We start from the raw sequence: 94,448 nt of genomic DNA on the forward strand, positions 1-94,448 counted from the left end.
CCAGTTCGCACGACCACCGGAAGGAACCCCGTGACCATCCCGTACCGCCCCTTCGGCCGCACCGGCGTGCAGGTCAGCGCGCTCGCCCTCGGCACGATGAACTTCGGCGCCCGGGGCAACCCGAGCCACGAGGACAGTGTGCGCATCATCCATCGCGCCCTCGACGCCGGGATCAACCTCGTGGACACGGCGGACGTGTACTCGCAGGGCGAGTCCGAGGTGATCGTCGGCAGGGCGCTCGAAGGCCGCCGCGACGACGTCTTCCTGGCCACCAAGTTCCACGGCCGGATGGGGGAGGACGTCAACCGGTTCGGCAACTCGCGGCGCTGGATCTTCCGCGCCGTCGAGGACAGCCTGCGCAGACTCCGGACCGACCACATCGACCTCTACCAGGTGCACCGCCCCGAGGAGGACACCGACTTCGACGAGACCCTGGGTGCGCTCACCGACCTCGTCCGCCAGGGCAAGGTCCGCTACCTCGGTACGTCCACCTTCCCGCCGTCCCGGATCGTGGAGGGCCAGTGGACGGCCGAGGCACGGGGACGCGAGCGGGTGGTGTCCGAACAGCCGCCGTACTCCATCCTGGCCCGCGGTGTCGAGGCCGAAGTCCTCCCGGTGGCGCAGCGGTACGGCCTCGCGGTGATCCCGTGGAGCCCCCTCGCCGGGGGCTGGCTCACCGGCCGCTACCGCTCGGGCGGCTCCCAGCCGGAGTCGAGCCGGGCGGCCCGCCAGCCGGGCCGGTTCGACATCGACAGCGCCGAGAACACGGCCAAGCTGGAGGCCGTGGAAGCCCTGGCCGTCCTCGCCGAACAGGCCGGACTGACCTTGATCGAGCTCGCCCTCGGCTTCGTCCTCGCTCACCCGGCGGTCACCGCGCCCATCATCGGCCCGCGCACGCTGTCCCAGCTGGAGGACCAACTCGGCGCGGCCGAAGCCCCGTTGCCGCCGGACGTGCTGGACGAGATCGACAAGATCGTGCCGCCGGGGACGACCCTGTCCGCGCGGGACGCCGGGTATGTGCCGCCCGCGCTGCGGGACGCTGCGGCACGGCGCCGGACGGGAGGCTGACCGGCACTCAGGAGGACTGAGCGCGGGCCACGCGGTCAGTGATGGTCGTCGTCATCCAGGTCGTCGTCGTCATCGTCGTCATCGTCGTCATCCAGGTCGTCGTCATCATCGTCGTCGTCGTGGCTCGCGCCGCCCTGTGGGAGACCGGGGGCCGTCTCCACCGCCGTGGCAGAGGCAGAGGCAGAGGGGGAGGCCGACGGGACGGCGGTGTCGGTGTCCGGGGGAGTCTCGGGGGCCGTCGGACTCGCGGGCTGCGCGGGACGGTCCGGCGGGGTCGCCGGCGTGACCTCCCCGGCCGTCTGCCCGGCCCCGGCCGGGGTGACGGTGATGCCGTCGGTGAGCAGTGCCATGCCCACCAGCACGCCGAGAAGCACCAGGCCCGCGGCGGCGGCCGTGGCGGCGGTGGCCCAGCGGTCGCCCAGCCGGTCCCACAGTCCGGCGCGCGCTTCGTCGGGGTCGTCGTCGGGGTCGCCCGGCAGCCGAGTCGACTGGGGGTAACTCGCGGGCGGCTGCGGGAGATCGGTGATGACAAAGGTCCGGTCGCGGGCGGCGGAGCCGTTGTCCGGGGTGTTCGGGTCGGAATCGGGTGTCACAGCGTCCTTCCTCACGGGGGGCCTCACGGGGGAAAGAGGGGTCGCTTACGCGTCAACACCCTAGGAGGGACGTCGCCTGCGCGGGGGCAGCGTTGGGCCAGCACTCGGTTAAGGGACGGCCAACATTCGTGGTGGATGAACGCAAACATCCGGCCGGACGTATGTGACGGCGGGCTGTCCGCGCGGACGTCCCGTGCTGCCTGCTGCACACAACCGGAGACTGGTGGGTCTGCTGCTATGCGTGTCTTGCTGATCGAGGACGACGACCGGGTGTCGGGGCCGCTGGTCGAGGGGCTGAGCAGGTTCGGTTTCACCGTCGACCTGGCCCGTACCGGCGCTGAGGGGCTGGCCGCCGGGGAGTGCGACATGGTCCTGCTGGACCTGGGACTGCCCGACATGGACGGCCTTGAGGTGTGCCGGGCGCTGCGGACGCGCTCCCAGGTGCCCATCATCATGATCACCGCGCGCAGCGACGAGGTCGACCGCGTCCTGGGCCTGGAGATCGGCGCCGACGACTACGTCTCCAAGCCGTTCGGCGTCCGCGAGCTGATCGCCCGCATCCGCGCCGTCACCCGCCGCGCCCAGGCCCCGCTGGTGGCGGCCGGCCCGGCACCGTCCCCGCAGCCCGGTGCCGCCGGCGGCGCCCCCGGCGTCCAGCGGATCGGCCCGCTCACCATCGACCGCCGCACCCGCCAGGTGTGCCTGGACGGCAACCCGGTCGCCCTCGCCCCGAAGGAGTACGACCTGCTGGTCTGCCTCGCCGACGACCCCGGCGCCGTCTGCACCCGCCAGCACATCCTGGACACCGTGTGGCAGCCGAACTACTTCGGCCCCACCAAGACCCTGGACGTGCACATCGCCGCGCTGCGGCGCAAACTCGGCGACTCCTCCTGGATCGACACCCTGCGCGGTGTCGGCTTCCGGCTCCAGGCGCCCGCCGCCCGGGACGCCGAGCCCGCCTGGCAGGGGCCTGCGCGGGACGTCCGGTGACCCGGCGCCTGCTGCTCAGCTACCTCAGCCTCACGCTGCTCGTCCTGCTCGCGCTGGAAGTCCCCCTCGGCTACTTCTACGCCCGGGGCGAGCTGTCCCGCTTTGAGGGCGACAACCGGCACGTCGCCGAGATGCTGGCGGGCTCGCTGGAGGACCGCATCGAACGGAGGCAGACGAAGGAACTCAAGGACCAGGTGGCCGCGTTCGCGCGGGAGACCGGGAGCCATGTCGTCGTCGTGGGCGGCGACGGACGCGTACTCGCCGACTCGCACGGCACCGTGGAGGCCGGTACGGACCTGTCGGCCGAGCCCGACATCGCCGCGGCGTTCGGGCAGCGCCACACCTCCGCCGCCGGGAGCAGTTCCGTCGTCGGCGGTGAGACCCTCGACGTCACCGTGCCCAACTCCTACGGCGCCAACGTCCGTTGCGTGGTCCGCGTCGCCTACCCCATGTCCCCGCTGGCATCGCGGATCCACGGCACCTGGACCACTCTCGGCCTCATCGGATTCGGTGTGCTGGTGGCCGTGGCGCTCATCGCGCTGGCGCTGGCCCGCTGGGTCACCCGCCCCGTGCGCGCCCTGGAGTGCGCCACCGCCGAACTCGCCGACGGCAGCGTCAAGGACCTGCCCGCCATCACCCAGGGCCCGCCCGAACTGCGACGCCTCGCCACCACGTTCGCCCGGACGGCGACCCGGCTCCAGCACCTGCTGCACGCCCAGCGGGCCTTCGCCTCCGAGGCCTCTCACCAGCTCAAGACACCCCTGACCGCGCTGCGCCTGCGCCTGGAGAACTTCGAGCCCTACCTCGACCCGCGTGCCCACGACAGCCTCGACGAGGCGATGCAGGAAGTGGAGCGCCTGGGCCGTATGGTGCAGGGGCTGCTGGCCCTGGCCCGGCTGGAGAACTCCGCCAGTACCCCCGAGGCCACCGCCCTCGGCGCCGTCGTCGCCGACCGGGCCGCCATCTGGTCCGCGTTCGCCGCCGAGCACCAGGTGCACATCGCCGTGACCGGGCAGGACGCCGGCGAGGTGTGGGCGCTGCCCGGCGCCCTGGAACAGGTCGTGGACAACCTCCTGTCCAACGCGCTCCGGGTCTCACCGCCGGGCGGCACGATCACCCTGGCCACGATGATCAACGGCGGCACCCGCGGGAGCTGGGCCGAACTGCACGTGATCGACGAGGGCCCCGGCATGACCCCGGAGGAACGGCAGCGCGCCTTCGACCGGTTCTGGCGGGCGTCCAGCACCTATCACGACGGCACGGGCCTGGGTCTGCCCATCGTGCAGCAACTCGTCCGGGCGGGTGGCGGTGACGTGGTGCTCGACGCCGCGCCCGGCGGCGGCCTCGACGCGGTCGTACGGCTGCGGGTCGTGGCCCCGCAGCGCCCGGCACCGAGCCGCGGCCCGCGCGCCACCGCGCGCAGGGCGGGGGCGAACGCCTTCTGACGGGGCGCCCGTTGCCGGGCCAGGAGAATTCAAGCGGAAGGTTAAGAACGGCAAGCTTTCGAGAGCGCACCGCCAACCCTTGGCTTTCCGCCTGGAATTCACCCGGCGCCGCCTCAAAACTCTGAAACGTCAGATCCATTCGACGTGAAGGAGTCGGCCATGCGGAAGAAGAACGCGATCGCCGCGATTGTCGTCAGCGGAATCATGCTGGGCGGTGCCGGCGTCGCCATGGGCGGCGAACCGTCCGGCACGACCCCCAACGGCAGCACGTCCGCGCAGGTCCGCTCGGACAGCTCCTCCGGTGTCAACCGGCAGTCCGATTCCGGCCTCGCGGTCGGGACCGTGGCCGCGGCCACCGACGCCGCCCTGCGGAGCGCGGGCGACGGCCGCGTCACCGAGGTCGCGATGGTGCAGAAGAACGGCACCACCGTCTGGAAGGTCACCGTCGAACAGAGCAGGCGAACAGTCCTGGTCACCCTGGACGCCACCACCGGTGCCGTCCTGTCCACCACCGACGCCGCCACCCTCGACAGCAACTGCGCCACCTCGCCCGGCACCGGCTCGGGCAGCAGCGCCGACGACGACGATGACGACTTCGACGACGACGATGACGATGACAACGACGGCGATGACGACGACGGCGATGACGACGGTCCGGACCGTGAGGGCGCCAACCCGAGCAAGTAGCCGAGCAGTTCCGTAAAAGGACCCATCGGAGAAAGAACGGGAAAGAACATCGTGACCCCCACGGACCGTTTCGTCAGAATTCTCGCCCTGGACGGTGATGGCCTGCTCGCCTCGGACGCCTACGGCCGAATTCACCGACTCGACCGGGAACTGCGCCCGGTGGCCTCCTCGCCCTTCGTCCGGCAGGGCCGCCCGCTCTACGGACTGGCCGTCGCGGAGGGCTGGGTGATCGGCAAGGACCGGATGGGCGCGGTGTTCCGCTGGTCCCTGGACACCCTGGACCTGGTCGACCGGCTGGACCCGGCGGCGATGGGCGACCGGTCCGGGCTGCGGCCCCGCGAGGAACCCTCCCCGTGCAGTTCCCGGGGCATCGGCAGCTGGCAGGACCGCGTATACGTCACCAGCGGCTACCACCGCCAGATGCTGGTGCTGGACCTGCACACCTTCGAGGTCCTGGAGATCCGGCCGAACATCTGCGGGGACAGCCCCATGGAATGGGCCTGCACCGAACACCCCACCCGGCACGCCGTGTCGGACAAGCGCGGGCACCTCAGGTTCGGCTCCTTCACCGACGGGGCCTTCCCCGACCTGGTCAAGCTGGACGACGGCAACATCCACCGGGTGCGCTACGACGCCCTGCACGACCGGTTCTGGGCCACCCAGGACTTCGGTGAGGGGGAGAACGCCGACATCGCCAACGGGGTCGTGGTGGTGAGCCCGACGGGGGAGAAGGAGGACGAGCTGCTGTTCGCCCGCGACGACGTGGAGTTCGTCGCCTTCTCGCCGGACTTCACCCGGGCCTACTCCGGCGGCTTCGACGGCGAACTGCACATCTTCGACAACTCCCGCCGGGAGCTGCGCATCTCACGCACCGTCACCGGCTTTCCCCATCAGCTCAGCGACCTGACGGTGGGCAACGCCGGCCAGGTGTACGTGCTGTGCCAGGACGGCACGGTCGTCGAACTCGACGCGGAGGGAGGGTTCGTACGCGACTCCGCGCACCGGCGCCAGGCGGTGTGGGACATCCAGCCGTCCCGGGAGGATCCGCGCACCCTGTACTGCGCCACCGACTCCGGCGTCGCCGTCGCCCGCGTGACGGACTCCGCCGCCGGACCGATGCTGCGCGTGGAGGCGGAGCACCGCACCGGAGGGGGCTTCACCCGGCGGGTGGCGCCGGTCGCCTCGGGCTGCGTCGGCATCACCCGCGACCGGGACGTCTTCCGCACCGACCGGGACGGCACACTGCGGTGGCAGGTCCGCCTGCCCGACCTGCCGCACACCGTCGCGGTCTCCCCGGACGGCGGCCGGGCGTTGGTCGCGACGAACGGCGGTGCCGTCGAACTCGACACCGCCGACGGCTCCCGCCTCGCCCGCTTCGACGTGGACGGCCTGCCCGTGTGGGCCACCGCCTACCTCCCGGACGGCGACCGGGTCCTGGTGACCAGGAACGGCGTCATCACCGTGCTCGACGCCACCGACGCGAGCCCGCGCTGGCGCTTCGACCAGGGCGAGTACCCCAAACGGGCCTGGGCGCAGGACAACCGGCTGTACGTCGTCGGCGACGGCGGCCTGAAGGAGATCGAGGTCGGGGTGGGCGTCGCCGCCCGCTGGTCCCGGCTGCTGTCGAACACGGTGGAGAACGCCGTCGTCTGCGACGGCCTGGTCCTCGCCTCCTCGTACGGCATGCAACTGGCCGCGTACGAGCACGCCGGGGTGAAGTTCGCCGGGCTGCTGGAGGACCTGCCGGACTATCCCAAGGCGCTCACCGTGATCCGGGACGCCGACGGCGCCCCCTACCTGCTGGTGGGCTGCCGCACCGGCCTGCTGTCCCTGTACCGCATGGACACCGGTGGCGGGCGCCCCGTCCTCACCAAGCTCCGCGACCACTGGCTGCCGCGCGGGCCGGTCCGGTACCGGCTGCGCCACCACGACCGCACTCCGGTACCGGCCGCTGCCGTCGGCTGAGCCCCGCGCCCGCATCACGAACCGAACCGAGGAGAGGAACCCTTGCGCGCCATCGATCTGAGGCCCGGACCGGAGGGGCATGCCGCACCCGTCACCGACGTCGCCTTCCGCCCCGACGGGAAGCGCCTGGCGACCTGCAGCTACGACGGGACCGTGCTGCTGTGGGACGTCGGCGACCCCGCCCGCCCGCGACCGCTGACCCGGCTGCACCACCGCCGCCTGGTCAACTCCGCCCGCTGGAACCCCGTACGCCCCGACATCCTGGCCACCGCCTCCGCGGACAAGACAGTGGCCGTCTGGCGGATCCCCGAACACCCCGGCACCCGGCGGCCCGAGCCGCTCACCGTCCTGGCCCGGCACACCGACGACGTCAACGCGGTCGCCTGGATGCCCGACGGCCACCGGCTGATCTGCGTCTCCGAGGACGGCCGGGCGACCCTGTGGGACACCCGCACCGGCACCTTCGAGGGCGAGGTGGGCTCCCACACCGCCCACTGCATGATGGTCTCGGTCAGCAGGGACGGCCTGGTCGCCACGGTCGGGGAGGACGGCCTGATCGCCGTACGCGACCCCGACAGCCCGGGCCGTGCGGCCGAGTACCACTGCACCGCCTCCGTCGAGGGCTGCGCCTGGTCGCACGACGGACGCACCCTGGCCATCACCCGTGACGACGGGATCGCCGAACTGCTCACCCCGCGCCTCGCGGTGCGCCGCAGCGTCACCGTCGCCGGGACCGCGGCACGGGCCGTGGCCTGGACCCGGGACGACAGCTCCTTCGTGGTCGGCGCCTACGACGGCTCCCTGCACGTGTTCGCCGCCGACGGCACCCGGCGGCACCGGTTCGGCGACCCCCGCATGTGGCCCCGTTCGGTGAGCGTGGCCCCGGGCGGTGTGGCCGCGGTGGGCAGCTTCTGGAACGGCCCTCACCTGGTGGACCTCACCACGGCCACCTCCCTGGCCGAGCCGACGGCACCCAACCACGGGCCGAACGCCATGGCGATGCTCGGCGGTGAACTGCTCGTCGGCTGCGACTCGGGCACGGTCATCGCCTTCGACCCCGACAAGGACGGCCCCGAGCGGCCACGCCTGCTGCCGGTCTCCGACAGCCCCGTCCTGTCGCTCACCACACGCGGACCGGACTTCTACGCGGGCACCTACGCGGGCTACGTGCACCGCTGCAACAACGAGGGTGAACTCCTCGCCGTCAGCGACCGGTTGGGCGCGCCCGTGCCCTCCCTGTGCCGCGTCGACGACCGGCGACTGGTGGCGGGCACCTACAACGGCGCCCTGATCGGCCTGGACGCCACCTCGCTGGCGGAGGTGGGCCGGGGCACCCCGCACGAGGGGTCGGTGAAGTCGCTCGTGCCGTTCGCGGGCGGTTTCGCCTCCGCCGCGACCGACCGTACCGTCGCCGTCGGCTCGTTGCGGGACCGGAGCGTGCTGTGGGAGCACGGCAACCTGGTCAACGCGGTCGCCACCCTCGGCGACCGGGTCGTCGCGACCGTCTCCCGCGACCACACCGTCAAGGTCGGGCTGCTGGAACGCGAGGCCGAAGGCGAGGGCTGGGAGGTGGTGCACCGGCAGACGCTCCTCGGCCCCGACGAGTCCGTCAAGTGCGTCTCCCTGCTGGGCGACCCGGACTCCCCGGTGGTGCTCGCCGGCTCCTACGACTTCGGCCTCTACCGCTGGCGCACCGACTGGGCGCACGGCACCGACCTCGCCTCGGGACGCCTGGTCGACGAGTTCCGGCAGGGCGTGTCCTGCATGCACCGCATCGACGAACGCCGGGTGGCGGTCGCGGGCTGGGACGGGCAGATCCTGGTCGTCGGCCTCGACGTGTCCGGTGAGGTCCGGGTGCTGCGCCGCTTCGACGTCGACACGCTGGTCCGGCGGGCCCGGCAGGCCGTCTGGGCGGTGGCCGGTTGAGCGCCGAACGTGGCTGCGCGCGGCACGCCGTCCGCAGCCTCGCCACCGCCCACCAGGAAGCCGCCGTACCGGCCGCGACGGTACGGACCCGGGTCCCCGTCACCCTGCGCCGCGCCCTGGGCCAGAGCACCGAACTGGTCACCTTCCACGGACTGCCCGACGACGGCGAGCACCTGGCCTGCCTCTTCGCCCCCTGGGACGACGCCGAGGCACCCTTGGTGCGGCTGCACAGCGAATGCCTCACGGGCGACGTGCTCGGCTCCACGCGCTGCGACTGCGGCCCCCAACTCGACGAAGCCCTGCGCATGCTGGCCGTCCACGGCGGCGCCCTGCTGTATCTGCGCCAGGAGGGACGCGGCATCGGCCTCTACAACAAGCTGGACACCTACCTGCTGCAGAACGAGGGCACCGACACCTTCGAGGCGAACCGGCTCATCGGCCGCGGCGCGGACGAGCGCGGCTACCTGACGGCCGCGGTCATCCTCCGCACCCTGGGCCTGGAACGGGTCCGCCTGCTCACCAACAACCCCGACAAGGTACGGCAGTTGCGCGCCCACGGCATCGAGGTCACCGAGACGCTGCCCACCGGCGTCCACCTGACCGCCGACAACGCCCGCTACCTGGCGGCGAAGGCCCGCAGCGGCCACCACCTCTCCCTGCCTACCCTCGACACGGAGGCCCCCGCATGAGACTGGAGGACGTAGCGGCCTCCCCCCACTTCAAGGAGCACGCCGCGCTCGCCGACCCCGGCCGCTTCGAGCTCCCCGTGGACGCGGCGGTGCGAACAGCCGCGCCGGATCCCGGGCAACTGGCGGCTCTCGTCGAGGACATCGCCGCCCCGCTCCCCGAACGCCTGGCCGCCGGCGGCATCCTCGCCCTGACCGGCGACCCCCGCATCACCGACATCCCGGCGGTGTGCGAAGTCCCGGGCGGCACCGTGGAGATCGGACTGCCCGAGACGGAGATCGACGCGGTCGTCGGCCGATGGGCCCACGTGGGCGTGGAACGCGAGTGGATCCAGAAGGAAGTCCCCGCCCACCACGTACGCCTGGACCCCTACCGGATCGCGACCTACCCGGTCACCAACCGCGAGTACTGCGCCTTCCTCCGCGACACCGGCCATCCCTCCCGCCCCACCACCTGGTACCTGGGCGCCTACCCCTACGCCCGCGCCAACCACCCCGTCGCCGGGATCCAGCCCGCCGACGCCGACGCCTACGCGGCCTGGCTGGCCCGGCGCACCGGCCTGCCCTGGCGGCTGCCCACGGAGGCCGAGTGGGAGTACGCGGCGGCGGGCCCGGACCGGCTCGCCCACCCCTGGGGCGACACCTTCGACCCGGCGGCCGCCAACACCCGGGAAACCGGCGTGCACACCACCACCCCGGTCGGTGCCTTCCCCGCGGGCCGCTCCCCGTTCGGCGCCCTCGACATGGGCGGCAACGTGGAGGAGTACGTGTCCGACACCTACCGCCCCTACCCCGGCGGCCCGTTCGTGCCCGACCACCTCGTCCAGACCATGGGTACCTACCGCGTCGCCCGTGGCGGAAGCTTCGCGCGCTTCGGCGACCTCACCCGCACCCGACGCCGCCACGGGCCCTTCCCCGGCCCGCTGTACCCGGCCGGATTCCGCCTCGCCCTGAGCGGAGTCGGTGACCCGAGGAAGGCAGCCGTATGACCGGCGACCTGTGGAAGAAGCTGACCAGCACCGTCGGCCTGGTCTGCACACGGCACGACGGTGTCACCAACGTCATGTCGGCGGAGTGGGCGTTCTTCGTCAACAAGCAGCCGCTGTACGCGGCGGTGGTCCTCGGCCCCCGCTCCGCCACCCGCCGGCTCATCGAGCGCAGCGGCGAGTTCTCGGTCACCCTGTGCGCCGAGGACCAGGCCGAGATCGCCGACTTCGCGGGCAGCCACTCGCTCACCGACATCGACAAGACCGCCGGCGAACCGATCCGCCTCGGCGAGCCCTCGGCAACCGCCACGCCCTGGGTGACGGGCGGCGTCGCGGCGGTGGAGTGCCGGCTGCGCCGCACCGTCGACCTCCCCGTCCACACCATGTACGTCGGTGAAGTCGTCGCCGAGCACGTGCCGGACCGTCCGCGCCGCCCCCTGGTCAAGCACGGAGCGATGTACGGACTGGGCGACCCTCTCGTACGCACCGCCGTGGTCGCCTCCGCCGAACTGCGCCCCGGGGGCGTCCTCCGGGTGGCGGCCACCGCCCCGGCCCACCACGGCACACGCACCTGGCGAGTCACCCTCCTCGACGCCGACGGCGCCCCGACCCCGCTGGGCTCCCACCCGTCGTCCGCACACGGCGACCTGCTGGTGGACGTTCATCCCCCGTGCGCGGTGGAGCCGGGGTGCCGGGTGAGGGTGGAGACACAGGACGCGAAACCAGGGTTCTCGGCCATCTCCGGAGCGGCCCGGTGAACGAGCTGCGCATCGCGGTGGCACAGACCCCGGCCCGCTCCCTCGACCTCACCGGCAACGCCCGTACGGCAGCGGCGAAGGCGGCACAGGCGGCACGCGCCGGGGCCGGGCTGGTCGTGCTGCCCGAACTGCACCTGTGCGCCTACGACTTGCCGGGGCTCGCGCGGCACACGTACGCCGCGACGGTGCACGCGGACGAGGACCGGACCGTCACGGACGTCCGGCTGTCCCCGCTCGCCCGCGCCGCGACCGAGCACGCCGTCACCGTCCTCGTGGGCGCGGCGGTCCGCCACCCCGACGGCAGCCTCACCAACTCCCTCCTGGCCGTCGACCCCGGCGGCGGCATCACGGTCCCCTACGACAAACAGCACCTGTGGCACGACGAGGAAGCGGCCCTGTTCACCGCCGGTACCCGGCCGGGCGTCCTCACGGTCGGCGGCCGACGGCTGGGCCTCGGCATCTGCTACGACATGTCCTTCCCCGAACACGCCCGCGCCGCGGCCGTATCGGGCGCCGAGGCCCTGGTGTACCCGGCCGCCTTCGCCACCGGAACCGAACACCGCGCCGCGATCTACCTGAGGGCCCGCGCCCTGGAGAACACGGTCTACACGGTCTTCGCCAACGCCATCGACGGCCCCGCGCAGCGCCCCTGCGAGGGCGCCGGAGCGGTGTACGCGCCCGACGGGTCGACGGTGGCGGAGGCGGAACCCGGCGCGGACACGATCCTCTACGCCGACCTGACCGCCAAGGCCCTCTCCGACACCCGCCGCCACCTGCGCATGCTGGCCGAGTACCGGGCGTCGCTGTCGGCGGGACCACCCTAGAAGCTCCGAAAGTTTCGGAGAAGATTCGGAAACTTCTTGCGCCCGAAGGGTTGACGGTCCATCGTCAAAGACCCAATCCTCCTGTCTGGGAAACCGCAAGCGAGTCGAAATTTCGGACGTCCGCCGTGCGGGTGCGGACGGCGCTTTCCCCGTGCTCAGGTCATTCCGTGATTTCCGCACTGGAACCTTGGAGGCACCTACATGGGCCGCTACGCCCTCCCCGGACCCGAAGTCCGCCGAAAAGCCCGCGGACTGCTGCTGGCGCTGGTCGCCGGCATCCTCGGTGTGGTCACCGCACTGGTCGCCCCGCCGTCCGCGCACGCCGCCGAGAGCACCCTGGGCGCCGCGGCGGCGCAGAGCGGCCGCTACTTCGGCGTCGCCATCGCCTCGGGCAAGCTCGGCGACTCGGCGTACACCTCGATCGCGAACCGTGAGTTCAACTCGGTCACGGCCGAGAACGAGATGAAGATCGACGCCACCGAGCCGCAGCGCGGCCAGTTCAACTTCACCGCCGCCGACCGCGTCTACAACTGGGCCGTGCAGAACGGCAAGCAGGTGCGCGGCCACACCCTGGCCTGGCACTCCCAGCAGCCCGGCTGGATGCAGTCCCTCAGCGGCAGCACGCTGCGCCAGGCGATGATCGACCACATCAACGGGGTGATGGCCCACTACAAGGGCAAGATCGCCCAGTGGGACGTGGTGAACGAGGCGTTCGCCGACGGCAGTTCGGGCGCCCGCCGCGACTCCAACCTGCAGCGCACCGGCAACGACTGGATCGAGGTCGCCTTCCGCACCGCGCGCGCCGCCGACCCGTCCGCCAAGCTCTGCTACAACGACTACAACGTGGAGAACTGGACCTGGGCCAAGACCCAGGCCATGTACAACATGGTGCGCGACTTCAAGCAGCGCGGCGTACCGATCGACTGCGTCGGCTTCCAGGCGCACTTCAACAGCGGCAGCCCTTATGACAGCAACTTCCGCACCACGCTGCAGAACTTCGCCGCCCTCGGCGTCGACGTGGCGGTCACCGAACTCGACATCCAGGGCGCCCCGGCCTCGACCTACGCCAACGTGGTCAACGACTGCCTGGCCGTGTCGCGTTGCCTCGGCGTCACGGTCTGGGGTGTGCGCGACAGCGACTCCTGGCGCTCGGAGCAGACGCCGCTGCTGTTCAACAACGACGGCAGCAAGAAGTCCGCCTACACCGCCGTCCTCAACGCTCTCAACGGCGGCACCACCACGCCCCCGCCGACCGAGGACGGCGGCCAGATCAAGGGTGTCGGCTCGGGCCGCTGCCTGGACGTCCCCAACGCCAGTACCAGCGACGGCACCCAGGTCCAGCTCTGGGACTGCCACAGCAACAGCAACCAGCAGTGGACGTACACCGACGCCGGTGAACTGAGGGTCTACGGCAACAAGTGCCTCGACGCCGGCGGCACCGGCAACGGCACCAGGGTCCAGATCTACAGCTGCTGGGGCGGCGACAACCAGAAGTGGCGCCTCAACTCCGACGGCACGATCGTCGGCGTGCAGTCGGGCCTGTGCCTCGACGCGGTGGGCGCGGGTACCGCGAACGGGACGCTGATCCAGCTGTACTCCTGCTCCGGCGGGAGCAACCAGCGCTGGACCCGTACCTGATCCGTCCTCGGACCCTGACGAGGGGCCCGCGTCCGTGCGCTGCGGCGTCGGACGCGGGCCGCCTTCGTTCTTCGCCGAGTGCGCCGCGGGCGGTTCCGAGTTTTGCCGGGAATAAATTCTTGCGGTGTCCCGGCGTTTCTCCGGTAAGTTTCCTCGGTGTTTCCGGGCGGGGCCGAAGTGGGTACGGGACGGGGCGGGGATTCCGGTAGCAAATCCTGCGGAGGCGCCTCAGGGAGGGGGCTCCGGGTCCGGGGGTCTGATCGCAGGGCGGTTCGGAGTACCCCGGATCCGAATCTTCAAACCGCACGCTTCTCATTGTTATCTTTCCGTGATGAAGGGCGGGCGCGGACTGCATGACCGTTCGGTCGTCCCGAGGGGATGTTTCGGCTCCGGTTGGGGACGTCTTGTCTTAGTCGCAGGTCGTAGGCGCGTTGAAGGCTCTACGCCTGCCCGTGATACAGGGTTGTCATGACCGTGCTGTGTGGTTGTCACGTGGGGGTGCGGTACCCGCCGGTGCGGGCGTGACCGTACCGAACCCCGGCACCGAACCCCCGCTACGCGCGATGACCGAACCCGCCCGCCCCAGACACCGCAGTGTTTCCCCGTCGGTCCGGACCTTCGTTGACTCCCCGGACGCGGCCCACCTAATGTCGCCGCCATCGACGCAGATAAACGAATGGAACGAACGTGCCGTGGCGGCCGCTTCCATTTCTTCGCTGCATCGCATTCCGAGCACGTGTGACGTCCAGGAGGGGATATTTCCATGCTCCCGCACGCCGACAGGTCGACAAAGGTCAGTGGTCATCCGGAATTCCCGCGCAGCGCCCGTCGAGGGGACCGGCGCCCGACCGCTTCGCAGAATGTCACCTGCATGGCGAGCCTCAACCCCGGGCTCAAGATAGAGGCGGCCAACGCCGACTTCTTCCGGCACGTCGCACTGCCCTCCACGGAGGTCTGCGGCCGCAGCATCTACGACGTTCTGCACCCCAGCGCCCGCAACGTGCTGTCCAAGCACTTCTCCCACCTGTCGAACGGCCACGGCAGCCGCTTCGTCGAGCGGGTGGTCGCGATGCGCGGTCACGACCGGGTCTTCTCCGCGGAGTTCACCGGCATCGCCGTCAAGGGCGAGGGCGACGACCTGTCCGGCGTCGTCGTCCTGATGAGCCCCGACGACGAGCCCGCCGAGGCCGCCGAGCGGCCCGCCAAACCCACGCCCCTGCTCACCGCCCTCGACGCCCGCATCCTTGAGGGCGTCGCCACCGGCGCCTCGACCGTGCAGCTCGCCTCACGGCTCTACCTCAGCCGACAGGGCGTCGAGTACCACGTCGGCCTGATGCTCCGCCGGTTCAAGGCCCCCAACCGCGCCGCGCTCGTCTCCCGCGCCTACTCCATGGGCGTGCTCACCGTCGGTAGCTGGCCGCCCCGTGCCGTACCCGACTTCGTGAAGTGAACCCCGTACCCCTCATCAACGAGTGAGACCCCTCATCAACGAGTGAGGCAGCAGCCGCCGCCACGGCTCTGCGACGCCGGCTTCCCCGTCCCCACGGGGAGGCCGGCGTTCGTCGTCGTACCGGTCAGCGGCGGTGCCCACCGATGCCCTCGTCGTCGGCGTCCGGCCACGGGGTGTGCTCCAGCGGCGAGTCGGGCACCGGGATCGGGACCAGCTCCCGTGCCTCCCCACGCGCCTTGCGGGCGGCCGTCACCGGCAGGTCCTCCATGTCCACCCGGAAGCGGTCCAGGTCGTTCATCAGCCTCCGGATGTAAGGGGAATCGCCGTCGGCCGACCGCAGCGACTCGACGCTGCCGTGCAACCTCGCCAGTGCGGAGCGCACCTCCGCCAGCTTCGCGCTCATCTGCATCCCTCCGTCTTCGGGGCCGGACAGGTGTCGGCACGCCCGCCGCACGCACGCCGGGCCGGCACCACCCGGCCGGGCGGCACCGCCTCATTGAGAAGGACCGGCCCCGTCGAGCGCAACACCCGCCCCCGCCCGGACGCCGATGTCTGGGCGTTTCCCGAAACCCCCGGTCACAGCGCCGAGTTCGGCCCCGTCCGACGCCCACGGAATCTAGGGGGCGCCCTAGTGGGTGCGCACCTAGCGTGAGGAGCCCGACGGCCCGGGAACCCCCCAGCCCTGCCCGACCGGCCGGAACGCGCCGCCGACCACGCAGTGCACCGGACACCCGCCGTCAGCACGCGCTGCCCGACGTCCGCGGGCCCACAGGGCTGGGCCGACAAGCTGGTGGAGTGGAATGAGCGAGTCAGAACGCACCCGGTACGGGCTCAACGCCGCGCCCCAGCGCGCCATCGCCGTCATCGGCCTGGCCTGCCGGCTGCCCGGCGCCCCGGACGCCGACGCCCTGTGGCGGCTGCTGCGCTCCGGCGAGAGCGCCGTACGCCCCACGCCCGCCGACCGGCTGGAACTCGCCGGAGCCCCCGCCGAGGCAGACCCCGGCGACGACACCCCCCGCTGGGGCGGCTACCTCGACGACGTCACCGGCTTCGACGCCGCCTTCTTCGGCATCTCGCCCCGCGAGGCCGACGCCATGGACCCCCAGCAGCGTCTGGTGCTCGAACTCGCCTGGGAGGCCCTGGAGGACGCCCGCGTCCTCCCCGCCCGCCTCGGTGCCACCAGCACCGGCGTCTTCATCGGCGCGGCCCACGACGACTACGCCACCCTCGCCCACGGACTCGACCCCGCCGGCGTCACCCACCGGTCCTTCACCGGAACCCACCGCGCCCTCATCGCCAACCGGATCTCCTACCTGCTCGGCCTGCGCGGCCCCAGCCTCACCCTCGACTCCGCCCAGTCGTCCTCCCTCGTCGCCCTCCACCTCGCCTGCGAGAGCCTGCGCGGCGGCGACAGCGACCTCGCCCTCGTGGGCGGCGTCAACCTCCAACTCGCCCCGCAGAGCAGCCTCTTCCCCCACCGCTTCGGCGCCCTCTCGCCCGACGGCCACTGCTACACCTTCGACGCCCGCGCCAACGGCTACGTCCGCGGCGAGGGCGGCGGCCTCCTCGTCCTCAAGCCCCTCGACCGCGCCCTCGCCGACGGCGACCCCGTCCGCGCCGTCATCCGCGGCAGCGCCCTCAACAACGACGGCGGCGGCACCACCCTCACCGCCCCCGACGCCGCCGCCCAGGAAGACGTCCTGCGCCGCGCACTGCGCAACGCCAAAGCCGCCCCCGACGACATCCAGTACGTCGAACTCCACGGCACCGGAACCCCCGTCGGCGACCCCGTGGAGGCGGGCGCCCTCGGCGCCGTCCTCGGCACGGCGCGAGCCGAGGACGCGCCGCCACTGCACGTCGGCTCCGTGAAGACCAACATCGGCCACCTGGAAGGCGCCGCCGGCCTCGCCGGTCTCATCAAGACCGTCCTCGCGCTCCAGCACCGCGAGCTCCCGCCCACCCTCAACCACGAGACCCCCAACCCCGACATCCCCCTCGACGCCCTCCGCCTGCACGTCCCGACCCGCCTCGGCCCCTGGCCCCGCCCGGACGCCCCCCTCGTCGCCGGCGTCTCCGCCTTCGGCATGGGCGGGACCAACGCGCATGTCGTGCTGGAAGAAGCGCCGAGCACGGCTGAGCCGGAAGACCGGTCGGAGCCGGTGTTCGCGGCCGGTGGTGTGGTGCCGTGGGTGGTGTCCGGGCGTGGCCGGGAGGGGCTTGCCGGGCAGGCGGGGCGGCTGGCCGCGTTCGCGTCGGAGGCCGAGGGCGGTATGCGGCCCGGGGACGTGGCCTGGTCGCTGGCCGCCACCCGTACCGCGTTCGAGCACCGTGCGGTCGCCTTCGGGAATGACCTGGCCGAAGTCACCGACCGAGTAACCGAATTGGCGTCGGGTGCGGTGTCGGCGTCCGGTGTGGTGCGGGGTTCGGTCGCCCCGGGTGCGGATCGTGTGGTGTTCGTGTTCCCGGGTCAGGGGGCTCAGTGGGCCGGTATGGGGCGGGAGTTGTGGGATGCCTCGCCGGTGTTCGCGGAAGCCATGGAGGCGTGCGAGCGGGCACTGGCCCCGTTCGTCGACTGGTCGCTGAGCGAAGTCGTACGCGGTGGGCGTGAGCTGGCTGACGTCGATGTCGTGCAGCCCGTGTCCTGGGCTGTGATGGTGTCGCTGGCCGCGGTGTGGCGGGCGTGCGGTGTCGAGCCTTCCGTTGTCGTGGGGCATTCGCAGGGTGAGATCGCCGCTGCTGTGGTCGCGGGCGGCCTGTCGCTGGAGGACGGTGCGCGGGTTGTCGCGCTGCGGTCCAAGGCGATCCGGGCCATCGCGGGCCGGGGCGGCATGGTCTCCCTCGCGCTGTCCTCGGGGCAGGCCGAGAGCCTTGTCGCGCAGTGGGGCGGGCGTATCGACATCGCGGCCGTCAACGGGCCGTCGTCGGTGGTCGTCGCGGGTGACGCGGACGCACTGGACGAACTGATGGCCCACTGCGAGGGCGGTGACGCCCGGGCACGGCGCGTTCCGGTGGACTACGCCTCGCACACCTGGCATGTGGAGGCCATTGAGGGCGAGCTGGCGCGGGCTCTCGGTCCGGTCGTGCCGCGCACCGGTGAGGTGCCGTTCTTCTCGACCACCGAGGCCGAGCTGATCGACACCGCCCGGCTGGACGGCGGGTACTGGTACCGCAACCTGCGCCGGCGCGTCCGCTTCGCCGACGTCGTCCACAGGCTCACCGAGCAGGGCTACTCGGCGTTCGTCGAGGTCAGCTCACACCCGGTACTCGGGATGCCGGTGCAGGACGCGGCCCCGGACGCGGTGGTCGTGGGCACCCTCCGCCGCAACGAGGGCGCCCGCTTCCTGACCTCCCTCGCCGAGGCCTGGGTACGCGGCATCCCCGTCGACTGGACGCGTGTTCTGGCCGGACAGGGCGGTCGTACGGTCCCGCTGCCGACGTACGCCTTCCAGCGCCGCCGGTACTGGCTGGACGGTGAGGCGTCGCGCCGCACGGTGTCGTTCGCACCGCCTTCCGACGCGGCGGGGCAGGCGCCCGTACCGGGGCACGGAGACCTGCTCCAACTGATCCGGGCGCACGCCGCGGCCGTGCTCGGGCATGCCGGGCCCGGCGACGTGGACGCCACCCTGACCTTCAAGGCACTGGGCTTCGACTCGGCGACCTCGGTCGAACTGCGGAACCGGATCGTCGCCGACACCGGCGCCTCCCTCCCCGCATCGGTGCTCTTCGACCACCCGACCCCGCGAGCCCTCGCCCGGCACCTGCGCCAACTGCTCGACGGAGGCGCCGAGGCGGAGACGGAGATGGAGCGCAGGACGAGAGCCGACGAGGATCCCGTCGCCGTCGTGGCCATGGGCTGCCGGCTGCCCGGTGGCATCCGCACGCCCGAGGAACTGTGGGACCTGCTGGCGACCGGCGGAGAGACCGTGTCCGCGTTCCCCGCGGACCGGGGCTGGGACCTGGAGAACCTGTACCACCCCGACCCCGGGCACCACGGGACGACGTACGCCCGCGCCGGTTCGTTCCTGTACGACGCCGCCGAGTTCGACCCGTTCTTCTTCGGCATCTCGCCCCGCGAGGCCGAGGCCATGGACCCGCAGCAGCGGCTGCTGCTCGAAGCGTCCTGGGAGGCACTGGAGCGCGCCGGGATCGACCCCACCACGCTGCGCGAGAGCGACGGCGGTGTGTTCCTCGGGCTGATGCAGCAGGAGTACGGCCCCGGGCTCCGGAACGCCCCGGAGTCGGTCGACGGATACCTGCTGACCGGAACCTCGTGCAGTGTCGCCAGCGGCCGGATCGCCTACGTGCTCGGCCTGCGCGGACAGGCCGTGACCGTCGACACCGCCTGCTCGTCGTCCCTGGTCGCCCTGCACATGGCGGTGCAGGCGCTGCGGTCCGGTGAGTGCGCCTTCGCGCTCGCCGGCGGCGCCACGATCATGGCGGAGCCCGGGATCTTCGTGGAGTTCAGCCGGCAGCGCGGGCTGGCGCCGGACGGGCGGTGCAAGCCGTTCGCGGCGGGCGCGGACGGCACCGGCTGGGGCGAGGGCGTCGGCGTGCTCCTGCTGGAGCGTCTGTCCGACGCCCGCCGCAACGGGCACCCGGTCCTGGCGGTGATCCGCGGCTCCGCCGTCAACCAGGACGGTGCCAGCAACGGCCTCACCGCCCCCAACGGCCCTTCCCAGGAGCGGGTGATCCGCGCCGCGCTCGCCAACGCCGGGCTCACTCCCGACCTGGTGGACGCCGTCGAGGCCCACGGTACGGGTACCACGCTGGGTGACCCGATCGAGGCACAAGCGCTGCTGGACACCTACGGCCGGGGACGCGACCCCGAACGGCCTTTGTGGCTCGGCTCGTTCAAGTCCAACATCGGGCACACGCAGGCCGCCGCGGGTGTCGCCGGGGTGATGAAGATGGTGCTCGCCCTGCGGCACGGGGTGCTGCCGCGGACCCTCAACGTGGACGAGCCCACCCCCCACGTCGACTGGTCCGCAGGCGCGGTGTCGCTGCTCACCGAGCCGGTGGAGTGGCCGCGCGTGGAGGGGCGTCCGCGCCGGGCCGGGGTCTCGTCGTTCGGCATCAGCGGCACCAACGCGCACGTCGTGCTGGAGGAGGCGCCGGACGCCCCGGTGCGAGAGGAACCGTCCGGTGCGCCGGTTTTCGCCGCCGGCGGTGTCCACCCCTGGGTGGTGTCCGGGCGTGGTGGCGAAGGGCTTGCCGGGCAGGCGGGACAGTTGGCCGCCTTCGCCGCGGCGGGGGAGTCGGTGCGACCGGTGGACGTGGCCTGGTCGCTGGCGGCCACGCGTACCGCCTTCGAGAACCGGGCCGTGATCCTGGGCCAGGACGCGGACGAACTGCTTCCCGCTCTACGGGAGGTGGCCGCCGGAGCCGAGGGGCTGCCGTCTTCCGTCGTACGGGGACGGGCGGCCCAGGTCGTCGACGACGTGGTGTTCGTGTTCCCGGGTCAGGGGGCTCAGTGGGCCGGTATGGGGCGGGAGTTGTGGGATGCCTCGCCGGTGTTCGCGGAGTCGATGGAGGCGTGTGCGCGGGCACTGGCTCCGCATGTCGGCTGGTCGCTCAGTGAAGTCGTCCGTGATGGGCGTGAGCTGAGTGACGTCGATGTGGTGCAGCCTGTGTCGTGGGCTGTGATGGTGTCCCTGGCTGCGGTGTGGCGGGCGTGTGGGGTGCGGCCGTCGGTGGTGGTCGGGCATTCGCAGGGTGAGATTGCTGCTGCTGTGGTGGCGGGTGGTCTGTCGTTGGAGGACGGTGCGCGGGTTGTCGCGTTGCGGTCGAAGGCGATTCGGGCCATCGCGGGGCGTGGGGGCATGGTGTCCGTGCCGCTGCCCTTGGAGCGGGTGCGGGAGCTTCTGGGTGATCGTGTCGACGTCGCTGCCGTCAACGGCCCGTCGTCCGTGGTCGTGGCTGGTGATGCGGATGCCCTCGACGAGTTGATGGCGCATTGTGAGGGCGCCGATATCCGGGCGCGTCGTATCCCGGTGGATTACGCCTCGCACACCTGGCACGTGGAGGCCATTCAGGACGAGTTGGCGCGGGCTCTCGGTCCGGTCGTGCCGCGTACTGGTGAGGTGCCGTTCTTCTCCACCACGGAGGCCGAGCTGATCGACGCCGCCCGGCTGGACGGCGGTTACTGGTACCGCAACCTGCGGCAGCGTGTGCGCTTCGCCGATGCTGTCCAGGGGATGGTGGAGCAGGGCTACTCGGCCTTCGTCGAGGTCAGCTCGCACCCGGTGCTGGGAATGGCGGTTCAGGAGTCCGCTCCGGAGGCCACGGTCGTAGGCACCCTGCGCCGCAACAAGGGAGGCGCCGACCGGTTCCTGACCTCCCTGGCCGAGGCATGGGTGCGCGGCATCCCCGTCGACTGGACCAAGGTGTTGGCCGGACAGGGCGGCCGTACCGTCGAACTGCCCACGTACGCCTTCCAGCACCGCCGCTACTGGCTGGAGAAGGCCACCCCTGCCCCAGCCTCGGACACCGTCGACGCCCGTTTCTGGGAGGCCGTCGAGCGCGAGGATCTCGAATCGCTCGCCACAGCACTGGAGTTGACGGACCGGGCGCCGCTGGCCGAGCTGATGCCTGCCCTCTCGCGGTGGCGCAAGGACGCCGCCGCGCGTTCGGCGGTGGACGACTGGCGGTACAAGGTCGTCTGGAAGCCCCTCGGCGGCGAGTCGCGGTCCGTCACGCTCGACGGTGACTGGCTGCTCGTCGTCCCCGAGGACGAGGCCGTCGCCGGGGCCGACTTCGTCGCCGCCGTCGCGGACGCCCTGACCCGGCACGGCGCCCGCCCGCACACCCTCGCCCTCGGCGCACGCCACGCCGAGACCGCCGTACTGGAGGCCACGCTCCAGCAGGCGCTGTCCGAGTCGGACGCACCCCTCACCGGTGTGCTCGCCCTCACCGGGCTGGACGACAGCCCGCTGCCCGAGCACCCCGTGCTGACCACCGGCTCCGCGCTCACCGTGTCGCTGCTCCAGGCGCTGGGCCGGGCTGGGGTGGCCGCGCCGCTGTGGTGCGCCACGCGGGGTGCCGTGGCCGTCGGGGAGCAGGAGAGCGCCGCCCGGCCGGAACAGGCGGCCGTGTGGGGGCTGGGCCGGGTCGCCGCGCTGGAGTTCCCCGAGCGCTGGGGCGGCCTGGTGGATCTGCCCGAGCGACTGGACGGCCGTACCGGCGCCGCCCTCTGCGCCGTACTGTCGGCGCGCGGCGACGATGTGGAGGACCAGGTCGCCCTGCGCGCCGGGTCCACGTTCGTGCGGCGGCTCATGCCGGCGCCCGTCTCCGGGCCCGCCGCACGCCGCTGGGCGCCCACCGGTACCGCCCTGGTCACCGGCGGTACCGGGGCGCTCGGCGCGCACGTGGCGCGCTGGCTGGCACGCGGCGGTGCCGAGGACGTGGTGCTGGTCGGGCGTCGCGGTGCCACCGATGCGGGGGCGCTGGCGGAGCTGGAGGCCGAAGTCGCCTCGCACGGAACGCGGTTGAGTGTCGTCGCCGGTGACGTCGCCGACCGTGCGGCGCTGGAGGAACTGCTGAACTCCCTGCGCACCGAGGGCCGTACCGTCCGCACCGTCGTGCACGCGGCCGGTGTCGGTGTGCTCGGCGCGCTCGACGGCCTCGGGCTCGCGGAGTTCGCCGAGGTCACGGAGGGCAAGGTGGCTGGGGTGCGGAACCTCACCGAGATCCTGGATCCCGCCGAGACCGACGCGCTGATCTGCTTCTCCTCCATCTCCGGCATCTGGGGTGTCGCGGAGCACGCGGCGTACGCCGCCGCCAACGCCACCCTGGACGCCCTCGTCGAGCACGCGCGCCGAACCCGCGGGCTGCCCGCCCTCTCCGTGGCGTGGGGGCCCTGGGACGGCGGCGGCATGATCAGCGAGGAGATGCGTGATCCACTGCGCCGCCGCGGTATCCCGGTCATCGCTCCCGAACCCGCGATGACGGCCCTCCAGCAGGCACTTGACCACGACGACACGCTCGTGGCCGTCGCGGACGTCGACTGGAACCGGTTCGTCTCCGTGTTCACCGTCGCACGCTCCGCCCCGCTCATCGCGCACCTCAAGCCCAAGCCCGCCCAGGTGGACCCCGTCCGCGCCGGGCGCGAGGAGGCAGACGGCACCGCCCCGTTCGCCGAGCGGCTGCGCGCCCTGCCGGACGCCGACCGGGACCGCCATGTGCAGGAACTGGTGCGCGCCGAGGCCGCCGCCGTGCTCGGCCACCCCTCGGCCGACGCCGTCGACGCGGCGTACGCGTTCAAGGAGTTGGGCTTCGACTCGGTGAGCGCCGTGGAACTGCGCAACCGGCTCGCCGCCCGCACCGGCCTGAAGATCGCCACGACAGTCGTCTTCGACCACCCGACACCGCTGGCGCTCGCCGAACACCTGAGGCGGCTGGCCCTGGGCGACAAGGCCCCCGAACCGGTGAGCACGGCGTCGGCCGACCGGCCGCTCGACGACGACCCGATCGCGATCGTCGCCATGGCCTGCCGCTACCCCGGCGGCGCCAACAGCCCCGAGGAACTGTGGCGGATCGTCACCGCGGGCGAGGACGTCATCACCGGCCTCCCCGCCGACCGCGGCTGGGACACGGCCCGGCTGTACGACCCCGACCCCGCCCGGCCCGGCACCAGCTACGTCCGGCACGGCGGATTCCTGCACGACGCCGGGGACTTCGACGCGGCCTTCTTCGGTATCTCGCCGCGCGAGGCCAAGGCGATGGACCCGCAGCAGCGGCTGCTGCTGGAGACCTCCTGGGAGGCCTTCGAGCGCGCCGGCATCGACCCGCGCGGCCTGCGGGGCACCCGTACCGGCGTCTTCACCGGACTCACCGACCAGAACTACGGCACGCTGCTGACCCGCAGCAACGAGGGCACCGAGGGCTACCTCGTCACCGGCGCCTCCACCGCCGTCGCCTCCGGCCGCGTCTCCTACGTCCTCGGCCTGGAGGGCCCGGCGGTCACCGTCGACACCGCCTGCTCCTCCTCGCTGGTCGCCCTGCACCTGGCGGTGGGATCCCTGCGGTCCGGCGAGTGCGAGATGGCACTCGCGGGGGCCGCGATGGTGATGGCCGACCCGGCGCCGTTCGTCGCGTTCAGCCAGCAGCGGGGCCTCGCGCCCGACGGGCGCTGCAAGCCCTTCGCCGAGGCCGCCGACGGCTTCGCCCTCGCCGAGGGCGTCGGCGTCGTCCTGCTGGAGCGCCTGTCCGACGCCCGCCGCAACAACCACCCGGTCCTCGCCGTGATCCGCGGCTCCGCCATCAACCAGGACGGCGCCAGCAACGGCCTCACCGCCCCCAACGGGCCCTCCCAGCAGCGCGTCATCCGCGCCGCCCTCGCCGACGCCCGGGTCACCCCGGCGGACGTCGACGTCGTCGAGGCCCATGGCACCGGCACCCGGCTCGGCGACCCCATCGAGGCCCAGGCCCTGCTCGCCACGTACGGGCAGGACCGGCCCGAGCCCCTGCTGATCGGCTCCCTGAAGTCCAACATCGGGCACACACAGACCGCTTCCGGCATGGCGGGCGTGATGAAGATGGTGCTCGCCATGCGGCACGGGCTCGTCCCCGGCACCCTGCACGTCGACGCGCCGTCCTCCCACGTCGACTGGACGTCGGGCGCCGTGTCCGTGGTGACCGACACCGTCAACTGGCCGGACACGGACGGTCGTCCGCGCCGGGCCGGGGTCTCGGCCTTCGGGATCAGCGGGACGAACGCGCATGTGGTGCTGGAGGAGGCGCCCAGCGACTCGCCGGCGGCGGAGGAGCGGTCGGAGCCGGTGTTCGTGGCCGGTGGTGTGGTGCCGTGGGTGGTGTCCGGGCGCGGCGAGGAAGGGCTTGTCGGGCAGGCGGGGCGGCTGGCTGCCTTCGCCGCGGCGGGGGAGTCGGTGCGACCGGTGGACGTGGCCTGGTCGCTGGCCGCCACCCGTACCGCCTTCGAGAACCGGGCGGTTGCTCTTGGCGCCGACCTGGGTGAACTCGCCTTGCGGTTCGGTGAACTGGAGTCGGACGCGGGTGTGGTGCGGGGTTCGGTTGCCGCGGGTGCGGACCGTGTGGTGTTCGTGTTCCCGGGGCAGGGGGCTCAGTGGGCCGGTATGGGGCGGGAGTTGTGGGATGCCTCGCCGGTGTTCGCGGAGGCCATGGAGGCGTGCGAGCGGGCGCTCGCGCCGCATGTCGACTGGTCGCTGAGTGAAGTCGTCCGTGATGGGCGTGAGCTGGCTGACGTCGATGTCGTGCAGCCCGTGTCCTGGGCTGTGATGGTGTCGCTGGCCGCGGTGTGGCGGGCGTGTGGGGTGCGGCCGTCGGTGGTGGTCGGGCATTCGCAGGGTGAGATTGCTGCTGCTGTGGTGGCGGGTGGTCTGTCGTTGGAGGACGGTGCGCGGGTTGTCGCGTTGCGGTCGAAGGCGATTCGTGCCATCGCGGGGCGTGGGGGCATGGTGTCCGTGCCGCTGCCCTTGGAGCGGGTGCAGGAGCTTCTGGGTGACCGTGTCGACATAGCCGCCGTCAACGGCCCGTCCTCCGTGGTCGTGGCTGGTGACGCGGATGTGCTGGACGAGCTGATGGCGCACTGTGTGGGCACTGACATCCGGGCGCGTCGTATCCCGGTGGACTACGCCTCGCACACCTGCCACGTGGAAGCGATCGAGGACGAACTCGCCCAGGTTCTGGGCCCGGTTCAGCCGCGCACCGGTGAGGTTCCGTTCTTCTCCACCACCGAGGCCGAGCTGATCGACACCGCCCGCCTGGACGGCGGGTACTGGTACCGCAACCTGCGCCAGCGAGTCCGCTTCGCCGACGCCATCCAAGGGCTCACCGAGCAGGGCTACTCGGCCTTCGTCGAGATCAGCTCCCATCCAGTCCTCGGCATGGCGGTTCAGGAGTCCGCTCCGGACGCCACGGTCGTAGGCACCCTGCGCCGCAACAAGGGAGGCGCCGACCGGTTCCTGACCTCCCTCGCCGAGGCCTGGGTGCGAGGCATCGCCGTCGACTGGACGAAGGTGCTCGCGGGACAGGGCGGTCGTACGGTCGAACTTCCCACTTACGCCTTCCAGCACCGCCGCTACTGGCTCGACGTACCTGAGTCCGCACCGGCCGGCACCCCCGGGGACGACGTGGACGCCCGTTTCTGGGAGGCCGTCGAGCGGGAGGATCTGGAGGCGTTGGCCGACACGCTCGACCTCGCTCCCGAGCGGCGCGGGACGCTGGGGGCCGCTGAACCGGTGCTGCCCGTGCTGGCCGAGTGGCGGCGGCGCCGGCGGGAGAGCACCACGCTGGACTCCTGGCGCTACACGGTGACTTGGCAGCCCGCCGACGGACGACCGGGTGCCCTGCCCCCGCACTGGCTGGTCGTTCTGCCGAGCGACGACTCCGACACGGACGAGTTGATCGAGCGGTTGCGTGGACGCGCGGACGTAGAGAGTGTCACCACCGTCCCCTTCGACCTGGACCGCGACGACCGCTCCGCCCTGGCCGAGCGGTTGCGGGAGGCGCTGGAGCGTGCTCCGGGCGTCGGCGCCGTACTCAACCTCCTGCCGTTCCGCCCGGAGGACGCACCGTCGGACGGCGAGGTCCTGCCTCGTCCCGTCACCGCGACCGTGCTGCTCATGCAGGCCCTGACGGACACCGGGGCGCGACTGCCGCTGTGGACCGTCACCCGGGGCGCGGTACGGGTGACCGGGACCTCCGACGGCGGACCCGCGCCGGAGCAGGCGGCCGTCTGGGGCCTGGGCCGGGTCTTCGGGCTGGAGCACCCCCAGTGCTGGGGAGGACTCGTCGACCTCCCGCCGTCCCCGTACGGCGAAGACGACACGAAGCTGTGGGACCGGCTCTTCGCCGCCCTGACCGGAGCCGACGACGAGGACCAGTTCGCCGTCCGCGCCGAAGGCCTGTACGTACGCCGTATGATCCGCAAGCCCGCCGCCGTCCCGGACTCCGGGAACGGCGAGGGCCGTACGGTCCGGTTCTCCGGTACGACACTCGTCACCGGCGGCACCGGTGCCCTCGGCGCGCATCTCGCGCGACGGCTCGCCGCGACCGGCGCCGAACACCTGCTGCTGGTCAGCCGACGGGGACCCGACGCGCCCGGTGCGCTCGAACTGGAGGCGGAACTCACCGCGCTGGGCGCCCAGGTCACCATCACGGCCTGTGACATCACCGACCGGGACGCGCTGGCGAAACTGCTCGCCGACGTGCCGGGCAACGCGCCTGTCAACGCCGTCGTGCACGCGGCCGGTCTGGAACCCCCGGCCGTGGGCGTGGAGGACACCGGTCTCGACGCGCTGCGCGCCGTGGCGGAGGCGAAGATCGCCGGCGCCGTTCATCTGGACGCGCTGCTGGCGGACCGGCCGCTGGAGGCGTTCGTGCTGTTCTCCTCCGGCGCGGGCGTGTGGGGCGACGGCGGGCACGCCGGGTACGCGGCGGCCAACGCCTACCTGGACGCGTTCGCCGAGTGGCGCCGGGCCCTGGGCCGGGTCGCCACGTCCATCGCCTGGGGTGCCTGGGCGGGCGGCGGCATGGTCGACGACGCCGAGAGCGACCGGCTGCGCGGCTACGGCGTGCCCACCATGGACCCGGAGGTGGCCGTCGGCGCCGTACAGCAGGCCGTCGATCGTGACGAGACGTTCCTCGTCGTCGCCGACGTGGTGTGGGACCGGTTCGCGGCGACCTACTCGGCCGCCCGGCGCCGCCGCTTGTTCGACGAGATCCCCGAAGTGCGCCGCGCCGCCGCCGACGCGGAGAACGAGGACACGATGGCGGACGGCGGTTCGACGGGGGCCTTCGCCCAGCGGCTGGCCGGAGTGGGGCGCGTCGAACAGGAGCGCATCGTGCTCCAGTTGGTCCGCACCCAGGTCGCCGCGGTCCTCGGCCACGACGGCACCGCCGCGATCAGCCCCTCGCACGCCTTCCGCGACCTCGGGTTCGACTCGCTGACCGCCGTCGAACTGCGCAACCGGCTCAAGGACGCGACCGGACTCGCCCTGCCCGCCACGCTGGTCTTCGACCACCCGACCCCGGCCGCCCTCGCCGGACGTCTGCTCTCCGAACTGGTCCCGGACGCCGGGCAGTCGAGCGGCGGGGAGCCGTCGGCGCTGGACGACCTGGAGGCCCAGGTGGCCGCACTCGACCCCGCCGACGCGGCGGCCCGCGACCGTATCGCCTCCCGGCTCCAGGCGCTGCTGTGGCGGCTGTCCGACAGCCCGGCGGACGCCGCCGCCGCGGCGGGCGACGGAAGTGACGACGACGCACTGCTCCAAGCCGTGTCCGACGACGAGATGTTCGACCTGATCGACCGGGAACTCGGCCTCAACTAGACCGGCCGCCGCCCACCACCCGCACCCCACCTGCCCGTTGCCGACGCCGTACGGGTGACTCCAAGCCTTCGGGCCTGCTCTAGGGACTGATGACGCCAATGGCTAACGAGGACAAACTCCGCGACTACCTCAAGAGGGTCACGACCGACCTGCGGCAGGCCCGCCGGCGCCTCCAGGAAGTGGAATCCCGCCAGCAGGAGCCCATCGCCATCGTCTCGATGAGCTGCCGCTTCCCCGGGAGCGCCCACACCCCCGAGGACTTCTGGGAGTTGCTCGTCGAGGGCGTCGACACGGTCTCGGAGCTGCCCGCAGGCCGCGGTTGGGACCTGGAGAACCTGTACCACCCCGACCCCGAGCACCAGGGCACCACCTACACCCGCTTCGGGGCCTTCCTCTACGACGCCGCCGACTTCGACCCCGCGTTCTTCGGCATCTCACCGCGCGAGGCCACCACGATGGACCCCCAGCAGCGGCTGCTGCTGGAGACATCGTGGGAGGCGCTGGAGCGGGCCGGTATCGACCCGGGCACGCTGCGCGGCGAGAAGGCCGGAGTCTTCGTCGGCAGCAGCGACCAGGGCTACGGCGCCGCCGCCGCGCAGGCCCGCGACCGGGTCGAGGGCCACATGCTGACCGGCGGCGCCGGTGCCGTGCTCTCCGGGCGCATCGCCTACACCCTCGGCCTTGAGGGGCCCGCCGTCACCGTCGACACCATGTGCTCCTCGTCGCTGGTGGCCCTGCACCTCGCCGTGCAGGCCCTGCGCCAGGACGAGTGCCGGCTCGCCCTCGCCGCGGGCGCCACCGTCATGGCCACCCCGCGCAACTTCGTGGAGTTCAGCCGACAGCGCGGGCTGGCACCGGACGGGCGGTGCAAGCCGTTCGCGGCGGGTGCGGACGGCACCGGCTGGGGCGAGGGCGTCGGCGTGCTCCTGCTGGAGCGTCTGTCCGACGCCCGCCGCAACAACCACCCGGTCCTGGCGGTGATCCGTGGCTCCGCCATCAACCAGGACGGCGCCAGCAACGGCCTCACCGCCCCCAACGGCCCTTCCCAGGAACGCGTCATCCGCGCCGCGCTCGCCAACGCCCGGCTCACCCCCGACCTGGTGGACGCCCTGGAGGCCCACGGCACCGGCACCACCCTCGGCGACCCCATCGAGGCCCAGGCCGTACTCGCCACCTACGGCCAGGACCGACCCGCGGACCACCCCCTGTGGATGGGCTCCCTGAAGGCCAACATCGGGCACCTCCAGGCGAGTTCCGGAGTCGCGGGCGTCATCAAGATGGTCATGGCCATGCGCCACGGAGTCCTGCCCAGACTGCTCCACCTGGACGAACCGACCCCGCACGTCGACTGGTCCTCCGGAGCCGTCGCGCTCCCCTCCGACAACCAGCCCTGGCCCGAGACCGGCCGCCCGCGCCGCGCCGGCGTCTCCTCCTTCGGCGGCAGCGGGACGAACGCCCACGTGGTGCTGGAGGAGGCGCCGGAGCCTCCGGAGCCGGAGGCCGCACCCGAGCCGGAGCCGGTGTTCGCGGCCGGTGGTGTGGTGCCGTGGGTGGTGTCGGGGCGTGGCCAGGAAGGACTCGCCGGACAGGCGGGACGACTGGCCGCCTTCGCCGAGACCGCTGAGACCGCCGACGGCACCGTTCGGCCCGTGAACGTGGCCTGGTCCCTGGCTGCCTCCCGCGCTGCCTTGGAACACCGGGCCGTCGCTCTCGGCACCTCGCACGCCGAACTCGGCGGCACCCTGCACACCTTGGCCGCCCAGGGCGGTACGGCACCCGGCGTTGTCACCGGCTCCTTCGACGCTGAACCCGACGGCGTCGCCTTCGTGTTCCCGGGTCAGGGGGCTCAGTGGGCCGGTATGGGGCGGGAGTTGTGGGATGCCTCGCCGGTGTTCGCGGCGTCGATGGAGGCGTGCGAGCGGGCGCTCGCGCCGCATGTCGACTGGTCGCTCAGTGACGTCGTGCGCGACGGGCGTGAGCTGACCGATGTCGATGTGGTGCAGCCTGTGTCGTGGGCTGTGATGGTGTCGCTGGCTGCGGTGTGGCGGGCGTGCGGTGTGCGGCCGTCGGTGGTGGTCGGGCATTCGCAGGGTGAGATCGCTGCTGCTGTGGTGGCGGGTGGTCTGTCGTTGGAGGACGGTGCGCGGGTTGTCGCGTTGCGGTCGAAGGCGATTCGGGCCATCGCGGGGCGTGGGGGCATGGTGTCCGTGCCGCTGCCCTTGGAGCAGGTGCAGGAACTCCTGGGTGACCGTGTCGACATAGCCGCCGTCAACGGCCCGTCCTCCGTGGTCGTGGCTGGTGACGCGGATGCCCTCGACGAGTTGATGGCGCACTGTGAGGGCGCCGATATCCGGGCGCGTCGTATCCCGGTGGATTACGCCTCGCACACCTGGCACGTGGAAGCGATCGAGGACGAGCTCGCCCAGGTTCTGGCCCCGGTTCAGCCGCGCACCGGTGAGGTCCCGTTCTTCTCCACCACCGAGGCCGAGCTGATCGACACCGCCCGCCTGGACGGTGGCTACTGGTACCGCAACCTGCGCCAGCGAGTCCGCTTCGCCGACGCCATCCAGGGACTGGTCGACGAGGGCTACTCGGCGTTCGTCGAGGTCAGCTCGCACCCGGTGCTGGGAATGCCGGTCCAGGAGACCGCCCCGGACGCGGTGGTCGTCGGTTCGTTGCGCCGCGACGACGGCGGCACCGCCCGCTTCCTGACCTCCCTCGCCGAGGCCTGGGTACGCGGCATCCCCGTCGACTGGACCAAGGTGTTGGCCGGACAGGGCGGCCGTACCATCGAACTCCCCACCTACGCCTTCCAACACCGCCCCTACTGGTTCGACACCAGCGCACCCCAGGCCCTCACCACGGGCGCCGCGGGCGAGGACCCGGTGGACGCCGAGTTCTGGGCGGCCGTGGAGGAGCAGGACCTTGACGCGCTGACCGGGACGCTCGACGTCGCCGGGGAGGACGGACAGGAGGCGCTGGAGCGGGCGCTGCCCGTGCTGTCCGCCTGGCGTCGTGGGCGCCGGGCCACCGCGACCATCGACTCCTGGCGCTACCGCATCGCCTGGCGCCCGGCCGCCGACCGCCCCGCCGGGACGCTCACCGGCACCTGGCTGGTCGTCGTGCCCGCCCTCCACGCCGACTCCGACCTCGTGCGCGTCTGCCTGGACGGGCTGGCGGAGCAGGGCGCCCGGACCGCACCGCTCTTCGTCGACGCGTCCGACACGGACCGCGACCGGCTGGCCGCCCTGATGACCGAGACGGCCCTGCACAGCGGCACCGACACGTTCTCGGGCGTCCTGTCCTTCCTCGCCCTCGACGAGCATCCGCACCCCGAGCAGCCGGGCCTGGCCGCAGGCCTGGTCGCCGGGCTGGCGCTGATCCAGGCGTGCGCCGACACCGGGCTGCGCGCCCCGCTGTGGCTCGCCACCAGCGGTGCCGTCACCACCGGCACGACCGACCCGCTGCGCAACCCAGTGCAGAACGGCACCTGGGGCATGGGCCGGGTCGCCGCGCTGGAGCACCCCGAGTTCTGGGGCGGCCTCGTCGACCTGCCCGAGATCCCCGACGACCGTACGGCTGCCCGGCTCTGCTCGATCCTGGCCGCCTCCGCGTCGCAGACCGACGCCGATGCTGATACCGACGCCGAGGACCAGCTCGCCGTCCGCCGTACCGGTGTCCTCAGCCGCCGCCTGGTCCGTACGCCCGCCGGCTCCGCGCCCGCCGAGCGCACCTGGACCTCCCGCGGCACCGCCCTGATCACCGGCGGCACCGGCGGCCTCGGCGGGCACACCGCCCGCTGGCTCGCCCGCAACGGCACCGAGCACCTGGTGCTGCTCAGCCGCCGCGGACCGGATGCCCCCGGAGCGGCCGAACTCGAAGCCGAACTGCGCGAGTTGGGTGCTCGCGTCACCGTCGCCGCCTGCGACATCGCCGACCGGGACGCCCTGGCCGCGCTCGTCGCGCGCGTCGAGGCCGACGGCCCGCCCATCCGTACCGTCGTCCACACCGCGGGCGTCGGCATCCTCATCCCGCTCGCCACCACCACCCTCCAGGAGTTCGCCGACGGCGCCGAGGCCAAGTACTCGGGCGTCGCCAACCTCGACGCGGTCTTCGACGACGACCGGCTCGACGCGTTCGTCGTGTTCTCCTCCGTCGCCGGTGTCTGGGGCAGCGGCGACCACGGCGCCTACGCCGCCGCCAACGCCTACGCCGACGCGGTGGCCGAGCACCGCCGCGCCCGTGGCCTGGCCGGCACCTCCATCGCCTGGGGCATCTGGAGCGACGAGGGCGGCGGCATGGGCCTGGAGGTCGTCCAGGAGCAACTGCGCTGGCGCGGCATCCCGTTCATGGACCCCAAGCTCGCCGTCGCCGCCATGCAGCAGGTCCTCGACCGTGACGAGTGCTTCATCGCCGTCGCCGACATCGACTGGGAACGCTTCGTCCCCGTCTTCACCGCCGCCCGCCACCGCCCCCTGCTCACCGAGGTGCCCGAGGTCGCCGAACTGCTGCGGGCCGAGGAGGAGCGGCTGCGCGACGACGTCCCGGACACCCAGAGCGCCGGACTGCTCGCCCGGCTGCGCGGACTGTCCGCCGAGGACCAGGAACAGGCCGTACTGGACCTGGTGCGCGGCCAGGTCGCGGGCGTCCTCGGGCACAGCAGTCCGAACGACGTCGAGACCGGCCGCGCCTTCCGCGAACTGGGCTTCGACTCCCTCACCTCCGTCGAACTGCGCAACCGGCTCAACGCGGCCACCGGACTGCGGCTGCCCGTCACCGTCATCTTCGACCGGCCCACCGTCACCGCCCTCGCCCGGCACATCCGCGAGGAACTCGTCGGCACCACCGACACCCTGCCCGTCCCGGCGCCCGTACCCGTGGCCGCCGCGGACGACGACGATCCCATCGCCGTCGTCTCGATGAGCTGCCGCTACCCCGGCGGCGCCAACAGCCCCGAGGAACTGTGGCGGATCCTCGCCGAGGGCCGCGACGTCATCGACGTCTTCCCCGACGACCGCGCCTGGGACCTGGACGCCCTCTACGACCCCGACCCCGACCGCGAGGGCACCTGCTACGCCCGCGAAGGCGGCTTCGTCTACGACGCCGGCGACTTCGACCCCGCCTTCTTCGGGATCTCCCCGCGCGAGGCCGTCGCCATGGACCCGCAGCAGCGGCTGCTGCTGGAGACCGCGTGGGAGGCCGTCGAACGCGCCGGACTGCTCCCCGAGCAGCTGCACGGCGCCCCCGTCGGCGTGTACGTCGGCGCGGGCAACCAGGGCTTCGGCGGCCTGGACAACCTGCCCGAGGGAGTCGAGGGCCACATCGTCACCGGCAGCGCCACCAGCGTGCTGTCCGGCCGTATCTCCTACACCCTCGGCCTCGCGGGCAGCGCCGTCACCATCGACACCGCCTGCTCCTCCTCCCTGGTCGCCCTGCACATGGCCGTGGAGTCGCTGCGCTCCGGCGAGTGCTCCATGGCCCTCGCCGGCGGCGTCGCCGTGATGGTCGAGCCCATCGGGCTGATCGGCTTCGCCCGCACCCGAGGGATCGCCCGCGACGGCCGCTCCAAGGCCTTCGCCAAGGCCGCCGACGGCATGGGCCTCGCCGAGGGCGCGGGCATGGTCCTCCTGGAGCGCCTGTCCGACGCCCGCCGCAACGGCCACCCCGTCCTCGCCGTCATCCGCGCCACAGCACTGAACCAGGACGGCGCCAGCAACGGCCTGAGCGCCCCCAGCGGTCCCGCCCAGCAGCAGGTCATCCGCGCAGCCCTCACCAAGGCCGGGCTCACCACGGCCGACGTGGACGCGGTCGAGGCGCACGGCACCGGCACCACCCTGGGCGACCCGATCGAGGCCCAGGCGCTCCTCGCCACCTACGGCCAGGGCCGGGACCCCGAGCACCCGCTCTGGCTCGGCTCGGTGAAGTCCAACATCGGCCACGCCCAGGCCGCCTCCGGTGTCGCGGGCGTGATCAAGATGGTCCTCGCCCTGCAACACGGGCTGCTGCCGCAGACCCTCCACGTCGACGAGCCCACCCCGCACGTCGACTGGTCCACGGGTGCGGTCTCCCTGCTCACCGAGCCGGTGGAGTGGCCGCGCGTCGAGGGGCGTCCACGCCGCGCCGGTGTGTCCTCGTTCGGCGTGAGCGGGACGAACGCGCATGTGGTGCTGGAGGAGGCGCCGGAGCCTCCGGAGCCGGAGGCCGCGCCCGAGCCGGAGCCGGTGTTCGCGGCTGGTGGTGTGGTGCCGTGGGTGGTGTCCGGGCGTGGCCGGGAGGGGCTGGCCGGGCAGGCGGGGCGGCTGGCCGCCTTCGCGTCGGAGGCCGAGGGCAGGATGCGGCCCCTGGACGTGGCCTGGTCGCTGGCCGCCACCCGCACCGCCTTTGAGAACCGCGCGGTCGCACTCGGTGCCGAGGTGGATGAACTCGCCTCCTGGTTGAATGAGTTGGTGTCGGGTGCGGTGTCGGGGTCCGGTGTGGTGCGGGGTTCGGTTGCCGCGGGTGCGGATCGTGTGGTGTTCGTGTTCCCGGGGCAGGGGGCTCAGTGGGCCGGTATGGGGCGGGAGTTGTGGGATGCCTCGCCGGTGTTCGCGGAGTCGATGGAGGCCTGTGAGCGGGCGCTGGAGCCCTTTGTCGGCTGGTCGCTCAGTGAAGTCGTCCGTGATGGGCGTGAGCTGGCTGACGTCGATGTGGTGCAGCCCGTGTCCTGGGCTGTGATGGTGTCCCTGGCGGCTGTCTGGCGGGCGTGTGGGGTGCGGCCGTCGGTGGTGGTCGGGCATTCGCAGGGTGAGATCGCTGCTGCTGTGGTGGCGGGTGGTCTGTCGTTGGAGGACGGTGCGCGGGTTGTCGCGTTGCGGTCGAAGGCGATTCGGGCCATCGCGGGGCGTGGGGGCATGGTGTCCGTGCCGCTGCCCTTGGAGCGGGTGCAGGAGCTTCTGGGTGACCGTGTCGACATAGCCGCCGTCAACGGCCCGTCCTCCGTGGTTGTCGCCGGCGACGCGGATGCCCTCGACGAGTTGATGGCGCACTGTGAGGGCGCCGATATCCGGGCGCGTCGTATCCCGGTGGATTACGCCTCGCACACCTGGCACGTGGAAGCGATCGAGGACGAGCTCGCCCAGGTTCTGGGCCCGGTTCAGCCGCGCACCGGTGAGGTTCCGTTCTTCTCCACCACCGAGGCCGAGCTGATCGACGCCGCCCGCCTGGACGGCGGGTACTGGTACCGCAACCTGCGCCAGCGAGTCCGCTTCGCCGACGCGATCCAAGGGCTCACCGAGCAGGGCTACTCGGCGTTCGTCGAGATCAGCTCGCACCCGGTACTCGGCATGCCGGTCCAGGAGACCGCCCCGGACGCGGTGGTCGTCGGTTCGTTGCGCCGCGACGACGGCGGCACCGCCCGCTTCCTGACCTCCCTCGCCGAGGCCTGGGTACGCGGCATCCCCGTCGACTGGACCAAGGTGTTGGCCGGACAGGGCGGCCGTACCGTCGAACTCCCCACCTACGCCTTCCAGCACCGCCGCTACTGGCTGGAGAAGACCACCCCCGCCACCGCGGCAACCACCACCTCCGACACCGTCGACGCCCGCTTCTGGGACGCGGTCGAGCGGGAGGACCTCGAATCCCTCGCTGACGCTCTCCGTCTGGAACACCGGGAGCCGCTGGCCGAGTTGATGCCCGCCCTCTCGCGGTGGCGCAAGGACGCCGCCGCCCGTACCGCGGTGGACAACTGGCGGTACAAGGTCGTCTGGAAGCCCCTCGGCGGTGAGTCACGGTCCGTCGCCCTGGACGGTGACTGGCTGCTCGTCGTGCCCGAAGGGGAGTCCATCCCCGCGGAGTTCGAAGTCGGCGTCGCCGACGCCCTCACCCGGCACGGCGCCCGCGTCACCACCCTCAGCGTCGCCGCCGACGCCGACCGGGCTGGACTCGCCACCCTGCTCACGGACGCGCTGAACGACGGCCTCCCCTCGCCCTCCGGGGTGCTGTCGCTGCTGGCCCTGGACGAGACGCCGTACGCCCACGGCAGCGCGCTGTCCGGCGGGCTCGCGCTGACCACGGCGCTGCTGCAGGCGCTCGGGGACGCCGGGATCGCGGCGCCGCTGTGGATCGGCACCCGGGGTGCCGTGTCCACGGGCCGCGCCGACCGGCTCACCGCGCCCGTGCAGGCACAGGTCTGGGGCCTGGGCCGGATCGCGGCGCTGGAGTACCCGCAGCGCTTCGGCGGGCTCGTCGATCTGCCGCAGGAGCTGGACGAGCGTGCCGGGACCCGGCTCGCCGCCGCGCTCACGGCCACGCCCGACGAGGACCAGCTGGCCGTACGCGGCACCGGTCTCTTCGTACGGCGGCTGGTGCGGGCCGAGCAGCCCGACGCCGCGTCCGCCACGTGGGCGCCCGAGGGAACGGTGCTCATCACCGGCGGCACCGGCGGCGTCGGCGCCCAGGTCGCGCGGAGGCTGGCGGGCAACGGTGCCGGGCATCTGCTGCTCGTCTCCCGCAGGGGAGCGGAGGCTCCTGGTGCCGCCGAGCTGGAGGCGGAGCTGACCGGACTCGGGGCCCGGGTCACCGTCGCGGCCTGCGACGTGGCCGACCGGGACCAACTGGCCGCGCTGCTGGCGGCCGTACCCGAGGACCGGCCGCTCACGGCGGTCGTGCACGCGGCCGGGGTCCTCGACGACGGCGTGCTGGACGGGCTGACGCCCGAGCGGGCCGAGACCGTGCTGCGGCCCAAGACCGCCGCCGCCCTGAACCTGCACGAGCTGACCCGTGACCTCGGCCTGTCCTCGTTCGTACTGTTCTCGTCGCTCGCCGGCACCCTCGGCGGGCCCGGCCAGGGCAGTTACGCCGCCGCAAACGCCTTCCTCGACGCGCTCGCCCGTGTCCGGCACGCCGAGGGGCTGCCCGCGACGTCCGTCGCCTGGGGCGCGTGGGGCGGCGGCGGTCTGGCCGCCGGGGAGACGGGGGAGCGGCTGGCCCGTTCCGGTATGCCCGCCATGGACCCCGAGTCGGCGCTGACCGCCCTCGAACAGGCCGTCCTCGGCTCCGAACCCGTGCTCACGGTGGCCGACGTCCGCTGGGAGACGTACGCCTACGCGCATGCCGACCGGCCCGCCCGGGTGCTCGCCGAGCTGCCGGAGGTGCGCGAGGCCGAGGCCGCCCGGCACACCACCGGCACCCAGGACGACGGCAACGCGGTCGTCGCCCGCCTCGCAGCCCTGCCGTACGACGAACAGCGGCGTGAACTGCTCACCCTCGTAAGGACTTTGGCTGCCGGGGCGCTCGGCTACTCCGGGCCCGAGGAGATCGACGAGGAGCGGGCCTTCCGCGACCTCGGTTTCGACTCGCTCACCGCGGTCGCCCTGCGCAACACCATCGCCGAGACCACCGGTCTGCGGCTGCCGGTGACCCTCGTCTTCGACCACCCCACCGCGACCGCGCTCGCCGACCGGCTCCACCAGGATCTGTTCGGCGCCGCGCCCGCGGTGCGGGAAGCTGCGCCGGTCGCCCCGGCACCTGTCGACGACAACCCCGTGGTCATCGTCTCGATGAGCTGCCGCTACCCCGGCGGCGCCAACAGTCCCGAGGACCTGTGGCGGCTGCTGGTGCGGGGTGGTGACGCCGTGTCCGCCTTCCCCGACGACCGGGGCTGGGACCTGGCGGGCGCCTTCGACTCCGACCCGGACCGGCCCGGCACCTTCTACGCCCGCGGCGGTGGATTCCTCTACGACGCACACCATTTCGACCCCGAGTTCTTCGGGATGAGCCCGCGCGAGGCGCTGGCCGTCGACCCGCAGCAGCGGCTGCTGCTGGAGGCGTCCTGGGAGGCGTTCGAGCGGGGCGGGATCGATCCGGGCGCGGTGCGCGGCAGCCGTACCGGGGTGTTCGTCGGCTCGAACTACCACGACTACGGGTCGCGGGTGCAGCACGCTCCCAAGGACTTCGAGGGGTATCTCGCCACCGGCAGCGCGGGCAGTGTGGCCTCCGGGCGGATCTCCTACACCTTCGGTCTGGAGGGGCCGGCCGTCACCGTCGACACGGCGTGCTCGTCGTCGCTGGTGGCGCTGCACATGGCCGCGCAGGCGCTGCGCTCCGGTGAGTGCTCCATGGCGCTGGCGGGCGGGGTCACCGTGATCTCCTCGCTGGACACGTTCATCGAGTTCAGCAGGCAGCGGGCGCTGTCCGAGGACGGGCGCTGCAAGGCGTTCTCCGAGGACGCCGACGGCGCGGGCTGGGCCGAGGGCGTCGGCATGGTGCTGCTGGAGCGGCTGTCCGACGCCCGCCGCAACGGGCACCCCGTGCTGGCCGTCCTCGCCGGTTCCGCCGTCAACCAGGACGGCGCCAGCAACGGCCTGACCGCGCCGAGCGGGCCCGCCCAGCAGCGGGTCATCCGGCAGGCGCTGGCGTCGGCGGGGCTCGGCCCGGCCGATGTGGACGCCGTCGAGACGCACGGCACCGGTACCCGGCTCGGCGACCCCATCGAGGCGCAGGCCCTGATCGCGACGTACGGCCAGGACCGGCCCGCGGACCGGCCGCTGCGCATCGGCGCGCTGAAGTCCAACATCGGCCACACGCAGGCCGCCGCCGGTGTCGGCGGGGTCATCAAGATGGTCCTCGCCCTGCGGCACGGGCTGCTGCCGCGCACCCTGCACGCGGAGCGGCCGTCCACCGGCATCGACTGGGACGCGGGTGCCGTGACGCTGCTGACCGAGCCGGTGGAGTGGCCCGGCGGCGGTGAACGGCCGCGCCGGGCGGGCGTGTCCGCGTTCGGCATCAGCGGCACCAACGCCCACGTGATCCTCCAGGAACCGCCCGCCGAGGCCGAGGACTCCATCTCGCCGGAGGGGACGCCCGTCCCTGCCCCCTCCGGCGAGGTGGTCCCCTGGGTGCTCTCCGGGCGCACCACCGACGCCCTGCGCGCCCAGGCGGCCCGGCTCCTCGCCCATCTGGAGGACCCCGAGCGGCAGGACGACGCGAGCGACCTCGACATCGCCCACACGCTGGCCGTCGGGCGCGCCGCGTTCGACCGGCGGGCGGCTCTCGTCGGCCGTGGCCGGGACGAACTCCTCGACGCGCTCAGGGCACTCGCCGAGGGCCGTGAGGCGCCCGGTGTGGTGCGCGGGGTGCGGCGGCGCGACGGTCGTACCGCGTTCCTCTTCAGTGGGCAGGGCAGCCAGCGCCCCGGCATGGGACGCGAACTGTACGACGCCCAGCCGCTGTTCGCCGACACCCTCGACGCCGTCTGCGCCGAGCTCGACCGGGAGCTGCACCACCCGCTGAAGGAGGTGCTGTTCGCCCCGGCGGGCAGCGACGCGGCGGCTCTGCTGGACCGTACCGACTACACCCAGGCGGGTCTCTTCGCCCTGGAAGTGGCCCAGTTCAGGCTGCTGGAGCACTGGGGTCTGCGGCCGGACGTGGTCGTCGGGCACTCCATCGGCGAGATCGCCGCTGCCCATGTCGCCGGGGTGCTCGGCCTCGCCGACGCCTGCCGGCTGGTCGCCGCGCGTGGGCGCCTCATGGAGCAACTGCCGGACGGCGGCGCCATGCTGGCCGTCCAGGCGAGCGAGGCCGAGGTCGTCGAGGTGCTGCGGACATTTGAGGAGCGGGTCGCAGTCGCCGCCGTCAACGGGCCCACGTCCGTGGTGGTCTCGGGCGACGAGGAGGCCGTGGCGGAACTCGCCGAGGGCTGGCGGGAGGCCGGGGTGCGTACCAAGCGGCTCACCGTCTCCCACGCCTTCCACTCGCCGCGCATGGAGCCCATGCAGGCACCCTTCGCCGCCGAGATCCGCGACCTCGACTACAGCGCCCCCGCCGTGCAGATCGTCTGCGACCTCACCGGTGAGGTCGCCGCGCCCGGGGAGCTGGAGGGCGCCGACTACTGGGTGCGGCACGTGCGCGAAGCCGTCCGCTTCGCCGACGTCCTCGCCACGCTGGAACGCCAAGGGGTGTCCACGTACGTCGAGTTGGGCCCCGACGGTGTGCTCAGCGCCATGACCCGCGACTGCCTCGCCGACCCGGACGCGGCCGTCGTCACCCCGCTGCTGCGCCGCGACCGGCCCGAGGACATCGCGCTCGCCACCGCGCTGGCCACCCTGCACGTCCACGGCGCCGGGCCCGACTGGGCCGCCTACTTCGCCGGCCGCCCGGTCCGCCGGGCCGAGCTGCCGACGTACGCCTTCCAGCGGTCCCGCTACTGGCTCGACGCCGAGCCGGTGACCGCCGACCTCGCCGCCGCCGGACTCGCCGCGGGCGACCACCCGCTGCTCGCGGCCGGTACCGCGCTCGCGGGCGGCGACGGCTACCTCCTCACCGGGCGCCTGTCGCTGAGCACGCACCCCTGGCTCGCCGACCACGCCGTGTCCGGCACGGCCGTACTGCCCGGCACCGCGTTCCTGGAGCTGGCGCTGCTCGCCGCCGAACGGGTCGGCTGCCCGGCCGTCGACGAACTCACCCTGGAGGCACCGCTCGCCCTGCCCGAACAGGGCGCCGTGCACGTCCAGGTCACCGTCGGCGCGCCCGGCGAGGACGGCGGCCGGGAGGTCAGCGTGCACACCCGGCCCGACGACGCCACCGACGACGAACCGTGGACCCGGCACGCCGTCGGCCGCCTCACCCCCGAGCCCACCGCGGAGGAGCAGGCGCCGCTCACGGTCTGGCCGCCGCAGGGCGCCGAACCCGTCGCCGTGGACGGCCTGTACGACCGCTTCGCCGAGGGCGGCTTCGCCTACGGCCCCGCCTTCCAGGGCCTGACCGCAGCCTGGAAGCACGGCGACACCGTCTACGCCGAGATCGCGCCGCCCGCCGAGGTCGCCGCCGACGCGGCCCGCTACGGGCTGCACCCGGCACTCCTCGACGCCGCCGTGCAGACCGTCGGCCTCACCCCGGCCGCCGACAGTGCCGTGATGCCGTTCAGCTGGACCGGCGTACGGCTGCACACGCACGGCGCCGACGCGCTGCGGGTCAAGCTCACCCGGACCGGACCCGACACGGTGACCCTGCACGCCACCACGCCCGACGGCCGGGCCGTCGCCACCGTCGGCGCGCTGACGCTGCGCCCGCTGCCGGACGCGAGCCGGCTCGGGGACCGGCGCGCCGCCCGCCACCTGCACGAGGTGGACTGGGTGACCCCGGCCGCCGCCCCGGCCCGTATCACCGGCGCCTGGGCGGTGCTCGGCGACGACGAGGCCGTGGACGCCGCGCTGACGGCCACCGGAATCACCGCCGCCCGCCACACCGACCCGGCCTCCCTGGCCGCTGCCGTGGCCGCCGGGGACACCCCCGCGCCCGCGACCGTGCTGGCGGCCCTCGGCGAGGACACCGACTGGACAGACCCGGCGGCGCTCTCCCGCACCACCGGGCACGCGCTGCGGCTGCTCCAGGACTGGCTCGCCGACGACACCTTCCAGGCGGCCCGGCTGGTGCTCGTCACCCGGCGCGCCATGACCGTGCACGACGGCGACCACGCACCCGACCCCGTCGCCGCCGCCGTCTGGGGCCTGGTGCGCACCGCCCAGTCCGAGAACCCGGGCCGGTTCGTACTCGTCGACTGGGACGGCGCCCAGGAGTCCCACGCCGCCCTCACCGCCGCGCTGGGCTTCGACGAACCCCAGCTCGCGGTGCGCAAGGGCGAGGTGCGGGTGCCCCGGCTGGTCCGCACGACGGCCCTGACCGGCGGCGCCGACGACGGTACGGGCCTGCTGCTCGACGCCGACGGCACCGTCCTGGTCACCGGGGCCACCGGCGCGCTCGGCGGCCTGCTCGCCCGGCACCTGGTCACCCGGCACGGCGCCCGCAACCTGCTGCTCGTCGGCCGCCGCGGGCCCGACGCGCCCGGCGCCCGGGAACTCGTCGACGAACTGTCCGCGCTCGGCGCCCGCGCCGACCTCGTCGCCTGCGACACCGCCGACCGGGACGCCCTGGCCGCGCTGCTCGCCACCGTCCCGGCCGAGCGTCCGCTGACCGCGGTCGTCCACACCGCCGGAGTCCTCGCCGACGGCGTGATCGGCTCCCTCACCCAGGAGCACCTGGACACGGTGCTCGCCGCGAAGGTCAACAGCGCCCTGCACCTGCACGACCTCACCCGGGGCAGCGAGCTGCGGGCCTTCGTGCTGTACTCCTCGCTCGCCGGGATCTTCGGCGGCGCCGGACAGGGCAACTACGCGGCGGCCAACGCCTTCCTGGACGCCCTCGCCCGGCAGCGCCGCGCCCAGGGCCTGCCCGCCCAGTCCCTGGCGTGGGGCCTGTGGGAGGAGCGTTCGGCGATGACCGGCAAGCTCGACGGGGCGGACCTGCGGCGCATGGCGCGCGGCGGGGTCGTACCGATGCCGTCCGAGCAGGCGCTGGAACTGTTCGACGCGGCTGTCGCCACGGACCGGGCCGTGCTGGTCCCGGCCCGCTTCGACACGGCCGGGCTGCGCACGCCCGACGGCGAGGTCCCGGCGCTGCTGAGGTCCCTCGTCCGGCCCGTGCCCGGCCGCCGCACCGGCACCGCGCCCGCCGCCGAGGGCGCCGGGACGGCGGAGCGGCTGCGGGAGCGGCTGGCCGGACTCGACGCCGAGGCCCGGTTCGGTCTCCTCGTCGACCTCGTCCGCGACCACGCGGCGGCGGTGCTCGGCTACGCCGACTCCGACGCGGTGGACGCCGAACGGGGCTTCCTGGAGATGGGCTTCGACTCGCTGACCGCCGTCGAACTGCGCAACCGGCTCACCGCCGCCACCGGGCTGCGGCTGCCGGCCACCCTGCTGTTCGACTACCCGACACCGGTCGGACTCGCCCGGCACCTGCGCGAGCAGACCGCGCCCGGTGCCGCCGCCTCCGTCCAGCCGGTCCTCGCCCAACTCGACCTCCTGGAGGGCGTGCTGGAGGAGATCGCCGGCGACGAGTCGGTCCGCTCCACGCTCGCCGGGCGGCTGCGCGGCCTCCTGACCCGCCTGGACGGACCCACCGGCACGGCGGTCGGCGACCCGGCGGCGGAACCGGCCCTGGCGGTCGAGGAGCGACTGGAGTCCGCCAGCGACGACGACCTGTTCGACTTCATCGACAGGCAGTTCGGAACGGAGTGACGCACAGCGCCGGATGACCATGGCCCCCGGTCGGCCCGACACACGTCGGCCGACGGCGGGGGCCGTGGTTCCTCGGACCGCCACCCCGGCCATGCGACTCCGTTACCGGCACACTGGGCGCCGCCCGACAGACCCGATGCCCGCACCCATCACCAACCCCACCCGGAAGAGAGCGAACCGTGTCGGAACACGTGCTGAACGTGGGCGTGGTCGGCTGTGCCGCCATCGCCCGGCGGACCACGCTGTCCGCGCTGGCGGCCGAGCCGTCGGTGCGGCTGGTGGCCGTCGCCAGCCGCAGCCGCGAGAAGGCGGAGGCCGTCGCGCGGACGTTCGGCTGCGAGGCGGTCACCGGCTATGCCGCCCTGCTGGCGCGCGACGACATCGACGCCGTGTACGTGCCGCTGCCGCCCGCGCTGCACGCCGAGTGGGTGGCACGGGCCCTGGCGGCGGGCAAGCACGTCCTGTCCGAGAAGCCCTGCGTCACCGGCCGCGCCGAGGCGGCCGAACTGGTCGGCGCCGCGCGGGACGCCGGGCTGCTGCTGATGGAGAACTTCGCCTTCCTCCACCACGGCCAGCACGACGCCGTACGGGCCCTCGTCGACGCCGGTGCGATCGGCGAACCCCGCCACCTCGACACGGAGTTCGCCTTCCCGCCGCTGCCCGACGGGGACATCCGCTACGACCCGTCCCTCGGCGGCGGCGCGCTGCTCGACGCCGGCGTCTACACCCTGCGCGCGGCGAGCCTCTACCTCGGACCGGAGGTCGCCGTGCACGGCGCGGTGCTGCGGGACGATCCCGCGACCGGTGTCGACGTGGCCGGGGCGGCGCTGGTCGCCGACCCGGCCGGGCGCACAGGGCAGTTGACCTTCGGCTTCGACCGCTCCTACCGGTGCGCCTGCACCCTGTGGGGCAGCGAGGGCCGCATCACCCTGGACCGCGCGTTCACCGCGCCGCCCACCCTGCGGCCGGTGCTGAGACTGGTCCGACAGGACCACGTGGAGGAGCGCACCCTGCCCGCGGGCCACCAGTTCGCCTCCCTGGTCGCCCATTTCGCCCGCACGGTGTTGGACGGCGGGGATTTCAAGGGGCCCGGTGAGGACATCCTGCGGCAGGCCGAACTGGTCGACGCGGTGCGCGCGGCGGCGGGACGGGAAGCGGTGCGCTGAACCGTCAGGCCCGGCTGCCGTCGATGACATCCCGGAGTTGGGACCGGGCCGTCACGCCCAGCTTGGGAAAGCAGCGGTACAGGTGGGAGCCGACCGTGCGCGGCGAGAGCTGGAGCCGCTCGCCGATCTGCCGGTTGGTCAGCCCGCGCGCCGCGAGGCGCACGATCTGCCTCTGCTGCGGGGTGAGCTCCGGGAGGCGGTCCCCTTCGCCGGGGTTCAGACGTACCCCGGCGGCCCGCAGCTCCGCCCGGGTGCGGGCCGCCCAGGGCCCGGCGCCCAGCCGTACGAATGTCTCCAGCGCGGCGGTCAGCAGGGGCCGGGCCCGGCCCGTACGCAGTCGACGGCGCAGCCATTCGGCGTACTCCAGTTGGATCTGCGCGTGACTGAACGGCCGTTCCCGCGCGCCGGGTTCGTCCAGCGCCGACCGGAAGTGGAGTTCTGCCTCCTCGCCGTCCGCCAGCAGGGCCCTGGCGCGGGCGAGTTGGGCCCGGAGCCGGGGCGAGGAGCCCTGCACGCTCTGCACTCTCTGCACGATGGCGCGGGCGCTCTCCCGCCGCCCGATCCGCACGGCCGCCGCCGCGAGGTCGCCCACGCCGTACCCGGAGACGTGGTAGTGGAGTGCGCCGCCGTCCGCGGTGAACATCGAGCGCAACTCGTCGTAGGCGCCCAAGGGGTCGCCGTCCGCCCAGGCCGCCATGCCCAGCGCCCAGCGGGCACGCACCGTCACGAAGCGGTTCTCAGCGCAGGCGACCTGGTTGAGCGCCTGGCGGGCGGCGGCGCGCGCCGGGCCGGTCTCGCCGCGCAGCGCGAGCACCGCCGCGTCCAGGGCGGGCGGCGCCGACGCCGTGTAGGGCGGGTCGCTGTGCGCCGCCGCGCGTGCCGAGGCCGCCGCGACGGTCCGGGCCCGGTTCCAGTGGCCGTGCTCCAGACACACCCAGCCCTCCACGCAGCGCAGCCCGTCGGGCAGCGGCGAGGGCCCCGCCGACGACCCGCCGAGGGCGTCGAACAGGCCGAGCGCGAGGGCGTTGTCGTCGAGCAGCCACGCCAAGGTCGCGAGGGCGGCGGTCAGTTCGGGTCCCGGGGTGTCCGGCGCGGCCGGGCGGTGGGTGTCGGCGAGGAGTGTGTGGCGGTGGGCGGATGGGTCGGTGCTGGTCGGTTCGGGGTGTGGGGTGTCCGGGGCGGTCGGGTGGTGGGTGTCGGCGAGGAGTGTGTGGCGGGGGGTGGATGGGTCGGTGCCGGTCGGTTCGGGGTGTGGGGTGTCCGGGGCGGTCGGGTGGTGGGTGTCGGTGAGCAAGGTGTGGGGGTCGGTGGCGGTCGGTTCGGATCCCGGCGGGTCCAGGGCCGCCAGGCGGCGGACCCCGGCGAGGAGCGTGTCGCGGTCGGCGGCCGGATCGGTGGCGGTGCTGATCCACAGCGACGCCAGGTCCGGCTCGGGGCGCGGGCCGATCGCGGCGGTGAGCCGGGAGAAGTCGCGGCGCAGTGCGTCGCGCTGCTCGCTGTCGCCGCCGTAGTAGCAGATCAGGGCGGCTGTCGCGAGGGCTTGGAGGGCGTCGTCGGGGTCGTGCGGGGCCAGGTCGCCGGCTGTGCGGACCAGTAGCGGGTACGCAGAGGCGCGGCGCGGGGTGAGCGCGAGGGCCTGGCCCCGGTGGAGGGCGGCGCGGGCAAGCAGCGCGGGGTCGTCGCAGAGGGTGCGTACGCGGTCGGTCAGTTCCTCCACCCAGGCCGTCTGCCCGGTCGGCGCGGCCAGCCGGGCGGCCAGGGTGAGCCGTCGGGCGCGCTCGTGCGGGTCGGGGGTGAGGTCGGCGGCCCGTTGGAGTGCCAGTGCCGCCGAGACGAGACCGCCGCGCCGGCCCGTCCGCCGTGCCGTGCGCTCCAGTTCCCGCGCCACCGACTCGTCCGGCCCGGTGCCCGCGGCCGCCAGATGCCAGGCCCGCCGGTCCGGCTCCGCGCGCAGCGCCGCCGCGCACCGCCGGTGCGCCGCCCGGCGCTGCGTGGGCGGCGCCGCGTGATACACGGCGGACCGGATCAGCGGATGGCGAAACCGTACGATCCCGTCGCGGACCTCGGTCAGGCCCGCCTCCTCGGCGGCCCGCCACACCTGGCGCGCCACACCGGAGACGGCTCCCGGGTCCGTCGCCGCCAGCAGCAGCGCCTGCCGTGTGGGGCCGGGCAGTTCGGCCAGCCGGGCGGCGAACCGCTGCTCCAGCCGGTCGGAGAGCGGCAGCGGCTCCACCGGCCACGGCGCCGGGCCCAGCTCCGAGCGGGCGAACTCGATCAGCGCCAGCGGATTGCCCTGCGCCTCCTGAAGGATCCGCGCCCGCAACGGGCCCGAGGGGCAGTGCGGTTGGGCGTCCAGGAGGCGGGTCGCGGCGTCCGCGTCCAGCGGCGCGAGGTCCAGCACCGGGGCGCCGCGCGCGAACGCGGGCAGGGGGCCGTCGGCGCGGACCAGCCCCAGCAGCGCGATCCGCTCGCCGTGCAACCGCCGCGCGACGAACGCCAGTACGTCCAGGGAGTCCCGGTCCGCCCACTGGGCGTCGTCCACCACGATCAGCAGCGGCCGCGCACGGGCGAGGTGGGTGAGGAGGTCCAGTACGGCGATCCGCAGGAGCAGTTGGTCGGGCTCGGCCGGTGCGTCCGCCATGCCGAAGGCACCGAGCAGGGCCTCGCGCTGCCGCCGTGGAAGGACCGACGCCCGCGCCAGCACCGGCCGCAGCACCTGGTGCAGCCCCGCGAACGCCAACTCGCGCTCCGTCTCGCTGCCTTCGGCCCGCAGCACCCGCACCCCGGCCCCGCCCAGCCCGCCGACCTCACTGTCGACGAGGGCACTCTTGCCGATGCCGGGACTGCCGGTGACGACCAGGACGTGGCCGTCCTCACCAGGGGCGGTGACGAAGTGCCGTATCCGGGCCGCCTCGTCGGCGCGGCCCACGAGGGTGCCGTCCGTCAGCGTCGCAGTGGTCACGAGCGCCTCCCTGGTCCCGCCGTACGGCGTCCGACACCGAAGGACGCTAAGCCCGCACCCCTGTCGCCCATGCGCCCGGCGCCCGGGCTCTAAGGAATCCCCTCGAAGGTTGGCGGGTCCGAGACGGCTGACCTGGCCGAAGGCCGCCGGAGCAGTCGGCTGACTGATGCGTCCGGCGGGCCGCGCGGTCCACACTGCCCCAGCCGACCACCCCAGGAGGACCCGTGGACGCGCAGTCCCTCGTGTTCCAGTTACTCACGCCCGAAGGACGGGCCGACCCCTACCCGCTGTACGCGCTCGCCCACGAACTGGGCCCCGTCGCACCGGCCGGCGACGGCATGGTGCTGGTGTGCGGGTACGAGGCCTGCCGGCAGGCGCTGCGCGAACCCGGACTCGGCGCCGACGTCAACCTCGTGACCTGGGGCGCCGATCCGGCCCGGCACCCCTCGCTGGCGATGCTCAGCCGGTCCCTGCTGGTCGCCAACGCGCCCGACCACGGCAGACTGCGGGCGTCCATGGCCCAGAAGTTCACCGCGCGCGGCGTGGCCGCCCTGGAGGACGGCGTCGTACGGATCACCGACGCCCTCCTCGACGAACTGCGGCGGGCCGAGGGCCCCGTGGACTTCATGGACGCGTTCGCCTTCCGGCTGCCCGCCCATGTGATCTGCGAGCTCATGGGCATCCCGGAGGCCGACCGCGCCCGCTTCCGCCGCTACGCCGCCGACCTCATGGCCACCCTGGAACCGGCGTCCGACCCGGCCGCCCACGAGGCCCAACTGGCCGCCGCCGACCGGGCCGCCGCCGAGGTGGACGCGTACTTCACCGACCTGATCCGGGCCCGCCGCGCCGACCCCCGCGACGACCTGGTGACCGGGATGCTCGCCGCCCGCGACGAAGGGCTGCTGCGGGACGACGCCGAACTCGTCGCCAACCTCGCCAGTCTCCTGCTCGCCGGGTTCGAGACCACCACCCACCTCCTCGGCAACGGCCTGCGCCTGCTGTTCGAACACCCCGAGGTGGCGGCCGGCCTGCGCGACGGCACCGTCCCCGTCGAGGGCTTCGTCGAAGAGGTGCTGCGCTACGACTCCCCGGTGCAGCTCAGCAATCGCGTCGCCCTCGCCGACGGCGTCACGCTCGGCGGGGTGCCCGCACCGGCCGGGACCCATGTGGTGCTGCTGCTCGGCGCCGCCAACCGTGACCCGGCCCGCTACGCCGACCCCGACCGGTTCGACCCCACACGTGCCGACATCCGGCCGCTGAGCTTCGGCGGGGGAGCCCACTACTGCCTCGGCGCGCTGCTGGCGCGGCTGGAGGCAACCGTTGCTTTCGGTCGGTTACCGACGAGTATCCCGGGCCTGGCGCCCGCTCCGGGCACCGCCCCGACCCGCCGCGACCGGATCGTCCTGCGTGGCCACGCGGCTTTTCCCGTCGTCCTCGACGGCCGCCGTACCGCCGGAATGTGAAATCGCTAACAGGCCGAAATTCCACCTCCCGGAGCCCGTGCGCTTTTTCGGCCGGGCCCGCCGTGAAACGCTCGGGCCGGATGAGTAACACCTTGGAAGGGAAAGCGAGTTGTCACTCTCCACGGGATCCGCTGAGCGGTCCCCGAACGTCCTGACACCCTCCAGTGACACCACCCTGGTCGCCCGGCAGGCGGGGGGAAAGGGAAGAAACCTCCACGCGCTCACCGCGGCCGGATTTCCGGTGCCGCGGTGGTCGGTCCTCGGCCTGGACGTATTCGAGGAATTCCGCCGGGACGCCGGACTGGAGGAGCAACTGGCCGGGCTGCTCGCCGACGGCTGGGAGACCCGGGCCGAGGAGGCCGCGAAGGAGATCGCCCGCCTGATCGAGACCGCCCCGCTCGGCGCACGCGTCGCCGACGCCATCGCCCGCGCCCACCGCGAGGCCGGCGGCGGCACCGTCGCCGTACGCTCCTCCGGAGCCGAGGAGGACGGTGAACGGCACTCCTTCGCCGGGCAGTTCGACAGCTTTCTCGGCGTGCGCTCGCTCGCCGACGTCACCGACCGGGTGCGCCGCTGCTGGGCCTCCGCGTTCTCCGCGCGCTCCCTGCGCTACCGCGCCGAGCGCGGACTGCCCCCCGGCACCGGCGGGGTCGCCGTCGTCGTACAGCAGATGGTCGACGCCGAGCGCAGCGGGGTGCTGTTCACCGCCGACCCGACCACCGGCCGCACCGACCGGCACGTCGTCAGCGCCGTGTGGGGGCTGGGGGAGGGGCTGGTGTCCGGCGCCGTCGACGCGGACACCGTCGTCCTCGACGCCGGGACCGGGCAGGTACTGAGCACGGTCGTCGGGGACAAGCAGGAACGATACGACGCAGGGCCCGACTCCGGCTGCGAGGTCACCCCCGTCGCCGACGAGCAGCGCGCCGCCCTCGCCCTGAGCGACGACGACCTGGCCCGCCTGCACGAGGCGGGTGTACGTATCACCGAGCACTACGGCAGCCCGCAGGACATCGAGTGGGCCATCGCCGACGGCACCCTGTGGATCCTGCAGAGCCGCCCCGTCACCACCCTCGGCGCGGAGCCGGTGGGGGAGCTGCGGATCTGGGACAACTCCAACATCATCGAGAGCTTCAGCGGCGTCGTCTCCCCGCTCACCTACACCTTCGCCGCCGACACCTACGCCAAGGTCTACGAGAGCTACGCCCGCGCCCTCGGCGTGCGCGGCGAGCAACTGCGCGAGGTGCGCGAGTGGACCCCGCACCTGCTCGGCCACATCCACGGACGGGTCTACTACAACCTGTTCCACTGGTACCGCATGGTGCGCCTGGCCCCGCTCTACCCGCTCAACCGGCGGGTGCTGGAGAAATCCCTCGGCGTCGCCGAGAGCATCTCCGACGAACTCGCCGACACACTGCACCCGTTCACGCCCCGGCCCGGACTGCGCGGCCGTCTCTCCCGCATTCGGCGCACGGTCGTCTTCACCCGGCGATTCCTCACCATCAAGAAATCCGTGGAGACCTTCCACCGCGATTTCTACCGGGCTTATGCGGTATTCAACAATGTCGACTACGACGCCCTGCCCGGCGACGAGACCTATCGCCGATTCCGCCGCCTCCAACGCGAACTCATCGAGAAATGGGGGCCGATGCAGGCCCTCGACGCGACGATTCTGCTCTCCGTCGGCCTGCTCGCCCTGCTGACCCGCCGCTGGCTGCCCGACGCCCCCGAATGGTTCACCTGGGCCGCCGCCGCCCCCGGCGGCGCCGTCGAGTCCGCCGAACCCGCCTGGAAACTCCGCGAACTGGCCGCCCGTGCCCGCACCGACGCCGACCTCCTGGAGCTGCTGGAACGCACCCCGGACGACGAGGCGCACCAGGCGCTGCGCGCCGCGGGCCACACCGAGTTCCTGGCCGCAGTCGACGCCTACATCGCCGACTACGGCTACCGCAGCCCCGACGAACTCAAGCTCGAAGTACCGGATCTGTACGAGAACCCGGGCGGGTTGTTCACCCTGCTGCGCGACGCCCTGCGGGAGACCGGCGCGGCCGACGCGGCCGACGCCGAGGACCGCGGCGGCCAGGCCGACGCCTACCTCGACCAACACCTGCGCGGGCCGCGCCGGTTCGTGTACGAGCGGGTGCGCGCCAAGGCCCGCGCCGCGCTCACCGACCGGGAACGGCTGCGGTTCTGCCGCACCCGCGCCTTCGGCGCCGCCAAGCGCATGCTGCGCGCCCTCGGCCGCGACCTCGCCCGCGCGGGCGCCATCGACCGCTGGGACGACGTGTTCCTGCTGCGCCTGGACGAGATCACCGGCGCCTACGAGGGCATGATCGTCCACACCGGGCTGCGCGACCTCGTCGCCGTGCGGCGCAGGCAGCAGGACGCCGACCGCGACCTGCACGCCCCGTCCCGCTTCACCACCCACGGGGCGCCCTACTGGTCCGGCAACCTGGAACGGGCCGGCTGGACGCACGGCCCGGCCGCCCGCAGCGGCGCCCGCGAACTGCACGGCACCCCGTGCTGCCCCGGCGTCGCCGAAGGCCCCGCCGTCGTCACCGACACCCCGCGCGACATCGGCGGCGGCATCCTCGTCACCTACCGCACCGACCCCGGCTGGGTCGCCGCGCTCACCTCGGCCGCCGCCCTCGTCATCGAACGCGGCAGCCCCCTCACCCATGTCGCCGTCGTCGCCCGCGAACTGGGCATCCCCACCGTCGTCCAGGTCAAGGACGCGACCACCGAGCTGCGCCCCGGCAGCCGACTGCGCGTGGACGGCGCCGCGGGAACGGTCACCGTACTGACCGACCCACCGGACGCCACCCCCGGGACCGCCGATAACGCCGGTTCCGCCGCTGCCGGTACGGCCACTGACGCCCGTACCGCCGGGACCGTCCCGCCTACCGGCGACGCCGGGACTGTCCCGGCCCCGGGCGAGGGCGAGTCCGCCCCGTCCGCGGGGGACTCCGGGGCCGCCCTGTTCACCGGCGACGCCGGGACCGCCGCCCCCGCCGAGGGCGCCCGGTCCTCCTCCGATGTCACCCCCGACGCTCCGGCCGCCGCTGCCGCCGCCGACGTCACCCCCTGAACGGAGACAGACCCGTGATCCTCACCGAGGACCAGTTGCAGGACCTGCTGGACAAGTCCCTCGCCGAACTTCCCCGTGGCACCGAGTGGGCCGTCACCCTGGAGGGCTCCATCGCGGAAGGGTTCGGCAACCCCTCCTCCGACATCGACTTCCTGCTCGTCGCCCGCTCCGAGGACGACCTGCCGACCATGCCGTCGCTGCTGTTCGTGGACGGGCGGCGGGTGGAGATCCGCACCCGGTCGGTGCGTCAGCTCGCCGACCAGTTCCGGGCCGTGGAGGACGGCGCCAAGCGGCCCGGCCGGCTCTCCGAGGACCTCCTCAACCGCTGCCAGCGCTTCCTGCACAGCCACCCGCTGCGCGGGCACGCCCTGGTCGAGGAGGTCAAGGCGCTGCTGCCCGTGGAGCGGTTCCGCGAGATCACCGCCGACTGGTGGGCCCACCGCGCCCGCCAGTCCCTGCGCCACGCGCTGGCGCTGCTCTGCCTCGGCGAGACGGACGAGGCCGTCGACTGGACCCGCTCCGGCCTGGTGCAGACGGTGAAGTCCTGGGCGGCCCGCGTCGGCGAGACCTACCTCGAACCCAAGTGGCTCTCCCTCCAGCTCGACCGCGCCGGCCGTACCGACGTCCGCGACCGCTACTGGCTGCTGGAGGCCACCGCACCGGCACCCGGCGACACCGACGCCGCCCACGAGTACCTGACCGAGGCCCTCGCCTTCGCCGCCAAACTCGGCCTGACCGGTGTGCCCCGGCAGCCCGAGCGGATCACCGTCGAACGCGTCAACGGCGTCACCACCTGGCAGACCGGCGACCGCGTCCACGTCGTCCGCGCACGGCGCGACGTGTTCGCCCTCGGCGACGACGCCGGCACCGTCTGGCGCTCCCTCGTCCTCGGCCGGCCCCTGCCCCAGGCCCTCGCCGCGAGCGCGGGCACCGGCGTCACCGACCCGGGCGCGCTGCTCGCCACGTTCCTGCGCTACGGGCTCATCCGCGTCGCCTGGAAGGGCGGCGGCACCATCACCCCGTCGCTGCCGCTCGCCGCGCCGCCCGGACCGGTCACCCCGCCGCCCAGCACCGCCCGCCCGCTGCTCTCCGTGCGCGGCGCGGCCGTCGGCGGGCCCCGCGCGGTGGACCTGATGCCGCTGCCCGCCGACCGGTTCGCCGCCGCCGCGATGGGCCTCGTCTGGGCCAACGTGGTCGTCGAGAACGCCGTCGAGGACCTGACCGGCGCCCTCCAGCGCGGCCAGTGGCGGGTCGCCGAACTCACCACCCGCCGCGCCGTGCACGCCGCGCTGCGCGGACTGTTCAGCGCGTACGGCGTCAACCCGCTGCCCGCCGACTCCGACCTCGTACGCCGCCTCGACCTCCTCCCCGCCGCCACCGGGGGGCCCATCGGCGAAGGCGCCGGAACGCTCCTGCGGCGCACGGTCGACGCCCCCGAGCGGGGCGACGCGCTCCTCACCGACCTCAGGTCCTTCATCGGCCTGGTGCGCGGCGCCGTCGGCGCGGACGCCTTCCCGCTGTCCTTCGAGTCCGCGGACACCTGGCGGGCCACCCTCGAACTCGGCTACGACTGGCTGCGCATCGGCGCCCACCTGGACGCGGAACTCCCCATCGAGGAAGCCCGCGACCTGCTGTCGAGCAACGGAGCCCAGCCGCACCGGACTCCGGCGCCGTGAACCGCGGGTGACAACCGACCCGAGCCTCGGGTGACGGCCAGCCCGAACCCCGGGTGACAGCCGACCCGACCGACCGCCCACCCCGTCCTCGCGGAGGAACCCCCAGATGTCCGACTCCCTGACCGTGCTGGTGACCGGTGCCAGCGGTTTCGTCGGCACGGAGGTGATCGCGCGGCTCACCGCCGCCGGCCACACCGTGCTGCCGCTGACCCACCGCACCACCGACCTCGTCCGCAACAACGGCCGCAAGGTCACCTCCGGCCGCGGCACCATCACCCCCGTCGCCGGGGACATCACCCGCCCCGGCCTGGCACTGGACGACGAAGCCCTGCGCCTCGTCGCCCGCGCCGACCGCATCGTGCACTGCGCCGCCGTCACCGACTTCGGACTGCCCGACGAGCGCTACGAGACCATCAACGTCGCCGGCACCCGCCACGTCCTCGACATCGCCCTCGCCCACCGCACCCCGCTGGTGCACGTCAGCACCGCCTACGTGTGCGGGGAGCGCGACGGAGTCGCCCGCGAGGACGAACTCGACGTCGGCCAGCACCCCGGCAACGGCTACGAGAAGAGCAAGCTGACCGCCGAGACCATGGTCCGCAAGGCCGCCGCCGACGGCCTGCCCGTGGCCGTCGTACGGCCCAGCATCGTCACCGGCGCCTCCCGCACCGGCCACGCCCGCGACCGCAAGACCGTCTACCCGGTGCTGCGCGTCCTCACCCGGGGCCTGGTGCGCACCGTGCCCGGCCACTACGACGCCCTCCTCGACCTCGTCCCCGTCGACCGCGTCGCCGACCTCGTCACCGCGGCCGCCACCCGCTTCGAGGAGGCCGAGGGACACACCCTGCACGCTGTCGGCCACGTCCTGACCCTCCGGGACTTCTCCGACGTCCTCGCCGAGTACCCGTCCTTCCACGTACCCCGGTTCGTCCCGCCGTCCGCGTTCTCCGCCGACGCCCTCACCGACCGCGAACGCCCCTACTACCGGCGCGTGATCGCCCTGTACGAGACCTACTTCCGGCGCCGCGTCCACTTCGACGACACGCAGGCCGCCGCCTTCGTACGCAGGCCCCCGGCCACCGGAGCGCGGCCCTACCTGCGCCGCCTCCTCGACGACTGCCTCGCGACCGGCTACCTCGGCCCCGCCCCGACCACCGACCGACCCGACGGGAGCACCCAGCGATGACCTTGGAGCACGGCATACCGGTCTCACCGCGGCTCACCTGCCACGCCGACAAGCAGCGGCTGTACGGCGCCGACACCTATTACCAGGAGAGCTACGAACAACTCGCCGCCCTCACCGACGACGTCACCGGCTTCGCCCACCGGCACGCCGCCCTCCTGCTCAAGCCCGACGCCGTCGTCGCCCGCAGGCTGGAGGCGGCCGTCGACTGGCTCACCGAGCAGCGCTACCGCATCGTCGGCGCCGGAGTGACCCGGCTGACCCGCACCATGATCCGCTCCCTGTGGTACTTCCAGTGGAACCTCGCCACGCCCCAGCGCAGGCGGCTCGCCGCACTGTTCCTGGAGGACGCCGACGCCCTCGTCCTGCTCGTACGCCCCGAACGGGAGCCGTACGTGCCCGCCTCCGTCGAACTGACCCGGCTCAAGGGCCCCACCGACCCCGACGCCCGCCGCCCCGGCCAGCTGCGCCACCTCCTCGGCCGCTACAGCTACCTCCTCAACCTCGTGCACACCCCCGACGAACCCGCGGACGTACTACGGGAGTTGGCCGTCCACTTCGACGACGCCACCCGCGAGGAGCTGTTCCGCTCCGCGCTCGCCGGCGAGGACCGCACCGCGCACGCCCTGGAACTGGCCGGCCGCCTGTACGCCGACACCAAGCCCCGCGACCTCCACTTCGACCCCGCCGCGGAACGCCTGCGCGACACCATGACCCGGCACCTCGGCGCACAGCCCGACGCCAGCGAGCGCACCCTGCTGGAGACCGCCTGGGAGCAAGGCGTCGAACTCGACCCGTGGGACGCCGTCATCGTCGGCTCCTCCGTGCTCCCGATGCGCGTCCCCGGCCGCGCCCCCGTCCTCGACGGGGCCGACACCGACACCTGGCGCCGACATCTGGACGCCCTGCGCGCCCGGCCCAACTGAGGAGCGTGACCGTGCAGTTCACCCGGACCCTGCCCAGGGAACTCGTGCACCGCGCCGCGCTCGCCGAGGTCTTCCTCACCGACGCAGAACGCCATGGCGAGGACGACTTCCTGCTCGCCGCGCAACTGCCGCGCCGCCACGCCTTCTACCACGACACCCTCGGCGACCGCGCCCGCCACGACCCGATGCTCCTGCTGGAGGCCTGCCGCCAAGGCATCTACGTCGTCGCCCACCGCTACCTCGACGTGCCCCTGGGCCACAAATTCCTGCTGCGCTCCGTAGAGTTCGAGGTCCCCGACCCCGAGGCCCTCGCCTGCGGCGACCACCCCACCCAGGCGGTCGTCGCCACCCGCATCGAGCACCGGTTCCGCAACCGCACCGGACCGACCGGCCTGCGGCTGCGGTACACGATGACCATCGGAGCCCGCGAGGCCCTGCACGCCCGCATCGACTACTCCTGGATGTCGCCCGGCGCCTGGACCCGTATGCGCGCCGGGCAGCGCGACGCGCTCGGCCTGCCCGAGACACCTGTCGCCCTGGCCGGCCGCCGCGTACAGGCGGCTCGCGTCGGCCGCCGCGACCCCGACAACGCGGTCATCACCGCGCCGCGCACGGACCCCGACGGCACCCGCACCGCCCGCCTGATCCCCGACACCGGCCACCCCACCCTCTACGACCACTGGGTCGACCACGTGCCCGGCATGCTGGAACTGGAAGGCTTGCGCCAACTCGCCCTGACCGCCGCCGTCGACGCGGGCACCCTGCCCGCGCCCACCGCGCTTCCGGTCGGACTGACGGCCAGGTTCCGCTGCTTCGCCGAGACCGACCTGCCGCTGGAGTGCCGTACCGGACCGGTCCTGCCCGGCGCCGACATCGCGTGCACGCTGCACCAGTCCGGCGCCCTCGCCGCCGAGGTCCGGCTGCGGCTCGCCGACCCCGCCACGACCGGCGCCCTGGCCGCGCCGGCCGCCCACAGCGCCGTATGAGACGTCCCGAACGGAGAGACCTCCCGCAGTGACCACCGTCGCCGTCCCTCAAGTCCCCGCACGGCTCGGCCGGTTCGTGCTGCGCATGTTCCGGCCGCACGTCTACGGCACCTACGGTCTGCTGTGGGTGCTCGCCCTGGAAGGTTCGGCGGTGGCCGCCACCGGCACGGCCTGGCGGCCCTCCGACGCCACCTGGCTGCGGGTCGTCAGCGTCGTCCTGGCGCTGCTGTTCCTGCGCATGCTCGACGAGCAGAAGGACCTCGACTACGACAGGGTCCACCACCCCGACCGGCCGCTGGTCACCGGTGCCATCACCACGGCGGAACTGCGCGGCGCCATGGCCGCGATCACCGCACTGCTCGTCGGCCTCAACGCCGCCCTCTCCGCCACGGCCGCCCTGCTGATCCTCGCCGCCCTCGGCTACGGCGTCCTCCTCGCCGTACTGGAACGGATCTCGCCCGCCGTCCGCGACCGGCACCTGCTCAACCTGGCCGTCACCTACCCGGTGCAGGTCATCCTGGGCTGCTATGTGTACGGCTCGCTGGTCGCGGACGGGACCGTCGGCGCCGACTGGCGCGGGCCGGTGCTGCTGGCCCTGTGCGCCGGGGTGTTCCTGCACTTCGAGTTCGCCCGCAAGACGGCCTGGGAAGCCGCTGACGGCGAGCGGCTGTACTCCACGGACCTCGGCCCCCGCCGCAGTGCCGCCGTCACCGCGGGCTGCGCGGCCGTGGCCGTCGCCTGCGAGCTGGCGCTCCTCGCCCCCAGCGGCCCCCTCGTGCTGCTGCCCTGCGCCGCCGTCCTGCTGCCCGTGTGGGGCACCCGGCGCTTCCTGACCGCCGGACGCGGCACCTGGCCGGTGCTGTTCGCGATGCTCTTCATCGTCGCCACGTATCTCGGCCTCGTCGTACGGGCGGTGCTCCTGTGACCCCCGACGAACTGCTCACCACCACCCGCAGCGTCCGGCGCGGGCTGGACCTTGACCGGCCCGTGGACCTGGAGGTCGTACGGGACTGCCTGCGGATCGCCCTGCAGGCACCCAACGGCAACAACCGGCAGTCCTGGCGCTGGATCGTCCTCACCGACCCGGAACTCCGCGCCGAGGTCGCCGCCGTGTACCGGGCCGCCTTCCACGATCGCAACGCCGAGCGGCTGCGGCGCCTGGCCGAGTTGCCCTCGGAGACCCGGTCGGTGATGTCCGGCGCCCGGCTGCTGGCCGAGCGGCTGCACCGGGTGCCCGTCCTGGTCATCCCGTGCATCGAAGTTCCCGGCGGCCGGCTGCCGGAGGGCAACCAGGCCGGCCTGTGGGCCTCGCTGCTGCCCGCCGCGTGGAGCTACGCGCTGGCCGCCCGCAGCCGCGGCCTGGTCACCGCCTGGACGGCGGTCCACCTGGACCGCGAGCACGAGGTCGCCGACCTCCTGGGCCTGCCGCCGGGGGTCCGCCAAGGCGCGCTGCTGCCGACCGCGCACCCCCTGCGCAGCACCTTCCGCCCCGGCCCGCGCCGCCCGCTGGAGGAGGTCCTGCACCTCAACGGCTGGCACGGCCAGGGAAGTTAGAAGGGGCCCTTCGCCGCTTCCCGGCGCAGGGCCCCTCGTCCGTGCTCCTCAGCGGATCACGTCTCGTTCCAGCGGAAGAACTTCAGCGTCAGCAGCGTCACCACCGCCGTGAAGGCGAGCATGCCGCCCATCGTCGGCAGCGCGTCGGCCAGCCCGCCGCCCCGGCTCAGCACCGCCTCGCTGCCCTTGACGAGATAGCGCAACGGCATCATGTACGACACGGCCTGCACCCAGCCCGGGGCGCTGTCCAGCGAGAAGAACGAGCCGGACATGAACGACATCGGCAGCACCAGCAGTTGCGCCAGTCCGCCCGCGGACTCCTCGGTGCGGGTGAGCGAGCCGATCAGCAGGCCCAGCGACATCAGCGCCAGCGTCCCGCACATCACCAGCGGGATCACCAGCCACCAACTCCCGGTCAGCTGGAGCCCGAAGTACGGCAGGGTCGCCACCGCCAGGAACAGCGCGGTCTGTGCCAGCGCCATCAGCAGCGTCATGGAGATGCGGGCGGCCACGACCTCCCACGCGCGGATCGGGGACAGCCGCATCCGCTGGAGGATCTTCTTGCGGCGCAGCGTCACCAGGGTGAGCGCCGTGCTGAACACTGCGCTGGAGGCGATGGCCCAGCCCATCAGACCCGGCGTCAGGTACTGGATCGGCTCGACCGACTCGTCCTCGACCTGGCCGGCCTGAAGCGTGTACGTGGGCGGCTCGTCCGCCGCGGCCAGGTTCGCCTGCTCCAGTACCGCGTTGAGGGTGGCCCGGGCGGAGGCTCCCTTGACCTGGTCGGCGGCGCTGTAGCGCAGGACGACCGTGCCGCCCTGCTGCATGACCAGGGCGTCGTAGTCGCCCTCGCGGACCTTCTCCAGCGCCGACTTCTCGTCGCTCACCTTGGTGATGGTGGCGGCCTCCGACAGCTGCTCGCGCTGATCGGCGGTGAGCGAGTCCAGCACCTCCACCGGGCCGACCTGGGCGACCTTGATGTGCGCGGTGCCGTCGCTCTTGAACAGCGTGCCGAACAACAGCAGGAACAGGATCGGGAAGATCAGCAGGAAGAAGATCGTGCCCTTGTCGCGCAGCACGCTCATGATCATGGTCCGGGACAGTTCCCGTACCGGGTTGAGCCGGTCCTTGCGGTCGGGCGTGCTGCCTGCGGTGCCCTTGCCCGCCGGGCCGCCGCTCTCGCGGGGCGCCGTCGTCACGGGCCGTGGGGTGGTCTCCTCGATGCTCACGAGCGGTACTCCCGTCCGGTCAGCTGGAGGAACACGTCCTCCAAAGTGGCGCCGCGCACCTCCAGGCCGCGCAGGGCGCCCCGGTCGGCCAGCACGGACAGCACCGGCCCCGGCGCGCCAGTCGTCACCGTCAGCAGCACCCCGTCGTCCTCCACCGTGGCGTCGACGACCCCGGCGTCCTTCAGCGAGTCCCGCATCGCGTCCGGCGCGACGAGCCCGGACTCCACGCTCACCCGCACCATGTTGTCCAGTTCACGCACGAGCGCGGCCGGGGCGCCGGTGCGCAGCACCTTGCCGCGCTCCATCACGGACACCCGGTCGCACAGCACCTCCGCCTCGTCGAGGTAGTGCGTGGTCAGGACGACCGTGCGGCCCTCCTCGTTGACGTCCCGCAGCAGGTCCCACAGATTGCGGCGCGCCTGCGGGTCGAGACCGGCGGTCGGCTCGTCCAGGAACACGATCTCCGGGTCGTGCACCAGACCGCAGGCGATGGACAGCCGCTGCGCCTGCCCGCCGGACAGCTTGTCCGCGGGCACCTGGGCGAACTCGGTCAGCCCGACCCGCTCCAGCATCGCGTCGGCCTGCCGCGCGCCGACCCGGTAGAACGAGGCGAACAGCCGGATCGTCTCCCGCGTCGTCATCTTGTCCAGGAACGACGACGCCTGGAACTGCACGCCGATCCGGGTCAGCAGGTCCAGGTTGCGCGGCCAGGGGGACTGCCCGAACAGCTCGATCCGGCCCTCGTCGGGCTCGCGGACGCCCTCCATGATCTCCAGGGTGGTCGTCTTGCCCGCCCCGTTGGGGCCGAGGATGCCGTAGAACTCGCCCGCCTCGATGCGCAGGGAGACCCCGTCGACGGCCTGGATGTCCCCGTACCGCTTGCGCACACCGTCCGCGACGATCGCCGGCGCCGTCATGACACGTCCTGCCTGGTCCGGCCGAGCCGCCTGCCGGCTCCGCCGCACATGAACTGATGGTCCATCACTCGACTGTCGTCTCTCCGTGATCGGGTTGGGGGATCGTTGGGGCACTGCCACCCGGACCGCCAGCCCAGCACAGGCCCCGCGCGGGGGCCATCGATGCCGCCGAAGACTAGGGAATCGCCGGTGGCCGGGGCCGGGTCCGGGGCCGGGGGCGGAACGGGGTCGGGGCCGGAACGGGGGGCGGGAACGGGGGGCCGGGGACGGCCCCCCGGTGGGAACCGTCCCCGTGGACGCCGGTCAGCCCCAGGTCACCGGGAGCGCGTACACGCCGTAGTGCATGGCCTTGTCGCGCAGCGGGATCTCGTGGGGCTCCACCGCCAGGCGCAGGTCGGGGAAGCGGTCGAAGAGCTTCTGGTAGCCCAGGCGCAGGGTGGCGCGCGCCAGGTGCTGGCCCAGGCACTGGTGGATGCCGAAGCCGAACGCCAGGTGCCGGCGCGAGGGCCGGGTGACGTCGAAGACCTCCGGGTCCTCGAACTGCTCCGGGTCCCGGTTCGCGGCCGGCAGCGACAGCACCACCGTCTGCCCGGCCTCGATCTTCGTACCACCGATCTCCACGTCCTCCAACGCGACGCGGCTGGCGCCCATGTGAGAGATCGTCAGGTAACGCAGCAGCTCTTCCACCGCCCGTTCCATCAGCTCGGGCCGCTCGCGGATCTTCCGCAGCTGCTCGGGGTGCTCCAGCAGGGCGAACGTGCCGAGGCCCAGCATGTTCGGGGTGGTGTCCAGGGCGCCGCCGATGGTGATCCAGGAGATGTTCGCCAGCTCCTCCTCGGTCAGCTCCCCGGACTTCACCAGCTTGCCCAGCAGCCCGTCGTTGGGCTCGGCGAACAGCTCCTTCACGACCCGGGCCAGCGTCTGGTCCAGCGCCGTGTTGTGCTCGATGAACTCCTCAAGCGTGTAGTCGATCCGCATGATCGCCGAGAAGTGCCGGTCCAACTCGGCGATGTCCTCCTCCGGCACACCCATCACGGAGTGCACCGAGCGGTACACGACCTTCTGCACGAACGTCGGCAGCAGGTCCACGGGCGGCTCAAGACCCGCCATCTCCTCTAGGACGCCGTCGATGATCCCGGCGAGCGTCGGCTCGTACTCCTGGATCTTGCGGACCGTGAAGAAGCCGGTCAGCAGCCGCCGGTAGTGGGTGTGGTCGGGCGCGTCCATACGGACGAACGAACCCGGCGGCGACGGCTTCGGGTCGTAGTTCTCCACCTCGAACGGCGGCGACGCGACCAGCGCCAGCAGATCCGCCCGATGGCTGAACCGCGGATCGGTCATGATGGCCCGCACATCCTCGTGCCGGGTCACCAGCCAGCCGTCCTTGCGGCCCGGCGCGATGTCGAACGTCAGCGGGCTGATCGGCTCCTCCGCCCGCAGCCGCCGGTACTCCGGGTCCGGGTCGAAGGGGCAGGTGCGGTCGGTCGGGATCACAGGGGGTTTCGGCTCGAAGGCCATGGGGCTCCTCCGTCAGGTGGGGGTTGCGTCCGCCCGGGTGCGCCGCTCAGGCCCGCCGGACCGTCAGCGGCAGCCGCCGAAGACCGAAGACGTTGACCCGGTTGGCGAAATAGGACAGCGGGCTGTCGCGGTCCACACGGATGTCGGCGTACCGGTCGAGCATCAGATCGAGCGCGATCCGCCCCTCCATACGGGCCAGCGGGGCGCCCAGGCAGTAATGGATGCCGTGCCCGAAGGCCAGCTGCTTGGCATGGGGCCGGTCCCGCACAAAACGGTCCGGCTCGGGGAAGACCCGCTCGTCGCGGTTGGCGGACAGCAGCCAGAGGTACACCATCGTGTTCTCCGGCACCTTCTCCCCGGCGATCGCCACGGGCGCCGTCGGCACCCGCTCGATCTTCAGGAACGGCGGCCGCAGCCGCAGCACCTCCTCGGTGAAGGGGGCGATCAGCGCGCGGTCCTCACGCAACCGGCCCAGCTCACCCTCCTCCTGGTCCAGCGTGAGCAGCATGTTGCCCAGCAGCACCGACGTGGTGACATGACCGGCGAGCAGCAGCAGCGCCGCGAAGCTCACCACGTCCTCGTCGTTCAGCCGCTCCCCGTCGACCTCCGCCCGCACCAGCAGGCTCATCAGGTCGTCGTGCTCGCGCGCCCGCCGCTCCGTGACATGCCGGCCCAGATAGTCGCCCAGCTCCTGCACCGTGCGTCCCAGGACCTCCGCGCCCTCCGGCGTCTCCCAGTTCGCCGTCAGCAGGTTGTCGGCCCACCCCTGGAACAGCGGACGGTCCGAGGGCGGCACGCCCAGCATCGACGAGATCACGATCACCGGCAGCGGATTCGCGAACGCCTCCACCAGGTCGAAGCCGTCCGCGTCGGCCAGGCCGTCCAGCAGTTCGGTGGCGACCTCGGTGATGCGCGGCTCCAGCTCGCTGATCATCTTCGCGGTGAACACCTTGCTCACCAGCCGGCGCAGCTTGCCGTGGCGCGGCGGGTCCAGCAACAGCAGGGTCCCGCCCGGCGGTTGACGCTCACCGCCCGACAGCCGGGTCACCGTGTCCGAGGAGAACAACGCCGGGTCCGCGGTGATCCGCTGCACGTCCTCGTGCCGGAACACGTGGTAGCGGCCCTCCGGATCGCGCCACACCGGCTGCTCGTCACGCATCCGCCGCAGCCAGGCCAGCAGGGTCGCCCCGCCGTCCAGGTCGACCTCGGGCGGCGCGAGAACCTCTGGTCTGTCGGGATCGGGCACGGCTGTCATCGGAAGAACCCCTCTCGTCAGGGCAGTCCGCACGGGCGGCACGGCGGGAGCGGACCCCAGGGCAGCACGAGCCCCGAAGCCGGGGCCACAAACGCCGCCGAACTCTAGGGAATTGCCGGTCCCACAGCCCTGCCGGGCCCGTCCGGGGCAACTAGGGGATTTTTCAGAGTCGGAGGTCGGGCGGCCGTCGACGCCGTGCGCGCCCCCAGACTTGACCGGGTTCGACGAGCTCGACGAGGTCGATCTGTTCGACGAGCTCGATGTGCTCGACGTTTTCGAAAAGCCATGCGGACCGCGTGGGTGTCCGAGCCTGAGGAGATCCGGTGTTGTCTACCGTCCCGAGTGCAGCGGGCCTGCCGTCGGCCGGGTCCGCCGTGGTGCGCGACCCCGACCCGAACCTGGGGGCCGAGCTGTGAGCGAAGACCGCCTGCGTGAGGACCGCGTGCGTGAGGACCGCCTGCGCGAGTACCTGAAGCGCGTCACCGCCGACCTGCACCGCACCACCACCCGGGTGCGCGAGCTGGAGGCCAAGGACCACGAGCCCATCGCCATCGTGTCCATGGCCTGCCGCTACCCCGGCGGCGTACACACCCCCGAGGACCTGTGGCGCCTCGTCGCCGACGGCCGCGACGCCATCACCCCCTTCCCCGAGGACCGTGGCTGGGACGTCGACTCGCTCTACCACCCGGACCCCGAGCACCCCAACACCTGCTACACCCGGGAGGGCGGCTTCCTGCACGACGCCGCCGACTTCGACCCGGACTTCTTCGGCATGTCCCCGCGCGAGGCCCTGGGCACCGACCCCCAGCAGCGGCTGCTGCTGGAGATCTCCTGGGAGGCCCTGGAGCGCGCCGGCCTCGCCCCCGCCGCCCTGCGCGGCACCAGCACCGGCGTGTTCGTCGGCGTCATGTACAACGACTACGGCTCCCGTTTCGACGTCCCCCCGCCCGGCCTCGAAGGCTTCATCGGCAACGGAAGCGCCGGCAGCATCGCCTCCGGCCGCGTCTCCTACACCCTCGGCCTGGAAGGCCCCGCCGTCACTGTCGACACCGCCTGCTCGTCGTCGCTGGTCGCCCTGCACCTGGCCTGCCGGGCGCTGCGGGCGGGGGAGTGCTCCCTCGCTCTCGCGGGCGGCGTCGCCGTCATGTCCACCCCGGTCACCTTCACCGAGTTCAGCCGTCAGCGCGGCCTGTCTCCCGACGGCCGCTGCAAGTCCTTCGCCGAGGGTGCGGACGGTACGGGCTGGGGTGAGGGCGCGGGCCTGATCCTCCTGGAGCGGCTGTCCGACGCCCGCCGCAACGGGCATCCGGTACTGGCCGTGATCCGGGGGAGTGCGGTCAACCAGGACGGCGCGAGCAGCGGTCTGACGGCGCCGAACGGGCCTTCGCAGCAGCGCGTGATCCGGGCGGCTCTGGCGTCGGCGGGGCTGAGCCCGGCCGACGTGGACGCGGTGGAGGCGCACGGCACGGGTACCACGCTGGGCGACCCGATCGAGGCGCAGGCCCTGCTCGCCACGTACGGCCAGGACCGCGAACAGCCGCTGTATCTCGGCTCGTTGAAGTCCAACATCGGGCATACGCAGGCCGCGGCCGGGGTCGGCGGCGTGATCAAGATGGTCATGGCCATGCGGCACGGGGTGCTGCCCCGGACCCTGCACGTGGACGCGCCGTCCTCGCATGTCGACTGGTCGGCGGGGGCCGTGGAACTCCTCACCGAGGCCCGGGAATGGCCTGTGGGCGAGGACCGTCCGCGCCGCGCCGCCGTTTCCGCGTTCGGTGTCTCCGGGACGAATGCGCATGTGGTGTTGGAGGGGGTGGCGGCGGAGCCGGGTGCCGTGGCCGAGGCTGTGGATGGTTTCGGTGGTGTGGTGGTGTGGCCGTTGTCGGCGCGGGGTGAGGGGGCGTTGAGGGCGCAGGCGGGGCGGTTGCTGGGGTCGGTGGCTTCTGGGGTGCCGGGTTCGGTGGCTGATGTGGGGTGGTCGCTGGCGTCGACGCGGTCGGTGTTCGAGGACCGTGCGGTGGTGGTGGGTGCGGACTGGGACGAGTTGCGGTCGGGGCTGGGGGCGCTTGCTGCGGGGGAGTCCCATGCGCGGGTGGTGCGTGGTGGGGTGGTGCGGGGGCGTACGGCGTTCCTGTTCGCGGGGCAGGGCTCGCAGCGGGTTGGGATGGGGCGGGAGTTGTATGAGGCGTATCCCGTCTTCGCGGCCGCGTTTGATGCGGTGGATGCTGAACTGCCTGTTGATTTGAAGGCAATTGCCTTCGGTGAGGACGGGGACAGGCTTCAGCGCACCGAGTACGCGCAGCCCGCTCTGTTCGCGCTGGAAGTGGCGCTGTTCCGGCTGCTGGAGTCGTGGGGTGTGCGCCCGGATGTGCTGGCGGGTCATTCGATCGGTGAGATCGCGGCGGCGCATGTGGCCGGGGTGTGGTCGCTGGCGGATGCGTGCCGCCTGGTTGCTGCGCGCGGTCGGTTGATGCAGGAGCTCCCCGGGGGCGGGGCGATGGTGGCGGTGCAGGCCTCGGAGGGCGAGGTGTTGCCGCTGCTCACGGACGAGGTGGGTATCGCCGCCGTCAACGGCCCGCAGTCCGTGGTGATTTCGGGTGCCGCCGACAAGGTCGAGGAGATCGCTGACCGCTTCCGCGCCGAGGGCCGTAAGGTCACCCCCCTCCGCGTCAGCCACGCCTTCCACTCACCGCTCATGGACCCGATGCTCGCGGAGTTCCGCGAGGTCGCCGCGAGCCTGTCCTACGACCGCCCGAAGCTCCCCCTCGTCTCCACAGTCACCGGACTCCCGGCCACCGACGAGGAGTTGACCTCCCCCGAGTACTGGGTCGACCACGTCCGTCGCACCGTCCGCTACGCCGACGCCCTCCGGACCCTGGCCGAGCACAAGGCGAGCCGGTTCCTGGAGCTGGGCCCCGACGGTACGCTCACCGCGCTCGCCCGGTCGGTGTTCGACGGCGATACGAAGGTCGTCGTGCCCGCGCTGCGCAAGGAGGGCCCGGAACCCGTCGCCCTGCTCAGCGCCGTCGGCACCCTGCACGTGCACGGGCTCACCCCCGACTGGTCCGCGCTGTTCCCGGGCGCCAGGACCGTCGCCCTGCCCACGTACGCCTTCCAGCGGCGCCGGTACTGGCTGGACCCGGTGCCCGGCGGGCGCGGCACCGGTGGGCACCCGCTGCTGGGGTCCGTCGTGACCCTCGCCGACTCGTCCGCGCTCGTGTCCACCGGCGTGCTGTCGACCCGCAGTCACCCCTGGCTGGCCGACCACACCGTCGCCGGCCGGGCCGTGCTGCCGACGGCTGCCCTCCTCGACATCGCCCTGCACCTCGGCGCCCGCGTCGGCTGCGACCACGTCGCCTCGCTCGACCAGGACCAGGCACTCGTCCTCGACGGCGACGCGGCCGTCGAGCTGCAGGTCGTTGTGGACGCACCGAGTGACGACGGCACCCGGGCGTTCACCTGTCACTCCCGTCCGGCCGGCTCCGAGGGCGACGACTGGACCCGCCACGCGCAGGGCCTGCTCGCACCCGCTTCCCCCGTGCCGGTGGACGACTTCGCGGGACGGCCCCCCGCCGACGCCGAGGAACTGGACCCCGCCGAGATCGACGCCCTGTACGAGACGGCGCGGGACGCCGGACTCGGTCACGGCGCCGCCTTCCGCGCGCTCACCGCCGTATGGCGTACCGGGGACGAGGTGTACGCCGAGGCCGTCGTACCGGAGGAACTGCGGGCCGACGCGCTGCGGGTCGCCCTGCACCCGGTGCTGCTGGATGCCGCCCTGCACGCGGCACCAGCGCTCGGCCGGGCCGGGTCGGTGGCCGTGGCGTGGCGGGACGTCACCCTGCACGCCACCTCCGCTGAGGCGCTGCGCATCCGGGTGCGCCCGCTCGCCGATGGCGGACTGCGTCTGGACCTGGCCGACGACTCGGGCGCACCGGTCGTCACGGTCGCCGAAGTCACGCTGTCCCCTGCCGCCGAGCTGCCGCTCCCGGCCGCCGAAACCACGGTCTCCGACGACCTGTTCGCCGTCGAGTGGGCCGAACTCCCGGCGGCCGGGACCGCGAACGCCCTCCACTGCCCGGACCCCGACGCCCTGTTCGCCGCCCTCGATGACACCGTGCCCGATCTGGTGCTCCTGCCCGTACGAGGCGAGAACGCCGAACTCCCTGGCGTCGTGCACGAGTTGACCGGCCGCACCCTGGACCTGCTCCGGCGCTGGACCGCTGACGAGCGGACGGCGGGAGCCCGGCTGGTTCTGGTCACCCGGAACGCCGCCTGTGTCCGGGACGGTGATCCGGTCGCCGACCTCGCTGCCGCCGCCGTGCGCGGTCTGGTGCGTTCCGCCCAGTCGGAGAACCCGGGGCGCCTGCTTCTCGTCGACACCGACGGTACGGCGGCGGACGACGTTGTCGCGGGCGCCGCCGTGGCCGCCCTCGACGACGGCGAGACCGAGATCGCCCTGCGCGCCGGACGCGTGTACGGCGCCCGGATCACCCGCCACCGCGCCGGTGCGGAGACCTCCGCGCCCGTCCTCGACCCCGAGCGGACCGTGCTCGTCACCGGCGCGGGCGGTCCCGTCGCCGCCGCCGTCGCCCGGCACCTGGTGGCCGTCCACGGTGTACGGCACCTGCTGCTCGCCGGCCGCCGTGGCCCCGCCGCTCCCGGCGCCGACGCGCTGCGGGCCTCCCTCGAAGCGGCCGGTGCCGATGTGACGATCGCGGCCTGCGATGTCGCGGACCCGGACGCGCTGGCCGAGTTGCTGGCTGCAGTACCTCAGGCGCACCCGCTCGGGGCCGTCTTCCACGCCGCCGGTGTCATCGACGACGGCGTGATCGGCACGCTCACCCCCGAGCGGCTGTCGGCCGTACTGCGCCCCAAGGTCGACGCGGCCGTTCACCTGGACCGCCTCACGCGCGACCTGGACCTGTCGGCCTTCGTGCTGTTCTCCTCCGCGGCCGCCACCTTCGGCGGGCCCGGTCAGGGCAACTACGCCGCCGCCAACGCCTTCCTGGAGGCGCTGGCCACCACCCTGCGCGCCCAGGGCCGCCCCGCGTGGGCGCTCGGCTGGGGGCTGTGGGCCGAGGACAGCGGGATGACCTCCGGGCTCGGCGCCGCCGACCGGGATCGTATGGCCCGCGCGGGTGTCGCCGCCCTGCCCACCGAGGACGCCGTCGCCCTCCTCGACCGTGCCCTCGCCCAGGAGCGCGCCGTGCTCCTGCCGGTCCGGCTCGACCTCGCCGCCGCACGGGCCGCCACCACGCCCGTGCCCGCGCTGCTGCGCGACCCCGCCGCACCGGTCCGCCGCGCGGCCGCCGCGCGAGCGGGCGGACGGTTCGCCCGGACGCTCGCGGCGCTGCCCGAAGCCGAACGGCCCGCCGCCGTCCTGCGGTTGCTCCAGACGGAGATCGCCGCCGTCCTCGGCCGCAGCGGCGACACCCCGGCCGCCGACCCCGAACGCGCCTTCCGGGACCTCGGGTTCGACTCGCTCATGGCGGTCGACCTGCGCAACGTCCTGGAGCGGCGCACCGGTCTCAAGCTCGCCCCCACCGTCGCCTTCGACCACCCCACCCCGGCCGCGCTCGCCACCCACCTGCTGCGCTGCCTGCCCACCGACGACGACCGGCGCGGCACCCGGGCCGACGGTGCCCGCCCGCGCGGTGGGCGCGCCGCCGACGAGCCCATCGCGATCGTCGGCATGGCCTGCCGCCTCCCCGGCGGCGCCGACACGCCCGAGGCGCTGTGGGACCTGCTCGCCTCCGGGGCCGACGGTCTGACCGACTTCCCCGCCGACCGCGGCTGGGACGTCGGCTCCCTCTACCACCCCGACCCCGGTCACGAGGGCACCAGTTACACCCGCACCGGCGGCTTCCTCGACGGCGTCGACCGGTTCGACGCCGCGTTCTTCGGGATCTCGCCCCGTGAGGCGCTGGCCATGGACCCGCAGCAGCGGCTGCTGCTGGAGGTCTGCTGGGAGGCCGTGGAGCGCGCCGGAGTCGACCCGCGCACCCTGCGGGGCTCCCGGACCGGCGTCTTCGCCGGTACCAACGGCCAGGACTACACGACCCTGTTGCGTGCCTCGGCGGCGGACGTGGACGGCTATCTCGGCACCGGCAACGCCGCCAGTGTCGTTTCCGGTCGTATCGCCTACACCCTCGGACTGGAGGGCCCGGCCGTCACCGTCGACACCGCCTGCTCCTCGTCACTGGTCGCTCTGCACTGGGCGGTTCGGGCGCTGCGCGCGGGGGAGTGCGACCTCGCGCTCGCCGGCGGTGTGTCCGTGATGTCGACCCCGGCCGCGTTCCTGGAGTTCTCGCGTCAGCGGGGGCTCGCGCCCGACGGGCGCTGCAAGGCGTACGCGGACGACGCCGACGGCACCGGCTGGGGCGAGGGCGCGGGCGTGCTGCTGGTCGAGCGGCTGTCCGACGCCCGCCGCAACGGTCACCGCGTCCTGGCCGTCGTCCGGGGCAGCGCCGTCAACTCCGACGGCGCCTCCAACGGGCTCACCGCGCCCAACGGCCCCTCGCAGGAACGCGTCATCCGCGCCGCCCTCGCCGACGCCGGGCTGCGGCCCGCCGACGTGGACGCCGTCGAAGGCCACGGCACCGGCACCGTCCTCGGCGACCCCATTGAGGCGCAGGCTCTCCTCGCGACCTACGGCCAGGACCGCGAACAGCCCCTGTGGCTGGGGTCGGTGAAGTCCAACATCGGGCACACCCAGGCCGCCGCCGGAGTCGCCGGCGTCATCAAGGCCGTCCTCGCGCTGCGGCACGGCACGCTCCCGCGCACCCTGCACGCCGACCGGCCCTCCAGCCACGTCGACTGGGACTCCGGAGCGGTACGGCTGCTGACCGAGCCCGTCGAGTGGCCGCACACGGAGGGCCGTACGCGCCGGGCCGGTGTCTCGTCCTTCGGGTTCAGCGGCACCAACGCCCACGTCATCCTCGAAGAGGCACCACCGGGACGTACCGGCACGGACGGCGACGCCGCCCCCGCCGCCGTGCACGGGCTGCTCGCCTGGCCGCTCGCCGCGCGCACTCCCGAGGCGCTGCGGGCCCAGGCCGCGCGGCTCACCGAGCACGTACGGCGGCACCCGGAGCTGTCCGCCGCCGACATCGGCCACTCGCTGGCCGCCACGCGCACCCCGTTCGAGCACCGGGCGGTGCTGCTCGGCCGGGACCGCGACGACCTGCTCGCCGACCTCACCCGGCTCGCCTCCGCCGTCGAACCCGCCGCCGCGCCGCGCTCCGCCCGCACCGCGTTCCTGTTCACCGGGCAGGGCTCCCAGCGCCCCGGCATGGGCGCCGAACTGCACGCCGCGTTCCCGGTGTTCGCCGAGACCTTCGACGAGGTGTGCGACCGGTTCGGCGCCGACGTCCTCGGCACATCCCTGCGCGAGGCCGTTCTCGGCGACGCCGGGCACCTGCTGGACCGCACCGGCCACGCGCAGCCCGCCCTGTTCGCCTTCGAGGTCGCCCTGTACCGCCTCGTGCGCTCCTTCGGCGTGACCCCCGACTACCTGTTCGGCCACTCCATCGGCTCGCTGGCCGCCGCACACGCCGCCGGAGTCCTGTCCCTGGCCGACGCCTGCGCGCTCGTCGCTGCCCGCGCCCGGCTGATGGACGCCCTGCCCGACGGCGGCGCCATGGTCGCCCTCCAGGCCACCGAGGAGGAGGTCCTGCCGCTCCTCACGGACGGCGTCGGCATCGCCGCCGTCAACGGCCCCCGCTCGGTCGTGGTCTCCGGCGAGGAGACCGCCGCGCTCGGCCTGGCCGGGCGGTTCGCGGCCCAGGGCAGGCGCACCCGACGACTGCGCGTCAGCCACGCCTTCCACTCACCGCTCATGGAACCCATGCTGGACGAGTTCCGCGAGGTCGCCGCCGGTCTCACCTACCACGATCCGGTCCTGCCCGTCGTCTCCGACGTCACCGGCCGCCCCGCCACCGCCGCCGAACTCGCCGACCCCGACCACTGGGTGCGCCACGTCCGGCAGACCGTCCGCTTCCACGACGGCGTCCGCGCCCTGGAGGACGCCGGCGTCGGCCGCTACCTGGAGATCGGCCCCGACGGCACGCTCACCGCGCTCACCGCCGACGCCGTCACCGCCCCCGACCGCTGCGCCGCCGTCGCCCTGCAGCGCACCGGCCGCTCCGAGACCGACAGCCTGCTGTCCGGGCTCGCGCACGCCCACGTCCACGGCGTCGACGTCGACTGGACCGCCGCCGCGCCCGGCTCCGGACGGGTCGTCGACCTGCCCACCTACCCCTTCCAGCGGCAGCGCTACTGGCCCGGCGCCCGCGACCGCGCCGGTGACCTCGCCGCCGCCGGACTCGCCGACGCCGGGCACCCGCTGCTCGGCGCGCGCGTCGACCTCGCCGACGCCGACGAGTACGTCTTCACCAGCCGCCTCTCCCTCACCGACCAGCCCTGGCTCGCCGACCACGCCGTCGGCGGCACCGCGATCCTGCCCGGCACCGCCCACCTCGACCTCGCCCTCCTCGCCGGGGCCCGCGCGGGCTGCGACCGCGTCACCGAACTGACCCTGCTGGAACCCCTCACCCTCGCCCCCGGCCAGGCCCTCGCCCTCCAGGTGCGGCTCGGCGCGCCCGACGCCGACGGCAACCGCCGTATCGGCGTCCACTCCCGCCCCGTCGACGCCGCCCAGGACCGACCCTGGACCCTGCACGCCGACGGGCTCCTCGGCACCGACGCCCGCCCCGAACCCGACGCGCCGCACACCGACTGGCCGCCCGCGGACGCCGAGGAACTCGCCGTCGAGGACCTCTACGACCGGCTCGCCGGCGCCGGCTTCGGCTACGGCCCCGTCTTCCAGGGCCTGCGCCGCGCCTGGCGGTCCGGCACCGAGGTGTACGCCGAGATCGCCCTGCCCGAACAGGCGCACACCGACGCCCCCCGCTACGGCGTCCACCCCGCCCTCCTCGACGCGGCCCTGCACGCCACCGCGCTGCTGCCGCTGGACGACTCCGCGCCGGGCAGGCTGCCGTTCTCCTGGCGCGACGTCACCCTGCACGCCACCGGCGCCACCGCCCTGCGCGTCCGGCTCACCCTGCGCGAACAGGACGCGGTGACCCTGGAACTCGCCGATCCCGACGGCCGGGCCGTCGCCTCCGTCGGCGCCCTCACCCTGCGCGCCGTCGACCCCGACGCCCTGCGCGCCCGCCCCGACCGCGGCGCGGGCGACCTGTACCGGCTCGACTGGCAGCCGCAGCGGACGGACCATTCCGCCGTCGCGCCTCTCACCGTGCTCGGCGACGACGCGGGGCGCGCGCTCGCCGCCGACCTCGCCGCGGCCGGGGTCACCGTCCATGTCACCGGCAACCTCGACGCCACCCACGGCACCCTGATCGCCGCCCTTCCCACCGAGGCCGCGGGCCTGGACCGCGCCGGGCACATCGCCGCCCAGCGCGCCCTGACCCTCGTACAACGACTCCTGTCGGAGCCCGAACTCGCCTCGACGCGGCTGGTGTTCGTCACGCGCGACGCCGTCCCGGTCGATGGCGGTTCGGTACGCCCCGCCGCCGCGGCGGCCTGGGGACTGGTGCGCTCCGCCCAGTCCGAACACCCCGGACGGTTCGTCCTCCTCGACACCGACACCGCGTCCCTCACCGCACTGCCCGCCGCGCTCGCCCGCACCGACGCAGCCCAACTCGCCCTGCGCGACGGCACGGTGCACACCCCGCGCCTCGCCCGCGCCGACGAGACGGCCGCCCTGCGCCCGCCGCACGGCACCGGCACCCGCCCCTGGCGGCTCGACACGGTCCGCAAGGGCACCCTCGACGGACTGGAACTCGTCCCGGCCCCCGATGCCGAACGCCCGCTGGAGCAAGGCGAGATACGCATCGCCGTGCGCGCCGCCGGCGTGAACTTCCGTGACGTCCTCAACGCCCTCGGCATGTACCCCGGCCCGGCGCGTGACTTCGGCCTGGAAGGCGCGGGTGTCGTCACCGAGACCGGTCCCGGAGTCACCGGGTTCGAGGTCGGCGACCGCGTGCTCGGCATGTTCCCCTCCGCCTACGGGCCCGTCGCCGTCGCCGACGCCCGCACCGTGGCCCGCATCCCCGACGGCTGGACGTACGCCCAGGCCGCGACCGTCCCGATCGTCTTCCTCACCGCCTACTACGCCCTCGTTGACCTCGGCCGCGTAGAGCCGGGACAGCGGGTCCTCGTGCACGCGGCGGCGGGCGGCGTCGGCATGGCCGCCACCCAACTCGCCCGCCACCTCGGCGCCGAGGTGTACGCCACCGCGAGCCCCGCCAAGTGGGACACCCTGCGCGCCGCCGGACTCGACGACACCCACATCGCCTCCTCCCGCGACCTCGCCTTCGAGGACGCCTTCCGCGAGGCCACCGCAGGCCGTGGCGTCGACCTCGTACTCGACTCCCTCGCCGGGGAGTTCGTGGACGCCTCACTGCGACTGCTGCCGCACGGCGGACACTTCCTGGAGATGGGCAAGACCGACATCCGCGACGCCGACGAGGTCGCCACCGACCACCCCGGCGTCCGCTACCGCGCCTTCGACCTCGCCGAGGCCGGACCCGACCGCATCGGGGAGATGCTCACCGCCCTCGTCGACCTGTTCGAGGCCGGGATCCTCACCCCGCTGCCCGTCACCCCCTGGGACGTCCGCCACGCCCCCGCCGCGTTCCGCCACATGTCGCAGGCCCGCCACATCGGCAAGGTCGTCCTCACCCTGCCCACGCCGCTCGACCCGGACGGCACCGTCCTCATCACCGGCGGCACCGGCGGCCTCGGCGCGCTCCTCGCCCGCCACCTCGTCACCGAACACGGCGTACGGCACCTGCTGCTCGCCTCCCGCCGCGGCCCCGACGCCGACGGCGCCGCACAGCTCGCCGACGAACTGCGCGCCCTCGGCGCCGAGGTGGGCATCGAGGCCGCCGACCTCGCCGACCGCGAGCAGGCCGCCGCGCTCCTGTCCCGGGTGCCCGACACCCACCCGCTGACCGGCGTCGTGCACGCCGCCGGAGTCCTCGACGACACCGTGGTCGAACAACTCACCCCCGAGCGGCTGGACGCCGTACTGCGGCCCAAGCTCGACGCCGCGGTCCACCTGCACGAGCTGACCCGCGACCTGGACCTGTCGGCGTTCGTCCTGTTCTCCTCCGTCGCCGGCACCCTCGGCGCACCCGGCCAGGCCAACTACGCCGCCGCCAACGCCTTCCTCGACGCGCTTGCCGCACACCGCCGCGCCCTCGGCCTGCCCGCCCTGTCCCTGCCGTGGGGCCCCTGGTCCCAGGTCACCGGCATGACCGGCACCCTCACCGACGCCGACATCCGGCGCATGGAACGCGCCGGACTGCCCCCGCTCAGCCCCAAGGAGGGCCTGGCGCTGTTCACCGAGGCACTGGACCGGCCGGACGCCGTCCTGGCCCCGCTCGCCGTGGACCCCGCCCGCCTCGGCGCCGACGGCCCGGCGCACCCCCTGCTGACCGGCCTGGCCCGCGTCCGGCGCACGGTCCGCGACCTCAGTACCGACAGCGCCGTTTCCGGCGGCCCGGGGCTCGCGGAGCAACTCGGACGCCTGAACGCCACCGAACGGCACCGCAGGCTGACCGAGGAGGTCTGCCGCCAGGTCGCCGCCGTCCTCGGCCACGCCTCCGCGGCCCGCATCGACCCCGACCAGTCGTTCAAGGAGCTCGGCTTCGACTCGCTCACCGCCGTCGAACTGCGCAACCGGATGAACTCCGCCACCGGCGTGCTGCTGCCCGCCACGCTCGTCTTCGACTACCCGACACCCGCCGTCCTCGCCGACCACCTCTGCCGCGAGCACTTCGGGGGCGGCGACGAGTCCGAGGCGGAGGCCGTCCCGGTGGCGGGCGAGCCCGACGAGGCGACCATCCGGAAGCTGCTCACGACCATCCCGATCACCACCTTCCGCGAGTCGGGACTGCTGGACACCCTGCTGGCCCTCGCCTCCGCGGGCGTTCCCGTCCAGCGCGACGGGAACCGGGCCGAGGCGCCGGACGAGTCCGGCCCGCACGACCCCGAAGGAGTCGATGTCGACGACCTCGATGTCGACGACCTCGTCCGGATGGCCCTGGGCACCGACGACTGACGGAGCCCCGCCCCTTTCTTGAGTCCCTGCCCGGAGTCCGGCCCCCGTCGGCCCGTGACCGCATCGAAGTGCGAAGTGTGGAGCTGCGCATGTCCTCCGAAAAAGTCGTCGAAGCCCTCCGTGCCTCGCTGCGGGAGAACGAACGGCTGCGCAAGGCCAACCAGCAGCTGGAGCAGGCGAGGACCGAGCCCGTCGCCATCGTCGCCATGGCCTGCCGCTGGCCCGGCGGGGCGGACACCCCGGAGGACTTCTGGCGGCTCCTCGCCGACGGCACCGACGCCATGACCGGCTTCCCCGCCGACCGCGGCTGGGACCTCGACGCACTGCTCCAGCACGACGACGGCCGAGGCAGCGCCGCCGCCCAGGGCGGCTTCGTCCACGACGCCGACCGCTTCGACGCCGCGTTCTTCGGCATCTCCCCGCGCGAAGCCCTCGCCATGGACCCCCAGCAGCGGCTCCTGCTGGAGGTCGCCTGGGAGACCGTGGAGCGCGCCGGCCTCGCCCCCGCCGCCCTGCGCGGCACCAGCACCGGCGTGTTCGTCGGCGCCAGCAACCAGGAGTACGGCTCCGGGCTGCGCGCCATACCCGAAGAGGTCGAGGGCCACATCCTCACCGGCAACACCGGAAGCGTCGTCTCCGGCCGCGTCGCCTACACCATGGGCCTGGAAGGCCCCGCGGTCACCGTGGACACGGCCTGCTCCTCGTCCCTGGTCGCCCTGCACCTGGCGGTACACGCCCTGCGCGCGGGGGAGTGCTCCCTCGCCCTCGCGGGCGGCGTCGCCGTCATGTCCACCCCCGGCGCGTTCGTCGAGTTCAGCCGCCAGGGCGGCATGGCCACCGACGGCCGCTGCAAGCCCTTCGCCGAGGCCGCCGACGGCACGGGGTGGGGCGAGGGCGCGGGGCTGCTGCTCCTGGAGCGGCTCTCCGATGCCCGCCGCAACGGACATCCGGTACTGGCCGTGATCCGGGGCTCGGCGGTGAACCAGGACGGGGCGTCGAACGGCCTCACGGCGCCGAACGGGCCTTCGCAGCGGCGGGTGATCCGGGCGGCTCTGGCCTCGGCGGGGCTGAGCCCGGCCGACGTGGACGCGGTGGAGGCGCACGGTACGGGGACGACGCTGGGTGACCCGATCGAGGCGCAGGCGCTGCTGGCGACGTACGGGCAGGATCGTGAACGGCCGCTGTGGCTGGGGTCGGTGAAGTCCAACATCGGGCACACGCAGGCCGCCGCCGGTGTCGCGGGCGTGATGAAGATGGTCCTCGCGATGCGGCACGGGGTGCTGCCGCGCACCCTGCACGTGGACGAGCCGTCGTCCCACGTCGACTGGTCGGCCGGGGCCGTCGAACTCCTCACGGAGAACCGTGAGTGGGACACGCCTGAGGGCAGGCCGCGCCGGGCGGGTGTGTCGTCGTTCGGAATCTCCGGGACGAATGCGCATGTGGTGTTGGAGGGGGTGGCGGCGGAGCCGGTTGCCGAGGCCGAGGCTGTGGATGGTTTCGGTGGTGTGGTGGTGTGGCCGTTGTCGGCGCGGGGTGAGGGGGCGTTGAGGGCGCAGGCGGGGCGGTTGCTGGGGTCGGTGGCTTCTGGGGTGCCGGGTTCGGTGGCTGATGTGGGGTGGTCGTTGGCGTCGACGCGGTCGGTGTTCGAGGACCGTGCGGTGGTGGTGGGTGCGGACTGGGACGAGTTGCGGTCGGGGCTGGGGGCGCTTGCTGCGGGGGAGTCCCATGCGCGGGTGGTGCGTGGTGGGGTGGTGCGGGGGCGTACGGCGTTCCTGTTCGCGGGGCAGGGCTCGCAGCGGGTTGGGATGGGGCGGGAGTTGTATGAGGCGTATCCCGTCTTCGCGGCCGCGTTTGATGCGGTGGATGCTGAACTGCCCTTCGATTTGAAGGCGGTTGTTTTCGGCGGGGACGCGGAGGTCCTGGATCGTACGGAGTTCGCCCAGCCTGCGCTGTTCGCCCTTGAAGTGGCTCTGTTCCGGTTGCTGGAGTCGTGGGGTGTGCGGCCGGACGTGCTGGCGGGTCATTCGATCGGTGAGATCGCGGCGGTGCATGTGGCCGGGGTGTGGTCGCTGGCGGATGCGTGCAAGCTGGTGGCCGCGCGGGGCCGACTGATGCAGGCGCTCCCCGAGGGGGGCGCGATGGTGGCGGTGCAGGCCTCGGAGGACGAGGTGTTGCCACTGCTCACAGGCGAGGTGGGCATCGCCGCTGTCAACGGCCCGCAGTCCGTGGTGATTTCGGGTGCCGCCGACAAGGTCGAGGAGATCGCGGGACGCTTCCGCGCCGAGGGCCGTAAGGTCACCCCCCTCCGCGTCAGCCACGCCTTCCACTCACCGCTGATGGACCCGATGCTCGCGGAGTTCCGCGAGGTCGCTGAAAGCCTGTCCTACGACCGCCCGAAGCTCCCTCTCGTCTCCACGGCCACCGGACTCCCGGCCACCGACGAGGAGCTGACGTCCCCGGAGTACTGGGTCGACCACGTCCGCCGCACCGTCCGCTACGCCGACGCCGTACGCACCCTGGCCGGCGAACACGCCACCGCCCGCTTCCTCGAACTCGGCCCCGACGGCACCCTGTCCGCGCTCGCGCGGGCCGTGCCGCCCTCGGCGGCGCCGGACGTCGAGCAGCAGCAGGTCGTCGTGCCCGCGCTGCGGAAGGAGGGCCCGGAACCGGTCGCCCTGCTGAGCGCCGTCGGCGCGCTGTACGCCCACGGGCTCACCCCCGACTGGTCCGCGCTGTTCCCCGGCTCCAGGACCGTCGCCCTGCCCACGTACGCCTTCCAGCGGCAGCGGTACTGGCTCGCCGACGTCGCCGCCACCGTCGACGACGAGGGCGGCCGGGGCGAGGCGGTCGACTCGGCGTTCTGGGCGGCCGTACGCAAGGGTGATGTGCGGGAGTTGGCGGGACGGCTGGCGCTGGACCCCGATGTCCTGGCGCCCGTGCTGCCCGCGCTGACGGCCTGGCACCACAGCAGTGTCCGGCGTTCCACCGCCGCGTCCTGGCAGTACCGCGAGACGTGGACTCCCCTGGATGTGCGGGAGGGCGCGCCGACCGGGGAGTGGCTGCTGCCCTACTGCGCCGACGACGAGGAGGCCGCCGGGACCGCGGCCGCTGTCGTCTCCGCGTTCGTCGCGGCCGGTGCCGAGGCGCGCACCCTGCCCGTCACCGCCGACGCCGACCGGGCCCACATCGTCACCGCCCTGGAGGAGACGGGCTCCACGACGGTCCTGTCCCTGCTCGCCCTGACCGAGACCCCGCACCCCGCCCACGAGGAGGTCCCGCTCGGCCTGCACCTCAACACCCTGCTGGTGCGGGCACTCGCCGAGGCCGGGACCGGGGCGCGGCTCTGGGCGGCCACGCGGTCCGCCGTGTCCGTCGGTGCCGCCGACCCGCTCACCCGGCCCGTACAGGCCACCACCTGGGGCCTCGGCCGTACCGTCGCCGTCGAGCACCCCGACCTGTGGGCCGGACTCCTCGACCTGCCCGCCCGCCTCGACGAGCGCACCCTGATCCGGCTCGTCGCCTGCCTGACCGGCGACGACACCGAACTCGCCGTGCGGGACTCGGCGGTGTTCGCGCGCCGCCTCGTCCGGGTCGTCCGCGACGACGACGATGACCGTCCCGAGCCGCGCTTCACCGGCACGACCCTGATCACCGGCGGGACCGGTGTCATCGGCGCCCACGTCGCACGCCACCTCGCCCGACAGGGCGCCGAGCACCTGCTCCTGGTCAGCCGACGCGGCCCCGGCGCCCCCGGCGCCGACGAACTTTGCCGCGAGCTGGAGGAGTTGGGCGTCGAGGTCACCGTCGCCGCCTGCGACCCCGCCGACCGGGCCGCGCTGGACGCCCTGCTCGCCGCCCTGCCCGCCGACCGGCCCCTCACCGCCGTCCTGCACATGGCGGGCGCCCTCGACGACGCCCCGCTCACCGCCATGGACCCCGAGCGGTACGCCACCGTCCTGCGCGCCAAACTGCGCGCCGCCGCCCATCTCGACGAGGCCACCCGCGAACTCGGCGACCAGGTACAGGCGTTCGTGCTGTTCTCATCCATCGCCGGTGCGCTCGGCTCCGCCGGGCAGGCCGGTTACGCGGCCGGGAACGCCCACCTCGACGCGCTGGCCCGCGCCCGCCGCGCCGCCGGGCTGCCCGCCACCTCCGTCGCCTGGGGGCCGTGGGCCGGTGGCGGCATGGCCGACGACCCCGCCGTCCTGGCCCGGCTGCGGCGCGGCGGCCTCTCCCCGATGGAGGCCGAGCCCGCCCTCACCGCCCTGGGCCGGATCCTCGCCCACGACGACACCTGGGCCCTGGTTGCCGACATCGACTGGGCCCGTATCGCGGAGGGACGGCGCGGACTGCCCGGCGGGGCCCTGTTCAGCCGTATCCCCGAGGCCGCGCGGGCCGTCACGCCCACCGAAGACGCGCACGCCGGGGGACTGCGCGGGGAACTCGCCCCGTTGGGGCCGGCCGAGCGCCGCCAGGTGCTGCTGAAGCTGGTCCGCACGAGCGCCGCCACCGCGCTCGGCCACCCCACACCGGAGAGCGTCCAGCCGACGCGGGCGTTCCAGGACTGCGGCTTCGACTCGCTCACCGCCGTCGAACTGCGCAACCTGCTCACCACCGCGACCGGCCTGACCCTGCCCACCACCCTCGTCTTCGACCACCCCACCCCGGTCGCCCTCGCCGACCACCTGCTGCACGCCCTCGACGACGGCGCCTCCCCGCCCGCCGCCACCGTCCAGGTGCGCAGCGCCGCCGAGGACGAGCCCATCGCGATCGTCGCCATGGCCTGCCGTTACCCCGGCCGGGTCGGCTCGCCCGAGGACCTGTGGGACCTGATCAGCAACGGCGGCGACGCCGTCTCCGGCTTCCCCGCCGACCGGGGCTGGGACCTGGAGTCGCTCCACGACCCCGACTCCCGCCGCCCGGGAACCAGTTACGTCGGCGAGGGCGGATTCCTCGACGGCGCCACGCAGTTCGACGCCGCGTTCTTCGGTATCTCCCCACGCGAGGCCGTCGCGATGGACCCGCAGCAGCGGCTGCTGCTGGAGGTGTCCTGGGAGGCCGTCGAGCGCGCCGGGCTCGACCCGCGTGCCCTGCGCGGCAGCAGCACCGGCCTGTTCGTCGGCTGCGGCCACCAGGGCTACGGCGCGGGCCTGACCGACGTCCCCGACGACGTGCGCGGCCACCTGCTCACCGGCAGCGCCGCCAGCCTCGCCTCCGGCCGCGTCGCCTACGCGCTCGGCCTGGAAGGGCCCGCGCTGACGGTCGACACGGCCTGCTCGTCGTCCCTGGTCGCGCTGCATCTGGCGGTGCAGGCGCTGCGCAACGGCGAGTGCGACCTCGCCCTCGCGGGCGGTGTGACGGTGATGTCGACGCCGGGTGTCTTCGTGGAGTTCTCGCGGCAGCGGGGGCTGGCCGCCGACGGCCGCTGCAAGGCGTTCGCGGAGAGCGCGGACGGCACCGGCTGGTCGGAGGGCGTGGGCATCCTGCTCGTGGAGCGGCTGTCCGACGCGCGGCGCAACGGGCACCGGGTCCTCGCCGTGGTGCGGGGCTCGGCGGTGAACCAGGACGGGGCGTCGAACGGCCTCACCGCCCCGAACGGGCCTTCGCAGCAGCGCGTGATCCGGCAGGCGTTGGCGTCGGCGGGGCTGAGCCCGGCCGACGTGGACGCGGTGGAGGCGCACGGCACGGGGACCACGCTCGGGGACCCGATCGAGGCGCAGGCGCTCCTCGCGACCTACGGCCAGGACCGCGAACGGCCGCTGTGGCTGGGGTCGGTGAAGTCCAACATCGGGCACACGCAGGCCGCCGCCGGAGTCGCGGGCGTGATCAAGATGGTCCTCGCGATGCGGCACGGGGTGCTGCCCCGCACCCTGCACGTGGACGAACCCACTTCGCACGTCGACTGGTCGTCCGGGGCCGTCGAACTCCTCACCGAGCCCCGGGAATGGCCCGTGGGTGAGGACCGTCCGCGCCGCGCCGCCGTGTCCGCGTTCGGGCTCAGCGGCACCAACGCCCACGTCGTCCTGGAAGAAGCCGACGGCGGTCTCCCCGTACCGGATGCGCGGCCCCCGGCCGCTCTCGTGCCCTGGACGGTCTCCGCGCGCAGCGACGCCGCCCTGCGCGCCCAGGCCGCCCGGCTCGCCGCGCATCTGCGGGCCCACCCCGAGGCGACCCCCGCACGGATCGGTCACGCCCTCGCCACGTCCCGGTCCGTGTTCGAGCACCGGGCCGTCGTGGTCGGTGACGACCGTGCCGCGCTCCTCACCGCCCTCGACGCCGTCGGCCGCGGCGAGCCGCTCCCCGCGGCCGTCGTCGGCACGGCGGGCACCGAGGGCGGCGTGGCCTTCCTCTTCGCCGGGCAGGGCTCCCAGCGGCTGGGCATGGGCCGCGAACTGCACGCCGTCTTCCCCGTGTTCGCGGACGCCTTCGACGCCGCCTGCGCCCACCTCGACAACGAACTGGGCCGCTCCCTGCGCGACATCGTCTTCGGCGACGACGAAGAGACCCTGAACCGCACCGCGTTCACCCAGCCCGCCCTGTTCGCCTTCGAGGTCGCCCTGTTCCGGCTGGTGGAGTCCTGGGGCATCCGCCCCGACATCCTCGCCGGGCACTCCATCGGCCAGCTCGCCGCCGCCCACGTCGCCGGGGTGTGGTCCCTGGAGGACGCCTGCCGACTGGTCGCCGCGCGCGGCCGGCTGATGCAGGCGCTGCCCGAGGGCGGCGCCATGGTCGCCGTGGAGGCGTCGGAGGAGGAGGTCCTGCCGCTCGTCGGTGACCAGGTGGGCATCGCCGCCGTCAACGGCCCCCGGTCCGTGGTCGTCTCCGGTGCCGCCGAGGCCGTGGAATCCGTGGCCGCGCACTTCCGTGAGCAGGGCCGCAAGGTCACCGCGCTGCGCGTCAGCCACGCCTTCCACTCGCCGCTGATGGAGCCCATGCTGCGGGACTTCCTGCGCGTCGCCGAAAGCCTCACCTACCACCGGCCGCACATCCCCATCGTCTCCGACCTCACCGGTACCCTCGCCGACCCGGGCGAACTGTGCGCAGCCGGATACTGGACCGCCCACGTCCGCCAGCCCGTCCGCTTCGCCGACGACATCCGACGGCTCCGCGAACAGGGCGTCACCCGCTATCTCGAACTCGGCGCCGACGGCACCCTCACCGCCCTCGCCCGCGCCTGCCTCGACGACCCCGCCACGGGCACCCTCACCGCCCCCCTGCTCGTCCCCGCGCTGCGCAAGGACCGCCCCGAGATCCCCGCCCTCTACGACGCGCTCGCCCGCCTCCACGTCCACGGCGTCGACATCGACTGGACCCCCGCCTTCGGCGCCCCGCCCGCCGCCCCCGCCATCGACCTGCCGACGTACGCCTTCCAGCGCGAGCGCTACTGGCTCGACCCCGGCAGCGCCCCCGACGCGCCCGCGAGGCGCACCGCGGCGGACACCGTCGACGACCGCTTCTGGGAGGCCGTCGAGTGCGAGGACGTCGACGCCCTCACCCACACCCTCGGCGTACCGGCCGACGAGATCGGCGCCGTGGTTCCCGCCCTCGCCTCCTGGCGCAGGCGGCAGCGGCAGCAGACCGCCGTGGACACCCTGTCCTACCGCGTGACCTGGCAGCCCGCCACGACCGCGTCCGACGCCGTCGACGAACCGGCCGACAGCCGCTGGCTGCTCCTCCTGCCCGGCACTCCAGCCGACGGCGACCCGGCCCCCGACGCCGTCGTGGCGGCCCTCGGCGGCCCCGACCGCGTGACCGTCCTCGAACTCACCGAGGGCGACCGTACGGACCGTGCCGCCCTCGCCGACCGGCTGCGCGCGGCGACCGCGGAGCACCCTGTCCGGGGCGTCCTCACCCTCACCCACCTCGCCGGCACCGACACCGAGGGACTGCCTCTCGGCCCCGCCGTCGTCGCCACGCTGCTCCAGGCGTGCGGGGACGCGGGCGCGGGCGGCCGGGTGTGGGCGCTGACGCGGGGCGCGGTGTCGGTGGGCCGTTCGGACGGCGCCCCCGACCCCGTGCAGGGTTCGGTGTGGGGTCTCGGGCGGGTCGCGGCACTGGAGTATCCGGACCGTTGGGGCGGTCTGCTCGACCTGCCCGACACCCTCGACCGGCGCGCCACGGCCCACCTCAGGGCGGCGCTGCTGTCCTCGGGCCCCGAGGATCAGCTGGCTGTGCGGCCCTCGGGTGTCTTCGGGCGCCGTCTGGAGCGGGTCGCCACCGGTGACAGCGACGGGGCCTGGCAGCCGCGGGGCACGGTGCTGGTGACCGGTGGAACGGGTGCGCTCGGCGCGCGGGTGGCGCGTTGGGCGGCCGAACAGGGTGCGGAGCACCTGGTGCTGGTGAGCCGCCGGGGGCTGGAGGCTCCGGGTGCGGCCGATCTGCGGGGTGAGCTGGAGTCGGCGGGTGTGCGGGTGACGGTCGCGGCGTGTGACGTGGCCGACCGTGAGGCGTTGGCGGGGCTGCTGGCGGAGTATCCGGTGGATGCCGTCGTGCATACGGCGGGTGTGCTGGACGACGGTGTGATCGACGCGCTGTCGCCGGAGCGGTTCGCCGGTGTGCTGCGGGCGAAGGCCCTGGCCGCGCTGCACCTGGACGAGCTGACCCGCGACCGCGACCTGGACGCCTTCGTCCTCTTCTCCTCCATGGCCGGCACCCTCGGCACCACCGGCCAGGGCAACTACGCCGCCGCCAACGCCTTGCTCGACGCCCTCGCCGAGCGCCGTCGCGCGGCCGGGCTGTCGGCCACATCGGTGGCCTGGGGCCCGTGGGCGGACGGTGGCATGGCGGACGAGGAGGTCGTGGCCTGGCGTATGCACCGAGGTGGCGTCCTGCCTCTCCAGCCCGACCTCGGCATCCTCGCCCTGGCACGCGCGGTCGGTGCTTCCAGGGCCGCCGCCGTCATGGTCGCCGACATCCGCTGGGGGGAGTACGCGCCGCCGTTCACCATGACCCGGCCCAGCCCCCTCATCGAGTCGCTGCCCGAGGCCCGGGCCGCCGTCGAGGACGCCGGCGCCGCCTCCGAACGCTTCGGCCGAGGCGACGGTTCCGGCCTGCGCGACCAACTCACCGGACTGACCCCGGCCGAGCAGGAACGCGTCCTCCTCGAGATCGTCCGCCTGTGCGCGGCCGGTGTCCTCGGCTACTCGGGCGCCTCCGCCGTGCCCGCCGAGCGCGCCTTCCGCGACCTGGGAGTCGACTCCCTGACAGCCGTCGAACTCCGGGGCACCCTCGCCATGGCGACGGGAGTGCCCCTCGCGGCAACGGTCGTGTTCGACTATCCGACCCCGGTGGCCCTGGCCCGCTATCTGCGTGAGCAACTGCTGGGCGAACTCGGTGAGTCGGAGAACACGACAGCGGGTGCGGCGGTCACCGCCTCGGACGATCCTGTGGTCATCGTGGGGATGGCGTGCCGCTTCCCGGGCGGGGTGAGCGACCCGGAGGGCATGTGGCGGCTGCTGTCCGAGGGCGGTGACGCGGTGGGGCCCTTCCCCGTGGATCGCGGCTGGGATGTGTCCGCGCTGTACGACCCCGAGGGCGGACGTCCGGGGACGACCTACGTGGATGTCGGCGCGTTCCTTGAGGGGGCCGGCCGCTTCGACGCGGGCTTCTTCGGGATGAGCCCGCGTGAGGCGCTGGCGGCGGATCCGCAGCAGAGGCTGCTGCTGGAGACGTCGTGGGAGGCGTTGGAGCGGGCGGGCATTGCACCGCGCGGTCTGCGGGGCAGCCGTACCGGCGTGTTCGCGGGCACGAACGGTCAGGACTACGCGGGTGTGCTCGTCGCCTCGGACGAGGACGTCGAGGGGTACATCGGCACGGGTAGTGCTGCGTCGGTGCTGTCGGGCCGGGTGTCGTACGTGCTGGGCCTGGAGGGCCCGGCGGTGACCGTCGACACGGCCTGCTCGTCGTCGCTGGTCGCCCTGCATCTGGCGGTGCAGGCGCTGCGTGCGGGTGAGTGCGATCTCGCGCTGGCCGGTGGTGTGACGGTGATGTCGACGCCGGGTGCGTTCGTGGAGTTCTCGCGGCAGCGGGGGCTTGCGGCCGATGGGCGGTGCAAGGCGTTCGCGGAGGGTGCCGACGGTACCGGCTGGGGCGAGGGTGTGGGTGTCCTGGTCGTGGAGCGGCTGTCGGATGCCCGGCGCCATGGGCACCGGGTGCTGGCGGTCGTGGCCGGTTCGGCGGTGAACCAGGACGGTGCGTCGAACGGTCTTACGGCGCCGAACGGTCCGTCGCAGCAGCGGGTGATACGGGCCGCTCTCGCGGGCGCCGGGCTGAAGCCGTCGGACATCGACGCCGTGGAGGCCCACGGCACCGGCACTTCCCTCGGTGACCCCATCGAGGCGCAGGCACTCATCGCCACATACGGCCAGGACCGCGAACGGCCGCTCTGGCTGGGGTCGGTGAAGTCCAACATCGGGCACACCCAGGCGGCGGCCGGTGTCGCCGGGGTCATCAAGATGGTGCTCGCCATGGAGCACGGGGTGCTGCCGCGCACCCTGCACGTGGACGAACTGTCCTCCCGCGTCGACTGGTCGGCCGGGGCTGTGGAGGTGTTGACCGAGCCGCAGGACTGGTCGATCGCCGAGGGGCGGACCCGCCGTGCTGGTGTGTCTGCGTTCGGGGTCAGCGGGACGAACGCCCATGTGGTGCTGGCGGAGCCGCCGGTGCAGGAGGTGACCGGCTCGGAGGACTCCGAGGGCATCGACGGGTTGATTCCGTGGGTGGTGTCGGGGCGTACGGCTGCGGCGCTGCGGGATCAGGCCGGGCGGCTGGCGAAGTTCGTGTCGTCCGACGAGGGTGTGTCCCTCGTGGGGGTCGCGGGCTCGCTTGTGCGGTCGCGGTCGCTGTTCGAGCACCGGGCCGTGGTGTGGGGTGCCGACCGGGAGGAGCTGCTGCGGGGCCTGGAAGCGGTGGCTTCGGGCGAGGAGGCTGTGAACTCGGTCAACGGGCTGGCCCGCCCTGATGTACGTACCGCGTTCCTGTTCGCGGGGCAGGGTTCACAGCGGATCAGTATGGGGCGGGAGTTGTACGACGCCTACCCGGTCTTCGCCGACGCTTTCGATGCCGTATGCGCGCACCTGGACACCGAGCTGGCGCTCCCGCTGCGGGAGGTGGTCTTCGGCGAGGACGCCGACCGGCTTCAGCGCACGGAGTTCGCGCAGCCCGCTCTGTTCGCGCTGGAAGTGGCGCTGTTCCGGCTGGTGGAGTCGTGGGGTGTGCGCCCGGACGTGCTGGCCGGTCATTCGATCGGTGAGATCGCGGCGGCGCATGTGGCCGGGGTGTGGTCGTTGCCGGACGCGTGCAAGCTGGTGGCCGCGCGAGGCCGACTGATGCAGACGCTCCCGGCGGGCGGCGCGATGGTCGCCGTACAGGCCTCGGAGGACGAGGTGTTGCCGCTGCTCACAGGCGAGGTGGGCATCGCCGCTGTCAACGGCCCGCGGTCCGTGGTGATTTCGGGTGCCGCCAGCAAGGTCGAGGAGATCGCTGACCGCTTCCGCGGTGAGGGCCGCAAGGTCACTAGCCTCCGCGTCAGCCACGCCTTCCACTCGCCGCTCATGGACCCGATGCTCGCGGACTTCCGCAAGGTCGCCGAAAGCCTCACCTACGACGAGCCGAAGCTGCAGATCATCTCCACCGTCACCGGCGAGGAGGCCACCGCCGACGAGCTGACCTCCCCGGACTACTGGGTGCAGCACGTACGGGCGACGGTGCGCTACGCCGACGCCGTACAGGCACTCACGGACCAAGGAGTGGGCCGCTTCCTGGAGTTGGGCCCCGACGGCACCCTGTCCGCGCTGGCACAGGGCTGCCTGGAGGAGACGGCGCCCGCGATACCGGTGCTGCGCAAGGACCGCCCCGAAGTCGACTCCCTGCTGGCCGCGCTGGCACGCCTGCACGTCGACGGGGCCGGAGTGGACTGGGCGGCCCGGCTCCCGGCGACGGTACCCGTCCCGCTGCCGACGTACGCGTTCCAGCACGAGACGTACTGGCCGGCCCCCGCGCACGGGGAGCAGGCCGCCGGTGCGGGCGAGATCGACGCTCGTTTCTGGGAGGCGGTCGAGCGCGAGGATCTGGAGTCGCTGGCCGGGGAGTTGGATCTGGAGGCCGAGGTGGTGGGCGCCGTCCTGCCCGCCCTGACCTCCTGGCACCGCCGGAGCCGGGAACAGGCCGAGTTCGACCGGTCCCGGTACCGGGTGCGCTGGCAGCCGATAACCGGACTGAGCCGCAGTGCCTCGCTGGAGGGGCGCTGGCTGCTGGTCGTACCCGACGGACTCGCCGAGGACTCCTGGTCCGTTTCGGTCCGGGACGCCCTGACGGGCGCGGGTGCCGACGTCGAGCTGCTGACCCAGGCGGCCGGCGCGGACCGAGCCGCGGTCGCCGGGCGCCTGGCGGGCGCCGGGCCCGTCGCGGGGGTGGTGTCGCTGCTGGCCATCGCCGATGGCACGTGCGACGGCGCCCCTTTGGCCGTGTCCGCCACTCTCACGCTCGTGCAGGCTCTCGGTGATGCCGGGGTGTCGGCGCCGCTGTGGGCCGTGACGCGGGGCGGGGTGTCGGTGAGCCGGTCCGCTGGCGCGCCCGATCCCGTGCAGGCCGCTGTGTGGGGCCTTGGTCGGGTCGCCGCGCTGGAGATCCCCGGGCGTTGGGGCGGCCTCGTCGACCTCCCTGACTCCCTTGAGGCGAAGGCGAGTTCCGCGCTGGCGGCCGTGCTGGCCGGGGTGGGGGAGGAGGACCAGGTCGCGGTCCGGGCGTCCGGTGTGTTCGGGCGGCGGTTGGAGCGGGTGCCTGCCGGTGACGGTTCCGTCTGGCGGCCGCGGGGGTCGGTGTTGGTGACGGGTGGTACGGGTGCGTTGGGTGCCCGTGTGGCCCGGTGGGCGGCGGGCAACGGTGCCGAGCACCTGCTGCTGGTCAGTCGTCGTGGTGGCGGCGCGCCGGGTGCGGTCGAGCTGCGGGACGAACTCACTGCGGCTGGTGCCCGGGTGACGATCGTGGCTTGTGATGTGGCGGATCGTGCGGCGGTGGAGGGGCTGCTGGCGGAGTATCCGGTGGATGCGGTGGTGCACGCCGCCGGCACGGTCGTGAACACGTCCCTGGATGCCGTCTCGGCCGACGAACTGGCCCAGGTGTGGGCGGGCAAGGTGGCCGGTGCCGTGCATCTGGACGCGGTGCTGGCCGATCGCCCGTTGGACGCGTTCGTCGTCTTCTCGTCCATCGCGGGGGTGTGGGGCAGTGGCGGGCAGGCCGGTTACGCGGCCGCCAACGCCTGTCTGGACGGGCTGGTCGAGGCACGTCGCGCCCGTGGGCTGGCGGGCACCTCGGTCGCGTGGGGGCCGTGGGCGGAGGCGGGTATGGCCGCCGATGCCCAGGCGGCGGAGGCGCTGCGCCGCCGTGGCCTGATCGCACTCGACCCCGAGCGCGGAGTCGCCGCCCTGGCGCGGGTGGTGTCCGGCACGGATCCGGTGGTCGTGGTCGCGGACGTGGACTGGGCCCGCTTCACCCCGGCCTACACCAGCGTCCGCCCCAGCGCCCTCCTGACCGGCATCCCGGAAGCCCAGCCCGCACCCGACACCACCCCAACCGACCCCGGCACCGCCACCGGCCTGCGCGCACGGCTCGCCGCCCACTCGCCCGACGAACGCCGCCAGGCCCTGCTGGACCTGGTGCGCAGGCGGGCCGCCGAGGTGCTGGGGCACGGTGATCCGGGGGCCGTCGGATCGGCGCAGGCGTTCCGGGAGCTCGGTGTGGACTCCCTGACCGCCGTGGAGCTGCGCAACCGGCTCTCCACGGACGCCGGGACGAAGCTGCCGAGCACGCTCGTGTTCGATCACCCGACGCCACGTCATCTGGCCGCGTACCTGGACGAGGAACTGTTCGGCGCGGAGGAAGCCGAGGCGGAGAGTGCGCTGGTCGCCGAGTTGGACCGGCTGGCCGCCACGATTTCAAGGCTTTCCCCAGAGAACGGCGCCAGGGCTCTCGCCCAGGCACGTTTGCGCAGCATGCTGACGGAGCTGGGTGATCAGAACGAGGCCGACGCCAAGGCCTCGGTCTCCCAGCAGCTTGAGGCGGCGTCGGACGACGAGATCTTCGACTTCATCAATCGGGAACTCGGCCGGTCCTGAACGCCGGCGTCGAAGCCGTAGCAGGCCGAACCGTTCCTACCGCCGACAACGTATGGGGCACGTTCCAATGGCGAATGAAGACAAGCTCCGGGACTACCTCAAGTGGGTCACCGCCGACCTCGCCGAGACGCGGCGCCGGCTTCAGGAGCTGGAGTCGCGCGGGGACGAGCCCATCGCCATCGTCGGGATGAGCTGCCGCTTCCCCGGCGGGGTGCGGTCCCCCGAGGACTACTGGCAGCTCCTCGTCGACGGCGTGGACGCCATCTCCGCCTGGCCCACCGACCGCGGCTGGGACACCGACGCCCTCTTCGACCCCGACTCCCGCCGCCAGGACGGCAGTTACGCCCGTGAGGGCGGCTTCCTGTCCGGAGCCGGGGACTTCGACGCCGCGTTCTTCGGGATCTCCCCGCGCGAGGCCCTCGCGATGGACCCGCAGCAGCGGCTGCTGCTGGAGACGTCCTGGGAGGCCTTCGAGCATGCGGGCATCGACCCGGAGTCGGCGCGCGGCGGTCGCGCCGGCGTCTTCGTCGGCGCCGGCAACCAGGAGTACGGCGCGGGCCTGACCGATGTCCCCGACGACGTGCGCGGCCACCTGCTCACCGGCAACTCCACGTCGGTGGTCTCCGGCCGGGTGTCGTACGTACTGGGCCTGGAGGGCCCGGCGGTGACGGTGGACACGGCCTGCTCGTCGTCGCTGGTCGCCCTGCATCTGGCGGTGCAGGCGCTGCGCAACGGCGAGTGCGACCTCGCCCTCGCGGGCGGTGTCACCGTGATGTCGACGCCGGGCGTCTTCGTGGAGTTCTCCCGGCAGCGCGGGCTGGCCGCCGACGGCCGCTGCAAGCCGTTCGCCGAGGCCGCGGACGGCACCGGCTGGTCCGAGGGCGTCGGCATGCTCCTCGTGGAGCGGCTGTCCGACGCGCGGCGCAACGGACACCGGGTGCTCGCCGTGGTCCGGGGCTCGGCCGTCAACCAGGACGGCGCCTCCAACGGGCTCACCGCCCCCAACGGGCCGTCCCAGCAGCGCGTCATCCGCGCCGCCCTCGCCGGAGCGGGCCTGGCCCCCGCCGACGTGGACGCCGTGGAGGCGCACGGCACGGGGACGACGCTGGGCGACCCGATCGAGGCGCAGGCGCTCCTCGCGACCTACGGCCGGGACCGCGAGCAGCCGTTGTGGCTGGGGTCGGTGAAGTCCAACATCGGGCACACGCAGGCCGCCGCCGGTGTCGCGGGCGTGATCAAGATGGTCCTCGCGCTCCAGCACGGGATGCTGCCCCGCACCCTGCACGTGGACGAGCCGACCTCGCACGTCGACTGGTCGGCCGGAGCCGTCGAACTCCTCACCGACGCCCGGGAATGGCCCGCGCGCGAGGACCGCCCGCGCCGCGCCGCCGTGTCCGCGTTCGGCGTCAGCGGCACCAACGCCCACACCGTCCTGGAAGAGGCGCCCCAGGAGGAGCCCTCCGAGGCCGCTGCACCCGTGGGGCACGTCATACCGTGGGTGCTGTCCGCCCGAACCCCGGACGCCCTGCCCGCCCAGGCCACCCGCCTCCTCGCCCACCTGCGCGAACACCTGCGGGAACACCCCGGGACCCGCCCGCTCGACCTCGCCTGGTCACTCGCCGCGCACCGCTCCGCGCTGACCTACCGCGCCGCCGTCCTCGGCACCGGCCACGACGAACTCCTCGCCGGGCTCACCGCCCTCGCCGACGGCACCCCCACCGACTCGATCGTCACCGGCACCGCCCAGCCCGACGGCCGCACCGCCTTCCTGTTCGCGGGGCAGGGCTCGCAACGGCTCTGCATGGGACGGGAGTTGTACGACACGTACCCCGTCTTCGCCGACGCCTTCGACGCGGTCGACGCGGAACTTCCCTTCGACCTCAAGGCGGTTGTCTTCGGCGACGACGCCGACCGACTGAACCGCACCGAGTACGCCCAGCCCGCGCTCTTCGCCCTCGAAGTGGCCCTGTTCCGGCTGGTGGAGTCGTGGGGCGTGCGGCCGGATGTTCTCGCCGGGCACTCGATCGGTGAGATCGCCGCCGCGCATGTGGCCGGGGTGTGGTCGCTGGCGGACGCGTGCCGTCTGGTCGCCGCGCGCGGCCGGCTGATGCAGGCGCTGCCCGAGGGCGGCGCCATGGTCGCCGTGGAGGCGTCGGAGGACGAGGTGTTGCCTCTGCTCACAGGTGAGGTGGGCATCGCCGCCGTCAACGGCCCCAACGCCGTGGTCGTTGCCGGTGAGGCGGAGGCTGTGAACTCGGTTGTCACGCCCTTCCGGGACCAGGGCCGCAAGGTCACCACCCTCCGCGTCAGCCACGCCTTCCACTCACCGCTGATGGAGCCCATGCTGGCCGAGTTCCGTACCGTGGCCGAGAGCCTCGACTACGCGGAACCCGCCCTCCCCGTAGTCTCCACCGTCACCGGTACCACCGCGAGCGCCGACGACCTGCGCGACCCCGAGTACTGGGTGCGCCACGTCCGCCGGAGCGTCCGCTTCGCCGACGCCGTACGCGCCCTCGCCGCCCGCGGTGTCACCCGCTACGTGGAACTCGGCCCCGACGGAACCCTCACCGCGCTGGCCCAGAACACCCCCGAGGCCGCCGAACAGACCGGCGGGGGCGACACGACCCTGTTCACGCCGACCCTGCGCAAGGACCGCGACGAGCCCACCTCCGTCATTGCGGCACTTTCCCGGCTCCACGTCCACGGCGCCTCCGTCGACTGGTCGGCCCTCCTGCCCGGCGGGCAGCGCGTCCCCCTGCCCACCTACGCCTTCCGGCACCGCCGCTACTGGCTCGCCGACCACGGCCGCCCCGCCCTCGCCACCGCCGGCGAAGGGGACGCCGAGTTCTGGGACGCCGTGGAACGCGGCGACCTCGGCACCCTCGCCGACTCGCTCGGCATCGACACCGAAGCCCTCGATGCCGTCGCGCCCGCCCTGTCGGAGTGGCGTCGCCGCCGTCAGGAGCGGGCCCGCACCGACGCCTGGCTGTACCGACCGCACTGGCAGCCCTTCGACCCGTCCGCCGACACCCCGCTCACCGGCCGCTGGCTCGTCATCGCGCCCGAGGGCACGACCGGCCACGACCCCCTGCTGACGGCCCTTGCCGCGTGCGGCGCCGAGCCCGTCACGCTCGCGCTACCGGCGGCGGTACTCACCGAACGAGCGTCACTGACCGCCGAGTTGACGAGTCTGGTCCCCGGTGAAGCTGCCGGCATCGTCCTCATAGCCCCCACTGCCGACGCGGCCCAGGCCTGCGGCACCGTCGCCACGCTGCTCCAGGCGTGCGGGGACGCGGGCTTCCACGGCCGGGTGTGGGTGCTGACGCGGGGTGCGGTGTCGGTGGGCCGTTCGGACGGTGCCCCGGATCCGGTGCAGGGTTCGGTGTGGGGTCTAGGGCGGGTCGCGGCGCTGGAGTATCCGGACCGTTGGGGCGGTCTGGTCGACCTGCCCGCATCCCTCGACCGACGCGCCGCGCAGCGCCTGGCCTCGGTGTTGGCGGGCGGTACTCCCGACGAGGATCAGCTGGCTGTGCGGCCTTCGGGTGTCTTCGGGCGCCGTCTGGAGCGGGTCGCCACGGGTGACAGTGACGGGGGCTGGCAGCCGCGGGGCACGGTGCTGGTGACCGGTGGTACCGGTGCGCTCGGCGCGCGGGTGGCGCGTTGGGCGGCCGAACAGGGTGCGGAGCACCTGGTGTTGGTCAGCCGCCGGGGCCTGGACGCGCCGGGTGCGGCCGATCTGCGGGGTGAGCTGGAGTCGGCGGGTGTGCGGGTGACGGTCGCGGCGCGTGATGTGGCCGACCGTGACGTGTTGGCGGGGCTGCTGGCGGAGTATCCGGTGGATGCCGTCGTGCATACGGCGGGTGTGCTGGACGACGGTGTGATCGACGCGCTGTCGCCGGAGCGGTTCGCCGGTGTGCTGCGGGCGAAGGCCCTGGCCGCGCTGCACCTGGACGAACTGACCCGCGACCGCGGACTCGACGCCTTCGTCCTCTTCTCCTCCTTCGCGGGAAGCATCGGAGCGGCGGGTCAGGGCAACTACGCCGCCGCCAACGCGTTCCTCGACGCCCTCGCCGAGCGCCGTCGCGCGGCCGGACTGCCCGCCACCTCGCTGGCCTGGGGCCCCTGGGCCGACGGCGGCATGGCCGACGACACGGCCTCCGCCGCCCGCATGCGCCGAGGCGGCGTCCTCCCGCTGAACGCCCATACCGCGCTCGACGTCCTCGGCCGCACGGTCACCCACGCGGCCCCCGCCGTGGTCGTCGCGGACCTCGACTGGGCCGACTTCGCCCCGGCGTTCACCGCGTCCCGCCCCAGCCCGCTCCTCGCCTCCCTGCCCGAGGCACGCGCCGCCGTCGAGGGCAAGGCCGACGGCTCCGGGCACACCGGGCCCGGGGACCGCGCCGGACTCCTCGGCCGGCTGACCGGACTGACCCCCGCCGAACAGGACCGCGTCCTGCTGGAGACCGTCCAGTCCTGCGCCGCCGCAGTCCTCGGCTACACCGGCCCCGAGCAGGTCACCGCCGAGCGCGCCTTCCGCGACCTGGGCATCGACTCCCTCACCGCCGTCGAACTCCGCAACAGCCTCGTCACCCTGACCGGCGCCACCGGACTCACCGCGACCGTGGTGTTCGACTACCCGACTCCGGTGGCGCTGGCCCGCCATCTGCGCGAGGAACTGCTCGGCACCCTCGCCGGGACCGCCGCGCCGACGCCTGCGGCCGCACCGGTGTCCGACGATCCTGTGGTCATCGTGGGGATGGCGTGCCGCTTCCCGGGCGGGGTGAGCGACCCGGAGGGCATGTGGCGGCTGCTGTCCGAGGGCGGGGACGCGGTGGGGCCCTTCCCGGCCGACCGGGGCTGGGATGTGTCCGCGCTGTACGACCCCGAGGGCGGACGTCCGGGGACGACCTACGTGGATGTCGGCGCGTTCCTTGAGGGGGCCGGCCGCTT

33 protein-coding genes are annotated in these 94,448 nt (G+C 73.5%); 26 read left to right on the forward strand and 7 right to left on the reverse strand.

Annotated features, from left to right (window positions below):
- Window positions 1-36: 36 nt before the first annotated feature.
- Window positions 37-1,068: an aldo/keto reductase gene (locus tag ACZ7L7_RS02985; RefSeq protein ID WP_453601904.1), complete on the forward strand. Its 1,032-nt coding sequence runs from the start codon at window positions 37-39 to the stop codon at window positions 1,066-1,068.
- Between the two features lie 35 nt (window positions 1,069-1,103).
- On the opposite strand, the gene ACZ7L7_RS02990 is transcribed toward ACZ7L7_RS02985, so the two are convergent.
- The gene (locus ACZ7L7_RS02990) at window positions 1,104-1,661 is read right to left on the reverse strand and encodes a hypothetical protein (RefSeq protein WP_453601852.1); all 558 of its coding nucleotides are present in this window, start codon (window positions 1,659-1,661) and stop codon (window positions 1,104-1,106) included.
- Between the two features lie 237 nt (window positions 1,662-1,898).
- On the opposite strand from ACZ7L7_RS02990, the gene ACZ7L7_RS02995 reads away from it, so the two are divergent.
- From ACZ7L7_RS02995 to ACZ7L7_RS03045, 11 genes are all read left to right on the forward strand, one after another.
- On the forward strand, window positions 1,899-2,651 hold the full coding sequence (locus ACZ7L7_RS02995; protein ID WP_285515184.1) for a response regulator transcription factor: 753 nt from the start codon (window positions 1,899-1,901) through the stop codon (window positions 2,649-2,651).
- Entirely contained in the window at window positions 2,648-4,096 is a 1,449-nt protein-coding gene (locus tag ACZ7L7_RS03000; RefSeq protein WP_285515185.1) for a sensor histidine kinase, read from the forward strand. Before ACZ7L7_RS02995 ends, ACZ7L7_RS03000 begins: the two co-directional genes overlap by 4 nt.
- Before the next feature lie 159 nt (window positions 4,097-4,255).
- On the forward strand, window positions 4,256-4,783 hold the full coding sequence (locus ACZ7L7_RS03005) for a PepSY domain-containing protein (protein WP_285515186.1): 528 nt from the start codon (window positions 4,256-4,258) through the stop codon (window positions 4,781-4,783).
- Between the two features lie 51 nt (window positions 4,784-4,834).
- The gene (locus tag ACZ7L7_RS03010; protein ID WP_472074529.1) at window positions 4,835-6,748 is read left to right on the forward strand and encodes a WD40 repeat domain-containing protein; all 1,914 of its coding nucleotides are present in this window, start codon (window positions 4,835-4,837) and stop codon (window positions 6,746-6,748) included.
- A gap of 42 nt (window positions 6,749-6,790) precedes the next feature.
- Complete coding sequence (locus ACZ7L7_RS03015; protein WP_471427883.1) at window positions 6,791-8,674, forward strand: WD40 repeat domain-containing protein; 1,884 nt, start codon at window positions 6,791-6,793, stop codon at window positions 8,672-8,674.
- Window positions 8,671-9,363, forward strand: a complete 693-nt coding sequence (locus tag ACZ7L7_RS03020) for a GTP cyclohydrolase II (protein WP_472074531.1) — start codon at window positions 8,671-8,673, stop codon at window positions 9,361-9,363. Before ACZ7L7_RS03015 ends, ACZ7L7_RS03020 begins: the two co-directional genes overlap by 4 nt.
- Window positions 9,360-10,349 carry a formylglycine-generating enzyme family protein gene (locus ACZ7L7_RS03025; protein WP_285515190.1) on the forward strand — a complete coding sequence of 330 codons (990 nt, stop codon included), beginning with the start codon at window positions 9,360-9,362 and terminating at the stop codon, window positions 10,347-10,349. The genes ACZ7L7_RS03020 and ACZ7L7_RS03025 overlap by 4 nt, the downstream gene beginning before the upstream one ends.
- A complete protein-coding gene (locus ACZ7L7_RS03030; protein ID WP_471427877.1) occupies window positions 10,346-11,104 on the forward strand; it encodes a flavin reductase family protein in 759 nt (252 codons plus the stop codon). The genes ACZ7L7_RS03025 and ACZ7L7_RS03030 overlap by 4 nt, the downstream gene beginning before the upstream one ends.
- Window positions 11,101-11,928, forward strand: a complete 828-nt coding sequence (locus ACZ7L7_RS03035; protein ID WP_472074533.1) for a carbon-nitrogen hydrolase family protein — start codon at window positions 11,101-11,103, stop codon at window positions 11,926-11,928. Before ACZ7L7_RS03030 ends, ACZ7L7_RS03035 begins: the two co-directional genes overlap by 4 nt.
- Window positions 11,929-12,129: 201 nt before the next feature.
- Window positions 12,130-13,566, forward strand: coding sequence for an endo-1,4-beta-xylanase (locus ACZ7L7_RS03040; RefSeq protein ID WP_285515193.1), 1,437 nt, complete (start codon window positions 12,130-12,132; stop codon window positions 13,564-13,566).
- 871 nt (window positions 13,567-14,437) lie between these two features.
- Window positions 14,438-15,016 (forward strand): LuxR C-terminal-related transcriptional regulator, encoded by a 579-nt coding sequence (locus tag ACZ7L7_RS03045; RefSeq protein WP_285515194.1) that lies wholly within the window; start codon window positions 14,438-14,440, stop codon window positions 15,014-15,016.
- Window positions 15,017-15,140: 124 nt separating this feature from the next.
- On the opposite strand, the gene ACZ7L7_RS03050 is transcribed toward ACZ7L7_RS03045, so the two are convergent.
- A complete protein-coding gene (locus ACZ7L7_RS03050) occupies window positions 15,141-15,419 on the reverse strand; it encodes a hypothetical protein (protein ID WP_472074535.1) in 279 nt (92 codons plus the stop codon).
- A gap of 397 nt (window positions 15,420-15,816) precedes the next feature.
- Here ACZ7L7_RS03050 and ACZ7L7_RS03055 point away from each other — a divergent pair, with 397 nt between their 5' ends.
- The 3 genes from ACZ7L7_RS03055 (at window position 15,817) to ACZ7L7_RS03065 (ending at window position 44,539) form a co-directional block, all read left to right on the forward strand.
- Window positions 15,817-28,323, forward strand: coding sequence for a type I polyketide synthase (locus tag ACZ7L7_RS03055; protein WP_472074537.1), 12,507 nt, complete (start codon window positions 15,817-15,819; stop codon window positions 28,321-28,323).
- A 98-nt stretch (window positions 28,324-28,421) separates the two neighbouring features.
- Window positions 28,422-43,373 (forward strand): type I polyketide synthase, encoded by a 14,952-nt coding sequence (locus ACZ7L7_RS03060; protein WP_472074539.1) that lies wholly within the window; start codon window positions 28,422-28,424, stop codon window positions 43,371-43,373.
- Window positions 43,374-43,552: 179 nt separating this feature from the next.
- Complete coding sequence (locus ACZ7L7_RS03065) at window positions 43,553-44,539, forward strand: Gfo/Idh/MocA family protein (protein WP_472074541.1); 987 nt, start codon at window positions 43,553-43,555, stop codon at window positions 44,537-44,539.
- A gap of 4 nt (window positions 44,540-44,543) precedes the next feature.
- Here the strand turns inward: ACZ7L7_RS03065 and ACZ7L7_RS03070 are convergent, their stop codons facing one another.
- Window positions 44,544-47,501, reverse strand: coding sequence for a helix-turn-helix transcriptional regulator (locus ACZ7L7_RS03070; protein WP_472074543.1), 2,958 nt, complete (start codon window positions 47,499-47,501; stop codon window positions 44,544-44,546).
- Between the two features lie 224 nt (window positions 47,502-47,725).
- Between ACZ7L7_RS03070 and ACZ7L7_RS03075 the strand changes: the two genes are divergently transcribed.
- From ACZ7L7_RS03075 to ACZ7L7_RS03110, 8 genes are all read left to right on the forward strand, one after another.
- Window positions 47,726-48,964, forward strand: coding sequence for a cytochrome P450 (locus tag ACZ7L7_RS03075; protein WP_285516696.1), 1,239 nt, complete (start codon window positions 47,726-47,728; stop codon window positions 48,962-48,964).
- 109 nt (window positions 48,965-49,073) lie between these two features.
- Window positions 49,074-52,049 carry a phosphoenolpyruvate synthase gene (locus tag ACZ7L7_RS03080; protein WP_472074545.1) on the forward strand — a complete coding sequence of 992 codons (2,976 nt, stop codon included), beginning with the start codon at window positions 49,074-49,076 and terminating at the stop codon, window positions 52,047-52,049.
- A gap of 14 nt (window positions 52,050-52,063) precedes the next feature.
- Window positions 52,064-53,725: a hypothetical protein gene (locus ACZ7L7_RS03085; protein ID WP_471432263.1), complete on the forward strand. Its 1,662-nt coding sequence runs from the start codon at window positions 52,064-52,066 to the stop codon at window positions 53,723-53,725.
- Between the two features lie 106 nt (window positions 53,726-53,831).
- On the forward strand, window positions 53,832-54,911 hold the full coding sequence (locus ACZ7L7_RS03090; RefSeq protein WP_471432261.1) for an SDR family oxidoreductase: 1,080 nt from the start codon (window positions 53,832-53,834) through the stop codon (window positions 54,909-54,911).
- Entirely contained in the window at window positions 54,908-55,834 is a 927-nt protein-coding gene (locus tag ACZ7L7_RS03095; RefSeq protein ID WP_471432260.1) for a nucleoside-diphosphate kinase, read from the forward strand. The genes ACZ7L7_RS03090 and ACZ7L7_RS03095 overlap by 4 nt, the downstream gene beginning before the upstream one ends.
- 11 nt (window positions 55,835-55,845) lie before the next feature.
- On the forward strand, window positions 55,846-56,820 hold the full coding sequence (locus ACZ7L7_RS03100) for a ScbA/BarX family gamma-butyrolactone biosynthesis protein (RefSeq protein WP_285516691.1): 975 nt from the start codon (window positions 55,846-55,848) through the stop codon (window positions 56,818-56,820).
- Between the two features lie 28 nt (window positions 56,821-56,848).
- Window positions 56,849-57,745: a hypothetical protein gene (locus ACZ7L7_RS03105; RefSeq protein ID WP_453601894.1), complete on the forward strand. Its 897-nt coding sequence runs from the start codon at window positions 56,849-56,851 to the stop codon at window positions 57,743-57,745.
- Window positions 57,742-58,374 (forward strand): nitroreductase family protein, encoded by a 633-nt coding sequence (locus ACZ7L7_RS03110; RefSeq protein WP_285516689.1) that lies wholly within the window; start codon window positions 57,742-57,744, stop codon window positions 58,372-58,374. The genes ACZ7L7_RS03105 and ACZ7L7_RS03110 overlap by 4 nt, the downstream gene beginning before the upstream one ends.
- A gap of 56 nt (window positions 58,375-58,430) precedes the next feature.
- Here the strand turns inward: ACZ7L7_RS03110 and ACZ7L7_RS03115 are convergent, their stop codons facing one another.
- From ACZ7L7_RS03115 to ACZ7L7_RS03130, 4 genes are all read right to left on the reverse strand, one after another.
- The gene (locus ACZ7L7_RS03115) at window positions 58,431-59,603 is read right to left on the reverse strand and encodes an ABC transporter permease (protein WP_471432256.1); all 1,173 of its coding nucleotides are present in this window, start codon (window positions 59,601-59,603) and stop codon (window positions 58,431-58,433) included.
- Window positions 59,600-60,520: an ABC transporter ATP-binding protein gene (locus ACZ7L7_RS03120; RefSeq protein WP_453601899.1), complete on the reverse strand. Its 921-nt coding sequence runs from the start codon at window positions 60,518-60,520 to the stop codon at window positions 59,600-59,602. Before ACZ7L7_RS03120 ends, ACZ7L7_RS03115 begins: the two co-directional genes overlap by 4 nt.
- A 303-nt stretch (window positions 60,521-60,823) precedes the next feature.
- Window positions 60,824-62,038 carry a cytochrome P450 gene (locus ACZ7L7_RS03125; RefSeq protein WP_285516686.1) on the reverse strand — a complete coding sequence of 405 codons (1,215 nt, stop codon included), beginning with the start codon at window positions 62,036-62,038 and terminating at the stop codon, window positions 60,824-60,826.
- 46 nt (window positions 62,039-62,084) lie between these two features.
- Window positions 62,085-63,293 (reverse strand): cytochrome P450, encoded by a 1,209-nt coding sequence (locus ACZ7L7_RS03130; protein ID WP_285516685.1) that lies wholly within the window; start codon window positions 63,291-63,293, stop codon window positions 62,085-62,087.
- A gap of 412 nt (window positions 63,294-63,705) precedes the next feature.
- Between ACZ7L7_RS03130 and ACZ7L7_RS03135 the strand changes: the two genes are divergently transcribed.
- The 3 genes from ACZ7L7_RS03135 to ACZ7L7_RS03145 all read left to right on the forward strand — a co-directional run.
- Window positions 63,706-75,384, forward strand: a complete 11,679-nt coding sequence (locus ACZ7L7_RS03135; RefSeq protein WP_472074548.1) for an SDR family NAD(P)-dependent oxidoreductase — start codon at window positions 63,706-63,708, stop codon at window positions 75,382-75,384.
- An 89-nt stretch (window positions 75,385-75,473) separates the two neighbouring features.
- Window positions 75,474-89,498 carry a type I polyketide synthase gene (locus tag ACZ7L7_RS03140; protein ID WP_472074549.1) on the forward strand — a complete coding sequence of 4,675 codons (14,025 nt, stop codon included), beginning with the start codon at window positions 75,474-75,476 and terminating at the stop codon, window positions 89,496-89,498.
- Between the two features lie 67 nt (window positions 89,499-89,565).
- A partial coding sequence (locus ACZ7L7_RS03145; RefSeq protein WP_472074550.1) for a type I polyketide synthase occupies window positions 89,566-94,448 on the forward strand: 4,883 nt, incomplete at its 3' end.

The sequence above is a fragment of the Streptomyces sp. NPDC110618 genome (assembly GCF_055657065.1).

Coding starts and splice junctions, on each gene's coding strand:
- ACZ7L7_RS02995 (WP_285515184.1), top strand. CDS start 1,899: ATGCGTGTCTTGCTGATCGAGGACGACGACCGGGTGTCGGGGCCGCTG.
- ACZ7L7_RS03005 (WP_285515186.1), top strand. CDS start 4,256: ATGCGGAAGAAGAACGCGATCGCCGCGATTGTCGTCAGCGGAATCATG.
- ACZ7L7_RS03025 (WP_285515190.1), top strand. CDS start 9,360: ATGAGACTGGAGGACGTAGCGGCCTCCCCCCACTTCAAGGAGCACGCC.
- ACZ7L7_RS03030 (WP_471427877.1), top strand. CDS start 10,346: ATGACCGGCGACCTGTGGAAGAAGCTGACCAGCACCGTCGGCCTGGTC.
- ACZ7L7_RS03040 (WP_285515193.1), top strand. CDS start 12,130: ATGGGCCGCTACGCCCTCCCCGGACCCGAAGTCCGCCGAAAAGCCCGC.
- ACZ7L7_RS03045 (WP_285515194.1), top strand. CDS start 14,438: ATGGCGAGCCTCAACCCCGGGCTCAAGATAGAGGCGGCCAACGCCGAC.
- ACZ7L7_RS03050 (WP_472074535.1), bottom strand. CDS start 15,419: ATGAGCGCGAAGCTGGCGGAGGTGCGCTCCGCACTGGCGAGGTTGCAC.
- ACZ7L7_RS03055 (WP_472074537.1), top strand. CDS start 15,817: ATGAGCGAGTCAGAACGCACCCGGTACGGGCTCAACGCCGCGCCCCAG.
- ACZ7L7_RS03060 (WP_472074539.1), top strand. CDS start 28,422: ATGGCTAACGAGGACAAACTCCGCGACTACCTCAAGAGGGTCACGACC.
- ACZ7L7_RS03090 (WP_471432261.1), top strand. CDS start 53,832: ATGTCCGACTCCCTGACCGTGCTGGTGACCGGTGCCAGCGGTTTCGTC.
- ACZ7L7_RS03095 (WP_471432260.1), top strand. CDS start 54,908: ATGACCTTGGAGCACGGCATACCGGTCTCACCGCGGCTCACCTGCCAC.
- ACZ7L7_RS03120 (WP_453601899.1), bottom strand. CDS start 60,520: ATGACGGCGCCGGCGATCGTCGCGGACGGTGTGCGCAAGCGGTACGGG.
- ACZ7L7_RS03125 (WP_285516686.1), bottom strand. CDS start 62,038: ATGGCCTTCGAGCCGAAACCCCCTGTGATCCCGACCGACCGCACCTGC.
- ACZ7L7_RS03130 (WP_285516685.1), bottom strand. CDS start 63,293: ATGACAGCCGTGCCCGATCCCGACAGACCAGAGGTTCTCGCGCCGCCC.
- ACZ7L7_RS03140 (WP_472074549.1), top strand. CDS start 75,474: ATGTCCTCCGAAAAAGTCGTCGAAGCCCTCCGTGCCTCGCTGCGGGAG.